Below are 92633 nucleotides of genomic sequence, written 5' to 3'. Positions count from 1 at the left end.
GTAAAACCAAATGCTGTCTCATATTGGTTTGATGTGGTAGTAACTACTACAAGATTATTCAAATCTGAGAAAATACTCTCTTTTGACACTCTCGTAATTCCAGTCATCATCGCTCTTTCGAGATATGGATTTGTCTTAAAAGCTGCATTAAAAAGACTTCTTGTAAATGCTACAAGTTCTTCCCAGTACCCGTTTACATAAGCCTCCTGCATAGGTGTGTCGTATTCGTCAAGGAGAATAATTACATTTGTTCCAAAATAAATACTCAGATACTTTGAAAGATTATTTAATGCAAACGAAACATCCTTGTCTATAGGATTTTCCAAAAATGACCTGTATTTTGCTTTTTCTGTGTCACTCATACAAGCCGACTCAAGTAAAAAGCGGTTATTCTCATATAATTCTGCAATTTTTTCATATATCTGATTTTTTGCAAGTTCAAATGTATTTCCCTTAATTGAAGCAAAGCTTAAAAATATCACCGGATATGTCCCCTGCAATTTGCGATACTTTTCATCGTTCCATATTTCAAGACCCTCAAACAAATTTCCTCTATCCTTATATTTATTTGAGAAAAAGCATTCAAGCATACTCATGTTTAATGTTTTTCCGAATCGGCGTGGGCGTGTTATAAGTGTAACTATATCGTCATTGTCCCACCACTCTTTTATAAAATTTGTCTTATCTACATAAAAGTTATCTTTTTCCCGTATTGACTCAAAACTTTGATTTCCTATACTTATAACCTTTGCCATATGCACCCCTCCTGTTTATTTTTCACTTATCCAGTCCCTTATTTAGTAGCTACATTTTAACATTGAAGCATGGTAATGTAAAGCTAATACCCCTGCATCACCTTATCTGCCGCCAAGCACCTGACCTATCACTCCTGCAAGGTGCGGCATGGCATTTTTTGCCTCCTGTAATGTATTGTTTTCATTTCCAAGTTCTATAAGGAGCGACCTTTTTCTAAGATGCAGGTTATAGCGATAGCCTTTAAGATAGACCGGCTTTGCAAAATCATTATAATTTTCCATGCACTTTAATTTTAACTGTAAACTAAATGCAAGATTGTATTGAAGATTTGGATTATAAAGATACCCTATATTTCCACGGCGGTTTCTTGATAATCCGTTAAAAAGCATAATCTGTGCTGTCCTCTTACCGTTTATCACGGTTGTTCTGTGCACCTTGTTTCCTACTCCGTCCCTGTGCAGATCTATCACCACTTGTACTGACGGATATTTTTGCAATGTCCTCTTTACCTGATTAGCCGCATTATTATAAGCCCTGTTTCTGTCTATCCTGCCATTTATTATGTCATATCTGGTTGTATCATGTATCACATTGTAACCTTGTTTTTTCAGATAATATGTAAGTGTTGTACCGACTCCGACAATCGACTGGCTGACGACTCCGCTCTTGCTGTCACGAAATGCTTCTGAACCTCCATGAGTATGAAATATAAGTATCTGCGGCTTTCTTCTGTTCTTTTTTATTCTAAGGTCTGCCGACAAGAGTTTTTTTACATTAAAAATCTTATTATCAATGGAAGTTGTCGAATCTGTTATATAAAAATTTTTTAAAAGGTAATTCCTGTTAAGTCCTTTTTTCAGCGTATTTATTTTACTTATGTTTGCCTTTAATGCAGCCCTGCTGTTATGACTTATCACTATATCCTTCTGTTTTATCTTTTCACTGTCACCTTTTAGTTTTTCTTCTTTTTTTGCCGCTTCATTTTCTTTTTTTGCAAGCTCTAAATCTTCATTTTCTTCCTGACAAGCCTGTCTGTATAATTCTCCTGACATTCCGCTCCATGTATTTTTACGACTGTTTTTTCCCGCCCATGTCATTGCCGTTTTTTCAGCATTTTTCTCACTAACACTCTGAAATCTGTTTCCATTTTCAACTATATATGTAACTCCCGAACTTGTTCCTGTTATAAACTTAAGCCAAAGTGGAACCTCACTTCCGTTTTTTGCCATACTTATTGCCGTGGAATTTGAATATCCAAAATCCACGAGTATATTTGCAGTCATTTTTTTTAATTTATCCGCAATATTTAATTTCTCCAGCCTGACTATAAAAAAACTTGACAGCCATATGATAACAACAGCAACAGCAACAAATTTCCTTGTATTTTTCATATACCATGTCCTACTCTTTCCAACAGCAAATCCCCACTGCCGATGTGTCACAGCATCCATTTTTATATAATGTACCCCGAAATCTTCTGAATGAAGAATTTCGAGAGCACATTATGCCTTTACACAACAGCTATTGCCGTTATTACATATTTTAAATATTACTACTCACAGTTACGATGTAAAAGTAACTATATATCTTCTAAGAACAAAATATGCAGAAGATTTTATTTATATGATTTTATTTCTGCAAAGCCATATTTAATCCGCCGGCTATTGCTTTTCCGATAAAAAATATCTGCTCGTCAATATCTTTAGGTGTCACAAACAGACCGCTGTATTTGTCATTTGACATTCCATTTAAAAATATGTCAGTTTCCTGCTGAGAAAATCCCTGCTTAAGAAGCGTCTCCTCTATACAGTCATATGCAACCGTAGCCATTGATACAACTGTCGGCACACCTATCGCAATCACCGGAATTCCCATGACATCCCCATTTATCTCTTTTCGCCTATTTCCAACCCCCGCACCTGGTGATATTCCCGTATCCGTCACCTGAATTGTATGACACAGCCTTTCAGTATGTGTTGAGCAGAGTGAATCTATCACTATAATGCAGTCAAAATCCCCTTTGCACACAATATTTCTTATTATGTCGCAAGTCTCCATTCCTGTCTGCGACAACACTCCCGGTGCTATGGCACATATTTTTTCAGGGACTATATCTATATACTCCACAACTTTATTACCGAGCATATCAGGCGTCGCATATCTGTTGCCAAGCCCCGCTATCATTATTCTTTTATCTGCTTTATCTCTGCTTACTGTTATATTATCTATTTTTATTTCACTATTCTCTCCATATATTCTTTTTTTATTTGATTTATCACACTCTTCATTTTCTCCTGTTTTACCTTTCTTTATCCTATCATTATCTTCATCTTCTTTATTTTTCTTCTGATTATCCCAATCTTCGTTTTTTTTATTCTTCTTTATATTTATATTCTCATCACCTTCACCCAATACACTCCCTGCCACTTCTCTGTTCTTACTTACTTTTTCAACAATAATGCTTTCCACAATCCCTGCCAAAACTTTTTCAAGTCCTGTCTCGTCACTTTTTTCCCACTCCCTATCTGAAAATTCAAGAGTAATATATTTTCCTACCGGCTTTCCCATCGCTTTCATGCCATGTTCATCCATAATTTCAACCTCCGTCATAGAAATTCCTGAAACGCCGGTATCTCTCTTTATTATCTTAACTCCTGAAATCTCTACATTATCATCTGGAAAACTCTCCCTGACTTCAAGAGCCAAATCTGTCACTCTGCTAAGCATAATTTCCTCCCAAATATAAGCTGTGTTAATTGCGAAGATAACGATGTTTTTCAATCACACGATTACTCATAAAAATAAATTTTTCCATTAATATATCTAAAATAACCACACCTTTTAACTTCTCCAAAAAAAATATAAATATACAATTACAAGTACAAACAAATTTTCCACCACACCAAACTCACAGCCGAAGCAAAAGATTATCATACTGACCGAAGGGCGTTGGAACCGTGTCGGTACTTGGCAGATGTATTTTATCTGCCTATGTACTGCTACACGCTTCTCCGAGTGAAAGCGTCCCTGAGCGTAGCATGATAATCCTTTGCTTCGGCGTCCGTTCGCCAAAAAAATTATAAAAAACTCTCAAAAACCACTTGACAAACACCTTAAAAATCACTATGATAAATGAGTATGTTTACTTCAAAGCGACCGTGTCCGGTTTGATGAAACAAAAGATTTCACAATTGGGAGGTGTAAGGAATGGCTAACATTAAATCAGCAAAGAAAAGAATTTTAGTTGATCGCAGAAATGCAGAGAGAAATAAAGCAATCAAGTCTAAAGTTAAGACAGCTATCAAAAGTGTTGATGCTGCTATCGCAGCAGGAGACAAGGACGCTGCTTCTAAGGCTTTAACAACAGCAATCTCTGAAATCAATAGAGCTGCAAGCAAAGGTGTTTTCCACAAGAAAACAGCTTCAAGAAAGATTTCTCGTATTACAGTTGCTGTAAATAAAATCGCGTAATCTATTTAAAATTTAAAGAGTTGCCAATGGTGTGGGCAACTCTTTTTTGATATATAGGAAAATACTCTTAATGCAGCGTGAAGCCAACGAGAATTGTAAAGCAATTCTTGGTTGCAAAACGCTGGTTTTGACCTTTTTATAATATAAAATACAGGAGACAAACGATGAAAAAAGAAAATTATTTAAAATGGGATGAATATTTTATGGGCATTGCTCTCCTCTCTGCTGAAAGGAGTAAGGATCCACATACAAGCGTGGGTGCCTGTATTGTCAGTGAAGATAATAAAATCTTATCCGTCGGCTATAACGGGATGCCTATGGGCTGTTCTGACGATGAATATCCGTGGGAACGCACTTCTGACAATGAACTTGATGCCAAATATCTTTATGTCTGCCATGCCGAGCTTAATGCATTATTAAACTATACCGGTACAAACTTAAAAAATGCCACGATTTACACTACACTCTTTCCGTGTAATGAATGTACGAAAGCTCTCATTCAGTCAGGTATAAAGGAAGTTATATATATGTCAGACAAATATTCTGATACTCCTTCCGTTATCGCAGCAAAAAGGATGATGAACTCAGCAGGAGTAAAATTTACCCCATATAAACCAATAAACCGAAATATAGAATTACAGCTTTAAACCTAAAAAGGGAAATACCTCATAAACGGTATTTCCCTTATATTTATATTTGTTTTTATCTATACTTTCTTACCGAGGCTTTCCTTTGTATCTCATTATGTAAGACCAAATATCATTTTTTAAATCTCTCCATTTAGTCTTATGCTTGACATAATAGAGTGGGCAAAGCTTACCAGTCACATCATAATGTCTTATCACATCACTTTTACTGACATCGTACCGCGTACAAAGCCATCCTGTAAGTTTTATCAATGACTTATAAGTTTCCTCGGAGAACTTACCGGTTTTGTCCGGATGGCAGCACTCAATCGATATAGTATCAGAGTTTCTATTATTTGAAGCATAAGAAATTTCATTTAAAGGAATACATTGTATAATCTGTCCATGAAGACCGATAATAAAATGACTGCTCACTTTGTTTTTGCTGCTGTCTTCCTCATTTTTCCTGCTCTCAAAATAATTTCTGTTTGCCATCGCATCAGTTCCCGGATTTGCTGTATAGTGAATAACAATACCTCTCACTCTTCTTAAAGCAATTCCGGGTCTTGAATTTATATTTTCCGTAAGTAATCTCACATTTATCTTTGGTCTTGGTACTTTTATACTACTCAAGTTGATTTTTGATACATCAGAGTTTCTCACTTTTAAAAACTCTGATTTGACAGCCAATATGCCACCCACAACTAAAACAGATATAACCGTTGCCAAAACCGAAACACACAATACTTTCATTCTACGACGCCGCTTCGCTTTTGAAAGTCTTTTCATATTTCCTAGTTATCTCCTACGCTGTAGTTTGGAGCTTCCTTTGTAATATGTATGTCATGTGGATGACTCTCTTTAAGGGATGCTGAACTAATCTTTACAAACTCTCCTGTCTCCTGTAATGTCTTGATATCAGGTGCTCCACAATATCCCATACCTGAGCGAAGTCCTCCCATAAGCTGGAATACAGTATCTTCTACCGTTCCTTTATATGCAACTCGTCCCTCTACACCTTCAGGAACAAGCTTCTTTGCACCTGTCTGGAAATAACGGTCTTTACTTCCATTTTCCATAGCTGCGATAGAACCCATACCACGATATACTTTGTATTTACGTCCCTGATAAAGTTCAAATGTTCCCGGACTTTCATCACAACCTGCAAAGATGCTGCCCATCATGCAGACACTTGCACCTGCTGCGATAGCCTTTGTCATATCTCCCGAATATTTGATACCACCGTCAGCGATAATAGGAATATCATATTTTTTAGCAACTTCATATGCATCCATGATAGCTGTTATCTGTGGCACACCGATACCTGCAACAACACGTGTTGTACAGATAGAACCAGGTCCGATACCAATCTTGACACAATCTACACCAGCTTTTATAAGAGCCTCTGTAGCTGCTCCTGTTGCTACATTGCCTGCGATTATCTGAAGGTCAGGATATGCATCACGAACCATCTTTATAACCTTTAATACATTTGCACTGTGACCATGTGCAGTATCAATAACGATACAGTCAACATGTTTTTCAACAAGTGCTGCAACTCTGTCAAGAATATTTGCAGTAACTCCGACTGCCGCACCACATAAAAGTCTGCCCTGTGAATCTTTTGCTGCTAAAGGATACTGTATCTGTTTCTCAATATCTTTTATTGTGATAAGACCTGCAAGATTTCCATCCTTATCTACTATAGGAAGTTTTTCTTTTCTTGATTTTGCAAGAATCTTCTTTGCTTCCTCAAGAGTAATTCCAACCTGTGCAGTAATAAGTCCTTCTGAAGTCATAGACTCCTTAATCTTCTTAGAAAAATCAGTCTCAAATTTCAAATCTCTGTTTGTGATTATACCGACAAGTTTTTTACCCTCTGTAATAGGCACACCAGAAATATGAAACTTAGCCATAAGATTGTTTGCATCTTCTAAAGTATGCTCCGGTGATAAATAAAATGGGTCTGTGATAACACCGTTCTCTGAACGCTTAACCTTGTCTACCTCATCAGCCTGTGCCTCAATTGACATATTTTTGTGGATGATTCCTATACCACCCTGTCTTGCCATTGCAATTGCCATACGATACTCTGTAACAGTATCCATTCCTGCGCTCATCATAGGTATGTTGAGCTTAATTGATTTAGTCAGATTGGTTGCTAAAGAAACCTGATTTGGAATTACCTCTGAATAATGTGGTACCAATAAAACATCATCAAATGTAATGCCTTCACCAATAATCTTACCCATCTTAATATCCTCCTTATTAAATTCGTAAATAGTGTATTGTATTAGTATATAACAATGTTTTTAAGCTTGTCAACACTGATTTTACCTATGCCTCCTGTACCTTACTTCTTCCCTTAAGTTTCATAAGCTCAAGCATTTTTTCATCAGGAGTAAATCTTATCCTCTCTTTTCCTTTGTCCCCAAGTACAACTGCGATATAATGCTTGTCACCGGACATTCTTGAAGAATAATCCTCCATCGGAAGATTTCTTGAATTGTATAAAACCGGTGCATCTTCCGGTGCAATAAGTTCTATTTTCTCCATATCAATTCTCTTTTTATGTTTTCTTCTCTCACCGTTGATTATAAAATCAAAGTCTATCTGACCATCGACAAAAACATATTCATATGCAACATTTTTCTTTGGCAGAAAATAAATTATCATGGCATCAACAATAAAAACAAATATCAGAAGATATAAGCTTTTTAAAACCATAAGATCAAACACTACCAAAAAAAGACATAAGAAAATCAGCCCAAACCTTAATGCCGTTCTTTTCGGTGACGGCTTAGCTTTTAAATAAGTTTCTGAATATAATTCTTCCATATTTTATATTTCCTCTCTTTATCATGAAACTATCTGACTCTTCTTCTTTCCAAGTAAGAACCAGAATTTTGAATTTATTATCAATATCAGACTATACTCTATCATCATAAGAATAGCCAGTATGATAATACATTGACCGACATATTTGTGATTTCCTACATCAGGAAGAAAAGTAACCTTTTCCCATCCAAAATACGCTACCGAACGCAGTCCGAAAACAGTATGCGTACACATGACGGCAAGCGAATTTTTTCCCCAGAAATCAAGACCTGACAAACTGATTCTTTTTGACAGGAAATCAAGTATCATTATGACACCAAGAGACCCAACAATGCCACAGATATAAAACAATGCAGGTTTGTCTCCCTCCTCAAGCATATGGATATCTATATGTGAATTCATCTGTGACAATATTATATTTACAACAGAAAATGTAATACCAGCCACCAATTTTAAGCCGTCACTTTTTATCTTGCGATAGTATTTATATATAACATATCCTACCCCGATAAACCATGCCGCCATAAATCCCTTTCCGATGGCACTAAGCAGAGCCGACATATTGTCTATGCTTGTCTGTGTAAGCTTTCCGTCTGCACGAAGCACAAAACTGTCAATAATATTGTTTGTTGCTGTTATCGCATACAGACCTGCAACTGAATACAAAAGCTTTATTGCAATGTGGCTTCTTATTAAAAAGAAAAATATAATCTCTCCGAAAAAAATAGTCGGCAAAAACCACATTGAATTTATACCTGCTAAAAACACACTGTCCCAAAGATATTCCCAAAATACTTTCGTAATCTTTTTTATTGGCTTTTCTTTCACATAAATACAACCAACCTTGAACATAATACCAAGAATACTAAAGGTTACATAAGGTATGGCAAGACTTGTGAGTGTTTTTTTCATGAACACACCAAAACTTCTCTTTTTGACAGATCCCGTGTAACTCATCAGAAAGCCGGACATAATATAAAAAATAACTACCTTAAATGATGACATCCATAAATCAACAGGATTATCATACTTAGTGATGTGTCCTAACATTATCAGCAACATTCCCAACCCTTTAGCCGCATCAACATAACCAATTCTTTCTTTCATTGTCAAAATCCATCCTAAAACATATATTTATTTGTGCAAAGTTTATTATAATGCATACACTTTTTATTTTCAAGACAGAGTTTTCGTTTTCATCGTCCACATACACAATTAAAACCAACTATCACAGCATAAAAGTAACCTAAATTTCCAGGATTTCATCTTGTTAAAAATCAACAGAGGGCTTCATATCTGAAACCCTCTGTCTTAAATTTAATAATATGGTCTGTATTATTTATTACATCATTCCCATTGGTGCCCCACCTGCCGGCATAGCTGCTGGTGCATCTTCCTTGATGGTAGATACTACTGACTCTGTTGTAAGAAGTGTTGATGCAACGCTTGTAGCATTCTGAAGTGCACTTCTTGTAACCTTTGCAGGATCAACGATTCCTGCTGCCACCATATCTGTATATTCTTCTTTAAGGATGTTAAATCCTGTTCCTACCTCAGACTCACGAACCTTGTTGATGATAACTGCACCTTCAAGACCTGCATTATGTGCGATAGTTGATAAAGGTGCTTCGAGTGCTTTAAGGATAATATTTGCACCTGTCTTTTCATCACCCTCAAGTGTAGCTGCGAGTTTTGCAACTTCTTTTGAAGCATGAATATAAGCTGAACCACCACCTGAGATGATTCCCTCTTCTACTGCTGCCTTTGTTGCTGCAAGAGCATCTTCCATACGAAGTTTTGCTTCCTGCATTTCTGTCTCTGTAGCAGCTCCGACACGTACAACTGCAACTCCTCCTGCAAGTTTTGCAAGTCTTTCCTGAAGTTTTTCCTTATCGAAATCAGATGTTGTCTCTTCCATCTGTGCTCTTATCTGGGCAATTCTTCCTGCGATAGCATCCTTGTCACCTGCACCGTCAACGATAACAGTGTTCTCTTTCTGAACCTTAACAGATTTAGCACGACCAAGCTGCTCGATAGTTGTATCTTTAAGCTCAAGTCCGACTTCCTCAGAGATAACAGTACCGCCTGTAAGGATTGCAATATCCTCAAGCATAGCCTTTCTTCTGTCACCATATCCCGGAGCTTTTACGGCTACGACATTGAATGTACCTCTAAGTTTGTTGATAACGAGTGTTGTAAGAGCTTCACCCTCAACATCCTCAGCGATGATAAGTAATTTAGCACCGCTCTGTACAATCTGCTCAAGTAATGGGAGAATTTCCTGAATGTTAGAAATCTTCTTGTCTGTAATAAGGATGTATGGATTGTCAAGGTTTGCTTCCATCTTATCCATATCTGTTGCCATATATGCTGAAACATAACCTCTGTCAAACTGCATACCTTCAACGAGGTCAAGTTCTGTTTTCATAGTCTTTGACTCTTCGATAGTGATAACACCGTCATTTGAAACTTTTTCCATTGCATCTGCAACCATTTCTCCGACTGCTTCATCACCTGCTGAGATTGCTGCTACTTTTGCAATCTGGTCTTTTCCTGTTACTTTTGAGCTCATGCTTGCAATAGCATCAACTGCACAGTCACAAGCCTGCTTCATTCCTTTTCTTAAAATGATAGGATTTGCACCTGCTGCAAGGTTTTTCATTCCCTCATTTACCATTGCCTGAGCGAGAACTGTAGCTGTTGTTGTACCATCACCTGCAACATCATTTGTCTTTGTTGCAACTTCTTTTACAAGCTGAGCACCCATGTTCTCAAATCCATCTTCAAGTTCAATATCTTTTGCGATAGTAACACCATCATTTGTGATAAGCGGAGCACCAAATGATTTATCCAATACTACATTTCTTCCTTTAGGTCCAAGTGTAACCTTTACTGTATCTGCAAGTTTATTTACACCACTCTCAAGAGCTGCTCTTGCGTCTGCACCGAATTTAATTTCCTTTGCCATTATTAAAAGCCTCCTAATCTGCTTTATTTGATTTCTATAAATCACTTTAATTTTATTGTGTCAAATTCTATTGTTTTACATCTTTTTATTTGAAATAAGATTATATCTTGTAACTGATATTTTTAAATAAAATATATTAACCTTAATCCTCTACGATTGCTACAATGTCATTCTGACGAACTACGATAAACTCCTCATCTCCGAGTTTAACTTCTGTACCTGCATATTTAGAATAGATAACCTTATCTCCTACACTAACCTGCATCTTAACTTCTTTACCGTCAACAACTCCTCCCGGACCAACGGCAATTACTTCTGCCTGCTGTGGCTTTTCCTGGGCATTTCCCGGTAATACGATACCTGATGCTGTTGTCTCTTCTGCTTCTAACTGTTTTAATACAACTTTGTCTCCTAATGGTGATAATTTCATGTCTATATCCTCCTTACGCTTCTTAGTTTACTAGCACTCACTTACTCTGAGTGCTAACCATAGCTTTAATATATTTCATTTAATGATATTCTGCAATATTATTCATTATGAAAAAACAGCCTATTTTCCCATAATTCTCATATTTTCTCTTTTTTTCTCTTTTTTACTCACTTTTAAATTTTTTATATTTATTTTCAAATTTTTTAACTTTCCACATTTAAAATTTACCTATATCTGCGTCAAAACAGTCATAAAGAAAATAATCGGTACAATAATGTTTTTTGACAGCCGAACCTATATATAATATAATTTTTTAAGAAACACAATTAAATCAGGCACCTATGGAGGTCACAATGAAAGAACAGCTTTATACTATACCGGTCAATGATGCATTTAACGAACCATGTGAATGTCCTCTCTGCAAAATATATGACAATCTCGAACAGGAATCAATTGATTTTATGTTAGGGCCAAGCTATATGGAAGACGACATACGAATGGAGACAAACAAAACCGGATTTTGCACAAAACACATAAAACAACTCTACGACAGACAAAACCGTCTTGGTATCGCTCTTATGCTGCATACACATATGAAACATACCGGTGAACATATTGAGAAAATGGCAAAATCATGCAATTCTTCCAAAAAAAGTCTGTTTGGCAAAAAAGAAAAATCACCGCTTATTGATTATATTAAAGAAATTGAAAATTCATGCTATATATGTAACCGTATAGAAAATGTATTTGACAGATATATAAAGACAGTCATACACTGCTACACACATGATGATGATTTCAAAAAGAAATTTAATGAATCTAAAGGCTTTTGCACAAAACATTATGGTATGCTATATGAATATGCCGAAAAAACATTAAACTCTTCAGCTTTAAATAATTTTATATCAGACTTAAATGATATATACATAAATAATTTTAAGCGTGTGACAGATGAGCTCGAATGGTTTATCGATAAATTTGACTATAAAAATGAAAATGAGCCCTGGAAAAATTCCAAAGATGCCATTCAAAGAAGTATATTAAAAACAAATGGACTTTTCATAGAATAGACTATTTAAAAATATACCATTAACAATCTGTTTTAAAATCTTTTATGCTATAAACAAAAAACAAACCGGAACAGCCACACAGAATAAAAAATCATCAGAACAACAAAGAGACAGAATTTAAAATTCTGTCTCTTTTATCATTTAGCTGATACCGGCTTTCTTCTTGTCTTCGTTAAGAAGCTCCTTAATATCTCTTGCCTTATTTTTAATTCTCTCATTTGCATTGCGTGAAGTGAGCACTTTTGATATCCATCTTCCTGATTCTTCATATTTGCCCGTTCTTCTTGCAAGCTCGGCAACAAGGAAAGTAACCGTCATTTCATCCATACCGCACATAGGGAATGACTCTCTTGAAAATGCTGTCATAAATCCATCATAAGCCTTAGAAAGAAGTTCTGTTTCCTCTTTTTTAAGCTCTTTTATAGTCTTATCATAGTCCTTTGTCTCTTTTGGAAGAGTCTCTGCTTTTCCTCTGTAGAGCCATGCCATTTTAAGACAGGTATAAGCTTTCTCGCTGTTCTTTGCCTTTTTCACTATCGCATTTGCAAGAGCAAGCTGATGACGAAGTATCGCATCATCATATGTGTATGTACTTCCCGTTTTCGGAAGTCCGCTAAAATTTTTACTTATATTTTCGCGAATAAGTTTCGCCTGTGCCGGCATCATAAATTTAAAGAAACGGCTTAATGATGCATATCCGCACTCAGGACACACAAGTGCATCATATTTAAGCGAATCTACAAGCTGATATTTAGGTCTGAGATCAGTATCCGCAGATAAAAGCTTAACTTTTCCGGTTCTTATCATTTTTGAATGAAATTCATTGTCACATACCGGACATGTATATGATTTATCAAACAGCAGATCTTCTTCTGTCACCTTATGTTTTTGTGTAGCCGCTGTACCCGGCTGCCCTGGCTTTGCAGCATTTTTCTTGGAATCTTCTTCAAATATTTCAAGCTTGTCAAGCTTTCCAAGTCCAATTTTCTCTAATCCGGAAAATAATCCCATGATAAATCCCCCTTACTTTGGTTTGTATGAACTTTTTAATGAAACAATACGATTAAATACCATATGCTCTTTTGTTGAATCTTTTGAATCAACACAGAAATAACCATGTCTTACAAACTGGAAACTGTCAAGTGCTTCTGCTTCTGCAAGAGCAGGCTCTACATAACAATCATCAAGAACTGTCAATGAATTTGGATTAACATTAATCGAACCATCTTCATTATACACCCCTTTTTCTTCATCTACAATATTCTCATACAGCCTTATCTCACATTTTTCCGCTGTTTCAGCACAAACCCAGTGAATCGTACCCTTAACTTTTCTTGCATTAAACCCTGAACCACTCTTTGTCTCCGGGTCATAAGTACAATGTACTTCCGTGACATTTCCGTCTTCATCAGTCACATAATCCGTACAAGTCACGAAATATGCATTCATAAGACGGACTTCATTGCCTGGATACAGCCTGAAATACTTTCTAGGAGGTTCAATCTTAAAGTCTTCTCTATCAATATATAAAACTCTGCCAAATGGAACCTTTCTGCTGCCCATCTCAGGATTTTCCTGATTGTTTGACACATCGAGATACTCTATTTCATTTTCAGGATAATTTGTAATAACAAGTTTTACAGGATCGAGCACTGCCATCATACGAGGTCTTTTCATCTTTAAGTCCTCTCTTATACAATACTCAAGCATCGCATAATCAGATGAACTCTGTGCCTTTGATATTCCCGAAAGTTCAATAAACATTCTTATTGACTCCGGTGTAAATCCACGCCTCTTAAGTGCTGCTATAGATACAAGTCTTGGATCATCCCATCCGTCAACTATTCCATCTTCAACCAGCTTCTTTATATAACGCTTACCTGTCACAACATTTGTAAGGTATAATTTTGCAAACTCAATCTGTCTTGGCTTGTTTTCCATGTCGATCTCATTTACTACCCAGTCATACAAAGGTCTGTGATCTTCAAACTCAAGTGTACATATAGAATGTGTAACTCCCTCAACCGTATCTTCAATAGGATGTGCGAAATCGTACATAGGATAAATGCACCACTTGTCACCTGTTCTGTGATGACTCATTCTTGCAACACGGTAGATTACGGGATCTCTCATGTTTATATTAGGCGAACTCATATCTATCTTCGCACGAAGTACCTTGCTTCCATCCTCAAATTCACCGTTTTTCATTCTCTCAAAAAGATCAAGGTTTTCTTCAACCGTTCTGTCTCTATATGGGCTGTTCTTTCCCGGCTCCTTTAATGTTCCACGATACTCTCTTATCTCATCTGCTGAGAGATCACATACATACGCCTTTCCTTTCTTGATAAGTTTTACGGCACATTCATACATCATATCAAAATAATCTGATGCATAAAAAACATGCTCCATATCAAGATCTCCGCAGATCCATTTAACATCTTCGAGAATTGAATCAACAAATTCTGATTTTTCTTTTGTAGGGTTTGTATCATCAAAACGCAGATTAAACTGTCCGCCATATTCTTTTGCAAGGCCTGAATTTAAAATAATAGACTTTGCATGTCCAATGTGAAGATAACCATTTGGTTCAGGTGGAAATCTTGTTACTACCTTTTTGCAACGTCCCTCCTCAATATCTTTATCTATTATGTTTTCAATAAAATTACGAGATACTGTCTCCTTCTTTTCCTCTGAATTTTCCTTAATATCAACCGGACTACTCAACTGTGTCTCCTCCTTCGATCTTATATCTTATATTTAAAATACTGTTACCTCTCACATTATCGTGCAGCGATAACAAAATACTGTCCTATATTCTAACATAAAATTTACAAATATTAAAGTATTTTTTATTTTTCGCTTTTTAATGGTAACAGTTCAGCCTTTTATTTTAATTGTAATATTTCTATACTTTCAAAAAAGACATATCAATATCATGACATGTCTTTTGTATTCTTAATATATATTATGATGTTAGGGTCAAAAGTAGATAGCAATTCATGTTTATATGCAAATTACTATCTACTGGCTTGACCCTAACATCATTTTATTTAAATTTATGACCACCAAGTTTCATTCTGGCACCTGCAAGATATACACTGAAGAAATGAAAACTTTTCATATTCTTTGTCTTTCCTCTGTAAAGGATAGTTTTCTGTCCCTGTAAAACTCTTTTTGCAGCACTTATACAGCTTTTCCACTGCTTTGAACCTGTTCTTTTTGCATCATACTGTTTTAATCTTTTTTTAAGCGAACCATTTCTTACCGGCGAAAACTGTCCTTTCTGATAAATAACACCCTTTATGCTGTTTGGAAATGACTTTGAACTTACTCTGTTCATTACTACGATACCAACTGCAACTTTTCCCTGATAAGGCTCTGAACCTGCCTCACAGTTAATTATGCTTGCCATAAGTCTTAAATCAGCTTTTGAATATTTTTTCTTTTTCCTTTTCTTAGTTGTTTTTTTAGCCTTTGTTGTCTTTTTATTTGAAGCCTTTGTATCTGATTTATCTGATATACTTGAAGATGTTGCAACAGACTGAACTACAGTAGTTTCTTCTATATTGACATTTTCAGATTTGAGTATCATGCCTTCAATCTGGGTATCTGCTGTCTCATTAGCTGATGCATATGAAGAACCGGCTGTGAATGATGTCATAAATAATGATACTGCCATGACCATCACAGCGACTTTCTTGAATCTCATAAAATATAACCTCCTAAATGTTATAATTGCTTTAATGTAATGCAATATTTTCTAAACCTTTGCTTAACAATTATGTAACAATTATAACACAGATTTTAGAAAATGCAACCCCCCTAACACAAAATTTTAAATCCACACCTATTATCCCCCAATAGTAATTGTATATTCTGTATGTTTTTGCATTCAAAAAGAGTGCAAAATTTATCATTTTTCGACAATTTTTACACTCTTTATTTTGTTTATATTTATTTTGATATTTCGCATTTAAAATTTATTACAAAATTGTTACACCATTTCTTACACATTGCACATCTTAAGATTTGCATATTTTATTTTTCCGCCAAAGAGATCAAGTGCACTTCCTATTGTAAAATCAACCCTGCCATTTCCCTTTTCCCTGATAAATGAAATATCTTTCATTGAATGTATTCCACCTGCATATGTCACAGCTTTGTCCTCGAGTTTTCCAAGTGTTTCTACAACATTTTTTTCAATACCCGATGATTTTCCTTCGACATCAACAGCATGAACAAGAAACTCATCACAATAACTTCCAAGTTTCTCTAGAAGTTCGCTATCAAATTTTTCTTTTGTCATCTTCTGCCATCTGTCAGTGACTACATAATAATCATTGCCATCAGAACGGCAGCTAAGATCCAGTACAAGTCTTTCTTTTCCCACTAAATGAGATAGATTTTCCAATCTGTCATAGTCTATAATACCATCTCTAAATACATAAGATGTCACGATAACATGGGAGGCTCCCATATCCAGATATTTTTCTGCATTATCAGTATTTACTCCACCGCCTATCTGCATTCCTCCAGGATATGCTGCCAATGCAAGTTTTGCCTGTTCTATATCTTCATTATAATATTTACTTCCTGCCGGGTTTAATATAATTATATGCCCGCCTTTAAATCCATCTTTCTTATACATATTGGCATAAAAATCCGCTTTTTTTTCAGAGACAAAATTATTTTTTGCCTGATTTTCATTGTCGGTCAGTGAACCTCCAACTATCTGCTTTACACATCCGTTATGAATATCTATACACGGTCTGAACTTCATCCTGATTCCTCCATTTTTACAGCACTGCGGCAAAAACAAAAATATTTATATTCACACTATTTTTTGCTGCCTGACTTTTCCTGTTTAGTTATCATCTTGGCTATCTCACTAAAATCCTCATCCTCTTCAAACTGATACTCGCCAGCCCTTATCTTTCCGGCATAATCATTGTCTTTCATATAATCTACAAACTTATCTGAATCGTCTATAACTCCTTCTTTTTCAAGTTTATCTGCGACTTTCTTTGCCCAGTCTCCGCTATTTATTGTCAGATTTTTCTTTTCATTTTCCATATCCTGCTCTAACTTTTTCTTTTCACTTTTAAACTTGTCTGTATCACTGCTCTTTTTTGAAGCCTTAGATGATGCTTTTGGTGTATTTTTAATATTGTTATCCTGCTTATCTGCATCATCGCTACTTGACTTGCTGTCATTTCCACCTGACACTGAGGAACCTGTTGCCGGTGCTTTTGTATCTAATACACTTCTATTGCCGCTCGTGCTAAAAGTCATACCAAGCTTTCTCGCTCTTGATATAACTGCCGAATCAGATGTCCGTATAAGACATGATATTCCAAGGATAACAGCAACAAACAAAACTCCTGTTCCAAAACCTCTTATAAATGATTTTTTATCCATTTTATCTCTCCATTTCATTACTTGTCAATCTATCGCAGCCGTCCACATACACTATAACTATATAACTGCCATTTATTACTGTTCACCCCACGGTGCAGCCAGAATAATCTAACATTATCTTGCGTTATATAGGTCTACAACAAGTTTTACCTCTCCCTGTCCGATTGAAAGCATCTTTGATATTTCCAATATACTTATTCCTTTTTTATACAATGCAATAATCTCACTATTTGAATTTGAAGAATTATCATTTCTTTTATTTCTGTCATAATAAGTATTTTCTTCTTCAGAATCTCTTCCGTCCGATGTCTCGGTAATCTCAGCTATTGCCTTTGCTTCATCATCATCAAGCACTGATGAAAATGCCTCATTTGATTTCTCATCTTCACCTGTATTCCTTACATTTTCAACCTCAATCTGCCTAATGGCACTGTCAACATCCGACAACTGTTTCTTTACTTCCTGATATGTCTTAGCTGCCTCATCACGAAGACCTGCATTTGTTGTATCTACGCTGTGAACAAGCTTCTGTATCTCTTTTTCCTTTTCCGTCAGCATATTGTATAAGAAAACAGTTTCTTCATGATTTTTTTCTATTTTATCAAAAACCTCTTTTGAATACTCATTAAATCCCATTATCTTGTCATTTGAAATCTGACTGAATTTTTCATCTGCTTTCGTTATGATGTAGTCTTCTGTTTCTTTAACGGCATCCTTTATCTTTTCTTCGAGTTCTTCTGCATCTATATTACTCTTTGTATTATCTGTTTCCTTTTCATCTGACAGACGAAAACTTGCAATAACTGCTGCTATACCAATTATGAGCATTATTATTTCTATTGCGATCATTTTACTTTTATCCTCATTTCTTTATCATATCTTTATATCAAATAATCCACCCTCTGTCGGGTTAAGATTTTTAACCTTGTCTTTTTCGGAAGATTTTTTATTTTTTCCGTTGCTATTCTTACCGTATTTTCCTTTTCCTCCACCCTCTTCATCATTCTTTAATTCGTCATTATTAACATTCCGTCTCGCTATTGCAGTTTTTGTTTCTTTCTGCACAGTCTGCTCAAACATTGCCGCCGTCTGCTGATTCTCAACATCCTGTTTTATATGCTCCGACTGTTGAATCTGTGAAATTTCCTGCGATTTTGGTGGCATTGTTATATAATCTACCGTCAATGACATTGAAATCACCCCTTTCAGCTTTATAAAATTTATTTTTTAGTAAGGTTTTATTCTTATATCTGCACCTTCTCTGACAAAAGTGCAATGCTGCGTCTCTGTATGTATAAATGATGTCATGTTTGATATTACTATCTTAACTCCGGGATATGCAATACTTTCTACTCTTATCTTTCCTCCGTCGGAGGTTCTTCGCATCTCCTCATCAATTTTTTCATATTCTTCTGTCTCCTCCTCAACAGTCTTGTCAATGACTTTGATTCTCTCTGTACCCTCTTTTATAAATTTCATCTTATCTGCCGGAAGTTTACCCTGTGTCTTTAATCGCTTTTGCAGCAATGCGAGATTTTTTACTATCGACTCTTTTTCATCCATCAATTGGTCGATATGTTTCTCTATAATACGATATCTTTCACCTAAAGTTGTGTCCAGACCAACCTCTAATTCTGTCGGTGTCCCCATTGTAGAGCCTGCAATTTTTGTCTCAATCCTTGTCGTAGTTGCAACACTTCCACCTGCTATCAATCCTCTTTTACCACTTACTATAATGTCACTGTTTGCATCAATCTTACTGTGCATTATGGCATCTGTGTAAACAGCTCCTCCGGCTTTAACAGTTGCACTTTCAATGAAGTTTGAAATAACATCACCTTTTGCTTCCATAACTCCTTTTCCCATGCCCTGCATACCTCTTTTCAGGACTATCTTCCCTTCTGAAATAAGTGTCGCTCCCTCTACTGCACCTTCCACTGTAATATCTCCGGCTGCCTTGACCGTATATCCGGTAATAACATTTCCTTTAACCTCTACTGCACCATCATAGTCTATATCTCCGGTTGAAGGACCTACATCACCCTCTATAACATATGTATCTGATACAAAAACTCTGTCCTCAACAAGCGTTACATTACCTGAAACATCCGAATACATCTTAAGACCATCTTCCGATAAATGTATATTTTTCCCATGTCTTAGTCTCTTATTTCTGACTTTTTTAGGTCTTATGATATTTCCGTAAACATCCTCTCCCGGTGTACCATAATCAATCGGTACAAGAGTAGCAAGTAACTGTCCCTCCTGTACTTTTTCTATCATGTCAAGCTTATGAAAATCTACACTTCCATCCTCACTCATCGCCGGTTTTGATGTTTTGTCAGCATCAAATTCATATATTATCTCTGCACTTTTTCCATCTACCGGCATCTTAGCCTTGGCAATAAGTATATCCGTACAATATAGTCTGGCTCTTAATGCCATTTCAATATTTTTGTCAATAAAACCAGATTTGATTCCACGCTGCTCTATCAGATTTTTCAATTCTGAAACCGAAAGTCTTGCCCCTTTGTCGGATGGCGGATATAACCTGATTTTTGCATAAAATCCATTTTTGTCCGTAGAAATAATTGCAAATTCTTTCTCAGGAAGATGATTTTCTTCTGAAACTTTAACTTCTACACTTCCTGTTTCGTCTGCATTCGCCTTTTCTACAAATTGTTTTACATTTCCTGTTTCTATATCTCTTAGATTTTTTTTGTCTATATAATCAAGTATATCCTCCATTGTAAGCTTTTTTCCGCCTTCAACTTCCGGATATGATTTAAGATACATCCCATCTTTTTTTTGTATAATCTGAAAAAATGCATTTCTCCTCATCAGCCTACTCCTCTCGATAAATCGCTTTATATATACGATAACTTCTATATACACATATAAGCACAAACTCAACTTGCCTGTGCTTATATATTCAATATACTGAAAATACCCATATTTTCTTTTCCAATTTTTTCTCTCATTTTTTTAAGTGCTTTTGTATGAAGCTGAGAAACCCTTGACTCTGACACACCAAGAACTTTACTAATCTCTTTTAGTGTCAGTTCTTCAAAATAATAAAACGCAATTACTTTCTGTTCATTGTCATTTAATGCTTCTATAGCCTCCGTCAATGTTCTTTTAAGTTCCTGACGGTCTATAACCTGTTCCGGACTTTCAAAACATGACTTGTTATTTCCTTCTGGTGATATATCGCTTCCCTGTTCAAGATATTCATCAAGCGAAACAAGACTTGCTATCTGTGTCTGATTTACAAGCCCCTTTAACTCTTCTACTGATATATCCATTTTTTTTGATAATTCTTCGCTGGTTGCAGCCCTTCCAAACTCTACTTCAAACTCATGCATAGCCTGCTCAAGTTTCTTTTGTTTCTGTCTGAGAGTTCTCGGAATCCAATCCATCTTTCTTATCTGATCAAGTATAGCTCCTCTTATCCTAAGACTCGCATATGTCTCAAATTTAACACCCTTTGTAAGTTCAAATTTGTCAATAGCATCAATCAAACCAAATATTCCATAACCTACCAAATCATCATATTCAACTGTATAACCAAGATACATAACAAGACGACCGGCAACAATTTTTACAAGTTCGGAATATTGCAATATAAGTTTTTCTCTAATCTTAGGATCTTTAGTCTGTGAGTATTCTTCCCACAAAGCTGTCTTGCCTTTTTCATCCATAGATATTTTCCTTCCACTGCTGTCCAGAGTCCTTATTATTTATTCTGATCTTCATTATCAGATTCAGACTCTTTATTATCTTCTGAAGGAGAATCTTCTTTTTTCTCCTCATCAATATCTTCTTCTGCCTGTTTGTCAATCTTTTTTCTTAAAACACTATTGCTGATAAGTACATTCTGTATCAGTCTTTTCACAAGACAACCTACTATATAAAAAATAATAAGCGTAGCCAGTAAAAATTCTAACGAGCGCGTTACATCCACACCGTTTATAATACAGACTATTGATACTATAGCACCCGCAAGCAGTGTTATAACTTTTGGTATAATCTCTGTTTTCACAAGATATCCCCCCATTAAATAGTCTTTACGGGTTTTCCGACAGACTTAATTATAAAATCTCCTGTTTCCGGATAAAATTCTACCGTACGACCATAATTTAAACCTGTATCCTCCGCAAGTATGCGAATGCCTAATTTTTTTAATTTATCCTTAACAGCCTCCACATTTCTTTCACCTACTCTAAGCATATCATTACTGGAACTAAACGCAAACATCTGTGCACCTCCTGCAATTTTAGCAGTAAGTGAAGATTTTTTTGCACCTTCCTTTTCTAACAATTCTATCAGATAATCAATTCCTGTATCTGCAAACTTTGCCCTATTCTGATTTTGTCTGACTTTCGTACTGTCAGGAAGCATAACATGCACTAACCCGGCTGTTTTTGTGTTTTTGTCATATAAAGCAACACCAACACATGAACCTAATCCCAATGTTGTTATTGCATCTGGTGAATGACATATATTTAAATCTGCCATTCCAACCTTAACCATTTTTGCCATTATCCATCACCTATAACCCTAACGATGTCAAAATTCGTCCATATGATTCTAATGTAGGTATTAATATGAAATAACCACTGATATCTACATCCAAATCCTTAAACTTCGATTCTATTAATAACGCTTTATCTCCAAGTTTTCCAAATTCAATAGCCGGGACACTAAGGATTGCCCCTGCCATATCCACTGCAAGATAAGGAACCGAAGATGTTATTTTCATATTTGTTAATTCTGAAATTGATGATAAATATGCTCCTGCAATAATGTTGCCGATTTCCATCAGAGCCGACTGTTCCATCTCTGAAAAATCTCCCTTGTTTTCACCTGAAACACACCCCATCAACTGGTCTACAAGAAGATGTGCAGCAGAACTTTCCAGCACAAACAGCATCATTCCGTCTACATCACCTTCTAAAGACAATAATATACCTGCAACCAGTGTTTCTGCTCCGCCAACAATCTCCGCCAGCTCTGAAAAACCAAGCAAATCCACTTTTGGGACACGCATATCAATACGAGCGTTTATGAGCTGGGACAATGCTGTTGTTGCATTGCCCGCTCCAATATTTCCAATTTCAGTGAGAACATCAAATTCAATTTCTTTTCCCTCTGAATTATTATTGTTTTCCTGCACTTAATTTCACCTCTGCGATTTTAAATAATCTCTTTTTCAATTATTACTGATGCAATATTAAGCAAAGAAATCAATCCATCTCCATGCTTTCCTATTCCACTAAGATACTGCACCATAGAATCTGATGCATCTGAAACGGTTGGCTTCTCTATTGAATCTTCACTTAATGTCACAACTTCCTTTACCTCATCAACAATAATTCCAATAGCAGATTGAGGTTCAAGCTTTATTATGATTATGCGTGTTGTGTTAGTGTATTCATCTGGTTCAAGTCCAAATTTTAATCTAAGACTCATAACCGGTATGATTTCACCACGAAGGTTAATAACACCTTTAAAGTAAGGCTGAGCCTTTGGGATTCTTGTAATACGCTGATTTCTTACAATGTTGTCAACATATTTTATATCTATGCCATATTGCTCTGTTCCTATCCTAACTACTATATACTGCTTTCCATCACTTACAGTTTCTATATTCTGTACATCATTCATATCTTCCATTGTCAGACCCTCCCTATACCAAAGAATTTACTTCAAGAATCAATGCTATTTCACCGTCTCCAAGGATAGTTGCACCACCGATCATCTTACTGCAGTTAATGTAATTGCCGATTGACTTAATAACAATCTCCTGCTGTCCGATAAGATTATCTACAACAAGTCCTGCAAGCTTGTCGCCTTTCTTTACGATTACAACCGTAAGATTTTCTGAATCATTTTCAACCGGTTCTACATCAAGTATCTGGTCAAGTCTGATAAGCGGAATAACCGTACCACGAAGATTGATAACTTCCTTAGTCTGCACATATTTTACATCTGAGATAAGGACATCTTCTATAGTCTGGATATTTCCGAGAGGAATAGCGTATTTTTCAGTACCAAGTTCTACCATGAGAGCCTGAATAATTGCGAGAGTAAGAGGAAGTCTGATAATAAAGCTGCTTCCCTCTCCAAGCACTGATTTACATTCTATGTTTCCACCAAGTTCCTCGATCTTTGTCTTTACGACATCAAGACCTACACCACGACCTGATACATCAGTAATTTTTTCTGCTGTTGAAAAACTTGGTCTGAACAGAAGGTCGATAACCTCTTTGTCAGTCATATTTTCAGCCTGCTCAGGTGTTATTGTTCCTGAACTTATTGCCTTATTTTTAACCTTTTCGATATTGATTCCGCCGCCATCGTCACGCACTTCAATGTTTACATTATTTCCATCCTGATATGCATCAAGATATATATTTCCAACTTCTTCCTTACCTAATGCCACACGCTCTTCATTTGATTCAAGACCATGATCAGCGGCATTGCGAAGAAGATGCTGAAGTGGATCTCCAATTTCATCTATAACAGTTCTGTCAAGCTCTGTCTCCTCACCTGTCATATGAAGTGTCATCTTCTTGTTGAGTTTTTTCGTCAAATCTCGAATCATTCTAGGAAATCTGCTAAACACACTCTCAATAGGTACCATCCTGACTTTCATAACTGACTCATGAAGATTTGTAGTCACACTTTCAAGATATTCTATCTGTTCATTAAATCCTGTGTCATTTCTGGTATCACTCTCAGACGAACTTATTGAAACAAGTCCATTTTTTGCAATGATAAGCTCGCTAACGAGATTCATAAGTACATCAAGCTTTTCTATATCTACGCGGACTGTTCTTCCTACAGCCGGCTTTGCGGCTTTCTTTGCTGTAGCAGTTGTCTTTTTATTCTTTGCCGGAGCCGCCTCAGCTTTTGTAGCAGCTTTTGCAGCATTGTTTTCGCTGCTCTTTGCTGCTTTTGCAGCTTTTTCCTCTGCTTCTTTTTTCTCTTTTTCCTCCTGTGCTGCCTGTTTTGCCGACTCGTCAAGTTTTATCTCAAATGGTCCTACTACTGCGTTTTTCACTTCTGAAACATTTTCAATGGCAGCCTTAACAGTTTCAAGACTCTCTTTTGTGAAATAGACAAGACTGAAATCAAAATCAAATTTTTCATCCTCAATATCCTGCACATTTGGCACTGCCTTTATAACTTCACCTAATTCTTCAAGTGCCTTGAATACGAGAAATGCCCTTGCGGCCTTTAATATGCATGATTCCTGAAGATATACCGTAATACCAAAAATATTCTGATTCTGACTTTTTGCCTTATCAAATGTATTTCTCTCAAAATCAGATATTTGAATAGAATCATACTTAGCACCCTGGATATCTTCTGTCTTTTCTGACTCCTCTGCCGGTTTAGTTTCTGCCGGTTTTGATGCTGTGCTCTTTCCAGTAGCATTCTCAGCAATGGAGTTTAAAGCATTTATTATTTCTTCATTATCCTCTGTTCCTTCATCAGCAGTATTTATAATATTATTTAAATATGCATCTAAAGCATCAAGTCCTCTGAACAATACATCAACAAGTTCAGGCTTGACTTTCATGTTTCCGCTTCTGATTTCCTGAAAAACATTTTCCATGTCATGCGTAAGACGCTGCATACGCTTATATCCCATGGTTCCTGCCATTCCTTTCAAAGAATGTGCTGCTCTGAATATTTCATTAATCGTATCAGTGTTTTCAGGTTCCTGTTCAAGTATCATCAACTGATCACTTAAAGTCTGTAAATGTTCTTTTGTTTCATCAATAAAAATTTCAAGATACTGGCTTACATCCATTTTATCGCACCCCCACATGTCTTGTTATCGCATCAGCTATCTGCTTTAATGGCAACACCTCATCAACTAATCCTGACTCTGCGATTGCCTTAGGCATACCGTAAACCGTACAGGTTTCTTCATCCTGACCGATAACATAAATTTTGTTGGTTTTATTTAACTGTACTATTCCCTGAGTGCCGTCGGCTCCCATACCCGTCATAACAACACAGATCACTTCATCAAAATCCGTATCCATAAGTGACTCATACATTATATCCGCACATGGTTTCAAGCCGTTTCTGGCTGCCTCAACTGTTACTGACAATGTGTATGTCCCAGCAGCAGCTCTTTTAAGTCTCATCTGTGAACCGCCTTTGGCAATATACACTGTGCCATTTTGAAGAAAGTCTCCATCTGCTGCTTCCTTAACATTAATCCTGCTTAATTCATCCAGTCTTTTGCTAAGTGATGCCGTAAATCCCTCCGGCATATGCTGCACCAGCAGTACGGCTGCATCAAGATTTTTAGGAAGGAATGGAATAACATACTGTAGAGCTCTGGGACCACCGGTAGAGCACGCCAATGCCACAAGCTTCTTCCGGTACTTTACACCTGGAACAGATGCCGATGCTTTACGGTTTTTAGTTCCACCTGTCTTTACAACTGGAGTCTGCTTTCTGCCGCCTACCATGTTCTTAACTTCTTCTGCAGCTTTTTGAACTATGTATGTGATTGAAACATTACATGCCGCATAAATCATACTTATAAGTCTGTTTGAAAATTCAGAACCCTTTGCTTCAGCAAGGCTGTCCGGTTTTGTGACAAAGTCGAATGCACCAAGTTCCAATGCTTCAATAGTCTCCTTTGCACCCTCCTTTGCGATTGTGCTTACAATAATAACATTTTGTTTTATCCCTTTTCTGTTCATGGTCTTTAAAAACTCAATACCATTCATCTTTGGCATATTTATATCTAAAATGATACAATCAAATCTCTGCCCTGACTCAAGCATATTTATAGCTTCAAGACCATTTGTAGCAGTTCGCTCACTATGCAATTCTTCATCTGAATTTATTATATCAGATATTATTCTTCTCATAAGTGCAGAGTCATCTATAATCAATATATTTTTCAATATTTTCCGCCTCCATTCTGAACTTAAGATTCATTTATGGCTATCTTCACTTATATCTATATTTCAAAAACCATATGAAACTACAATATTCCTATTTATTTCTATTTCTAAACATTTTTGAAAACAAACCTGACAAACCTCCCAATGTCTCTCTCTGATTCTCCGGCTCAACATTAGCAAGTTTTTCTGCCATTGCCTTAATGGATTTAGATGCCGGAGTATTCGGATATGCGACTGAGACCGGCTGTTGTTTCATCACAGCTTTTGTCAGATTTACATCAAAAGGAACTGAGCCCAGATACTCCATATTCATATGTAAAAATTTAGTGACAACCGAGTTCAGTTTATTGTAAAGTTCTTCTCCATCTGACATACTCAGCGTTCTGTTTCCGATCATCTTTATTTTTATATTATCATTACTGTAACCCGGAGCTTTATTTATAGTTTTTAACAATGCATATGCATCTGTTATAGATGTAGGTTCCGGAGTTGTGACAAGTAATACCTCTGAACTTGCAAGTACCATGTCAATTACCGCATCTGATATTCCTGCACCGGTATCTATTATAATTACATCCGCTATAGAATCAAGCTCATACATCATATTTACTATACCTGAAATCTGGTCTTTAGACAAGTTTGACAACTCTTTAATTCCGGAACCCCCTGATATAAATCCTATATTTTCAGGACCACGGCAGATTATATCCTTTATGCCTTTCCTACCGTATATCATATCTGCCATATTGTATCTCGGTCTTGTTCCAAGCATAACTTCAACATTGGCAAGTCCAAAATCAGCGTCAAGTATCACAACCTTTTTCCCAAGTCTGCCAAGCTGTATTGCCATATTGACAGACATATTTGATTTACCGACACCACCTTTTCCGCTTGTTACTGTTATAACTCTTGCAAGATGCTGCTGCATATTCTGTTGTTTTATTATATTTCTAAGCTGCTGTGCCTGATCCATCAACCATTTCCTCCAAGTAGCTGCTTTGCAATTTTCTGTGCATTAAATTTCCCTATATCGTCAGGTACATTCTGCCCCCAGGTCGCATATGAGAGCGGAGCACCTGTGAGCACTCTCAGATTATATATGTTTCCTACTGTATCTGTCTCATCAAGTTTTGTGAAGATAAGATTATATTTTGTCATTTCTGAATATACCTGTGATATTCTTACGAGGTCCTTGTATTTGGTAGTAGAGCTTAAAACAAGAAATACCTCCTGCTCGTCTTCAGGTACAGATGCAAGCAGCTTTATCAAATCTTCCTTTTGCTCGGCATTGTTATGTGAACGGCCTGCCGTATCGATAAGAACAATATCAAATGCAAGCAGTTCGTCCCTTATACTCTCCATCTCCTCTGCGGTATAAACTACTTTAAGCGGAATGCTTAAAATATTCGCATAAGTTCTAAGCTGCTCAACTGCTGCTATCCTGTATGTATCTGATGTAACTAATGCAACTTTTAATTTTTTTGATAACTTCATAGTTGATGCTATCTTTGCAATAGTTGTCGTTTTGCCTACTCCGGTAGGACCGATAAAAAATATAAATTTTGTTTTCTCATTATCTGTATCAATCATGTGAGGCTGACCGATTTTTAAAACAATCTTCTGATAAACACTTGCCAGAACATTATCGAGTGAAACATTTCTGCCAAGACTTCCCTTAATCTCATCCATAATCTGATCTATATAGACAGCCTCAACTTCATTTTGCAAAAGCTGCTTCTTTATCAGCTCAAGATACCCCTGATTTTTATCTTCTTTTTGTTCATTTGCTTTTTGCTCATCTTTAATACTCTGAGCCATCTGTTTCTCTATAAGATCCTGAAGTGTATTTAACTTCTGTTCAATCTCATTGCTTGAATCCATTTTGCCGCCGACAACATCAACAACATTATCCCTTATAACCTGATTATTTCTAAATAGTCTCTCCTTATTTTCTTCCATTCTTGCTGTCTTAGAATCCGGAGCCGGTGTAAAACCATTTCCATCAAGTGCCTGTTGAAGTTTGGCAAAATCCGTATGCTCTTTTTTTCGTTCAAGTTTTTTTGATTCCGTTTTGACATCATCGATTGCAGCAGTAACTTCGACGCTGCTCTTTTTAAACAATCTTAAGAGTCCTTTCGGATTGTTTTCTTTAATATTCATAATTGTGACATCTTCACCAAGCTCAGCCTTTGCAAGTGAAACTGCCTCTTTTTCAGTCGTTGCAATATATTTCTTAATAATCACTATACTGTCACCATCCCTATAGATTGTAATTCAACATCAGTATCGATTTCATTGTAAGATACAACTATCAAATCCTTAAACTGCTCTGATGTTATCTTCTTAAAATACATACGAACTATCGGCGAAGTCACAATTATAGGATTTTTTCCAAGTTCTTCCATTTTGTCAACTTCCTCTTTAACCGAGTTTAATATATCCTGTGTCTTTTCAGGTGCAAGATTGATATATGCTCCCTGCTCTGTCTGTTTGACAGAACTCATTATCTCCTGCTCTATCTTAGGATCAAGTGTTACTACACTCGTCATCTCGTTTGCAGGAAAATATTTATTAGATATAGCTCTCTTAAGACTCTGTCTTACATACTCCGTAAGAACATCTGTGTCTCTTGTCGTTGCCGCATTGTCGGCGAGCGTTTCAAATATCGTCACAAGATCTCTTATCGAAATCCCCTCTTCAAGAAGATTCTGGAGCACTTTCTGAATCTCACCTACACTTAAAAGTTTAGGTACAAGTTCAGAAATAAGTGTTGTATTTGCCTCCTGAATATTATTTATAAGATTCTGAACATCCTGTCTTGTAAGAAGTTCATTGAGATTGTTTCTTATAACCTCAGTAAGATGTGTCGCGATTATCGAAGGTGGATCAACAACCGTATAACCGAGTGATTCTGCCCTCTCCCTCTGTGACTCTGTTATCCATATTGCCGGCAGATGGAATGACGGCTCAAAAGTCGGAATACCTGTTATCTCCTCCTCTACATATCCCGGATTCATAGCCATGTAGTGGTCGAATAATATCTCTCCCTCGCTCACCGGAACACCTTTTATCTTTATAACATATTGATTTGGATTAAGCTGTATATTATCCCTAAGTCGTATCATAGGCACGACACAGCCAAGTTCAAGTGCTATCTGTCGTCTTATCATGACCACTCTGTCCAAAAGGTCGCCGCCCTGATTTACATCGGCAAGCGGTATGATGCCATAACCAAACTCTAATTCTATAGGATCAACTTGCAAAAGTGAAACGACATTTTCCGGCCGCCTTATCTCCTCTGCTGACTGCTCCTCAGTTTCAACTTCATCCTCGATCTCTGCTTCCTCAACATTAGCCTGTATCGCTCTTCCGGCCGCAATAAATAAGACTGCATATATAAGACATAACAATGTGTTAAGAGGTGTGCATATACCTAGGAAAACCATTGTAAATCCGACTATGTATAATACTTTAGGTATTGAAAAAAGCTGTCTTATAAGGACATTTCCAAGATCAGATTCCTTTGATGCCTTTGTAACTATGATACCCGTTGACAAAGATATAAGCAATGACGGAATCTGTGAAACAAGACCGTCACCTATTGTAAGGATAGTGTACTTTGACAATGCATCACTTATTTCCGTTCCCTGTACGACAACACCGAGTACAATTCCGCCAATAAGGTTTATCGCCGTTATGATAAGACCTGCCGTGGCATCTCCTTTTACATACTTTGTAGCACCATCCATTGCTCCAAAGAATGTTGACTCGTCCTGTATCTTTTCACGACGCCTTTTTGCTTCGGCATCGTCTATCGCACCCGTATTTAAGTCGGCATCTATCGCCATCTGTTTACCCGGCATGGCATCAAGAGTAAATCTCGCAGTAACTTCTGATACACGCTCAGAACCTTTATTGATAACTATAAACTGAATAATTATCAAAATAAAGAATATAACCATACCAACTACAAGGTTACCGCCACCTACGAATTGTCCGAATGTCTCTACGACATTACCTGCGTATCCGTGTAATAAGATATTTCTCGTAGAACTGACATTGAGTGACATTCTAAACAGTGTCGTCATCAAAAGCAATGTCGGAAATATCGACATATTTAATGCTTCTTTTGAAAAAAGTGAATTAAAAAGAATTACCAGTGCAATTCCTATATTAAATAAGATTAAAATATCCAGTAACAATGTTGGAATCGGTACAATCAAAAACACGACCGGTACCAAGATATATAAGCCCAGAAATATATCCTGTCTTTTCATACATACCTCCATATATTAATAACAATTTTAATATAACTTTTAATTTATACACAACCGTATGAACATATATATGATAACATAACATTACGGTATGTATATTTACCCTTAAGATTTCCCTTTTAAATTATATACATAAGCGAGAACTTCTGCAACCATCTGATACAATTCAGGTGGAATTTCTGCACCTATATCTACATTATGATATAACATACGCGCGAGCGGCTTATTCTCAACTATTTCTATTGAATTTTCTGCTGCCACATCTTTAATCTTATGTGCAAGATAATCAGCACCTTTTGCAAGAACTATCGGTGCTTCATGTTCATTTTTATCATATTTTATGGCAACCGCAAAATGCGTCGGGTTTGTAATAACAACATCAGCCTGCGGAACTGACTGCATCATACGCCTTCTTGATGCCTGCTGCATACGTGCACGCTGCTGACTTTTAACTTTAGGATCACCCTCTGAATTTTTAAATTCATCCTTAACTTCCTGTTTTGTCATCTTCATGTCATCATGGAACTTCCATTTCTGATATGCAAAATCAGCGGCACCTATAACTATAAACCACATACTGACACGCATACCTATATCTATGATAATGTCTCCTATAAGTGCTATTCCCTGTGTGAGCGTATAGGAATACATTTTCATTACAAGATCCCACTTATCCTTAAGATAACTGATAACCACGGCACACAATATAACAAGCTTTGCCGTATCAAACAAAGTCTCAAAAAGTTTATTCTTTGAAAATATCCTCTTAACACCACTGATAGGATTAAATTTTGAAAACTTCGGCTTCATGGGTTCAAATGAAACTTTCCACTTTATCTGAGCCATCTGTGATATAAATGCGACCACAAATATAACTGCATAAAACGGAAGACCCGTGATAAGTATATATTTTACCATGTCTCCCATAAGTGCACTGGAAAGCGGAACTGTAAATTCATCATTTCCGTATTCTGAAATATGCTTAAAAACATATTCAAAGCAGCTTAAAAATCTGCCTCCGAGATATCCTATAAAAAATTTTAAAAGTACAAAAAATGTAAGCAGCATTGCTGCCGTTGTAACTTCCTTACTTTTTCCTACCTGACCTTTTTTTCTCGCATCAGATAACTTTTTAGAAGTCGGCTCCTCTGTCTTTTCGCCGTTAGGACCATCTTTTGCAAACAACTGCAAATCGTAGCAATAAACAACTTTTAAAGAGTCTTTTTCAATCATACTGTTCACCCTTTTAAAATAATATAAACCATTTGCATAAAAATAGCAAATATAAAGTTACCTGTCACACCATAAACCTATACAGTACATTGATGAGTCAGGCAGATGTTTGTAATCTGCTCAATAACACTATTAGCAGCTATGGTGTTATTGATTTAATGAACAACTGCGTCATGTCCTGCATCTCCTGAAAGATAAAATCACATAATCCCGGAAGAAGATTTAGCACAAAATATATAACTACAAGTCCTACAAAAATCTTTAACTGCATACCTATTACAAACATATTCATCTGTGGTGCTATCCTCGCAAGAATACCTAAAACGACATTTATTACAAGAATACACGAAAATACCGGCAGTATTATTCTAAATCCAATAACAAAATAATCAGTTATATATTTTACCATAAATGAAACAACACCACCATTTGGCACCATTCCACCTATAGGTATCGTCTCAAATGAACCGTATAGTGCATCAATAAGATAATAATGCATATCTGTCACTAGAAACATCAGCATAAACGAATACTTCAAAAAATTTGATATTACCGTTGACTGCATATTGGATGTCGGATCAAACTCAGTAGCCATAGACAATCCAAGCTCTAAACTCAACATATGTCCGGAAAAATCCAATATATATAATGATAAATTTGCTGCCATGCCTATCAGCAGGCCGGTGATTGCTTCTTTTACAACAAGAATGCTGTATCCTATAACACCAGTATAAGATACAGCATTATAATCAACTGTATTGCCAACCAGAACTGCAAGAAAAAATGAAATCGCTATTTTCACTTTGACCGGAATACTCCTGTCGCCAAAAAAAGGCATAATATAAACCATTGCAGAAATCCTTACCATCACAAGCAAAAAAACTTCAAGATATTCTACAGTAAATTTCAACAGTCTCACCCCTATTTAATATAATTTGGAATGTTTGCCATCAATGCTTCAAAAAGCGTAACACATTTATTCATAATCCAGTTTCCACATAATACTACAACAAGCATTATTGCGATAAACTTTGGAATAAAAGTCAATGTCTGTTCCTGAATTGATGTAATGGTCTGAAATATACTTATTATCAGACCTATCACTAATGATATCAATAAAAGTGGCATCGATGTCTCTACTATGGTTAATACGGTTTCCCTTGAGAGATCTATAATCGTAGCCTCATTCATAATAACCCTCCAATTTTCAAAAAACAATTTACTTTAGGTGCTGACCTCAGTTAAACGAATTAACAAGCTGCCCAATCACCAAATTCCATCCGTCTGCCAAAACAAACAATAACAATTTAAACGGCAACGAAATCGTTGTCGGTGGGAGCATCATCATACCCATTGACATAAGTGTCGAGGCAACAACCATATCTATTACTATAAATGGAAGATATATCAAAAAACCTATTATAAAAGCCGCACGCAATTCGCTTATGATAAATGCAGGAATCACTATAGTTATTGGTATATCATCATAATCTTTTATATCATCAGCAGATTTTTTATTAAGATCCATAAATAATTTTAAATCTTTCTCCCTTGTCTGCTTCAGCATAAATTCCCTAAGAGGTGACAGCCCCTTCTCTATTGCCTGTTCCTGTTTAATCTTTCCTGCCGTGTACGGCTTAATCGCCTTAGTATTTACCTCCGTAAAAACCGGTGACATAATTGCAATCGTAATAAACAATGCAAGTCCAACAATCACCTGATTCGGTGGTGTAGTCTGCGTTCCCAAGGCAGTCCGCAGAAAGTGAAACACAACAACTATTCTTGTAAATGATGTTACCATTATAAGAATTGACGGTGCAAGTGATAATATAGTCAGCATAATCAAAATCTGAAGTGTTGACTCCAACTTCATGCTTCCCGCATTAGATGATATATTGATGTCTAGTGTATTGTCATCTATATCAGGCTGTCCGCTTATTTCATCCTGAGTCGTTTTATCTACACCGCTTGCCACTGCAAATGCAGGTCTTGAAACAGAAAAAAGCAGGACAAACATACCTATTATCATAAGAGAATTTATGACTTTTTTTAACTTTTTCTTATTAATTTTGTTTATCATTTATTTTCCTCATAATTTCTTGTCTGACTTAGTGTCTTTTTTTCTGCTTTTAACAATGTTTGAAAAAACATCTTTAAAAGAACTGTCCGAAATTTCAACTTCGCGGTTCAGAATGAGTTCTTCCTCCGTAAGCTCTGCCAATTTAACCACATTATCCTTAAACTGTGCTAAGGCAACATATTTCTCGCCTATCCTTACAATAGAAATCGTCTTTCCGGGAGCAAGCTGAAAAGACTCTTTAATCTCTATATTGTTTGTTTTGTTTTTTACAAGACCGGAATTTGCATACCACTTTGTAACAAGATAAGACAACACGAGAATAACTATAAAGATAATGACAAGAAAAATCAATTTAAAAATGCCGGCAAATGTAGAATACTTTGTAATTAAACTAAACATATCTACACCTCCAGCATTTTAATTTATTTTTATTTTGAAATTTCAACAAGTCTGATACCAAAGTTTTCTTCGATAACAACTACTTCGCCTTTGGCAACAAATTTACCATTGACTAATACATCTACCGGCTCACCTGCAAGTTTATCAAGCTCTATAATAGTTCCCGGAGAAAAATCAAGAATTTCCTTAATTGATTTATTTGTGCGACCAAGTTCTACCGTTACCTCCAATGGCACATCGAGCACAAGATCTATATTTTCTTCCTGCATAAGCGGACTGACACCTGTATTAAATGTCTGGAACTGTGCAGACTGCACATTCACATTTGGCATAGGCATTGCATACTGTGGCTGCTGCATCTGTTGTGGCATTGGCTGTGGTACAGGCTGAGGCTGCACTGGTTGCGGTGCCGGTGTTGGAACCGGTTCCGGTGCCGGTGATACAGGCTGAGTCTGTTCCGGCTGTGATGCCGGTGCTGCTGTCTGCTCAACTTCCGAACCCATAAATTTCTTATACAATTCTCTAGCAAAATCAAACGGATATAACTGCATAATCTGGCTGTCAACCAAATCTCCGATTTTCATATCAAATGCTACCTGAACAATGTCTCCGTCTAAGAAATTTGACAATTCAGTATCTTCAATAGTGTCATTTAAGTCTACAAGACTTGCAACTGGTGGACTGATATCCACTTTCTTTTCAAGCATTGAAGATAAAGAGGTCGCAGCAGAACCCATCATCTGATTCATAGCTTCACTGATAGCACTAAGATGAAGTTCAGACAACTCGCCCTCAGTATTTGTTCCATCTCCGCCCATCATCAAATCTGTAATAACTTTAACATCATGTTCCTTAAGAATAAGGATATTATTTCCATCTATACCGCTTATATAAGATATATGTATAAATACACATGGTCTGTCATACTGTGCTGACAGTTCATTCAAGGTAACATATGAAACTCTTGGAGTTGTAATCGTTACCTTATTATTCAAAAGAGTAGATAATGTTGTCGCAGCAGTGCCCATATTGATATTGGCAATCTCACCTACCGCATCTCTTTCTGCATCTGTAAGACTTTCACTAATATCTGATGCCTGCTGTGTACTGCTATCTGAATTGTTGCCACCCGTCAACGCATCAATCTCTTCCTGAGTTAACATTCCATCCATATGTCTATTGCTCCTCCCTTATCACTGATGTAACTCGAACAGCATAAGAATCACTAGTCGCACCCGGAAGTGCAGTAAACTTCTTTATGTTTCCCACATAAACCTCAAGTTCATCATTAACTTTAGTATCCAGCTTAATAATATCACCAATCTGGATATTGATATAATCATTTACGGAAATCGTACTCCTTCCCAGCATTGCTTTTACCGGAATCTTTGCATAGTCGATTATATCTTCTATAACTTCCTGATAAGCACCCGAATCACTCTCTTTCATGCTTGAATACCAGTACTTCGTATTCAGCTTGTCTATAACCGGTTCAACACATGAATACGGAATACATATATTCATCAGTCCCTCTACTGAACCAATCTTGACACTCATTGTAATGATTGCAGTCATCTCACCCGGAGATATAAACTGTGCAAACTGTGAATTTGTCTCTATTCTCTCTAACCGGGGTTCTATAGACACAACGCTCTCCCATGGATCAACAAGCAGATTTGTGCATACTTCCAAAACTCTTTCTAAAATAATAAGCTCAATCTCTGTAAAATCCCTGTTTCTTTCTAATGGTGCCCCGCCACCACCTAACATTCGATCTACTATCGTAAATCCGAGATTTGCTGAAAGCTCAATGATAATGTTTCCTTCTAATGGAGCAAAATTAACAACTCCTAAAATAACAGGATTAGAAAGTGCATTTGCAAACTCAGAATATGTATTTGCTTCCGCATTGACAACTTCAACCTGAACATTTTTTCTAAGATATGCCGGTAGATTTGTCGATAAAAGCCTGCCATAATTTTCAAAGATAATTTCGAGTGTACGAAGATGATCTTTTGAAAACTTTGATGGTCTGGCAAAGTCATAATTTTTAACCTGTTTTTCCTTGGTGTCACTAAAATCATCCGCATTTAAATCACCATCATTAAACGCCTTGAGCAGATTATCTATCTCTTCCTGAGATAAGGTATCTCCCATTATTTTCACCTCACACCTAAAACCCTGTATATGCTAACACAAAAAGATATCCAAGATTTCAGTTTTCTAAACCATAGTAATAATAACACATTTTTAACAAAAAGCAAAGTAATTTTTTTGTCAAAACTACTGATACATAAAGTTTGTTAATGTAATGCCTACGATCGCCTTAGTATTAAACTTCTTCTGAATCTGCTGCAAAGCTTCTTTCTTTACAAGTTCCTCTGATATATCATCCTTTGAATGTGACTGTATTACTGAACGGACAATATCCGTATATACAGATGATTTTTCCGTAACTTTATCTGTAGCAAAATCTTTATAATCATCAGCCTTTTTGTTTACTGAAATCGTATATCCTGATAACATAGCATAATGCTGAGAATTATCTGAACCTGTTTTAAGATTTATAGTCTGCTGTGAATCAAATGAAACTGTTGTGTCCTCAAGGTCACTTATCTTGTAATCAGCATCACCTTTTGCGTCCGAATCACCATCAAGTTCAAGATTGAGCACTGATGCCACCTGTGTTATAAGATTATTTGTTTTATTGAATGTTGGAACCATTATAAAAAACATGATTGCTGTCAGTACTACATTCACCACTGTCAATACTGTAATAATTACACTAAAAATATTTTTTTTCATATTACTTTTGCACCTTTCCTAATCATTATTGCTGTAGATTTTTATTTCTACACGTCGATTCTTTGACCTTCCCTTTTCGGTCTTGTTATCAGCCACCGGATTTACATCTGCCCTTCCTGATGCTTCAAGATATTTTGCATTTAAACCTTTCTTTTGTGCAAGATACTGTAAAACACTTGTTGCTCTTGCTGTTGAAAGTTCCCAGTTGCTCGAATATTTCGATGTACTTCCTATAGGAACATTATCCGTATGGCCTTCTATCTTTATCCTCTTATTTGAATAATTCTTAAGAATATCTCCTACTCTTCCTATTATCATGGAAGCTCCTTTTTTGATATCAGCACTGCCTGAATCAAACAAAATACCACCACTAAGAGAAATCATAACATACTGATAACTATTATCCATAGAAACCTCTATGGCATCCTGAAGGCGATTATTTTCTGCTTTTTTTACAATATCACTGTATAATTTTTCCGTAGATTTCTTTTGTTCCTCTTTTTGCTGTTTTTCAAGTTCTGACATGGGATCATCTTCTTTTTGAGATTCTTTTGCTTTTCCCATATCAGAATAATATTCATCCAGATTGTTTAGCTGACTTGCACCGCTTGAAACAAGTTGTCCGTCACCAACTGCTTTTTCCCCACCGGTAAATATACTGAAACTGTTTGAAAGCGAAGCTACGAGTTCGGCATACTTGACCTGATCAACATTCGACATTGAGTACAAAAGGACAAAGAAACAAAGCAACAAGTTCATAAGATCCGAAAATGTATCTTTCCAACCGTCGGTTCTTATTTCTTCCTTTTCTTTTTTTGCCATTAAGCTTCACCACCTTCAGCCGCCGCTTCACCAGCCTGTGCATCATCTCCCTGATTTTCACGCTCACCCGGCGAAAGGAATGATTTAAGTTTTTCTTCAATAACTCTAGGGTTCTCACCTGCCTGTATTGATAAAAGCCCCTCCACCATAATCTGTTTCATCGTAATCTCATCATCATTCTTCATCTTTAATTTGAATGACACCGGAATACAAATCCAATTGGACAATAGAGAACCGTATAGTGTAGTCAGAAGTGCAACCGCCATATTAGGTCCGATAGAACTCATATCGTCCATGTTGTAAAGCATATTTACGAGTCCGATAAGTGTACCTATCATTCCCCATGCAGGACCCATTCCACCCCAGTTAGCCCAGAAACCTATTTTTTCATTATGCCTTGTATCTACCGCATCAAGTTCTGTCTGCATTATATTTCTTACAAGTTCAGGATCCGTACCATCAACAATAAGCATTATTCCCTTTTTAAGGAAATCATCCTCTATAGAATTTGCAGCTTCTTCAAGTGCAAGAAGACCTTCCTTACGTGCTACATTTGATAAATCAATAATATTCTTTATTGCATCTGCCTGATTTAATTCTTTTTTCTTTAATGCAATCGAAATCGATTTAAATGAGTTTATAAACTCCGGAAATCCTTTTGCCTGAATCATCATACAGCATATAGAACCACCAAGTGTAATAAAGACTGACGGAGGATCACCAAAATGAGGAATACCCGCAAATCCATCTACACCTGTTATGATACCGAAAAATACAACGACGATACAAACTATCATACCTACAATTGTTGTAATATCCAAAACAGCCACCACCTTAATTTTATTTTTTATTTATATAATTTCTATTTAAAATCAATAGAATTGCATTCACGCTTATATAATATTACTAAATTTTTGACTTCCTGTCTACTTTCTTTTATAATAATTTTCTTTCCTGTAGTCAGGGTTAGAACAGTATCAGGATTTTCCTCAACCGTTTCTATCAGATCTGAATTTATGGTCACTTTAGAACCATTCATTTTTGTGACATCAATCATATACCAACTCCCCTTTTCTTCTTTCTTTTTTCATATAACAGTGACGGCAAAGTTAAAAAGAAATAACTCTATCAATATCCTTACCATCACTGTTTTATTTAAGATACACTCTGCAGACGCATTTAACTGAATAAAATCCCGTTATACTTCTTGCAAAATATTTATTTAATCATAATTATCGTTTAAGGTTTACAAGTTCTTCAAGCATCGTATCTGATGTTGTGATAATTCTTGAGTTAGCCTGGAAACCTCTCTGTGTTGTGATCATACTTGTAAATTCTGCTGCGAGGTCAACATTTGACATTTCAAGTGCACCTACCGCAAAACTTCCTGAAAGACTTACATCCTCACCTACACCATCAAATGTTCCTGAGTTAAGTGTTGCTGAGAATAATGAATCACCCTCCGCCTCAAGACCTGACGGATTTGAGAATGTTGCCACGGCTATCTGTGCAAGAAGTTTCTTTGAACCATTGTTGTAAGTACCATAAATCATACCCTTATCATCGATTGAAATACCTGACATCTCACCTGCCGTGTTGCCCGTACCTAGTCCCTTTGTACTTCCTTTACTGTATGATGTGCTTGATACACCTGAGCTTGAATACTGTGTAAGACTTGAAAAATCAACTTTTACTCCGCCCGAATCAGTTGCAGGAACATACTGTGTAAATGTATTGTCAAGAGTACCTGCATCAGTAACCTGAAATACAAGACTCTTCCCCCAGTCAGTTGAGGTATTTGGAATATTTGCATCACTAACAGTTGAAAAATCACCTGTCTCAGCTATAAAAGAGAGTGTAGGCACTGTTCCTGTTCCTGTTATGGTAAACTCTCCTGTTTTCTGATTTATATCAGTTGTCTCATTTGCTATCGTGTATTCAACACCACCAAGATTTATCTTTACTTTTGTTGACGAATATGAAGTTGCTCCATTTGCAACCGTTTTCTTCACAAAAATAGAATTTCCGTCCGCATCAGTTACATCGGCAAGTGTTACTGAATATACGGATGTTGCCTGTGCATCAGTTCCTGTTCCTGTAGTTCCTGAACCGTTTCTGTATAAGTTCATCTTAACCGTATATTCCTGACCAAGTTCATCGTAAAAACTGAATGTAAGTTTCTTACCGTTCTTTGTATCTATGATTTTCGGGTCATTTACCACAAGGTCTGTATCCGCTTTATCAATATTACCTGTTATTGTAACTGCTGATGTTTCTGTAGGAGCATAGTACCTATTGGCTGCAGACATTACCTGAAGATCCTGAACCGTATTTTTTACAATACTCTGATTTCCCTGTGCGTCTGTCTGTGCCATCCATCCCTGAACAGTAGCTCCGTTTGTCGTACAGTATAATGTACCGTTTGCATCTACATTTAACGCACCTGACTTTGTAAAGTATGTAGAACCTGCTGATTTAACGATAAGGAATGAATCTCCGTTTATTGCCACATCAAGTGCTCTGTTTGTCGTCTGTGTTCCACCCGGCTCTGTTATATTTGTCGTTATTGATGCAACTGTTGATCCAAGACCTATCTGCTTTGCATTTGTACCGGCTGCTCCTGTTGCTGCATCTGCACCTGTTGCATTTGACATTGTCTGATAAAACTGATCAGCAAAGTTTACACTGCTTGACTTAAATCCTACCGTGTTTACATTGGCAATATTGTTACCAATAACATCCATCTTTGTCTGGTGTGTTTTAAGACCTGCAACACCAGAATAGAGTGATCTCATCATAATATTTTTCCTCCTTCATATAAAATACAAAAATTTTGTATTTTCAAAAGCTTTGATACTTTGGGATTTATCAATCAGTCAAAATCCCTACGCTTCCTTATGAGGTCCGGCGTATAAGTATTTTAGCTTATCACTGCTCCGTCAATATTCGTAAATATTGAATCTGTTTTGTCATTCATCGCTGTAATAACCGTATTGTTTTTAACATTGACGATAAATGCCAAGTCATCTACCATTACCAAAGACTCCTGAATTCCTTTTTCCCTAGCCTTCGTTGTGCCATTTTCAAGACGCTCCATCTGCTCCGCAGATAAGTTAATATTTCTGTCTGCCAGTCTCTCATTGGCATGCTTTGAAAATTTTAAGCTCTCAGCAGAATTTTTCTGAGTAGAGTTGAGTATTTCCTCAAATGAATCCTTTGAGTCAGTGGATGTATTTCTGTTTACACTTTTCTGATTTATGAGCTGACTTGCCATTTTACTGATAGATGAATAACCATCATTAAGTCGTTGCATAATCTCCACCTCTCTCTTATTTTCCCTTTTTCAATCCTGCCTACTCAGTTTTTGCTGTACTGTTGTCTGTATCCGTACTTCCATCAGAATCATTGTCAGACTTGTCTGTATCTGTTTTGTCAGAAGATGAATTATCCCCCGTTGTTTCTTTTATTCCCTTTACAACAAGAGTTACGCTTGAAGCGTCAACTGTGCTGTTTGCATCATCAAATACAAAGCCAATCGTATATGTACCCGCATCGAGACTTGCAAATGCTGACTTGTCTATAGTAAGAACTCCATCCTTATATGAAAGCTTACTTGCATCAACCTTTGTAGTATTACCCTTAGAATCAATAAGACCTATGCCTATTGAAGCTGCCTGATAACCGTTTGAGCCAAGACTTACACCCTTTATCACTACATCCTGTGGTGCTCCGTGAAGATATGTAACCGTCTGCTCACTTACCTTTGGTATGTACTGCGATATAAGATATGATGAATCTATCACCTCTGAAATGTCATCATACGAATAAAGATCACCATTTACCTGAACATATGCTTTATTGTTCTGAATAGTTACCTTGTCTACAGTACCCTGCATCTCTGTCACCTGACCTGTGCCTGATGTCTGTTCTATCTTGACTGTCTTACCTACAAGTGAATATGCCGATGTATTTACAGTCGTACTGTTTAAGTTTTCCATCTGCTCAAGTTCTGAGAACTGTGCAAGCTGTGCTACATACTCAGTGTTATCTGTAGGTTCAAGCGGATCCTGATATTGCATCTGTGTTACAAGAAGTAAAAGGAAGTCTTCTTTTCCAAGCGAATCATTTGTCTTTCTCTCTTTTGTCTGTTGTGAATCCTCTGAAATCTGAACCTGACCGTTTACTACCGGTGCTGTTAATCCCATAATATTCCTCCTTTCATTTCATCTATGCCGTAAAGTCTATCTGCGAACCATTGTCACGCATAACCTGTTTTCTCACGGCTTCTTTTTCCTCGTTTGAAATTGCTGACTCATCTGACGAATCATCCCCAAAGTCAAACTTCATCTGTTTGCCATTTCCATCATCAGCTTTGCTCTGTCCGCCGTCCATAGCCTGGTCACTTCGTGAAAAATCAAAATCTGACACATTTACTTCAACCGCATCGACTTTAAGTTCTCTTAACTCAAGATTTTCACGCAATGTGAACATCTGGCTCTCAAGTGCCGCTTTTGCTTCTTCCGACTGCACTGAGAATACTGCTGTCATCATACCGTTTTTAGACGATACATTGAGAAGTACTTTTCCTAAATGTTCAGGATTAAGCTGCATCTCCATAGATGTCGATTCAGTTCCAAGTGAAACTTTTATCTTTTCGACAACCTGATTTACAATGTCAACCATCTGCTGCATCCTTACAGTATCCGGTCTTGCACTCTGTGTCTGTTCAACATTTGCAGCCGCCTGCTCCATGTTCTGAATAAAATTATTCTGAACATTTGTCTGCCTGCTACTTACCGCATCATCGTCAGACAATGTGCTTTCAGCTATTTCTTCTGACATATTTTTACCGGCATCTGAATCTGTCTGTGCCGAACCCTGCTCTGCTTCGCTCTGATTTTTTTCTACTACTACAGTAACATCCTGTTTTGCATCTGTTATATTATCAGAAACATCTGTTATATTATCAGAAACATCTGTTATATTATCAGAAACATCTGTTATATTATCAGAAACATCTGTTTGAACATTCACCTGCCTGTCCGAAGCATCTTCCTGAATCACACTAAATGTTTCTCCATCAGAAACAGTTGTCATCAAATTTTCATGTTCAATGTCACCCTGCTGCGTTGAATTTGCAAGAACTGTGGCAAAATCTTCTTTAGACATTCCCGTCAACTCTTCCCAATTGATATTTTCAACAACATCAATAAGAGAATTTAACTGGTTCATCATATTCTCATCAGTGAGCAAATCCGTAAATTCACTGCTTCCATTGATTGTAAGAACAAGTTTTGCAAGATTACTAGTATCGAGCAAGTCAAGTGCACTAAATCCAAGTGCTGTCATGGCATTTGCCAGCGTCTCGTCATCGACACCAAGTATATCCCTGACCTCATTTGTTATCTCATTTGCAACATTTTCTACTGATTTTAAATCTGCTTTCGCTGATGTATTTGCATTAAGTTCTGAAATGTTATCATCTGTGTTTTTTGCGTTTACAGTATTTGATTTTGCAACCTTAAGATTACTGCTTTTCTGATTGTCAGACACACTGTTCTTAGTATTAGCAGTGTTACCATTTTTAGATGCACTCAGGCAATTTGCAAAATCATTTGCATTTTTGTCTTTTTTCATCTGTACCTGATTGTTTGACTGAACCTTTGATAATGAATCCATCATCAATGATTTGATCTCTGCCATCATTTCACCTCCTTATATTGATATAGATATATATGTAAACGGCTAATGCCGTAAACATCTGGTTACTTTTCCAAGCCACACTTACAATGTGAAAGATAACTATTTTTTCACTGATGATATTTTCTTTGTAACCTGTGCGGCGAAATCAACATCCATCTCCTGCAATATCGCAGCCGCTTGTTTTTCTGTCATATTTTCAAGAATATCCCTGATAAGTGAAAGGTCTTCCGACATCTCTGAAAGTCTTGCAGCCGCCTTATCAGCATCCATATTAGCATAGAATTTTCCAAGTTCTTCTGCTTTCTTTGTGTATTGAAGTTTGAGGAGCACCTGTTTGTATATCTTTTCGGCATTTTCCGGTTGAATTTCCTCATAATACTTTTGATACTCTGAGATATCCGGAGCATTCTTTGTAAACACAACCTTTTCATCAAACTCTTTTACACGCTTCTGAAAATCATCATACTCATCTTTATACTTCTGGAGTTTCATTAACTTAGCCTCAAGTTCTGAAATATAATCAGAATTTGCATCCTGTGTTCCATTTTCAGACTTAAGTTTACTCTCTAATTCTTTAATCCTCTCATTTGCAGCTTTAAGTGTTGTGTATTCATAATCACCCTCTTCAGCCTGCACATCTTCTGAAACATTAGGAAGTATCTTGTTTACTACCGGAACATCTTTAAGCACCGGATACAATACTTTACTTCCAATACCTCCTACATCCATTTTTATTAAAAATGCAAAAACTGCCAGCCAGATAAGAATGATAACGATCGCTATCAAAGCAGTTACCAGCTTGCTTCCACCGCTCTCATTTTCTTCACCTACTATTTTGTCCTTATCTTTCTTTGCCATCCGCTTATTCCTCACTTTCATCACTGCCACTTCTAAACTTAAAACTTACAAGTTCATTTATCTCTTTTTGTTCTTCTGCATTTATCTCTGCCTTAAATTCTTCAAATGCATTTTCTTTTAATTTTTCATAAGTTTTTCTTTCTTTCATGGCATTGTCAAGTTTTTCTCCAGCCTTCTCAACAGCTCTCTGCTGATTTGCGACAACCACCATCTGCAGTTTTATGTTATATTTTATATTTTCGACGCTATCTTCAAGTATCTTTATTTCTAATATATTCAGCTTGTCCGTTACCGCATCATAAAGTTTTGACTGGTACATATCCCGTCTTAATTTTAATTTATCTAACTTTTCTTCTTCCTGCCTGAGTTTCATCATCTCAATACTGTATTCGGCTTTTGCCTGTTCTTCAAGTTTTTCTTTTACAGAAAGAATACTCTCCATCTTAAATATAAATTTTGCCATCAGCCAACCTTCAATTCATTTATAATAATCTAAATCTCTGCTTCTTCAACATTCTCCTCGAAAATATTCTGAAGCCTTTTTATCGTATCCTCGAAAGAAACTTTCTCATATACATCCTGAATCAAAAATCCGTTTACGGCATCAATTTTAGATAATGCAAAATCAATTTCTTTATTTGAACCCGGCTTATATGCACCTATATTTACAAGGTCCTCTGCCTCTGCATATGTCGCCATGACATTTCGTAATTTTCCAGCCCATTGTTTATGCTCTTTCGAGGCAATACTACTCATAACGCGGGATATGCTCGCTAAGACATCTATAGCCGGATAATGATTTTTCTGAGCAATTTTTCGGTCTAGTACGATATGTCCATCCAAAATACTTCTTGCCGTATCCGTGATAGGCTCGTTGAAATCATCCCCATCAACAAGTACCGTATAAAGACCTGTTATTGAGCCTTTTTCGGAACATCCTGCCCTTTCAAGCAGTTTTGGCATTTCTGCATATACACTTGGCGGGTATCCTCTTGAAACAGGCGGCTCACCCGATGCCAGACCTATCTCACGCTGTGCCATAGAAAAACGTGTCAGTGAATCCATCATAAGAAGCACATCTTTTCCCTGATCTCTGAAATATTCTGCAATGGCTGTCGCCGTCTTTGCTGCTTTTTTTCTTATGAGTGCCGGTTTATCTGATGTTGCCACTACGACAACCGAACGTTTCATTCCTTCAGCTCCTAAATCTCTCTCGATAAACTCCCTGACCTCTCGTCCTCGCTCTCCAATAAGTGCAATCACATTTATATCAGCTTTAGTATTTCTTGCGAACATACCCATCAGTGTACTCTTTCCAACACCACTTCCTGCAAATATTCCTATTCTCTGACCTTTTCCGACTGTAATAAGACCATCTACTGCCTTTACACCAAGCGGAAGCACCTCATCGATTATCTTTCTTGTAAGTGGATCCGGCGGTTCAGCTTCAACTGAATATGCCCCTTCTGTTGTCAGAGAAGTATTGTCTATAGGATAGCCCAGACCATCGAGCGTCTTTCCAAGAAGTTCATCACCAACGGCTACTTTCAGAGGAGCACCTGTATTTTCCACTCTGCTTCCAAGTCCTACTCCCTCAGTCTGATCATAAGGCATGAGTAACACTCTGTCATCTTTGAAACCCACAACCTCCGCATTAATAACCTGATTCGTCTCTTTTGTGATTATGTGACATAAATCATTAAGCTTTGCAGACGGTCCGATTGATTCTATCGTAAGACCTACCACCTTAGCAACTTTGCCAAGTTTTTTCTCAAATGACTGATTTAGAAGCATATCATATTTTGATAAATCAATGTCTATCATACCTATGCGCCCCTCTCTTTCCTTACCTTACATTGCCAACATTTTCAAACTGTCCCTAAGACTTTTGAGCTGTGTATCAAGACTGCAATCTATAACCTTTGTATCAAAGTCTATAACACACTGGTTATGTTCAAGACTTGTATCCTCAATAATATCAACTTCTATATCTTTATTTAAGCCTTTTACAAGATCATCTTTCTTTGCAGTAACGATTCCCATATCAGCTTTCGAAATATGCAATGTAATGTTCTTCGTTTTTTCTGCTCCCTGTAAGTTGCCATGCAGAGCATTATCTATCAGATAGACTATAATATCTTTTTTATCACGGCATACAACACCTGTTATTTTTTCAACAAGTCCCGCAACAATATCAGCATACTTAGGTTCAAGGCTCTTTGCCATGTTATCGACTTCTGCAATTTTTAAATTATAATCTTCTTCTAACTTTTCTTTCTGTTCTTCAATCTCCATCAGACCTTGATTTCTGCCTTCCTCAAGACCACTCTGTTTTCCTTCTTCAAATGCCTGATTTTTTATATCATCTGCTGAAAGGTTTGCACTATCAATAATCTTCTCTGCTTCTTTTCTTGCTTCCTGCAGGATTTTTTCTCTTTCGTCATTGAGTTCTTCTGATATTATTTTCTTTTCTTCTTCCCTAACCTCTTCCATTGAAAGAACATTCATGCCCTCCTGAAAATCTTCAGGCTGCTCATCCATATTTTCTAAAGAAGCCGCCGTTTCATCTCCAAGCTGTCTGAAGCTGAATGGTTTTATTTCACTTTCTACTGCTTTGCCATGGTATATCTCAGGATGAACCTCTTTTCCATAATCATCAGAATTAATTACTCTCTTATCTTCCTCATCTACGGTAAAATAAACATTTTTAATAAGATTAGACAACTATCTCGTCACCTCCACCTCTGGAGATAATAATCTCAGCAGAGTCTTCGAGTTTTCTGATAATATTAACAATCTTCTGCTGTGCTTCCTCAACATCCTTCATACGAACAGGTCCCATAAAGTCCATATCTTCTCTTATCATTGTAGCAAGACGTTTTGAAAGATTGCTGAAGATAAGATTCTGAACCTCTTCGTTTGAGCCTTTAAGTGCAACGGCAAGTTCGTTATTGTCAACTTCACGAAGCACACGCTGGATAGATCTGTCGTCGAGCGAAAGAATATCTTCGAATACGAACATCTTCTTTCTGATTTCGTCTGCAAGTTCCGGATCTTCGATTTCGAGACTTTCCATAATATGCTTTTCTGTTCCTCGGTCTACTGTATTTAATATATCTACGATAGAATCGACACCACCAACAATCGTGTAATCCTGATTGACAAGGGAAGCAAGCTTCTGTTCGAGCACCTTTTCAACCTCCTTGATAACATCCGGCGATGTTCTGTCCATCTGTGCAATACGCTTTGCAACATCTGTCTGTTTTTCAGGCGACAATGCCGAAATAATTGCTGATGCCTGATTTGATGACAGATACGACAAAATAAGTGCTATCGTCTGCGGGTGCTCGTCCTGAATAAAGTTCAACAACTGGCTTGCATCCGTCTTTCTGACAAACTCGAACGGTCTGACTTGCAATGATGCCGTAAGTTTTCCAATAACATCTTTTGCCCTTTCTGAACCAAGTGCCTTTTCGAGAAGGTCTTTTGCATAACCAATACCACCTTCTGCAATGTACTGCTGTGCAAGACATACTTCATAGAATTCATCCAGTACCGCATCTTTCATAGCAGGAGATACACTTCTCGTATTTGCTATCTCAAGGGTAAGCTGTTCTATTTCGTCCTCCTTCAAATGTTTAAATACATTTGAAGACTTATCAGGTCCAAGTGCAATAAGCAGTATGGCAGCTTTTTGCACGCCTGTAATTTCTTCTGATTTAGCCATACCAATCCTCACCTTTCAATTATCTCTGTATCTTTATTATTCCCACTCATCATTTAACCAGTTACGAAGCAACTGTGCAACTGCCTCAGGATTTTCATCAACAAATTTTTCTATCATCTTTCTAGTCTCAGATTTATCACTAAATTCAATGTCATCCAAAGACTGGTTCTCTTTTGTCGTTGCAAGGAGCTGTTCTACTGAAAGTTCCGGTTCTTCGTCCTCTGCCGCAAGTGGTGACGCACCACGGAGGATTACGAATATGAGCAACGCAATTATAAGAACTGTAAGTATTATCATCAGATAATTTGAAATACCGTTTGATGACTTTGTACTGCTTACAAATTGTGGAACATTGTATGCAAGTACTGTAATCTTATTTGCACTGACACCTGTTGCTGCTGAAATAAGATTTATCTCATCAGTCGATACTGTTGTAGTGCTTATCTTATTATTCTGAGATATAAACTGATCCCATGTCGTCTTATCAAGAGTACCATCTGCCTTAAGATCATCCTCTTTATAAACAGTATATTTTCTTACGACAATACCAAGTGAAGAATCTGCAAGCTTGATGGCAGGTGTTTCCTGCTTAATGTTCTGAACTTTCTCGTTCGTAAGAAGAGCTGTGAGTTTCTGCATATCTACAGTGTTCGATGTACCTGAGCTGCTGTTATTTACATAATCAGTGTCACTGTCATTTGAGTCTGTTCCCGGTGTACCGCCGTTTCCTGACGCACCTTTTGAACTATATGTATAAAGATTTGTCGGATAACCGTACTCTCTTCCATCATCAACAGAATACTCTTTTGTGAGAGTTTCTATCTTGTTCATATCGAACTGTATGCCGTCTGTTCCTACCTGTGCATCATCATAACCGCACCTTATAAGAAGTGTTGTAACATTGTCTGCTATTGTATTGCGGAGTTTGTTGCAATATTCTGTGCTTCCACCTGTGAGCACTCCACCTAATCCATCACTGGTATTTCCATTATAAATGCACTTTCCATCGGTATCATTGATGATAACATTCTTCACATCTGTACCTACTGTATTGGCAAGCCAGTACGCAAGTGTCTCTGCTGTCTTATCATCAAGCAGATCCTTATTTTTATCATTTAATTCAATGCTTGCCGTAATAGATGTCTTTGCTGTTTCTGCATCATCACTTGATAGAACAGTATATGTAGTCTCCGGGACATTTATAAATACATTTGCATCATCAATGAATTTATACTGAATAAGACTCTGTCTTATCTCAGACTGTAATGCAAGAACTCTCTTTTGATCCTTTTCACTTTCCGTTGTTGACATGGAATTATCAAACGCAGCATCCCATGTATATCCTTTGTCAGTGAGGCCGTTATCACTCATTGCATAAAGAGCATTTGTCATATCATCCTGATGTACATATATAGTTTTTCCGTCACTCGATGCCTTCCATGTAATACTCTGGTCATCAAGTGCCTTGGTCATGGTATTTGCATCATCTACACTGTCAAACACCTGAAACTTTGACCATGTAGGTCTCGAAGCAAGCCATGCCACAACTCCTATGGCTATGAGAACCACACATATTATAGCAATAACTATAGTCTTTTGTTTGCTTGTATATTTATCCCAGAACACTTTAAATTTTTCCGGAATTTCTTTTACTTTTTCGCGCATAATCCAGTTCTCCTAATTCCTTTCGGCTTATTTTAGAATTGTAAATTCATCAATTCTTTGTATCCCTGAACAAAAGCGTTTCTTACGGCAACCGTATATTGTAATGAAACATTTGCTTTTTGCTGGGCTATCTGCAGATCATGAATACTATCGGACTCTCCTAATGCATATTTTATTTCTTCTTCTTCTGCTGCATTACTATAGTCATTTGTCTCATTTACCATTTTTACAGCCGAATCAAACAATGTAGAAAACGCACTCTTGTTATCATCTGAATTTATAATAAGCGAATCACTTCCATCTGAAAGAGAAGATGATATCGCCGGTGTCGTAAAATTATCATAATTAACACCTGATAATGCCGTTAAACTCATTTATAAAATCCTCCAATCCAATCGCACATCAACATGTGCTTTTATCTCACATATTAACATTACTGATTCTATCATGATGATTTGCCTATATCTAATGCCTTGAGCTGCATATTTTTTGAAGCATTAAACGCCGTAACATTAGCCTCGTAAGATCTGCTCGCATCTATCATGTTAGTCATTTCAGTAACTGTATTTACATTTGGATATGCAACATATCCTTTTTCATCTGCATCCGGATTTGAAGGATCATAAACCATTCGACATTCTGTCTCATTATCCTCATATATCTTTGTTATCTTTACACCTTTTCCAAGTGTGCCTGTCGCATTTATAAGAGCATCATCAAAAGATACATAATTTTTTTCTTCAAAAACAACTGCTTTTCTTTTGTAGACATCTCCGTCTGCTGTTCTTGTAGTATTTACATTTGCAATATTTTCTGAAATAAGATCAAGTCTTGTCCGCTGTGCCGTCATACCCGTGGCACTTATATCCATTGCTGAAAAAACACTCATACTTTTCCTCCTGTTTCAATCCATACACTATCAGCTCGTCTTAAATACACTCTGTATCCTTTTAAATTCCTGACTGATAGAATCCAACATTGTGTAATATTTAATCTGATTTTTTGCAAGTTCTGCATTTTCTGTATCAATATCTACATTATTTCCATCTATGCGGTAACTTGAAGACGCATAGTCTGTATATGTAGTTCCGGTAAGACTGTCCAGATCAGCATTGGCTATATTGTCATCTAATGATGAACCACCACTGACAGCACCCTGAAGATATTCCTCAAATCTTATGTCTTTTCTCTTATATCCCGGCGTATCTACATTTGCAATATTGTTTGATATTACTGAATTTCTCGTCCAGCTTGCATCACTTGCTTTTTCCAGAACATTTATGTAATTATAAGCCCCTGATGAAATCATACCCGCACTCCTTTCATTTTGTATCATTTTATCTCTACATAATTTATCTATCATCACAATGAATTATATTTAATTCATTATCTATGTATAAGAATACATATTCAATTATAAAGAAATTACGACAAATTACAAGTATTTAAGCAAAATTTATTTATTTATTTTTTAGTAACAGTTCAGCCATAAAAAGATAATTGGCAATACAATGAGCTTGTTCATTGTATTGTTAAGTACCTTATTATGGTAGAATAGCCTTTCATTTCTGAAATGAGTAAACATAAGCTGCAAAGCAGCGACTGACAGCTCGCTGGCAGGTTTATGAATGTAAGAAATGCAAGGCTGAACTGTTACATTTTTGTTAAGTAAGTCATTTTATGTAAAAAAACCATGCAGCACTTAAAATGATTAAGCACAGCATGGCATAATATTTATATATTCCGTGCAATTATATCTTCGCACAGCAAATCATTTACAATATGTATTGTAGTTCCTTTCATACCCGATGATTTAGTTTCAATTATACCTGCACTCTCACACTTTTTCAAAGCATTTACTATAACAGATCTGGTTATACCAACCTTATCAGCAAGCCTGCTTGTAATAAGTATCCCTTTTTTTTCTTCGCCAAGCTCTGCCAACACATACATCATCGCATGTGCTTCAAGTTTTGACAATGTTTTTATCGCAGCATATATATCATGCTCCTTGTGATGCTCCTCAGAATTTTCTTCACTTTCCGCTCTCTGCATCGCAAGTCCTATAACTGTAGCGCCATATTCTGTCAGTATTATATCATCTATTGAAAAATCATTATTTTTACGATAGACAAACAAGGTACCCAGCCTTTTGCCTGACATACATACCGGTGCTATCATTGCCCGATACTCTAATATATTATCGCATTCTAACCCAATAGTCAACAGATTTACATTTTCCTTTGTGGATAAGATATTCATAAATCTGTCTCTTATGGCACTGTCTATATAGTCTCCATATCCTATATCTTTTATTTTCTGAAATCCCTCGATGCCCTGACATTCCTTTAGTCCAAGCACCTTTCCTTTTTTACTCGTGAGCAGTACATTGACATTAAGCTCATTTGACAACACATTGCAAAACTGTCTGAAATCAATTTTATCTGATTCCTGTTCAGTCAAAAGTTTATTTATCTTTCTAGTCTTATCCAGTAACTCCAAACTCATTTTATTTCTTTTCCTTAGCCTCTACATAACCACATTGTTCATCCATGCACACAATTTTATTTCCTTTTTCAACCATTGCTCCGCCACATTTTGGACATTTCTTTTCTGATGGTTTCTGCCATGACATAAAGTCACATTCAGGATTGTTGATGCAGCCATAGTATCTTCTTCCTTTTTTGGTTTTCTTTATTACAATATCATCACCACACTTAGGACACATAACTCCGATTTTTTCATAATAAGGTTTTGTATTCCTGCAGTCCGGAAATCCCGGACACGCAAGGAATTTTCCATGAGGTCCATATTTGACGACCATATTTCTTCCACATTCCTCACAGATAACATCCGTAACCTCATCCTCGATCTTTACCTGTTCAAGTTCCTTTTGTGCCTGTTCCACTGCCTCATGCAGATCCGGATAAAAGTTTCTGACAACCGTCTTCCATTTTACTGAACCGTCCTCAACTCTGTCCAAAAGCCCTTCCATATATGCTGTAAAATTTACGTCCACGATACTGGCAAAGGATTTTTTCATAATATTATTTACAACTTCACCAAGCTCTGTAATATAAAGATTCTTTTGTTCTTTTGCAACATAATGTCTGTTTATTATCGTTGAAATCGTAGGGGCATAGGTACTTGGTCTGCCTATACCAAGTTCTTCCAGCGTTTTAACAAGTGATGCCTCCGTAAAGTGTGCCGGTGGCTGGGTAAAGTGCTGCTTTTTGTCAATCTCTTCAAGACCAAGCTCCATTCCCTTTTCAATCTTCTTAGAAAGAGCCTTTTTATCTATTTTATCCTCATCTGTCTGATATACAGTAAGATACCCCGCAAACACAACTTTTGAAGATGCAGATGTAAATCTGTATTTGTCCGAATCTATCTTTACTGATTTTGTCTCATATTTAGCATCTGACATCTGGCTTGCCACAAAACGTTTCCATATAAGCTGATACAATCTGAACTGATCTCTTGATAAAGAGTCTTTAACCTGTGCCGGTGTAAGATCAACATATGTCGGTCTTATCGCCTCATGTGCATCCTGTATCTTTTTTTGACTCTTTCCGGCTTTTTCGTTCTGGTTAAGATACTCCCCGCCATAACTTTCTCTGATAAAATCAGCAGCACTCTGTTTTGCTTCATCTGATATTCTCGTAGAATCTGTACGCAGATAGGTGATAAGACCTATAGTCCCTCTTCCTTTTATGGCAGTACCCTCATAAAGTCCCTGTGCTACCCTCATCGTCTTCTGTGTTGCAAAATTAAGTGTCTTTGCTGCCTCCTGCTGCAATGTACTTGTAGTAAAAGGTAACGGGCTTTTTTTGGTCCTTCCGGAAGTTTTAATATCTGAAATTTCAAACTTAGATTTTTTTATTTCTTCTATTATCTTTCCTGCCTGCTCTTTTGATTCAATGGTCATCTTTTCTTTTAAAGTTCCATAGAAATCTGCCGCAAGAGGTTTCTTCTCTCCGTCAATCTTAAACTCCCCTGACAATGTCCAATACTCTTTTGCGATAAAGGCATTTATCTGTTCTTCTCTGTCTGCTATTATCCTTAAAGCAACAGACTGAACCCTACCCGCACTAAGTCCTCTTTTTACCTTTGCCCAGAGCACCGGACTAATCTGATAACCAACCATTCTGTCTAGCACTCGCCTTGCCTGCTGTGCATCAACAAGATCCATATCTATCTTTCTTGCCTGTTTTATGGACTGCTTAACAGCATTTTTTGTTATCTCATTGAATGTAATACGCTTTGCATTTTTGTCATCAAGTTTAAGTGCCTTTGACAAATGCCACGATATAGCTTCTCCTTCACGATCCGGGTCAGTTGCAAGATAAACTTTATCAGCTTTCTTAACTTCTTTTCTAAGTTTTGCAAGAAGCTCGCCCTTTCCCCTTATCGTAATATATTTAGGTTCAAAATCATTCTCAATATCAATTCCAAGCTGGCTTTTGGGCAAATCCCTTACATGACCATTTGAAGCTATCACTTCATAGGTACTTCCCAAAAATTTTTTAATAGTCGTAGCTTTTGATGGCGACTCAACAATTACCAGATTCTTTGCCATACTGTTTCCTTCCTTTCACCCAGGCTTGCAAGATCTCATATCTTTATTGCATAATAATTGTTTCCGACCGTGTCAATAAGCCCCTTCATCTCAAGAGATAAAAGGCAGTCCATCACATCAGGGATGCCAAGTCCCGTTTCAGATGCAACTTCTGATACATGTGCCGGCTCCAAACTTAAACTAGCATACACTATTTTTTCAGCGGTTTCAAGCAAAAGATTATTTTTTTTATTTTTAATCTCAATATCTTCACTATAAAATATGCCAAGTGCATCTAAAATATCTCTGCCGTTTGTGACTAAGCAGGCTCCGTTTTTTATCAGTTCATTACTCCCATAATAAAAGCTGTCATTTATACTCCCGGGTACCACAAATATGTCCTTTCCCTGTTCTAATCCAAGCTCTGCCGTGATGAGCGAACCACTCTTTTTTCCCGCCTGCACAACAAGTATTCCATCAGACAGTCCGCTTATTATCCTGTTTCTTCTCGGAAAGTTTCCTGCCACCGGACTTACACCGGGTGCATACTCTGAGATTACACCTCCCCTTGTCTGCATCATTATATATTCATTTATATGCTGCCTCGGATAACATATATCTATCCCACATCCAAGAACAGCAAATGTTCTTCCTCTTACAACTGACATTGCCCCCGTCTGGCTTTTTATATCAACTCCCCTTGCAAGTCCGCTTATCACCTGCACACCGTACTTTGCAAGTTCACGCCCAAATTTTTCCGCTATACATCTTCCCTCGTATGTTGCATTTCTTGCTCCGACAACTGCTACTGCCGGTTTATTATTGTCCGGAAGTTCCCCCCTGTAAAAAAGACTATACGGAGGGTCATATATATTTTTTAACTTTTCAGGATAATTCTCTGCTCCGATATATGTAAAATTTGTCCCTGCATCACACATTTTCTGCCATTTTTTGCTTATATTTTCGATATTCCTGCTGTCAATAAGTTTTTGTATCACATCTTTCCTTATACCGTTTACTTCATACAGTTTCTCACTATCCGCTTGAAAAACAGCTTTTTCACTCCCGAAATAATTTATTAGTCTTTCTCTGGTTTTTGTCCCGACTCCCTGAATACAGCTAAGCCAGAACGGATACAAAATATCTTCACCTGTTTTCACATAGTCACCCCCCAATACTTCTTATCTGCGGTACGGTAACATACTGCCTCTGAAATATGTTTTCTTTTTATTTCCCCACTTTCGTCCATATCTGCTATTGTCCTCGCAGTCTTTAGGACCTTGTGATATGCCCTCGCACTAAACTCCATGTTCTCAAATATATTTTCAAGATATTCCTTTGCCTCATTATCCATGACACAATATCTTTTTATCATGCCTGCACTTAGTTCTGAATTAAACAATATCCCGTCATTTTTATAGCGTTCTTTTTGAATATGGTGAACTTTTTCTATCCTCTTTCTGACATTATATGAATTCTCACCTTTGTCACTGTTGCTTATTTCTCCGTATTTTAATATTATCGTTTCAGTAAAAATATCTATCCTGTCAAGCAATGGTTTACTTATCCTGCCGAGATAATTTTTTATCTGTCCCTGCGAACAAGTGCATTTTTTCCTGTCGGGGTAATATCCGCACTTACATGGATTTAACGCAGCCGTAAGCTGAAACTTTGCAGGATAACGGTAGCTTCCCTCCAGTCTTGAAACATTTACATACCCATCCTCTAAAGGCTGTCTCATCACCTCAAGCACCTGTCTTTGAAACTCCGGCAGCTCATCAAGAAAAAGCACACCTCCCGACGCAAGGCTCACCTCCCCCGGCTTTGGATACCTGCCGCCTCCTGCAAGTGCCGTCTGAGTAACAGTGTGATGCGGAGACCTGAATGGTCTTTTTTGCACAACCGGATTTTCCTTGTTTAAAAGACCGGCAACGCTATATACTTTTGATATTTCCATTCTCTCTGAAAATGTAAGTTTTGGCATAATACCGGGTATGCACTGTGCAAGCATTGTCTTTCCCGTGCCCGGAGCGCCAATGAGTGCAATATTGTGCATACCTGAAACGGCAACCTCTACCGCTCTTTTTGCCCCCTCCTGACCCCTTATGTCAGATAAGTCATGTTCATCGTTTTCTACTTTAAACGGCATCTTGTGTTTTGTGTCGGATATGTACCCGGCAATATCCTCCGAATTCAATATCTCAACCATCTCTTTAATATTTTTTACACCTATGATTCCTACATCATCTATGATACCTGCCTCACAAACATTGTCAAAAGGCACGATACAATACTTAAATCCGTTTTCATATGCTGTATAAACTCTGGGAAGTACGCCATTAACTGATTTGATATTTCCATCAAGACCTAACTCACCGATAAATAGAATTTGTTTTAAGATTTCTTTGTCTATATAACCAAATGCCGCCAATATTGCAACAGCAATAGACAGGTCAAATGATGTCCCATCTTTTCTCACATCAGCAGGAGAGAGATTTATCGTTATCTTTTTAGGCGGAAATCTGTATCCGCTGTTTTTTAATGCAATCCTTACCCTCTCTCTTGCTTCTTTTACTTCTGACGACAGATAGCCTACCAGAACAAGACCCGGAAGTCCTTCTGATATATCTGTCTCAATATGTACTACACAGCCGTCTATTCCAAATATGGCGGCACTAAATGATTCACTATACATAGTCTACCTCCATGCACAGCAAATCTACCCGTAAATCATAATGTTATATTATCAGAACACTCTGATATTTACAAGCTGTAATTTTATTTATCAAGAATTTTTTTCAGCTCTTCCATAAATGTATCTACATCTTTAAATTCTCTGTATATGGATGCAAACCTGACATATGCAACCGCATTGAGTTTTTCAAGCCCCTCCATTACAAGTTCTCCTATAAGGCTGCTTGGTACTTCATTTATCTCTTTGTTGAATATCTCCGTCTCCACCTTATCCACTAACAGATTCATATCGTCAACCGATATAGGCAGCTTGTGACATGACCTGAACACTCCTCTTTCTATCTTTGCACGGTCATAAGGCTCTCTTGTCTGGTCTTTTTTTATGACAACAAGAGGTATCGACTCTACCTTTTCATATGTAGTAAATCTTTTATTGCACTTATCACACTGTCTCCTTCTCCTTATAGATGTATTTTCATCTGCCGGCCTGGAATCTATAACTTTTGTATCTGCTTCTCCGCAAAATGGACACTTCATCGCTGTTTCCTCCATCAAATATATATTATATTGAAAATATTTTTAGTCTGTTTCTAATATCATGCTCCCCGGCCAAATATATATCGACCTGTGGCTTTTGCCCATGCTCAATATATTATAATAGAAGAAATCTAAATTGTCCATTATATAAATTGTTACCATTCACATTTGTGAAGACATTTTGATGCTTCGACCTCAACCAATACAACATCCGCACCAATCCTCTTTACACACTCATATGGAATTATATATTCACTGTCACGCCCTATAATGCCAAACACCTTACATGGTCCCGGTATTATCAGCGAGCAGATTCTGCCTGTACGCTCCTCAAAATCCACATCGCAGATATTCCCAAGACGCTCCCCGTCACACACATTTACTACTTCCTTCTCCCTAAGCTCACAAATTCGCATAAAGCCCCCATAATAATCAAAGATATTGTTTCATAACCTTAAGTGCTCTTTTTTCGAGACGACTGACCTGTGCCTGTGAAATACATATTTCATTTGCAACTTCCATCTGTGTCTTCCCTTCATAATATCTCATCTTAATTATACGGTTCTCTCTTTCAGACAGGTGATCTATCGCTGCTTTTATCGACATTTTCTCCACCCAGTCCTCCTCAAGATTCTTTTTATCACTTATCTGATCCATGATATATAGTGTATCTCCACCCTCGGCAAACACGGGTTCATAAAGTGACACTGGACTCTGTATGGCATCCAGTGCAAATGCCACATCTTCGGGCGTTGTTTCAAGCATTTTTGCTATCTGCTCTATCCCTGGTTCTTTTTCGCTCTGCTTCATAAGCGCTTCTTTTGCATATATGGCTTTATACGCAAGATCTCTCACCGACCTGCTCACCCTTATGCTGTTATTGTCCCTTAAATACCTGCGTATTTCCCCAATTATCATCGGAACAGCATAGGTACTGAATTTTACATTCATTGTCACATCAAAGTGGTCAATAGCTTTCATAAGACCTACACAGCCTATCTGAAACAGGTCATCACTGTTTTCTCCGGCGGCACCAAACCTCTGGATTATACTTAAAACAAGTCTCAGATTCCCCTTTATAAATTTTTCCCTGGCTTCTCTATCGCCCTTTCGTATCTTAACAAAAAGCTCCTTTTTCTCTTCTTCGGTAAGCAATGGTAATTTTGATGTATTTACACCACATATCTCTACTTTATATACAGCCATCATAACCTCCGGATATTTTGAAATTAAGCTTATACAAAGTAGGATTTACCAAATCAGACGATTCTATTCCATTCTTACTATTTCTTTTTTCAGGCGTCTGATTATTTTTTTCTCAAGTCTTGAAATATATGACTGGGAAATCCCCATCATGTCTGCCACTTCTTTCTGCGTTTTTTCTTCCCCATCAGCAGAATTTATCCCAAATCTTAACTCAATAATCGTTCTTTCCCTTTTGTTTAACTTTGACAATGCCATTCTAAGCAGTTTTTTGTCAACTTCATCCTCCATGTCTTTTGAAATAACATTTTCATCAGTGCCAAGAATATCCGATAAGAGAAGTTCGTTTCCATCCCAGTCAACATTTAACGGTTCATCGATAGAAACCTCAAGTTTAAGCTTATTATTACGCCGCAGATACATAAGTATCTCATTTTCTATGCATCTTGACGCATATGTAGCAAGCTTTATGTTTTTAAGCGGATTAAAGGTGTTTATCGCTTTTATAAGTCCTATCGTTCCTATTGAGATGAGATCTTCAACTCCGACCCCGGTATTATCAAATTTTTTTGCAATATACACTACGAGTCTGAGATTATGTTCGATAAGATTACTCCTCGCCTCCTTATCCTCATCACCTCCGAGTTTTTTCATAACCTGTTCTTCTTCCTCTATCGTAAGCGGAGCCGGAAGTATCTCTGCCCCTCCTATATAATGGATTTCTCCGCCCCTTTTGGGGAATATAAATCCTCTTATCTCCGGCATCATCCTGAATTGAAATCTGTTTGGTATTGACACTTTTACCATTTTTGTCCTCCTTTTTGCACAGGTACAATCTATATTAAAGCATTAATGCCCACCTGTTGTACCATGCCTTTTTATTTTTTTATTGGAACAGTTTAATATCATCTGAACATCACCGGTTTTATCAATTCTTTCACTAACTGCTCCTAAAAAGTTCATCATAATACTGCCATCCATAAATATCAGTTTTTCAAACCTGTATGTTTCAAGCAGTCCGCTGCCACCTATTGAATTATAAGGTATCAGAATCGGTTTCTGCTTATCCCTCACTCCCATTTGAACGACTGTCTCTTTTGATATTATGTTTACGGGTTCATTTGTGTATGGACTGAAAAGATTATTTCCCGTGTCATACAATACATTAATATTTTTTTTTACACTGCCATGTATAAGTGTGGCACACATTATAGTCTCACACTTTTCAGCTTCATTCTTAATAATATTACGCATCACAAAAAATAATGCATACAATATCGCAAATGAAATGATATTAAAGATAAACGCCTTTTTAACATCTGCACTTTTCATATCGCCCATATGCTCCTGCATGAACAAAATACATCCGGCGGTAATACTCACACCAAACATCAATATAACCATATCCGTGAGAATCTCCGTCAGTACACTTCTCTTTTTATTGCTCTTATATTTATAGGATAACCCTATCAGCATCAACACGCAAAACACGCAATATGCACCATCCGGAACAACACTTCTCTGCTCTAAAACATTTATTTTATGTATAACTGAGATAAGTGCCACCACGGCACAAGCCACCGCCCATCGAAACGGTGTATATTCCTTTCTGCGTATAAATGCCACAAGCCACACCAGAAACTGGTTCATTACAAAGTTTAAAATCCAATAAAAATCAGCATAAAAAGAGTACACAAAATCTTAACCCCCGTGTTCATGTGATGTTAAAATCATACTACACTATTTCTTATGCGTATTTTGTCAAAACAGGTCCATTTTCATAAATTTAATTATTATCTTTACACCACAGTCGTGCATGAACGGTAATATCAAATAAAAGGTGCAGTAATCACAGAATTAAATTTCAAAAGTCAATGCATACAAAAAAGACATGACATCTAAAAAAGATTGTCATGTCTTTTTATATAATTCACCTCTAAGCATTTTCATTGAAAAATCTCTGCTTCAGAAACATTACTTACTTTCCGTCCGCTTAGTCCAGATATAATGTAGTAAAATTCCAAAGAAGCGGTTTTCCTGCACTAAGACAAACATTGTCCTTATCTTCAACTTTTGCGATAAATGCGTTTGGTATGTCTTCATCCACGATACCATTTTCTTTCGCATATTGCAGCGACATATATCCCTCATCAGCATCATAATCAATCTCATCTGTAATCTGATAATGAGCTGCATCTATCTTATATCCTTCAAGGCTCTTTCCGTTAAAGTATATCTTTGTATAATCTGTAAAACCCTTTCCCTTGACAATGTAACCCTTTTTATTTTTCCTTACATCTTCAAGCGTAACAGGATAAGTTCCCATCTGAAGATTTGACTGCACAAACTCATTCTGACCGTTATAGGCATATTTTTCTCCATAGAACCAGTCATATTCAAGAGTCTTTAAGTCCGAAAGATAAGAATTGCTGTTCCAATCCATCTGCTGATGGTATCTTGTTATAAGCCCCTCATGTATCCCCGCCTTTCCGAGAACATATGAATACAACTGATATGCAGCCATATCCTTATCTGACTTTTTAAGACCAAAATTATCCCAAATAACATACTGCGTCTGATACAAATCAGAATTTTTGAGTTCATCTGCTGATATATCAAGGCTTGGAAGATGATCTCCATAAAGAACGAGAATAGTCTTCTCGTTTCTCTTCCGTAGTCTGTTTATGAGATTTCCAATCATATTGTCAACCTGTGCAATCTGATTTACATAATAAGTGTATTGGTTTTCCATACCTTCTTTTGCACCGGTAACTTTTATCGGCTGTTCACCTTCAATATCAACATCATATTTACCATGACTCTGAACCGTAATTCCAAATGTAAAGTCTGAACCCTGTGTAGAATCAAGTGTCTTAATTATCTGCGGTACCATCACATCGTCATTTACCCAGCCGTTTAGATTTTCCTTAAGACCGTTCATATATTCCATTGAAGTAAATGTGTCAAATCCAAGATTCTTAAAAACAGTATTTCTTCCATAGAATGTAGCATTGTTATTGTGAACACAATGCGATTTATATCCTATCGAAGCAAGATCATTGCATACGCTCTCAGAAGTCGTGCTCTTAAGAACTGTCTTATACGGATACTCACATACACCAAAATCTCTCTGACGCATACCGGTAAGCACTTCAAACTCAGTATTAACTGTACCTGCACCAACCGTAGGCACTTTTAACAGTCCACTGGAATAATTTTTACAAAGTTTGTGGAATACCGGTAACGGATCTTTAGAAAACTTTAAATTTTTCATATAATCCACATCAAAAAATGACTCTAACTGTATCATTATAATATTTGGCTTATCATCACTATTTTTTGACTTTGACTGATTTTTTGAGCTGTCATCAAGTTTATTCACAATTTTCTTAACTGACTTCTCGCTGTAATCATCAGGCTCTGATATACCGGTATCTATAATACTGTTTGTAAAGCAGTAAACGAAGCCGTAATTTTCATATGCTTCAGATATATTTGTATAGTTTGTAGCAAGAGCCTGTACAGAACCGCTTGAACTTTTCATAAATACGAGTGCAAGCGAAATTGATGCAACTGCCATAGCTGAAACCACTATGTGTTTATGATTTCTCTTATGATGTTTTGGTGCTCTTCTATAAAGTGACACCATAGCAAAGCCCACCACGCCGGCTGCAACCACCATCATAAGCACATTTAAAACCGTGAGATAATGACCTGACACACTTATTGCTGTATTTATCATTGTAAAATCAACTGCAGAAAATGGTGTGACCCTGAAGTGGAGTATCACAAAATTTGCAACACCAAAACAAAGCCATACGACTGCCACTGTTATAAAAACAAAAATCTCCCTTTTGAAAAAAAGTGCAACTGATAATGTCAGCATTATTATGAGAGCATTAAACGAAAATAACACAGGACTTGAAAACATATATCCTATTCCTGAAATCAATGACTTTCTGCTCAATGACTCTATTATTATTTCCAACAATACAGGCATCATCAAATACCGAAATATATATGTGAACGCTTTCTTCAAATTATAATGCATTAAAACATCCCCTTTATATGCCATCTTATCTTATGAACCGACTACTATTCTGTCATATTTTTATATATCCTTGCAACTTTGTCAACCGGACCTGATGCAACAAGCCTTCCACTGTCAAGTATTATCGCCCTGTCACAAAGTCTTTTTACCTGTTCAAGTGAATGAGATACAAAAAGTACGGTAACTCCGTTGTCAAACATACTCATTATCTTTTTTTCACTTTTAGTTCTGAATTTCTTATCACCTACCGACAAAACTTCGTCAAGTATAAGAATATCAGGCTCTACAATTGTAGCTATCGAAAAACCGAGACGGGATTTCATTCCTGAAGAATAGTTTTTTATAGGAACTTCTATAAATTCTCCAAGTTCTGAAAAATCAACTATCTCGTCAAACTTTTCATCAAGAAATTCTTTTGTATAACCGAGCACTGAACCGTAGAGATAAATATTTTCTCTTCCGGTGTACTCCGGACTAAATCCTGCACCAAGTTCAAGAAGCGGAGCTATAACACCTCTCGTTGTTATTTTTCCTGCTGATGGTTTTAAAACTCCTGACACCACTTTAAGAAGTGTACTTTTGCCTGAACCGTTAAGACCTAAAACTCCGAGTCTCTGACCCTTTTTTATCTCAAAATTTATGTCTTTGAGTGCCCAGAACTCACTATATTTTAAATCTCTTTTTAAAAATTTTATAACATATTCTTTTAAGTTGTCAACTCGTTCCTGATTAAGATTGAAACGCATTCCAACATCTTTTACGCTGACTGCAACATCTTTTTTCACAGCAACCTCCTGAATTATACATACAATATAAATTTATCCTGTTTCTTGTAAAATAATACCGAACCGACTATGACACTTACAATTGCAAATATCGCAGAATGGATACAATAGCTCATGTCCATTGGTTTTCCATACAAAACGGCATTACGGAAATTTGCTATACACATATACAACGGATTAATATTAAACACCCATCCGTTTCCCGTATTTATAACTCTCTCTGTCGTATAGAATATAGCCGATGCATACATGATAAGCATACTTACTACAGTCCATATATACTCAATATCCCTGAAAAATACATTTAATGTAGCAAGGATAAGACCTATTCCGAGAGTCATAACAAACAATATAACTAATGGCACAAGTCCCTCTATAATATGCCATGTAGGCTCTACTTTAAGAACTGCACCTACTCCTACAAGTACAATGAGCGATATTAAAAATATAACAAAGTTCGATACAATCGCAGCTACAACATATATATACTTAGGTACATATACTTTCTTTATCATGGCGGCATTTCCACTTACTGCCTTTAGTCCTGCCTTTGTAGCTGATGAGAAAAATGAATACAAAAGTCGTCCACACAATATATATACCGGATATGTCGGATCATCTTTTCCAAACAATGTACCAAACACAAGTGTAAGAACTATCATGGTAAGGAGTGGTTCAATAAGTGTCCATAAAATACCAAGATATGATCTTCTGTATTTTAATTTAATATTCTTTTTCACAAGTTCGTACAGAAGGTATTTATACTTGAGAAAATTCTTTAAATGATTTTTAATCTTCATATTTAATGCTGCTCCATATTTGATAAATATATGTTTACGGTTACAATCTGCCTTTTAAGACAATTACTTTATCTTATATATTTAATGTGTCATTTGTCTGTCAAAAGGCAAGTCAAAGGTAATTATAACATAGACTTACAAAAAGTCAAATGATACGTAACAGTTCAGCCATAAAAACATATTGCTACTTTTATTAAAATAAGATATACTTTAATTAATATGATTTGAGAAACGGGGGATTTTATGAATAATTTACATATGTCAGAAATTCTGTCATCTAAATATGATGTACATTTAGATTATCAGATTACCATGTACGATCAGCTTCCGTACAAACGCAATGCAGATTTGTGTGGTGAACAAAATATTGCTATGTATAGCGGACACATTATAAAATACTATATGTGCGATAACAAAGAGGATTCTTTCGAGGTGGACAACCACGATGGCGAAATAAAAACACTTCTCGCAGACATTGAGGCAAATACCTCCGTCACACCAACCGTAGAAGATATTTCTGATAATGAGGATGATATGCCTGAGGGCATTTCACAAAAACAGGTGCAGACACTTCTCGATGACAAACCTGAACCTGAAGATATTTCAGTAAAAGAATTTGAGTCTTTTGACGATGTCCCTGATAATGAACCAAATCCTTCCATACCGACTGTTGATGCATTCGCCGGTATAGAAGACTGGTAGTGCAAAAGACTGTCCGGGTAAAACTTTAGCTCTGATATTAAGTTTTACCCGGACAGTCTTTTTAAGTATAGGAAAATGCTCGTAAAGTAGTGTAGCATCAGGAGCAAAATGCTGGTTTTGCTCTTTTTTATTTCATTATATTTTTATTTAATTTAATATTTATTTCATTATATTTTTATTTCTTTTTTTTCCCAAACATTCCTTTTTTACCGTGCTTCTTTTCATCGGATGGTGTTTCATCTTCATTTTTCTCACCATACATCGCTTTGTCAAATGCTTTAAGAAGCTCTTTCTGTTCTGAGTTCATCTTTGTAGGCACTTCAACTACAAGCGTTACATAGTGGTCACCACGCACCTGCTTGTTTCTAAGCGATGGAACACCTTTATTTCTAAGGCGTACCCTTGTGTTTGTCTGAGTTCCCGGTTTAACGGTATAAATAACCTCGCCGTCAACAGTCTTTATGCGTACATCACCACCGAGTGCTGCCTGTGCAAATGTGATAGGTGCAGTCGAGAATATATCTCTATCCTGTCTCTGGAAGATAGGATGTCTTGAGACAACAACCTCAACTAAAAGGTCACCTCTCTGACCGCCGTTCACACCCGGCTCACCCTTATCGCGTATTCTAACACACTGACCGTTATCGATACCGGCAGGAATTGAAACCGAAATTTTCTTTCTCTTACTTATATATCCTGAACCGCTGCAGTCTGAACAACGCTCTTTTATTATCTTTCCTGTTCCGTGACAGTCAGGACAAGCCTGCACATTTCTCACAACACCAAACAAAGACTGCTGTGTAAATACGACCTGACCTTTACCACCACACTTCTTACAGGTTTCCGGTGATGTTCCCGGCTTAGCACCTGTTCCGTGACAGGTTGCACACTCTTCTTTCAGTGTAACATCAATTTCCTTGTCAACACCAAAACAAGCCTCTTCAAATGTAATCCTTACTGATGTACGGATGTTCTGACCTTTCATAGGACCATTGCTCTGACCTCTTGAACGGCCGCCGCCAAAGAAATCTCCAAAAATATCACCGAATATGTCACCCATATCCATGCCGCCAAAGTCAAAGCCACCTGCACCACCGGCACCGCCATCAAATGCTGCATGACCGAACTGGTCATACTGTCTTCTCTTATCTGCATCACTAAGAACTGCATATGCCTCAGATGCTTCTTTAAACTTAGCTTCGGCTTCTTTATCCCCCGGATTCATATCCGGATGATATTTCTTAGCCAGCTTTCTATATGCTGATTTAATCTCGGAATCAGACGCCCCCTTACTGACACCCAAGACCTCATAATAATCTCTTTTCTCTGCCATAAAACTCCTCGTTTCCGTGCCAAAGCACACAATCCAAAAATAAAATCACAAAAACAACCATAAGGCCGCCACCGTGGGAGGCAGCAGCCTAAAAATCTTATATTTAATGTGGGAAGAACAGCTATGCTGTCCTTCTAATGTTAAAATGCTCTAAGCATTTCAACTTCTTTGCCTGGTTGGAAGAACGGCTCCGCCGTTTCTTCTAATGCCAAAAATGCTACCAGCATTTTTGGCTATTTATACCTCGCGGTAATCTCCGTCTACTACATCATCAGCTCCGGCATTGCTGTCATTTGCCGTTCCTGCTCCGGCAGCTCCCATGTCAGGACCTGCACCTGCTGCACCCTGTGCCTGAGCCTGCTCATACATCTTCTGGAATACACCCTGTGCACTTTCCATAAGTTTTTCTTTTCCTGCTTTAAGCTCATCAATCTCACTGTCAGTCATTGACTCAGGATTTGTTTTCTCAACAACAGCCTTAAGTGCATCAATATCTGCCTGAACTTTTTCTTTCTCAGCAGCATCTACCTTGTCTCCTGCTTCGTCAAGAGCTTTCTGTGTCTGGAATACCATGCTGTCTGCTTCGTTTCTTGCATCGATTCCATCTTTACGCTTCTTATCCTCAGCCTCAAACTGTGCTGCTTCCTTAACAGCCTTATCAATATCTTCATCAGACATATTTGAACCTGCTGTGATAGTGATATGCTGCTCTTTTCCTGTACCAAGGTCTTTTGCTGAAACATTTACGATACCGTTTGCATCAATATCGAATGTAACTTCAATCTGTGGAACACCTCTTCTTGCAGGTGGAATACCATCAAGTCTGAACTGTCCAAGTGACTTATTGTCTTTAGCGAACTGTCTCTCACCCTGAAGTACATTGATATCAACTGCACTCTGGTTATCAGCGGCAGTAGAGAATATCTGGCTCTTCTTTGTAGGGATTGTTGTGTTTCTCTCGATAAGTCTTGTAGCAACTCCACCCATTGTCTCGATTGAAAGTGAAAGTGGTGTTACATCAAGAAGAAGGATGTCTCCTGCACCTGCATCTCCTGCAAGCTTACCACCCTGTACTGATGCTCCGATAGCTACACACTCATCAGGGTTAAGTGATTTGCTAGGCTCATGTCCTGTAAGCTGTTTAACCTTATCCTGTACGGCAGGAATACGAGTAGAACCACCTACAAGTAATACTTTTCCAAGCTCTGAAGCTGTAATTCCTGCATCGTTAAGTGCATTCTGAACCGGAGTAGCAGTAGCTTCTACAAGGTCATGTGTAAGTTCATCAAACTTTGCTCTTGAAAGATCCATGTCAAAGTGCTTTGGTCCTTCTGCTGTTGCTGTGATGAATGGGAGATTGATATTTGTTGTTGTAGCTGATGAAAGTTCTTTCTTTGCTTTCTCAGCAGCTTCTTTCAATCTCTGGAGTGCCATTTTATCTGTTGAAAGATCAATGCCCTCTTTATTCTTAAATTCCTGAATCATGTAGTCTGTAATTTTCTGGTCGAAGTCATCACCACCAAGATGATTATTACCTGATGTTGCTAATACTTCGATAACGCCGTCACCAATCTCAATGATAGATACATCAAATGTACCACCACCTAAATCGTAAACCATGATCTTCTGCTCTTTTTCATTGTCAAGACCATAAGCAAGTGCGGCTGCCGTTGGCTCGTTGATGATTCTCTTTACATCAAGACCAGCAATCTTACCTGCATCCTTTGTGGCCTGACGCTGTGCATCGTTGAAATATGCCGGAACAGTGATAACTGCTTCTGTTACTTTCTCACCGAGATAACTCTCAGCATCTCCTTTTAATTTCTGGAGAACCATTGCTGAAATCTCCTGTGGAGAATATTTCTTATCATCTATAGTTACTTTATAATCTGAACCCATATGTCTCTTGATAGAAGATATAGTCTTGTCAGCATTTGTAACTGCCTGACGCTTTGCAGGCTCACCTACAAGTCTTTCTCCTGTCTTTGTGAATGCTACAACAGAAGGTGTTGTTCTTGCTCCCTCTGTATTTGCAACTACTACAGGTTTTCCACCTTCCATAACTGCTACACAAGAGTTTGTTGTTCCTAAGTCAATACCAATAATCTTACTCATAATGATTGCCTCCTATATCATAATCTCTTTATTTCATATATTATTTATTAGAAAAATAACTGATAAAACTAATTAACTACTTTTACCATACTGTGTCTTACGACACTTTCTTTATACATATAGCCTTTCTGCATTTCCTCTGCAACTGTTCCGCTCTCCAATGAATCATCATCGACAGCCATAACAGCATTGTGAAGATTTGGATCAAATTCTTTTCCAACTGCATCTATAGGTTTAACTCCCATCTCATCGAAAGCTGTGAGCATCTGTTTATAAACCATCTCAACACCTTTGACAAACGGTGCGTCTTTTTCTTCCTCAGGTACTCCCTGTAATCCTCTCTCAAAATTGTCAATAACCGGAAGAATCTTTTCGATAACACTCTTTGCTCCGACTTCAAACATCTGACTCTTTTCTTTTTCAGAACGTTTGCGGAAGTTTTCAAACTCGGCAAGCTGTCTCACCCTCATATCTTCAAGCTCTTTAACTTTCTCCTCGAGCTTTTCAACTGCCTTATCCTTTTTCTTGCCGAATTTCTTTTCTTTCTTTGGAGCTGCTTCCTTTGAAGCCTCTTCTTTTTTATCTTTTGCATCCTCCGCTGCTTTTTCTTCCTCAACAGCTTCATCTGCGGTATTATCTTCTTTTACTTCTTCAATATCAATATCTTTTTCTATATCTTTATTCTCTGCTGCCAATTCCCTGCCACCTCTCTATTTTTGCTTTTTTTTGAATATATCATCAAGCTCAGACATAAGCGACTGTAATGTACTTACAACCTTATCATAATCCATTCGCTTTGGTCCGACGATACCAATCTTTCCATATACACCTTCGTGAATCTTGTATGTTGCCGTTACAACCGAACAATCTTTCATGGTATCTACTTTTGTCTCATTTCCAATGTAAACCTGAATATCATGAGTGTCGCCCGGCTTACTCTTGCCCTGACCGTTTTCTCCTGATTCCGACTCTGCCGTATCAAGCCAGTCACCTATAATATTTTTTTCCTCAAACGCATTGAGTAACTCCGTTGCACTCGCCTTATCCGAGAGCTCAGGATATTTCAAAATATTTGTTGCTCCACTTGTATATATCTCCAGATCATCATCTTCCGTAAGTGCCTTTCCGATAACCTCCAAGACTGAATCAATGACCTCCGTATGACTGCCGACCTGTTCCTTTATCTTTCTGATGATGGCCAGGTTCATCTCGGTAACATCAAGTCCGTTCAATGTGGTATTTAATATAAAATTTAACTTTACCATCATTTCCTGGTCTATATCACCCTCAACTCGCACCATCTCATTTTTAACTACATTGTTGTCAAGAACTATAACAGCAAGTATGCTGTCGGCATCAACCTGTGTGAGCTGTATAAACTTAACTTTCTTTGACTCATATCTCGGTCCTGAAACAAGTGTCGCATAATTTGTATTGTTTGCGAGCAGCTTTGCAACCTGCTTAAGCAATACATCTATCTTTCCTGCTTTCTGTTCCAGCTCATCCTTAAGGTTCATAACCTCACTCGTCTTGTCATCGAGCATCGTATCTACATAAAGACGATAACCTTTATCAGAAGGAACCCTGCCTGCCGATGTATGAGGCTGGATGATATATCCCATCTCCTCAAGATCAGACATTTCATTACGAATAGTCGCTGAACTTAGATTGAGGTCAGTATCTTTTGAAATCGTTCTTGAACCTACCGGCTCTCCGGTTTCAAGATAAGTCCTGATAATCGTTTGAAGTATCTTTAACTTCCTATCATCTAACTCCACTTAACCACTCCCTTCTGCTTCTCTGTTAGCACTCTTTGTAGTGGAGTGCTAACATCTATAAAGTAAGATAGCACGCATACAAAATCTTGTCAAGAGTATTTTGAAACTTTTTTTATTTTTTATTACAGTTCAGTCAAAAAACAAGAAAATGAACCATTATATTTTTTCACCTTTAAAGTCGATATAATAAATATAATACTTAAATGACTTTGCAAATCTCTTTATAAGTATTATTATGATGCAAGGGTCAAAACAGCTTTTGCCCCGGAAATCATTATAATAGTAGAAACTAACACATTGAAATGAGGAGTATTATGGATAATAATGCAAGCAGAATAAATTCATTAAACACAAACAGAATGAATAGCCAGACGGCTGGCGGACAGAACCGGGCAAGAACCGCTGCATCGGGAACCAATAGTGCAGGTGCTCAAAATCCCGGAAATATTTCAAGGACTCCGGGCGGCAACAGTGATTACGGCGTTGCAAGAAGTGCCACACAGTTAAAAGCAGGTGACATCGTCAAAGGTGAGATTTCCGACCTCAGAGGAAACCAGATAACTGTCACTCTCGACAACAATACCATTTTAAAAGGATATATAGCTGACAGTTCAAAACTTTCCATCGGACAGACCGCCGCTTTTTCGCTCAGCAGCCCAAATCCCGGTCAAATACTTCTTTCACCAGTATCAAACAGCTACTCTGATACTGAACTTAACCTTATCAATAAAGCACTTGAAGAAGCGGGACTTCCAAACACTGAGCACAACCAGGCAACTGTAAAGGCTCTTATGGACAATCTCCTCCCTATAAACAAGAACTCTATCCAGTCACTTATGCAGCAGGCATACGATTGCAAGACAGAGGACTTTTCAACATTAGCGATAATGAACCGTCTTATGATGGATATAAATGAAGACACCGTGACCCAGTTTTCAAGCTACAGGCATGGAACTTACCACCTTATAGACAAGCTTTCATCACTTTCAGAACAGATACCGGAGCTCCTCAGTTCTCTTTCTGAGAATGCAGCCTCCTCATCTGTTGCCGCATTTGGTGAAAAACTTATAGATATATTGTTTCAGTCCTTTGACAAGGCAAATAATACCTCACAGCCGCAGACAATTTCATTTCTCAGCAGCGAACAGAGAAATGAACTTTTAAATCTTTTATCGGGTACGGCAATGACCGAGGACACTTTAGAACAGCTTGAAAACGGTACTCTCTCTCTAAGAGATGCACTTACGATGCTTAGGGACTCCGCAGGCGGCAAGTCACTTGTCTTTCCCGGCGGTATGGATGCCACAAATGAACTGTTTCAACAGACACTTTTAAATATAGACAGTACTCTCGAATCTGCAACCGATATTTCAGTGCTTAAAAACTCTGACTTATTTAAGAACATCCCTACGATAAATGAAAACATTGAAAATGCAGAATCGGCTGATACAGAAGCTTTGGAAGAACCAAAAAATACTGCCGATACTGAAAACGCAAAAAATGTAATTGAGGAACTTCCAAAGGGGAATACATCCGAGAACAGGATAGGATTTGCCGCAAAGTTTCTTCACAATATTACCGAGACGGCAAAAAATTCCATCAACAACATGCTTCAGCAGTCATCACAAAATACTGACAACAGGGAAATTTCAACCTCCGGAACGGTCATTGACACACTTTGCGAAAAGTTTAACTCACTTGGCATTGAAAACGATTATCTAAGCACATTCCTTGACAAAGACGCAAGAAATGAACTGTTAAGTACATTATCAAAACTTCCGGTCAGCAAAGCCCTTATCATGAAGATTACATCAGGTGATGCCACCGCAAAAGAAGTGCTTACCGTAATCAAAAATCTTATACCGCTCTCTGACCCCGAAACAATAAATGAACTTTTCAGGTCACAGTCCTTTGAATCCATATTTTCAAAGGTACTTGAAAGTAACTGGCTGCTCTCACCACAAAAATTAAAAGACGGTGAAAACATAAATAATTTTTATAACAAGATGCAAAAACAGTTAAAAGATTTCGATTCACTTATAAGTACCAATCTCTCAGGTGACGATTCCGACAGTCTCGGCAGTCAGGCAAGAGATGCACAGAGCAACATTGATTTTATGAAAACATTAAGCGAAGCATTTTCGTATTTTCAGATGCCTTTAAAATTAAGAAACCAGAATACACACGGCGACCTTTATGTCTACACCAAAAAGGAAAAGCTGAGGAAAGACCCAAACAACATACATGTATTACTGCATCTTGATATGGAAAATCTCGGTGCACTTGATGTATATCTCGATAAAAACCACAATGAGATAAACACTAAGTTCATATCCGACAATGACAGGTCGATAGATCTTCTCTCGACAAATGCCGGCCTTTTAAAAGATGCATTAAACTCACAGGGTTATGCTTGTCATGTAAAAATAGAAAAAGCTGATGCAAGCACCAGCACTGTAGATGAATTTATCAATGCAAAGATAAACACACAACAGACAACCGATATGAAACGGTTCTCGTTTGATATAAGGGCTTAAATAAGGGCAAAACCTGCGTTTCGCCCTTATTCACACTACTTTACGAACATTTTCCTATGCATTAAATAAGCCCCCGGTACATCTATAGACAGACCGGGGGCTTTACAATAATCAATTATTCATTTTTTCATCGTCAGAATGATTTTTCAAATACTCATTTTCTATATCGTCAAATATATAGTCAAATATCGACGGCATACCTACAAATTCACAACCGTAAAGCGTTGTACCATCATCTTTTTGTTTTCTTCTGACTATCTGAACCACGCAGTTTAAACTGTCATTCTTCTTTTCAAATTCAAGTCTTGAATTAAAATAAAATCCAATAGGCAAAACACTTTTTGCGACAAATCCGATACCATTTCTTGAAATATCCGTTATCTCAATAGGTGCATTTATGTTCTTTACATGAACATTATCCTGTTTAAACAATGATGATACATCAAGATGCATTGTTATCGGTATTCTCTTACTTCTTCTTTTTTCAGCACCCATACCTTACCTCCATTTTAACACTGCCGTTCACACCCTGATGCATCAGGCAGTTTTTATATTATGACTATGAGTGTCAATAAGTCTATAATGCTCATTTGTGCAGACAAAATCGAATTTTATACTTTTGACACTTACATCATATTCTTTATTTGTCAAGTATCTCTTTTAATATCTGGTTTATCATTCCCGGATCAGCCTTTCCCTGTGTTGCTTTCATCGTCTGACCCACAAGGAAACCGATAGCCTTTTTCTTTCCACTGTGATAATCCTCTACTGACTGTGGATTGTCGGCAACTATCTTTTCGATAGTCTCTTTTAAAGCTCCATCATCAGTATCATTTTTAAGACCATTTTCCTCGACATATTTCTCAGGATCAATATCCTCGTTAAATATCTTTTCAAAGACTTCTTTTGCAACTGAGCTGTTTATAACCCTGCTTTCTGCAAGGTTTATAAGTTTCGCAAGATTTTCAGGCGAGAACTTAAGCTGTTCAGGCTCCATCTCATTTTCTTTCATAAGACGCATTGTCTCGACCATAAGCCAATTAGAAACCTTTTTAGGATTGTTGCATATTGCCGTTGTAGCTTCAAAAAGATCAGCAAGATGCTTATTCCCCGTAAGAATGTCCGCATCATATTCAGGAAGTTTGTATTCTTCAATATATCTCTTGAATTTCTCATCCCTAAACTCAGGCTGGTTTTTCTTTATCTCGTCAAGCCATTCATCACTTATGATAATAGGTACAAGGTCAGGCTCAGGGAAGTATCTGTAATCCTGTGCATCCTCTTTTGAACGCATAGCATAAGAATACTCTTTTGTATCATCCCATCTTCTTGTCTCCTGAACAACCTTTTCTCCTGCTTCGATAAGGTCTATCTGACGCTCTCTCTCTCCTTCTATCGCTCTTGCGATAGCTTTGAAAGAATTAAGGTTCTTCATCTCCGTTCTCGTGCCAAACTCTGCCGCTCCGACTTCCCTTACCGAAAGGTTCACATCAGCACGCATTGAACCCTCCTGTAATTTACAATCAGAAGCACCGAGGTACTGAACAATAAGTCTTAACTTTTCAAGATATGCGATAACTTCCTCAGCAGACCTCATATCCGGCTCAGATACTATCTCGATAAGCGGTACACCTGAACGGTTGAAATCTACAAGTGAACTTTCACCCCACTCATCATGCACGAGCTTTCCGGCATCTTCTTCCATGTGTATCTCATGTATTCCGATGCTCTTTTTGACACCGCTCTCTGTCTCTATATCAATATGACCGTTGCGGCAGATCGGCTGGTACAACTGTGAAATCTGATAATTCTGAGGATTATCAGGATAAAAATAATTCTTTCTGTCAAATTTGCAATTTTGTGTAATAGTACAGTTTGTGGCAATACCTACTGCTGCGGCATATTCAACAACCTTTTTATTAAGTACAGGAAGTGAACCCGGCATACCCGTACATACAGGACAGGTATGTGAATTTGGCTTGCCGCCAAACTCTGTAGAACATCCGCAAAAAATCTTTGTCTTTGTGGCAAGCTCTACATGTACTTCCAATCCGATGACTGTTTCATACTGTTTCATACTTTACCTCTTTTCCATTATTCTGCAAGCGGACTGTGTTTAAAATCTCTTGTCTGCTCAAAACTGTATGCTGCACGTATAATGTTTTTTTCCTTAAAGCAGTCACCAATAAGCTGTAAACCTATCGGCAGACCTTTTGAATCCGTTCCGCATGGAACAGTTATACCCGGAAGTCCGGCAAGATTTACCGAAATAGTGTATATATCTCCAAGATACATCTTAAGAGGATCACTTAAACTTTCACCAAGCTTTGGTGCTGTTGTAGGTGCAGCCGGTCCTAAAATAACATCGTATTTTGCAAATGCTTCATCAAATGCTTTCTTTATGAGAGCCTTTGTCCTGAGTGCCTTAAGATAATACGCATCATAATATCCCGAACTCAAAACGAAAGAACCGAGCATTATTCTTCTCTTTACTTCTGCTCCAAAGCCCTCTGAGCGGGACTTTTTATACATATTGTGAAGTCCGTCGTACTCTTCTGTGCGGTATCCGTATTTCACACCGTCAAATCTCGCAAGATTTGAACTTGCCTCAGCACAGGCGATAACATAATATGCAGGGATAGCATACTCAACGAGGCTTAAATCAAACTCCTCAACTATCGCACCTTTTTCTTCAAGAACCTTTGCAGCGTTTAGGATTGCATCTTTTACTTCGCTGTCAAGTCCCTCACCGAGATAATCTTTAGGAATACCTATTTTCATGCCTTTTACATCATCCACAAGTGCAGATGTGAAATCAAGGTCATCTCTCTTAACGGAAGTTGAATCCTTTTCATCATGTGAAGCTATTATCTCAAGAATAGTAGCACAATCGGTGACATCTTTTGCAACAGGTCCTATCTGGTCAAGCGATGAACCGTAAGCGATAAGTCCGTAACGCGATACCGTTCCGTAAGTCGGCTTTATACCCGTAACACCACAGAATGAACTTGGCTGTCTTATAGATCCGCCGGTGTCAGAACCGAGTGCATAAAAACACTCTTCTGCCGCAACTGCCGCACATGAACCGCCTGAAGAACCACCCGGAACATGCTCTAAATTCCACGGATTTTTAGTTTCGCCGTATGCGGAAGTCTCTGTTGTACTTCCCATGGCAAACTCATCCATATTTGTCTTGCCAAGAATGACAGCTCCTGCTTTTTCAAGATTTAATACTGCCTCAGATGTAAATGTAGGGACAAAATTTCCAAGAATTTTAGAACTGCATGTAGTAAGAAGTCCCTCTGTGCACATATTATCTTTTATCGCAACCGGAACACCCGCAAGCGGTCCGTCAAGTTTTCCATCGTCTATAAGTTTCTGAACTTCCTCTGCTCTTTTTAATGCACCCTCCCTGTCAACAGTCACAAAGCTGTTTACTTTGTCTTCTTTTGCATCAATGGCATCAAGAGCAGCCTTTGTAGCTTCCACTACCGTAACTTCTTTATTTTTAATCTTTTTTCCCAGCTCAACAGCTGTAAGATTCATCAAAGACATAACTTTCCTCCATTCTCTATCCTACAATGGTTTTTGGCACAACAAAACTGTCATCTTTTTTTTCAGGTGCATTTGCAAGCGTCTGCTTCGTGCCATCACCGTTTGTAACCACATCTTCCCTGAACACATTGTTTACGGGGAATACATGAGACATTGGTTCAACATCCGATGTATCAAGCTCATTTAACTTGTCTATATAATCGAGCATTTCTTCCATGTCTTTTTTAGCTTTTTCTTTTTCTTCATCACTAAGTTCAAGCTTTGCGAGAATTCCAACATAATCTATTGTTTCATCAGAAATAATATTTGCCATATTCAACCTCACTTCATATTAGCCAAAATAACTGCCGTCCGCATCCGGTTTGCAGACAACAGACAAAAACTTTTACATTTAAAGAGTTATTTTAAACATAAGAGACTCACTCATTGGGGTGAGTCTCAGATTTTTAATTTATTTTATCCGAACAAACCTGAGAAAAAGTTTGCTATCGCCGTAAATATATTGCCAAAGAAATCGCCTATTTTCTCACCGAGTCCCTTTGTATCTACATTTGCAAGGTCAATACCTTTTTCTTTTAATTTGTTATATATATCAGATGCCTGCTTTGCGATCGTGCCAGGATCTATATCCTCTTTAGACACTTTCATCATCATGTTTGTCAGTTTTTCAACATCATCATCCGAAATGTCGATACTAAGTTCATTGGCAGCCTGTTCAATAGCATCCCTTATATCCGTCTCAGATGAAAGCTGATCCTCAAACACTGCTTTCTTTGCTGCTGCCACAAGCTCCGTGACTTTCTGCTTATCACCAACATTTTTGGCAACTTCCGCAGTTGTTACAAGCTCATCTGTCGCAGTATCCATCGTCTTTTCGGATATTTCTTCACCCGTCATAACGGAATAGGCTTTCATCGCACCAACAAGTGCAGATGTACCTGATATATCAAATGGTCCGACAACAGTCACCTTTGCATCTGAAAGACCTGCAGTGACAAGTGCATTACAATACATACCAGATGTGCAGTAGGTAATATGCTTTGTCGAAACATTTACACCACTGTTTTCATCTGCTTTCACTACCATAACAGATGACAATGCTCTTGTCCCAATAACGGAGTCCGACATATAATCACCGAGATAATCATGCTCATCTTTATTTGTAATCTCTATCGTCTTATAATCTGACAGATCACTTTCGGTAATGCCAAATCCGTCGAGTACCGCCGCCTTTTCTTTTGCATTAAGGTCTGCTCCAAATGCAATATATTTTGAAGTTCCCGTAACTGCATCTGCCGATACCACATTTTTTTGTACTGCCACCGAAGTTATGACAAGTCCGGCGGTAAGTACGATACCCATCGCTCTAACTATACACTTTTTCAATATAATTCCTCACTTTTAAATTCATGACTTTAAATGCAGCATAAATATGCATCACATTTACTATAAATTCGGCAAGCCTGTAAGTAACAACACCCTGCCGCTTGTCATCACGCTTTACCTGCTTTGATACGCTCCATTGCTTTCTTTGTATTCTCAAGACTTCCGAATGCTGTCAGTCTAAAGTAGCCCTCACCACTTGGTCCAAATCCTGAACCAGGTGTTCCGACAATGTTAAGATTTTCAAGGAGATAATCAAAGAACTCCCATGAAGTCATCTTGTCAGGTGTCTTAAGCCATATATATGGAGCATCAACACCACCGTAAACTTCATAGCCTGCACCTGTAAGACCGTCTCTTATTATCTTGGCATTGTTCATATAATATGCTATCTGCTCTTTAGTCTCTTTCTTTCCCTCATCAGTGTAAACTGCTGCACCGGCTGCCTGAATAATATAAGGAGCACCGTTAAACTTAGTTCCGTGACGGCGTGCCCAAAGACTGTGAAGCATTACATCACCGCATTTAAGTTCTTTAGGGATTACTGTAAATCCAAGTCTTGTACCTGTAAATCCTGCATTTTTTGAAAAGCTTCTAAGTTCGATGGCACATCCTTTTGCACCCTCACACTCATAGATTGAATGAGGTACATTTTCAGTAGAAATATATGCTTCGTAAGCAGCATCATAGATGATAACCGCACCTATCTTTAAGGCATAGTCAACCCATACCTGTAACTGGTCTTTTGTAATAGTTGTTCCTGTAGGATTGTTAGGGAAGCAGAGATAAATAATGTCAGGCTCTTCCTTAGGAAGTTCAGGAACAAAGTTGTTTTCTTTTGTGCATGGCATATAGATAACATCTGACCACTTTTCTGTTTCAGGGTTATATACACCTGTACGGCCTGCCATGGCGTTTGTATCTACATATACAGGATAAACAGGGTCGCATACGGCAATCTTGTTGTCAACTGCGAATATGTCTCCGATATTTCCTGAATCACTCTTTGCACCGTCACTTACAAAAATCTCATCTGCCGCAATATCGCATCCTCTTGCCTTGTAATCGTTCTCTACGATAGTTGTACGAAGAAATTCATATCCGAGGTCAGGAGCATATCCCTTAAATGTCTCTTTTACTGCCATCTCGTCAACCGCACTGTGAAGTCTCTTTATAACAGCAGGTGCAAGTGGTAATGTAACATCTCCGATACCAAGCTTTATAACTTCTTTATCAGGATTTGCTGCCGTATATGCTGCTACTTTCTTTCCAATGGTAGAAAAAAGATAACTACCAGGTAATTTTAAATAATTGTCATTAATCTTAAACATTCTAATTTAACCCGCCTTTCAGTATCATTACAGCCAGATCCACTCATTGTCACACAAACTGCTTTAAATTTAAAGATTGTGAATCAGCAGTAATTTATTTTCTCAATTACACATTTTACACGAAACCTTATGTTATTGCAAGATGTGATATTTTAACAAACATAAAATCAAAGATAGCTGTTCACACCTGTGATGCGAACAGCTAATATCATTTATGCTATTTTTTCATTTATAGTATATTCCATTTTTTCAAAATCTACCGTAAGCTCTGCTGATTCTGACTTGTAACTCCATTTTATTTTTAATATTGTATCATATGAAGTAAATTCTATCCTCGCTGCTTTCTTAAATACACTGCAGGTATTTCTAAAAGCAATCATTTCTATCTGCCTTTTTACAACATCTCTGTCTGCGTTTTCCAATATATACGCTGTGTCAAGATTTGTTCTGTTGATTTCCTTATGACCATCCTTTCCAGCCTTTCTGACTGCCTCATGATCATTTTTACCGGCAAACAGATCAAGATACCATATCTGCGGTTTACCAGGCATAAACAACTGCAAGGCCCTTGCAACGAGCATCTTCTTGTCATCTTCTCCCAATGCACTGTAAAAGGTTGAATTAACCTGATAATATATATTTTTCTGACCATGAAGATTTTTTATATAGCCTCCACGATTTACGATAGTATCAATAAGTCCCTGTATTCTTTCCTCTGGTATCAGACCTTTCAGATCGAGAAGAGGTATCCCGTCGTGGCAGCCAAGCATATTAACTGTTGATATATTTTTCTCAATTACTTCTTTTCCCCATCTGACAAGCGTATCACCATTTTTATTTTCAATAGCATCTATAATAAGTCCCGGCATAAAGAAGTCATATGTTATATAACCTTTTTTTGCAATCTTTTCATATATCTTCTCATTATATCCTGCATGAATCTCAGGTAAAAGTTTAAGGTCATAAACTTTAGCTTCCTCTGATACCTTTGAAAGAAGTTCCCATGTTCCCGGCTCATTTAAGAAATTTTTTTCTCCCGGCTCTTTTGGTGCATATGCAAAAGCATCGAGACGGACTATCTTCACTCCATACAATGCGAGTTTTTTCAACACCTCCCTATAATAATCCCATACAAGCTCAGATTTTATATTAAGATCCATCTGCCCAAGATATCTTTCATTTCCATCGCTGTCACATTCCACTTTCTGATAAAAAGTATTCCAGTATGGTACTTTCTTTCCATCCGGCATACGAACCATCAAGATAGGAAGTCCCGGTTTTCTAAAAAACATTTTATCAGTATATTTTTTGTCAGGTATCAAAACTCCATCTTCATTTAATTGTCCATATCCGTCCCAGAATAAATTCCAATTGATAAAGAAATCTTTATATTCAGATTTTTCTCCCTTTTCTAATATATCCTTAAATTGAGGAGAGTTTACTGAAAGATGATTCATAACAAAATCCATCTTTAGCGTAAGTCCCATATTTGACAGTTCCCTGATATCCTCTTTGGAAGCCATAGTCCCCTCCAGATCATAATCGATTACAGAAAATCCTCTGTCAAGATCGGAATGAAATACACTCGGCAACATATAAATTGATGAAAATGCCCCGGATGTATAGCTTTTTATAAATTCAATAAGCCCGCTGACATTTCCGTTTATACTGTCGGGATAAACATTAAGCATAGGTCTTATGTCAAAATCTTCATATTTTTCAACATACTCTTTATATGAAATTATACTTCCATCTATATCAACTATCATTTTTGCACCCGCAACCTGTCCTAAAAGTTTTTCCTGCTCTAGTTTTAAAACAAGTGATATAAAATCACTGCCCGCATTTGCATTTCTGTTTCTTTTTACTCTTCTCTGATAAGTAAGCTCAGGTGTGCTATGCAGATAAATAGGATAATCTATATTTTTTAAATTCTCATTATTTCCATGTGTCCATTCCAAAATGATGATACTTATATCTGAAACATCAACATCCTCAAACCATATATCCTCTTTTTTAGTTCCCATCCTTTTTAAGCTAAGGATATCTTTTCCGCTTTTAAACTGTTCAAGTATGTTATTTATAGTGTCATAATCTATCTCATCCGGTCCGCATAAATATCTTCTCAAGCCATCTACGCCCGATTCATCATATATTTTTTGTCTCATCATGTCATTTTCTACAGGAATCCTTCTTGGATAATTATCACCTGAAATAACATAATATCCGATACCTTTTTCGCCAAACATCTGTGCAAGCAAAACAGCAAAACTTGACTTTCCTGAACCTGAGCCTCCATATAATGACACAACAACCTTATCTTTATTTTCTATGTTTTCTTTAAGTTCAGCAAAAAGTTTTGAAAATATATTTTCTGCTTTTTCTTTCTGATCAGGTCCTATCTCAACAACATCTCCCGGCATATCACTTTTAATCTTTTTCATATAAAACCTCATTTCTGTATATAATCATTTAGAGCTGAAGCAGGTAAAACCTGCCCCAACTCCATTACAATACACTAGCATCTCTTTAACTCAACCTGCCAGCTCTGATATTCCCCAAGTTCCGGCATAAATGGCATTCCTATGTTCATAAGTGCCTCAGCAGGATATATTTTTCCTGTCTTTACATCTTTATATGTAACATTCTCATTTAATCCTTTAAATCTGACATACAACGGCTGCATATTTCCATGCATCTTTAAGCACACAACATTTACAAGCACATCATCTCCGTCTTTTGAAACAAACTCCCATGCTGCTACCGGATCTTTGTATGGATCACTAAGTCTGTAATATAGACCATTATAAATAAGCTCTGCCTCTTTCTTAAATGTTTTTATCTGTTCCTTTATCGTATTTTTCTCGGCTTCAGATACTTTTCCCAAATCTAATTCATATCCAAAACTTCCTGACATTGCAACAACACCTCTTGTATCGATAGATACACTGCGTCCTGTCTGATGGTTTGGAACTGCTGAAACATGTGCGCCAACTGCTGAAACAGGATAGCCAAATGATGTTCCATACTGGATCTTTGTTCTATCTATCGCATCCGTATTGTCACTGCACCATATCTGTGGTGTATAATAAAGCATTCCGGCATCAAATCTTCCACCGCCGCCACTACAACCTTCAATAAGAATATCAGGATAATTTTTATTAAGTCTCTCTAAGAAATCATATAATCCAAGTACATAATCATAATATACATTTCCCTGATACTTATCTTCATTGCTGTAAACATTTGCTATACTTCTGTTCATATCCCACTTTATATACTCTATATTTCCACTCTCAATGACTTTTGTGATCGAATCATAAATATAGTCAACAACTTCTTTTCTCGAAAAATCAAGTACCAGCTGGTTTCTTGACCTTACAGGTTTTTTCCCCGGAACCGCAAATGCCCAGTCAGGATGCTTTCTATACAGATCACTATCTTCATTTACCATCTCAGGTTCTACCCATATGCCAAATTTAATGCCACAGTTATTTACAGCTTCAACAAGTTCCTTTAACGAACAGCCTATCTTATTTTCATTTGTAAACCAGTCACCAAGTCCACTGTTATCATCGTCTCTTTTTCCAAACCAGCCATCATCCATAACAAGCATCTCTACGCCAAGTTCAGCGGCATTCTTTGCAAGATTTACAATGGAATTTTTATCAATATCAAAATATGAAGCTTCCCAGCTGTTTACAAGCACAGGTCTTACCTCATTTTTATATTTTCCTCTACACACATTTTCTCTTATACATTTATGCAGATTCTGTGATAAAACTGCTAATCCCCTATCGCTGTATGACATGATAACCTCAGGTGCTATAATGCTTTCACCGGATTTCAGGCAGTAAGAAAACTGTTCCTCCATAAGTCCAAGCTGCATTCTCGTCTGACCATACTGGTCCTTTTCAGCCTCACCTAAAAATCCTCCGCTATAAACAAATGACATAGCATAACAATTTCCATAATCTTCATTTGCATCACTGTCTGCAAGTATCATAAGCGGATTGTACTGATGACTTGATGTTCCTCTTCTGCTGCCTATCCGATATGAACCATGACCTACACTTTGTCTCTGTATATTTCTCTCCATTGCATGTCTTCCATAAAATGTGATCAGATCAAAATTTCCCGAAACGAAATCAAGACATGCACTCTGTAATTTTTCAATATATATATTATTCTTATTTTCATTTATAACATTTGCAGCTCTTGTAATAATATCAAGAGATTCGATAATACCATAATATAATATGACCTTTATCCCTGATACTTTATCGGACAAAGTTATCTCTAATGTCTGTGCTTTGTCCATATCACTATTTTCATAAACTGCCGGAAGTCCTGAAAGCCCATATTTTCCATCTTTTATAATATGACTCTCATATCTTAGATCACATCCAAAACTTCCATCCTCATATCTCACCTCAAACACCGGACTTCTAAAATCTCCTGCTCCTCTGCATGGAAATTCCTGTAAAAGTGCATCAAGTGAATATTTTCTATTATCACCGGCATCATATGGATTTCCTGAAAATCCCCTGTCAAGGTTTACAAGAATATAATCCATATTTCCGTTTGTTCTTTTTCCATAATAAAGATGGAGTAAAAATCCATATTCATCTATTTTCATCTGATATGTGGAATTTTTTGTATTTAATGTTATCAATCTATTGTTTTCATCAAAAATAATCGCCATATTTTTTACCTCACTTTTATTTTACTGCACCGTTTACTACACCATTCATAATCTGCTTCTGACATACTACATAGAATAAAAGGATAGGTAATAATGCAAGAAGATATGATGCAAATGCCAGATTATAATTTGTTCCAAACTGTGACTGGAAATTAAGCTGTGCGATAGGCAGCGTATTGTGATCTGTTCCTGATAATATTACAAGAGGTGTAGTCACATCATTCCATGTACTCATCGCCGTAAGTATCGCAACAGTTGCATGCATCGGTTTCATATTTGGGAATATTATCTTCCAGAAAATTTTAAATGCTGATGCTCCATCGACATGTGCAGCTTCCTCCAATGCAGTAGGAATATTTTTCAGATATCCTGCATAAAGCATAAGATTCATCGGCATAAAAAATACTGTATATAGCACTATAACACCAAATCTGTTTGCAATGCCAAGCTGTGCTGTCTGCTTTACAAGAGGCATCATCAAAACTGCAAAAGGAACGAACATACCACTTACTATGTAATAATAAGATGCCTTAAAAATCTTGTGTTTTGCCATTTTTCTTCCTATCACATATCCTGCAAGAGAATGTAATAAGATACATAAAACAACAGTAACACAGGTTATAAGAAGACTGTTTCCCAATGTATGCCAGAAATCTGTGATCTTGATAGCTTCTACAAAATTGTCAAGGTTCCAGCTTGATGGCAGTGATAATGCACCTGAGATATCATTTGTCATTTCTGACGGCTTTTTAAATGCAATGATAACTGTCATATATAACGGAAACAATACTGTAAGAGTTCCAAGCACAAGAAGTGCATTTATTATATAATGTACGATTTTTCCATGAGATAATCTTTTTTTCTTTTCCATCATAACTGCTCCTCCTTACCATTTAAGAATTTCATCTGTAAAACAGATACGATTACTATCACAACAAAGAAAACAAATGCATTTGCACTCTGAAAACCAAACTGACCGCCACTCATACCATTGTTATATATAAGATATGATATTGATTCCGTACTCTGTGATGGTCCACCCTTTGTCAATGACATTATCTGGTCGAATACCATCATCGCATTTTTCATACATAAAACAAGATTTATAGTAAAGAATGGAATGATAAGCGGAAAAGTAATCTTCCAGAACTTTTTCCATCCTCTCGCGCCATCCACCATTGATGCCTCATAAACCTCTTCCGGCACTGTCTGAAGTCCCGATATATATATAATGGTATTCATTGCTATGCCCTGCCATGCACCCACAATAACAATAGCTAACCACGCTGTCTTTGTACTTGCGAGCATACTGTTCTGAAGAAATCCTATTCCTGTCACATTTCCTATTGTAGGAAGAATATATGTAAAGATAAAACTAAATATATATCCAACAACAAGACCTCCAAGTATGTTAGGTATAAAATAAATTCCTCTCAATGCACTTTTGCATCTCATCTTTCTATTAAGTCCCAATGCCAGAATAAGACTTATGACATTTACAACAATAGTTAAAACAACCGAATATTTTATTGTAAACAGATATGATTTTACAACTCTCGTATCAGACAATAAATCTTTAAAATTTCTAAGTCCTATAAAGTCATAACTTCCATATCCGCGATAATTAGTAAGTCCATAATAAAACCCTTTGATAAGTGGCAATGTATTAAAAGCAAAAAACAATACTAATATCGGCAGTAAAGCCGCAAGAAAAATTTTGTCATTTTTAGTCCATTTTGCACTCTTTTTCATAGTCTACCTCCTATTTTGATTCTTCCTTATATTTTTTAACCTTGTCGATTATGTCACGATTATATCTCACCCATTCAGTATCAAATTTATTAAGGAATGTTTTTAATGCATTATCACTCTTGTCAAGAAGATATGTCTGTATCATTGCTGCAACATCCATTTCTGCCGGATAATGATGATCCTGAAAATCTGCAACTTTTCCTTCCTCGATATATGTTTTCATATCAATAAGCTCTTTCGCAAGTGTAAAATCACCTTTCTTGCAAGGTACGGCACTCTGATCATCCATATATTCCTGAACATTTTCATCTTCAAGCAAAAATCTTAAAACCTCATATGCAGCATCTTTATTCTTGCATTCCTTCATAACACAAAACATTAGGTCATTTCCTGAATTAAGCAGATTATCATCCGTTTTGTCAGTTGCCGGAAATACAAATGAACCTATATTCATATCAGGATTTACTGATTTTATCTGAGGTATAGCATAACTTCCTATTGTGTACATTGCAGACTTGCCTCTTGCAAAAGCTGTACATGCGTCATTGTATCCATACGCAACAGGATTTTTCTGTGCATATTGTAAAAGTTCCTTTATTTTCGTTGCTGTTTCTGCATAAGCACCTGAATAAGTTGCTGTTCCACTATTTACCTGATATGCAAGATCTGAATCACACATACTTACTGCAAGAGCATTCCATGGTGCAAGGCATGTCCATGTATCTTTATAGCCTAAATAAATTGGCTGTTCTCCTGCTTTTTTAATCTTTTTACAGAGATTTACAAATTCCGTCCATGTTTTAGGAATCTCCCATCCATACTTCTTAAACATATCTTTGTTGTAAAGAATTCCTGCCGCATTTGCCATATAAGGTACTGCATAAGTTCCTTTCATCGGAATATATTCCAAATCTTTGTTTATGTTTAAATATGTTTCCTTGATATCGGATAATCCGTCAAAATCTGAAATATCCATCAGCATATCAGCATCAAGGAAATTTGAATAATTAACATCTCCACCAATTCCTATAATATCCGGAGTATCCTCCCTGATAAATCTTGTCTTCAATATTGTCATTGCATCATTTGGCGAATCGATCTTTAACTCGATATCATCATGCGAATCATTAAATTTCTTTTCAACTTTTTTAAAATAATTAGCAGCCTCCGGCTTATAATGCACCATCTCAATAACTGTCTTTCCTGACTTTTTGCTTTTCTGGCATCCCGTAAAATATGTTATGGATGCTACTGCCACCAACAAAAATGTCAGCATCACTTTTTTGTGCTTCATAAGATTATTCTCCTTCCTTTTACAACATATATGCACCAAAATACATTGCATATTGTCATATCCAAATCAAACTTTTATTTTTTCGTCCGATATATATCTTGTAAAGACATTATAACATCTCATAATGCTATATGATATAGTCTGCTTTTTGCAATTTTATACCAATATGCAACATCACATAGCTTATTTATATATCAGTTAGCATTATGGTATATTTTCCATATGTACCCCAAAAAGACAATTTTAATTTAAATTTTCACACTATAAAGAACGCACATTACTTAGAAACGAGGTATGACTATGAATGAAAATGAATTATACTTTTCTATTTTTCCAAACGAACGCTTTATAGATCTTGGACTTTACCAATTTGGTATGGAACAATGTTCTCCATCCCACTCATACGGTCCTGCAGCAAGAAATCATTTTTTATTTCACTATATAATTTCGGGAACAGGCACCTTATATGCCGATGATTCGACCGGCACTACCAAAACATACCATCTTAAAAGCGGCGAGGGATTTTTAATCTTTCCTAATCAGATAACAACATATATAGCTGACAAAGAACTTCCATGGGAATATGTGTGGATAGAATTTGACGGACTTCGTGCAAAAGAAGCTATGGATACGGCAGGATTTTCTTTAGACAGACCGATATTTCACACAAAAAAAAGAGATATGAGCCAAAAAATGGAAGAAGAACTCGTATATATAGCAACCCACTCTGATGAAACTATATTTAATATAATAGGTCATCTTTATCTGTTTCTTGATTATTTTATGCGTTCAACAGTATCAACTGTAGTAAAGGGCAGCACCAAACTTCAGGATTACTATATAAAAGAGGCAATAACTTACATAGAACAAAATTTTCAGAATGATATTTCCGTAGTTGACATTGCAAACCGACTCGGTATTAACAGAAGTTATTTTGGCAAAATCTTTAAACAGACATTAAAACAGACTCCACAAGAATTTCTAATAAATTACCGCATGATAAAGGCAACTGAATTATTGAGACTCACAAAAATGTCAATAGGAGATATAAGCAAAGCTGTCGGCTATGAAAACCAGCTTCATTTTTCGCGTGCATTTAAGAAGATATATAATATCTCACCAAGAGAATGGCGAAACATAAATGCAGTTAATAATATGTAGAATTTTATTTGATCAAAAATCGCACTAATCTTTTGGAATTGCTTAAAAATAAGGGCTGTCACGCTAAGTTCTATTCATACAATATACAGATAAGAAATCTGTTATCATCAGCTACATTTGTATAGATTATACTTACTGTGACAGCCTCTTATTTAAGTCAAGCGGATATTCGCAATCCGCTCTGCTACTTGCTCATAACACTATTAGCTGCTACCGCAGCATATGTATCAGAAGGGGCTTGTACCCCTCCTGATACAAGCAAGTCCCCCCCACTTATTGCTCTACGCAATAGAAGTGGGGGACTTCCTTAATAATGTTAAATCTTTGCTTTCATTTTATAATCATCTCGTATTTTCAGACACTATGATTTTTACCTCTGCTTTAAAATACTACTACCGCTACTGAATTTGCAGGGAGTAATATCTCTGCTGTCTGATTATTTACGGCTGTCTGATATTTTACGGGAACGACATATTCTTTTTCTTTAGTATTCACATTTGCAACACCGGCAAGCTCCTTATCCGCCGTAAGCATTACAACTTCGGCACTCGCAACTTTTTTGTAAGCATCAAGTTTTACTGATACTTTCTTTGCAACATTATCTTTATTTACAAGTTTTGCATAGATGTTCTTTTCATCTCTTGTTACGGAATTAAATACAACTCTGTTATATGCATTTAATTTATAGTCAAGGACTATACTCTTGTTTCCTGCCTCATCTGTATAATACATCTGAAGTCCCCTCGCATCTCCGCATCCATAATTAACGGTAAATACATACTGTTTTCCATCCTCAAGCGGCTCAAAATTGCACTCTCTTAAATTTCCTGCAAGCTCACTTGATGAGTAGTCACCCATTCGGTAGCCCTCACTTCCGTCCTTAAAGACTCTTACACCTGTGAGATAACCGTGCATTGAAACAGCATACTCAACAACATTTTTATTCTTCTCTGATATATCCGTAAGACCTGCTCCCACAAACAATCCGCCGTTTCCTGATATTCTCTTTGCAGTTACATTTATTTTATAATCTGTCCAACTATCATCATATATATAAATTCCGTTTGCTGCTTTTTTTGTTGCCTTAAACAAAATTCCATCTGCCTGTTTTTCATAATTCTCCGAACCCGGTATCAGTGAAATTTTCTCATTAAGTTCATTTGCAAAATCCTGGCTGAACAATACACTTCCGTCTGCATTTGAGATTATCTCAATTTTCTGTAAAAGCATATCAGCTTCAGTTACCGATACTGATACTCCTCCATGCGGTATAAGCTGCTTCTTCTCGTCTTTGTCATACATCTTAAATGATGTGTCAATGGCACGGTCACCTATATACTTTGCAAACATCTGCTGAACATAATAGTTTGGTGTGTACCATACCGAATCATTGTCAAACCAGATAGCATCAGGTGTCCAGCGGTATGCTCCGTCAGAGAGCACCTTATTAAACAGTGGTGCTGTTGCCGCAAGTCTTACCACATCTGAGTTATTTTCAAAACCTGTCATGACCGCTGCCTCTGCAACCGCTCCGGCGAGTGTGTTTTTATCCGATGATGCATACTCACCGACAAATACTTTTGATGAATTATTGTCATCTATTGTTCCATCTGTATTGTATGCCCTGTAATAATAATCATATCTGTCTGCATTTTCATATAAATACGCATTTGAACGGTAATAATGCTCGTCAGCTACCGTCTCCATATAATGTTTCTGGTATTTATACCACTCGACTTCCTTATCAAAACTCTCGTTTCCGTCAGTAAATGCAATGACAGCTCCCTTATCCTTAAGATTACCGCTCAAATATCTCCATCCAAACTTATAGGCATCATCATCTGCCTGTGCACCTACCGTTGAAATGATAGTGAGGTCATAACCCGGATAATTCTTTTCCATATGCTCGTCAATAGCGTGTTTAAATTCTTCAAAACTTGCAAAAAATTCTTCGCCCCAGTTTTCATTTCCAACGCCTAAAAGGTGCATATCAAACGGCTTTTCATGTCCCATCTTCTTTCTTAAAGCAGCCCACTCATTATTTTTACAGTCGGTACTTATCGCAAAGTCGATAAGGTCTGTAAAGTTTTTAATATATTTCTCCTGAAGGCTTCCACCTGCCGGATTTGCATAATCAGAACGTGCCTGACAAAGCACTCCGCAAGCCATGACAGGAAGAGGTGATGCACCTAAGTCCTCGGCAAGCTGGAAATATTCCATATAACCGAGTCCCATTGTCATCATATATCCCCACACATTAAAGTTTTCTTTTCTGTATTCAATATCATCGACCGAATCTTTCCAGTCATATACATTTTCCCAGATAAATGAACCCTCTGAAATACATCCACCCGGAAATCTTAAGAATTTCGGATGAAGGTCACGCATGGCTTCAACAAGATCTCTCCTTAAACGATAATTCTTGTTGCCAATATAGTTTGCATGAGCTGTAGCACTTGTGCTCTCTTCACCTGCTCCCCATACATTTTCAGGCATAAGAGAAACCATATCTATTGAAATCTCGCCCTCAAACGCAAGTCTTAACTGTGCATATCCTGTCTTTTTTGCAGTAAGGACAATCTTTTCATCCTCACCAAATTTCTTCCATGTGTCAGAAATTCCAGCAAGTTCTTTCTCGTCACTTACCAAAACATCATCCTCATCGACAAGAGCTATCTTTATCTTTGCCACATTGTCTGTACTCTTAGCCCATATAGAAAAATCATATTTCTCATCTTTTTTAAGATACATTGAGAGAGCCGCCGTCGTGTCACAGAAACCTCTGTTATAGAGCACCGCACCTGACTTTGCAATAACATAATACTCACTTGTATCAGGTTTTGTAATTCCGAGATGCTCATTTAAACCGCCCTCACACTTAGGTGTGACCTTATCTGTGTCACCAAACCAGAATGCGAGCGGCGTGTGATTTCTTCCTGTCGATTTTCCGTTTTCCCCTGATGACGGGTCATATGTATTATATGTAAACGCTTCAAATGAACGATTATTTACAAGTTCAGCGTATATACCGCCATCTGCCGCATTGTTTATATCCTCATAGAAAAGACCGTAGAGAGTATCACTTATCTTTACCTTTTCACGGTCGGCATGAATAGTGAGTTCGTATGGAACTTCCGTCTTTGGAACAACAGTAACCATATATTCAATAGTCTTTTTCTCATCATCAAAAGAGAGCGTTGCACTAAGTTTCATATACTTAGCTTTCTCAAAATCCCCAACTTTTCCATCAGAGCTTAAAACAGCTTCATCCTCTGACTTCCATACGACATTTACCTTTCCTCCCATGTAAGATGTAGGAAGTTCTATATCCTCTGTTATTATCTTGTCAGGTGCAGTGAGATATTTTTCGCACACCATCTCAAGAATATCTTTCTTTGAAATGCTCTCACACACAATATCTACTATATCACCCTCTGAAAGTGCAGAATCGTAAATCCTGAAATCTGAAAGTGCCACATTTGCATCCGGGTCTGCATCAAACTGTGAACGGCCGATAAAGTTATTTACATATTTTCCGTCCTCCTTAAGGCCTGCAAACCACTCTCTGAGTCTTCTGTAGTTTCCGCTTGATGTCTGACTTATAAGACCGTCTGCTATAAGCTCACCGTCAACATATACCTGCGGACCTGCACTGCTGAGTGTTCCGTTCTTCGTACCGTGAACAACAACTGCAACATGAATCCATGTGTGCTCCGCAAATCCTTTTCCCGGATCAGCCAAAAGGTCTGCCCCGCTAAAACAGCTTGCCCGTAGATTTCTCGTAAGGAAGAAATAAGGTCCCATTGTAGAATAGCCGAAATCAAAAAGTCTCTCCCACACATTCTCACCTTTAGAGAGATTCATCCAGAAAGAAATGCAAAGACCGTCATCATCAGAAACACCCTTAAGGATATTTTCAGGAAGTTTAATGTATGAATTAGCGACCTTTCCATCACCGCTGATAACAACAGCCTTTCTTCCGTCAACATCCTTTATGACGGGGGCATTATCCCCGGCAGGAACGGCATCAAAACCATTTCCTGAACTATCTACTCCAATATTTTTTTCATCATCAAATTTGTACCATGCTATCATAGTATGCTTCTCCTTTTTTTGTATTTTTATTTTTCAAAGCTATAGCACTATTTTACAATTTATTAAAATAATTTACAATATTATTTTCAAAAAAATTGTAACAGTTCAGACATAAAAACACAATTTGTAATACTTGAGCTTGCTCATTGTATTGCAAATTAGTTTTTTATGGCTGAATA

Annotated in this window: 85 protein-coding genes; 6 read left to right on the top strand and 79 right to left on the bottom strand. The window is 37.2% G+C overall.

Features of this window, described 5'->3' with window-relative positions; all coding sequences use genetic code 11:
- The 3 genes from DW721_RS10630 to gpr form a co-directional block, all read right to left on the bottom strand.
- The coding region (locus DW721_RS10630; protein WP_147559452.1) for an AAA family ATPase at positions 1-755 on the bottom strand (755 nt) is incomplete at its 3' end.
- 102 nt (positions 756-857) lie between these two features.
- Positions 858-2147, bottom strand: a complete 1290-nt coding sequence (locus tag DW721_RS10625) for a stage II sporulation protein P (protein ID WP_182436297.1) — start codon at positions 2145-2147, stop codon at positions 858-860.
- A 238-nt stretch (positions 2148-2385) separates the two neighbouring features.
- Positions 2386-3483, bottom strand: a complete 1098-nt coding sequence (gpr, locus tag DW721_RS10620) for a GPR endopeptidase (RefSeq protein ID WP_118745725.1) — start codon at positions 3481-3483, stop codon at positions 2386-2388.
- Between the two features lie 480 nt (positions 3484-3963).
- Here gpr and rpsT point away from each other — a divergent pair, with 480 nt between their 5' ends.
- Together rpsT and DW721_RS10610 are read left to right on the top strand one after the other, a co-directional pair.
- A complete protein-coding gene (gene rpsT, locus DW721_RS10615; protein WP_118498593.1) occupies positions 3964-4227 on the top strand; it encodes a 30S ribosomal protein S20 in 264 nt (87 codons plus the stop codon).
- 164 nt (positions 4228-4391) lie between these two features.
- Complete coding sequence (locus DW721_RS10610) at positions 4392-4874, top strand: dCMP deaminase family protein (protein WP_055942476.1); 483 nt, start codon at positions 4392-4394, stop codon at positions 4872-4874.
- Positions 4875-4943: 69 nt separating this feature from the next.
- Here the strand turns inward: DW721_RS10610 and DW721_RS10605 are convergent, their stop codons facing one another.
- From DW721_RS10605 to DW721_RS10580, 6 genes are all read right to left on the bottom strand, one after another.
- A complete protein-coding gene (locus DW721_RS10605; RefSeq protein WP_055942479.1) occupies positions 4944-5642 on the bottom strand; it encodes a peptidoglycan recognition family protein in 699 nt (232 codons plus the stop codon).
- Positions 5643-5647: 5 nt separating this feature from the next.
- Positions 5648-7105: an IMP dehydrogenase gene (guaB, locus tag DW721_RS10600; RefSeq protein ID WP_055942482.1), complete on the bottom strand. Its 1458-nt coding sequence runs from the start codon at positions 7103-7105 to the stop codon at positions 5648-5650.
- Between the two features lie 85 nt (positions 7106-7190).
- Positions 7191-7691, bottom strand: a complete 501-nt coding sequence (locus tag DW721_RS10595) for a hypothetical protein (protein ID WP_055942485.1) — start codon at positions 7689-7691, stop codon at positions 7191-7193.
- 21 nt (positions 7692-7712) lie between these two features.
- Complete coding sequence (locus DW721_RS10590; RefSeq protein WP_118745724.1) at positions 7713-8798, bottom strand: acyltransferase family protein; 1086 nt, start codon at positions 8796-8798, stop codon at positions 7713-7715.
- A 235-nt stretch (positions 8799-9033) separates the two neighbouring features.
- Positions 9034-10659 (bottom strand): chaperonin GroEL, encoded by a 1626-nt coding sequence (gene groL / locus DW721_RS10585; RefSeq protein ID WP_055942493.1) that lies wholly within the window; start codon positions 10657-10659, stop codon positions 9034-9036.
- Positions 10660-10801: 142 nt separating this feature from the next.
- Complete coding sequence (locus DW721_RS10580) at positions 10802-11089, bottom strand: co-chaperone GroES (RefSeq protein ID WP_055942497.1); 288 nt, start codon at positions 11087-11089, stop codon at positions 10802-10804.
- A gap of 353 nt (positions 11090-11442) precedes the next feature.
- Here DW721_RS10580 and DW721_RS10575 point away from each other — a divergent pair, with 353 nt between their 5' ends.
- Positions 11443-12159 carry a DUF6062 family protein gene (locus tag DW721_RS10575; RefSeq protein WP_022014315.1) on the top strand — a complete coding sequence of 239 codons (717 nt, stop codon included), beginning with the start codon at positions 11443-11445 and terminating at the stop codon, positions 12157-12159.
- 141 nt (positions 12160-12300) lie between these two features.
- Here DW721_RS10575 and DW721_RS10570 read toward each other — a convergent pair whose 3' ends face one another.
- From DW721_RS10570 to DW721_RS10305, 54 genes are all read right to left on the bottom strand, one after another.
- Complete coding sequence (locus DW721_RS10570) at positions 12301-13170, bottom strand: DUF2225 domain-containing protein (RefSeq protein ID WP_022014314.1); 870 nt, start codon at positions 13168-13170, stop codon at positions 12301-12303.
- Between the two features lie 12 nt (positions 13171-13182).
- Complete coding sequence (locus DW721_RS10565) at positions 13183-14883, bottom strand: glutamine--tRNA ligase/YqeY domain fusion protein (RefSeq protein WP_243020461.1); 1701 nt, start codon at positions 14881-14883, stop codon at positions 13183-13185.
- A 322-nt stretch (positions 14884-15205) separates the two neighbouring features.
- Positions 15206-15868, bottom strand: coding sequence for a cell wall hydrolase (locus tag DW721_RS10560; RefSeq protein ID WP_118498605.1), 663 nt, complete (start codon positions 15866-15868; stop codon positions 15206-15208).
- Positions 15869-16165: 297 nt separating this feature from the next.
- Positions 16166-16939 carry a phosphoribosylformimino-5-aminoimidazole carboxamide ribotide isomerase gene (gene hisA / locus DW721_RS10555; protein WP_118745723.1) on the bottom strand — a complete coding sequence of 258 codons (774 nt, stop codon included), beginning with the start codon at positions 16937-16939 and terminating at the stop codon, positions 16166-16168.
- Positions 16940-16995: 56 nt separating this feature from the next.
- A complete protein-coding gene (locus tag DW721_RS10550) occupies positions 16996-17577 on the bottom strand; it encodes an endolytic transglycosylase MltG (protein WP_182436296.1) in 582 nt (193 codons plus the stop codon).
- A 114-nt stretch (positions 17578-17691) separates the two neighbouring features.
- Complete coding sequence (locus DW721_RS10545; RefSeq protein ID WP_022014309.1) at positions 17692-18426, bottom strand: DUF6115 domain-containing protein; 735 nt, start codon at positions 18424-18426, stop codon at positions 17692-17694.
- Positions 18427-18450: 24 nt separating this feature from the next.
- Entirely contained in the window at positions 18451-18768 is a 318-nt protein-coding gene (locus DW721_RS10540; RefSeq protein ID WP_022014308.1) for a hypothetical protein, read from the bottom strand.
- 36 nt (positions 18769-18804) lie between these two features.
- Positions 18805-20418 (bottom strand): FapA family protein, encoded by a 1614-nt coding sequence (locus tag DW721_RS10535; protein ID WP_118745721.1) that lies wholly within the window; start codon positions 20416-20418, stop codon positions 18805-18807.
- 83 nt (positions 20419-20501) lie between these two features.
- Positions 20502-21278, bottom strand: a complete 777-nt coding sequence (locus tag DW721_RS10530) for a FliA/WhiG family RNA polymerase sigma factor (protein ID WP_022014306.1) — start codon at positions 21276-21278, stop codon at positions 20502-20504.
- Between the two features lie 35 nt (positions 21279-21313).
- A complete protein-coding gene (locus tag DW721_RS10525; RefSeq protein WP_118745720.1) occupies positions 21314-21619 on the bottom strand; it encodes a hypothetical protein in 306 nt (101 codons plus the stop codon).
- Positions 21620-21633: 14 nt separating this feature from the next.
- On the bottom strand, positions 21634-22119 hold the full coding sequence (locus tag DW721_RS10520; protein WP_118745719.1) for a chemotaxis protein CheD: 486 nt from the start codon (positions 22117-22119) through the stop codon (positions 21634-21636).
- Positions 22120-22129: 10 nt separating this feature from the next.
- On the bottom strand, positions 22130-22753 hold the full coding sequence (locus DW721_RS10515) for a chemotaxis protein CheC (protein ID WP_022014303.1): 624 nt from the start codon (positions 22751-22753) through the stop codon (positions 22130-22132).
- Between the two features lie 20 nt (positions 22754-22773).
- Positions 22774-23253: a chemotaxis protein CheW gene (locus DW721_RS10510; RefSeq protein WP_118745718.1), complete on the bottom strand. Its 480-nt coding sequence runs from the start codon at positions 23251-23253 to the stop codon at positions 22774-22776.
- Between the two features lie 13 nt (positions 23254-23266).
- Positions 23267-25399 (bottom strand): chemotaxis protein CheA, encoded by a 2133-nt coding sequence (locus DW721_RS10505; RefSeq protein WP_118745717.1) that lies wholly within the window; start codon positions 25397-25399, stop codon positions 23267-23269.
- Between the two features lies 1 nt (position 25400).
- Positions 25401-26516: a chemotaxis-specific protein-glutamate methyltransferase CheB gene (gene cheB / locus DW721_RS10500; RefSeq protein WP_347560377.1), complete on the bottom strand. Its 1116-nt coding sequence runs from the start codon at positions 26514-26516 to the stop codon at positions 25401-25403.
- 91 nt (positions 26517-26607) lie between these two features.
- Positions 26608-27489, bottom strand: a complete 882-nt coding sequence (locus tag DW721_RS10495; RefSeq protein ID WP_118745715.1) for a MinD/ParA family protein — start codon at positions 27487-27489, stop codon at positions 26608-26610.
- Complete coding sequence (gene flhF / locus DW721_RS10490) at positions 27489-28760, bottom strand: flagellar biosynthesis protein FlhF (RefSeq protein WP_118745714.1); 1272 nt, start codon at positions 28758-28760, stop codon at positions 27489-27491. The genes DW721_RS10495 and flhF overlap by 1 nt, the downstream gene beginning before the upstream one ends.
- On the bottom strand, positions 28760-30793 hold the full coding sequence (gene flhA / locus DW721_RS10485; protein WP_118745713.1) for a flagellar biosynthesis protein FlhA: 2034 nt from the start codon (positions 30791-30793) through the stop codon (positions 28760-28762). Before flhA ends, flhF begins: the two co-directional genes overlap by 1 nt.
- Positions 30794-30898: 105 nt before the next feature.
- Positions 30899-32026 (bottom strand): flagellar biosynthesis protein FlhB, encoded by a 1128-nt coding sequence (gene flhB / locus DW721_RS10480; RefSeq protein ID WP_118745712.1) that lies wholly within the window; start codon positions 32024-32026, stop codon positions 30899-30901.
- Positions 32027-32165: 139 nt separating this feature from the next.
- Positions 32166-32936, bottom strand: a complete 771-nt coding sequence (gene fliR, locus DW721_RS10475; RefSeq protein WP_118745711.1) for a flagellar biosynthetic protein FliR — start codon at positions 32934-32936, stop codon at positions 32166-32168.
- A gap of 11 nt (positions 32937-32947) precedes the next feature.
- Positions 32948-33217: a flagellar biosynthesis protein FliQ gene (gene fliQ, locus DW721_RS10470; RefSeq protein WP_022014294.1), complete on the bottom strand. Its 270-nt coding sequence runs from the start codon at positions 33215-33217 to the stop codon at positions 32948-32950.
- A gap of 46 nt (positions 33218-33263) precedes the next feature.
- Complete coding sequence (gene fliP / locus DW721_RS10465; protein ID WP_022014293.1) at positions 33264-34106, bottom strand: flagellar type III secretion system pore protein FliP; 843 nt, start codon at positions 34104-34106, stop codon at positions 33264-33266.
- A gap of 9 nt (positions 34107-34115) precedes the next feature.
- Positions 34116-34505 (bottom strand): flagellar biosynthetic protein FliO, encoded by a 390-nt coding sequence (locus DW721_RS10460; protein ID WP_055942531.1) that lies wholly within the window; start codon positions 34503-34505, stop codon positions 34116-34118.
- A gap of 29 nt (positions 34506-34534) precedes the next feature.
- On the bottom strand, positions 34535-35677 hold the full coding sequence (gene fliY / locus DW721_RS10455) for a flagellar motor switch phosphatase FliY (protein WP_055942534.1): 1143 nt from the start codon (positions 35675-35677) through the stop codon (positions 34535-34537).
- A 4-nt stretch (positions 35678-35681) separates the two neighbouring features.
- Positions 35682-36662, bottom strand: a complete 981-nt coding sequence (gene fliM / locus DW721_RS10450; protein WP_055942537.1) for a flagellar motor switch protein FliM — start codon at positions 36660-36662, stop codon at positions 35682-35684.
- A gap of 126 nt (positions 36663-36788) precedes the next feature.
- A complete protein-coding gene (locus DW721_RS10445) occupies positions 36789-37310 on the bottom strand; it encodes a flagellar basal body-associated FliL family protein (RefSeq protein ID WP_022014289.1) in 522 nt (173 codons plus the stop codon).
- 18 nt (positions 37311-37328) lie between these two features.
- Positions 37329-38132: a flagellar motor protein MotB gene (locus tag DW721_RS10440; protein WP_118745710.1), complete on the bottom strand. Its 804-nt coding sequence runs from the start codon at positions 38130-38132 to the stop codon at positions 37329-37331.
- Positions 38132-38953 carry a motility protein A gene (locus DW721_RS10435; protein WP_022014287.1) on the bottom strand — a complete coding sequence of 274 codons (822 nt, stop codon included), beginning with the start codon at positions 38951-38953 and terminating at the stop codon, positions 38132-38134. The genes DW721_RS10440 and DW721_RS10435 overlap by 1 nt, the downstream gene beginning before the upstream one ends.
- A gap of 41 nt (positions 38954-38994) precedes the next feature.
- On the bottom strand, positions 38995-39189 hold the full coding sequence (locus DW721_RS10430; protein WP_022014286.1) for a flagellar FlbD family protein: 195 nt from the start codon (positions 39187-39189) through the stop codon (positions 38995-38997).
- Positions 39190-39364: 175 nt separating this feature from the next.
- Positions 39365-40930, bottom strand: a complete 1566-nt coding sequence (locus DW721_RS10425; RefSeq protein ID WP_022014285.1) for a flagellar hook-basal body complex protein — start codon at positions 40928-40930, stop codon at positions 39365-39367.
- Between the two features lie 122 nt (positions 40931-41052).
- The gene (locus tag DW721_RS10420; protein WP_022014284.1) at positions 41053-41445 is read right to left on the bottom strand and encodes a TIGR02530 family flagellar biosynthesis protein; all 393 of its coding nucleotides are present in this window, start codon (positions 41443-41445) and stop codon (positions 41053-41055) included.
- Between the two features lie 40 nt (positions 41446-41485).
- Positions 41486-42337 carry a flagellar hook capping FlgD N-terminal domain-containing protein gene (locus DW721_RS10415; protein WP_022014283.1) on the bottom strand — a complete coding sequence of 284 codons (852 nt, stop codon included), beginning with the start codon at positions 42335-42337 and terminating at the stop codon, positions 41486-41488.
- 22 nt (positions 42338-42359) lie between these two features.
- A complete protein-coding gene (locus tag DW721_RS10410) occupies positions 42360-43835 on the bottom strand; it encodes a flagellar hook-length control protein FliK (RefSeq protein ID WP_182436295.1) in 1476 nt (491 codons plus the stop codon).
- Between the two features lie 99 nt (positions 43836-43934).
- The gene (locus DW721_RS10405) at positions 43935-44693 is read right to left on the bottom strand and encodes a hypothetical protein (RefSeq protein ID WP_182436294.1); all 759 of its coding nucleotides are present in this window, start codon (positions 44691-44693) and stop codon (positions 43935-43937) included.
- A 4-nt stretch (positions 44694-44697) separates the two neighbouring features.
- Positions 44698-45156, bottom strand: coding sequence for a flagellar export protein FliJ (gene fliJ, locus DW721_RS10400; RefSeq protein ID WP_022014280.1), 459 nt, complete (start codon positions 45154-45156; stop codon positions 44698-44700).
- 29 nt (positions 45157-45185) lie between these two features.
- Positions 45186-46517 carry a flagellar protein export ATPase FliI gene (gene fliI, locus DW721_RS10395; protein ID WP_055942558.1) on the bottom strand — a complete coding sequence of 444 codons (1332 nt, stop codon included), beginning with the start codon at positions 46515-46517 and terminating at the stop codon, positions 45186-45188.
- A 27-nt stretch (positions 46518-46544) separates the two neighbouring features.
- Positions 46545-47417: a FliH/SctL family protein gene (locus DW721_RS10390; RefSeq protein WP_118745707.1), complete on the bottom strand. Its 873-nt coding sequence runs from the start codon at positions 47415-47417 to the stop codon at positions 46545-46547.
- Positions 47410-48420 carry a flagellar motor switch protein FliG gene (gene fliG, locus DW721_RS10385; RefSeq protein ID WP_022014277.1) on the bottom strand — a complete coding sequence of 337 codons (1011 nt, stop codon included), beginning with the start codon at positions 48418-48420 and terminating at the stop codon, positions 47410-47412. The genes DW721_RS10390 and fliG overlap by 8 nt, the downstream gene beginning before the upstream one ends.
- Positions 48421-48456: 36 nt before the next feature.
- The gene (locus tag DW721_RS10380) at positions 48457-50085 is read right to left on the bottom strand and encodes a hypothetical protein (RefSeq protein WP_118745706.1); all 1629 of its coding nucleotides are present in this window, start codon (positions 50083-50085) and stop codon (positions 48457-48459) included.
- 32 nt (positions 50086-50117) lie between these two features.
- Positions 50118-50459 carry a flagellar hook-basal body complex protein FliE gene (gene fliE / locus DW721_RS10375; protein WP_055942567.1) on the bottom strand — a complete coding sequence of 114 codons (342 nt, stop codon included), beginning with the start codon at positions 50457-50459 and terminating at the stop codon, positions 50118-50120.
- Between the two features lie 71 nt (positions 50460-50530).
- The gene (gene flgC / locus DW721_RS10370; RefSeq protein WP_118745705.1) at positions 50531-50974 is read right to left on the bottom strand and encodes a flagellar basal body rod protein FlgC; all 444 of its coding nucleotides are present in this window, start codon (positions 50972-50974) and stop codon (positions 50531-50533) included.
- Between the two features lie 30 nt (positions 50975-51004).
- On the bottom strand, positions 51005-51394 hold the full coding sequence (gene flgB, locus DW721_RS10365; RefSeq protein ID WP_118745704.1) for a flagellar basal body rod protein FlgB: 390 nt from the start codon (positions 51392-51394) through the stop codon (positions 51005-51007).
- A gap of 425 nt (positions 51395-51819) precedes the next feature.
- Positions 51820-52593 (bottom strand): GTP-sensing transcriptional pleiotropic repressor CodY, encoded by a 774-nt coding sequence (locus DW721_RS10360; RefSeq protein WP_022013313.1) that lies wholly within the window; start codon positions 52591-52593, stop codon positions 51820-51822.
- Between the two features lies 1 nt (position 52594).
- Positions 52595-54664, bottom strand: a complete 2070-nt coding sequence (gene topA / locus DW721_RS10355; protein WP_118745703.1) for a type I DNA topoisomerase — start codon at positions 54662-54664, stop codon at positions 52595-52597.
- A gap of 35 nt (positions 54665-54699) precedes the next feature.
- The gene (gene dprA, locus DW721_RS10350; RefSeq protein ID WP_118745702.1) at positions 54700-55803 is read right to left on the bottom strand and encodes a DNA-processing protein DprA; all 1104 of its coding nucleotides are present in this window, start codon (positions 55801-55803) and stop codon (positions 54700-54702) included.
- Positions 55800-57338, bottom strand: a complete 1539-nt coding sequence (locus DW721_RS10345) for a YifB family Mg chelatase-like AAA ATPase (RefSeq protein ID WP_118745701.1) — start codon at positions 57336-57338, stop codon at positions 55800-55802. The genes dprA and DW721_RS10345 overlap by 4 nt, the downstream gene beginning before the upstream one ends.
- 83 nt (positions 57339-57421) lie before the next feature.
- The gene (gene nrdR, locus DW721_RS10340; protein WP_022013309.1) at positions 57422-57874 is read right to left on the bottom strand and encodes a transcriptional regulator NrdR; all 453 of its coding nucleotides are present in this window, start codon (positions 57872-57874) and stop codon (positions 57422-57424) included.
- Between the two features lie 155 nt (positions 57875-58029).
- On the bottom strand, positions 58030-58290 hold the full coding sequence (locus tag DW721_RS10335) for a YlmC/YmxH family sporulation protein (RefSeq protein WP_022013308.1): 261 nt from the start codon (positions 58288-58290) through the stop codon (positions 58030-58032).
- Positions 58291-58306: 16 nt separating this feature from the next.
- A complete protein-coding gene (gene sigG, locus DW721_RS10330) occupies positions 58307-59080 on the bottom strand; it encodes an RNA polymerase sporulation sigma factor SigG (protein WP_022013307.1) in 774 nt (257 codons plus the stop codon).
- A 63-nt stretch (positions 59081-59143) separates the two neighbouring features.
- Positions 59144-59884: an RNA polymerase sporulation sigma factor SigE gene (gene sigE, locus DW721_RS10325; RefSeq protein WP_055942581.1), complete on the bottom strand. Its 741-nt coding sequence runs from the start codon at positions 59882-59884 to the stop codon at positions 59144-59146.
- 42 nt (positions 59885-59926) lie between these two features.
- Positions 59927-60772: a sigma-E processing peptidase SpoIIGA gene (locus DW721_RS10320; protein ID WP_118745700.1), complete on the bottom strand. Its 846-nt coding sequence runs from the start codon at positions 60770-60772 to the stop codon at positions 59927-59929.
- Between the two features lie 298 nt (positions 60773-61070).
- On the bottom strand, positions 61071-63128 hold the full coding sequence (locus tag DW721_RS10315; RefSeq protein ID WP_182436293.1) for an alkaline phosphatase family protein: 2058 nt from the start codon (positions 63126-63128) through the stop codon (positions 61071-61073).
- A gap of 44 nt (positions 63129-63172) precedes the next feature.
- Complete coding sequence (locus DW721_RS10310) at positions 63173-63913, bottom strand: ABC transporter ATP-binding protein (protein WP_022013303.1); 741 nt, start codon at positions 63911-63913, stop codon at positions 63173-63175.
- 14 nt (positions 63914-63927) lie between these two features.
- A complete protein-coding gene (locus DW721_RS10305; protein WP_055942590.1) occupies positions 63928-64713 on the bottom strand; it encodes an ABC transporter permease in 786 nt (261 codons plus the stop codon).
- Between the two features lie 243 nt (positions 64714-64956).
- Here DW721_RS10305 and DW721_RS10300 point away from each other — a divergent pair, with 243 nt between their 5' ends.
- Positions 64957-65415: a hypothetical protein gene (locus tag DW721_RS10300; RefSeq protein WP_055942593.1), complete on the top strand. Its 459-nt coding sequence runs from the start codon at positions 64957-64959 to the stop codon at positions 65413-65415.
- 175 nt (positions 65416-65590) lie between these two features.
- Here DW721_RS10300 and dnaJ read toward each other — a convergent pair whose 3' ends face one another.
- The 4 genes from dnaJ to hrcA all read right to left on the bottom strand — a co-directional run bounded on the left by dnaJ (position 65591) and on the right by hrcA (position 70641).
- Positions 65591-66748, bottom strand: a complete 1158-nt coding sequence (gene dnaJ / locus DW721_RS10295; RefSeq protein ID WP_118745698.1) for a molecular chaperone DnaJ — start codon at positions 66746-66748, stop codon at positions 65591-65593.
- A gap of 237 nt (positions 66749-66985) precedes the next feature.
- Positions 66986-68863 carry a molecular chaperone DnaK gene (gene dnaK, locus DW721_RS10290; RefSeq protein WP_055942598.1) on the bottom strand — a complete coding sequence of 626 codons (1878 nt, stop codon included), beginning with the start codon at positions 68861-68863 and terminating at the stop codon, positions 66986-66988.
- A 68-nt stretch (positions 68864-68931) separates the two neighbouring features.
- Positions 68932-69558 (bottom strand): nucleotide exchange factor GrpE, encoded by a 627-nt coding sequence (gene grpE / locus DW721_RS10285; protein WP_118745697.1) that lies wholly within the window; start codon positions 69556-69558, stop codon positions 68932-68934.
- A gap of 15 nt (positions 69559-69573) precedes the next feature.
- Positions 69574-70641 carry a heat-inducible transcriptional repressor HrcA gene (hrcA, locus tag DW721_RS10280; protein ID WP_055942600.1) on the bottom strand — a complete coding sequence of 356 codons (1068 nt, stop codon included), beginning with the start codon at positions 70639-70641 and terminating at the stop codon, positions 69574-69576.
- Between the two features lie 314 nt (positions 70642-70955).
- On the opposite strand from hrcA, the gene DW721_RS10275 reads away from it, so the two are divergent.
- Entirely contained in the window at positions 70956-73178 is a 2223-nt protein-coding gene (locus tag DW721_RS10275; protein WP_182436292.1) for a flagellar hook-length control protein FliK, read from the top strand.
- Positions 73179-73289: 111 nt separating this feature from the next.
- On the opposite strand, the gene DW721_RS10270 is transcribed toward DW721_RS10275, so the two are convergent.
- From DW721_RS10270 to DW721_RS10220, 11 genes are all read right to left on the bottom strand, one after another.
- A complete protein-coding gene (locus DW721_RS10270; protein ID WP_118745695.1) occupies positions 73290-73673 on the bottom strand; it encodes a PilZ domain-containing protein in 384 nt (127 codons plus the stop codon).
- A gap of 145 nt (positions 73674-73818) precedes the next feature.
- Entirely contained in the window at positions 73819-75255 is a 1437-nt protein-coding gene (gene gatB, locus DW721_RS10265) for an Asp-tRNA(Asn)/Glu-tRNA(Gln) amidotransferase subunit GatB (RefSeq protein ID WP_022014692.1), read from the bottom strand.
- A gap of 17 nt (positions 75256-75272) precedes the next feature.
- Positions 75273-76733, bottom strand: coding sequence for an Asp-tRNA(Asn)/Glu-tRNA(Gln) amidotransferase subunit GatA (gene gatA, locus DW721_RS10260; protein WP_055942607.1), 1461 nt, complete (start codon positions 76731-76733; stop codon positions 75273-75275).
- Between the two features lie 16 nt (positions 76734-76749).
- The gene (gatC, locus tag DW721_RS10255; RefSeq protein ID WP_118745694.1) at positions 76750-77046 is read right to left on the bottom strand and encodes an Asp-tRNA(Asn)/Glu-tRNA(Gln) amidotransferase subunit GatC; all 297 of its coding nucleotides are present in this window, start codon (positions 77044-77046) and stop codon (positions 76750-76752) included.
- A gap of 143 nt (positions 77047-77189) precedes the next feature.
- Positions 77190-78119 carry a DUF1002 domain-containing protein gene (locus DW721_RS10250; RefSeq protein WP_243035992.1) on the bottom strand — a complete coding sequence of 310 codons (930 nt, stop codon included), beginning with the start codon at positions 78117-78119 and terminating at the stop codon, positions 77190-77192.
- A 107-nt stretch (positions 78120-78226) separates the two neighbouring features.
- Positions 78227-79447, bottom strand: a complete 1221-nt coding sequence (locus DW721_RS10245) for an LL-diaminopimelate aminotransferase (RefSeq protein WP_022014688.1) — start codon at positions 79445-79447, stop codon at positions 78227-78229.
- A 212-nt stretch (positions 79448-79659) separates the two neighbouring features.
- Positions 79660-81891 carry an alpha-amylase family glycosyl hydrolase gene (locus DW721_RS10240; protein ID WP_182436291.1) on the bottom strand — a complete coding sequence of 744 codons (2232 nt, stop codon included), beginning with the start codon at positions 81889-81891 and terminating at the stop codon, positions 79660-79662.
- Between the two features lie 74 nt (positions 81892-81965).
- Entirely contained in the window at positions 81966-84152 is a 2187-nt protein-coding gene (locus DW721_RS10235; protein ID WP_118745692.1) for an alpha-galactosidase, read from the bottom strand.
- Positions 84153-84168: 16 nt separating this feature from the next.
- Positions 84169-85026 (bottom strand): carbohydrate ABC transporter permease, encoded by an 858-nt coding sequence (locus DW721_RS10230; RefSeq protein ID WP_118745691.1) that lies wholly within the window; start codon positions 85024-85026, stop codon positions 84169-84171.
- Positions 85023-85904 (bottom strand): sugar ABC transporter permease, encoded by an 882-nt coding sequence (locus DW721_RS10225; RefSeq protein ID WP_118745690.1) that lies wholly within the window; start codon positions 85902-85904, stop codon positions 85023-85025. Before DW721_RS10225 ends, DW721_RS10230 begins: the two co-directional genes overlap by 4 nt.
- A gap of 10 nt (positions 85905-85914) precedes the next feature.
- Positions 85915-87198, bottom strand: a complete 1284-nt coding sequence (locus DW721_RS10220; RefSeq protein WP_118745689.1) for an extracellular solute-binding protein — start codon at positions 87196-87198, stop codon at positions 85915-85917.
- A 300-nt stretch (positions 87199-87498) separates the two neighbouring features.
- On the opposite strand from DW721_RS10220, the gene DW721_RS10215 reads away from it, so the two are divergent.
- The gene (locus DW721_RS10215) at positions 87499-88359 is read left to right on the top strand and encodes an AraC family transcriptional regulator (RefSeq protein ID WP_118745688.1); all 861 of its coding nucleotides are present in this window, start codon (positions 87499-87501) and stop codon (positions 88357-88359) included.
- A 381-nt stretch (positions 88360-88740) separates the two neighbouring features.
- Here DW721_RS10215 and DW721_RS10210 read toward each other — a convergent pair whose 3' ends face one another.
- Positions 88741-92454, bottom strand: a complete 3714-nt coding sequence (locus DW721_RS10210) for an alpha-L-arabinofuranosidase C-terminal domain-containing protein (RefSeq protein ID WP_118745687.1) — start codon at positions 92452-92454, stop codon at positions 88741-88743.
- Positions 92455-92633 lie beyond the last annotated feature (179 nt).

Origin of the sequence: Clostridium sp. AM27-31LB, assembly GCF_003480745.1 — a bacterium.
GTDB lineage: Bacteria > Bacillota > Clostridia > Lachnospirales > Lachnospiraceae > Butyribacter > Butyribacter intestini.
The sequence above is the reverse complement of the archived record's forward strand: the minus strand, read 5'-3'. Positions and strand labels throughout refer to the sequence as shown.

Excerpts from the sequence above, each read along its gene's own strand:
- DW721_RS10625 (WP_182436297.1), bottom strand. The coding sequence starts at position 2,147 with ATGAAAAATACAAGGAAATTTGTTGCTGTTGCTGTTGTTATCATATGG.
- gpr (WP_118745725.1), bottom strand. The coding sequence starts at position 3,483 with ATGCTTAGCAGAGTGACAGATTTGGCTCTTGAAGTCAGGGAGAGTTTT.
- rpsT (WP_118498593.1), top strand. The coding sequence starts at position 3,964 with ATGGCTAACATTAAATCAGCAAAGAAAAGAATTTTAGTTGATCGCAGA.
- DW721_RS10610 (WP_055942476.1), top strand. The coding sequence starts at position 4,392 with ATGAAAAAAGAAAATTATTTAAAATGGGATGAATATTTTATGGGCATT.
- DW721_RS10605 (WP_055942479.1), bottom strand. The coding sequence starts at position 5,642 with ATGAAAAGACTTTCAAAAGCGAAGCGGCGTCGTAGAATGAAAGTATTG.
- guaB (WP_055942482.1), bottom strand. The coding sequence starts at position 7,105 with ATGGGTAAGATTATTGGTGAAGGCATTACATTTGATGATGTTTTATTG.
- DW721_RS10595 (WP_055942485.1), bottom strand. The coding sequence starts at position 7,691 with ATGGAAGAATTATATTCAGAAACTTATTTAAAAGCTAAGCCGTCACCG.
- DW721_RS10590 (WP_118745724.1), bottom strand. The coding sequence starts at position 8,798 with ATGAAAGAAAGAATTGGTTATGTTGATGCGGCTAAAGGGTTGGGAATG.
- groL (WP_055942493.1), bottom strand. The coding sequence starts at position 10,659 with ATGGCAAAGGAAATTAAATTCGGTGCAGACGCAAGAGCAGCTCTTGAG.
- DW721_RS10580 (WP_055942497.1), bottom strand. The coding sequence starts at position 11,089 with ATGAAATTATCACCATTAGGAGACAAAGTTGTATTAAAACAGTTAGAA.
- DW721_RS10575 (WP_022014315.1), top strand. The coding sequence starts at position 11,443 with ATGAAAGAACAGCTTTATACTATACCGGTCAATGATGCATTTAACGAA.
- DW721_RS10570 (WP_022014314.1), bottom strand. The coding sequence starts at position 13,170 with ATGGGATTATTTTCCGGATTAGAGAAAATTGGACTTGGAAAGCTTGAC.
- DW721_RS10560 (WP_118498605.1), bottom strand. The coding sequence starts at position 15,868 with ATGAGATTCAAGAAAGTCGCTGTGATGGTCATGGCAGTATCATTATTT.
- hisA (WP_118745723.1), bottom strand. The coding sequence starts at position 16,939 with ATGAAGTTCAGACCGTGTATAGATATTCATAACGGATGTGTAAAGCAG.
- DW721_RS10550 (WP_182436296.1), bottom strand. The coding sequence starts at position 17,577 with ATGGATAAAAAATCATTTATAAGAGGTTTTGGAACAGGAGTTTTGTTT.
- DW721_RS10545 (WP_022014309.1), bottom strand. The coding sequence starts at position 18,426 with ATGATCGCAATAGAAATAATAATGCTCATAATTGGTATAGCAGCAGTT.
- DW721_RS10540 (WP_022014308.1), bottom strand. The coding sequence starts at position 18,768 with ATGTCATTGACGGTAGATTATATAACAATGCCACCAAAATCGCAGGAA.
- DW721_RS10535 (WP_118745721.1), bottom strand. The coding sequence starts at position 20,418 with ATGAGGAGAAATGCATTTTTTCAGATTATACAAAAAAAAGATGGGATG.
- DW721_RS10530 (WP_022014306.1), bottom strand. The coding sequence starts at position 21,278 with ATGGATGAAAAAGGCAAGACAGCTTTGTGGGAAGAATACTCACAGACT.
- DW721_RS10520 (WP_118745719.1), bottom strand. The coding sequence starts at position 22,119 with ATGGCAAAAATGGTTAAGGTTGGAATGGCAGATTTAAATATATGTCAT.
- DW721_RS10510 (WP_118745718.1), bottom strand. The coding sequence starts at position 23,253 with ATGGAAGATATGAATGATGTACAGAATATAGAAACTGTAAGTGATGGA.
- DW721_RS10505 (WP_118745717.1), bottom strand. The coding sequence starts at position 25,399 with ATGGATGTAAGCCAGTATCTTGAAATTTTTATTGATGAAACAAAAGAA.
- DW721_RS10495 (WP_118745715.1), bottom strand. The coding sequence starts at position 27,489 with ATGGATCAGGCACAGCAGCTTAGAAATATAATAAAACAACAGAATATG.
- flhA (WP_118745713.1), bottom strand. The coding sequence starts at position 30,793 with ATGAAAAGACAGGATATATTTCTGGGCTTATATATCTTGGTACCGGTC.
- flhB (WP_118745712.1), bottom strand. The coding sequence starts at position 32,026 with ATGATTGAAAAAGACTCTTTAAAAGTTGTTTATTGCTACGATTTGCAG.
- fliQ (WP_022014294.1), bottom strand. The coding sequence starts at position 33,217 with ATGAATGAGGCTACGATTATAGATCTCTCAAGGGAAACCGTATTAACC.
- fliP (WP_022014293.1), bottom strand. The coding sequence starts at position 34,106 with ATGATAAACAAAATTAATAAGAAAAAGTTAAAAAAAGTCATAAATTCT.
- DW721_RS10460 (WP_055942531.1), bottom strand. The coding sequence starts at position 34,505 with ATGTTTAGTTTAATTACAAAGTATTCTACATTTGCCGGCATTTTTAAA.
- fliY (WP_055942534.1), bottom strand. The coding sequence starts at position 35,677 with ATGGATGGAATGTTAACTCAGGAAGAGATTGATGCGTTGACGGGTGGC.
- fliM (WP_055942537.1), bottom strand. The coding sequence starts at position 36,662 with ATGGGAGATACCTTATCTCAGGAAGAGATAGATAATCTGCTCAAGGCG.
- DW721_RS10445 (WP_022014289.1), bottom strand. The coding sequence starts at position 37,310 with ATGAAAAAAAATATTTTTAGTGTAATTATTACAGTATTGACAGTGGTG.
- DW721_RS10440 (WP_118745710.1), bottom strand. The coding sequence starts at position 38,132 with ATGGCAAAAAAAGAAAAGGAAGAAATAAGAACCGACGGTTGGAAAGAT.
- DW721_RS10430 (WP_022014286.1), bottom strand. The coding sequence starts at position 39,189 with ATGATTGATGTCACAAAAATGAATGGTTCTAAAGTGACCATAAATTCA.
- DW721_RS10425 (WP_022014285.1), bottom strand. The coding sequence starts at position 40,930 with ATGATGAGATCACTCTATTCTGGTGTTGCAGGTCTTAAAACACACCAG.
- DW721_RS10420 (WP_022014284.1), bottom strand. The coding sequence starts at position 41,445 with ATGCAACGACTTAATGATGGTTATTCATCTATCAGTAAAATGGCAAGT.
- DW721_RS10415 (WP_022014283.1), bottom strand. The coding sequence starts at position 42,337 with ATGGGATTAACAGCACCGGTAGTAAACGGTCAGGTTCAGATTTCAGAG.
- DW721_RS10410 (WP_182436295.1), bottom strand. The coding sequence starts at position 43,835 with ATGGCAGAGATCAAATCATTGATGATGGATTCATTATCAAAGGTTCAG.
- DW721_RS10405 (WP_182436294.1), bottom strand. The coding sequence starts at position 44,693 with ATGGCAAAGAAAGATAAGGACAAAATAGTAGGTGAAGAAAATGAGAGC.
- fliJ (WP_022014280.1), bottom strand. The coding sequence starts at position 45,156 with ATGGCAAAATTTATATTTAAGATGGAGAGTATTCTTTCTGTAAAAGAA.
- fliI (WP_055942558.1), bottom strand. The coding sequence starts at position 46,517 with ATGATAGACATTGATTTATCAAAATATGATATGCTTCTAAATCAGTCA.
- fliG (WP_022014277.1), bottom strand. The coding sequence starts at position 48,420 with ATGGCTAAATCAGAAGAAATTACAGGCGTGCAAAAAGCTGCCATACTG.
- DW721_RS10380 (WP_118745706.1), bottom strand. The coding sequence starts at position 50,085 with ATGCGCGAAAAAGTAAAAGAAATTCCGGAAAAATTTAAAGTGTTCTGG.
- fliE (WP_055942567.1), bottom strand. The coding sequence starts at position 50,459 with ATGAGTTTAACGGCATTATCAGGTGTTAATTATGATAATTTTACGACA.
- flgC (WP_118745705.1), bottom strand. The coding sequence starts at position 50,974 with ATGAGTGTTTTTTCAGCAATGGATATAAGTGCCACGGGTATGACGGCA.
- flgB (WP_118745704.1), bottom strand. The coding sequence starts at position 51,394 with ATGATTTCATCAGGGGCTTATAATTACATAAATGTTCTGGAAAAAGCA.
- DW721_RS10360 (WP_022013313.1), bottom strand. The coding sequence starts at position 52,593 with ATGAGTTTGGAGTTACTGGATAAGACTAGAAAGATAAATAAACTTTTG.
- topA (WP_118745703.1), bottom strand. The coding sequence starts at position 54,664 with ATGGCAAAGAATCTGGTAATTGTTGAGTCGCCATCAAAAGCTACGACT.
- DW721_RS10345 (WP_118745701.1), bottom strand. The coding sequence starts at position 57,338 with ATGTATAGTGAATCATTTAGTGCCGCCATATTTGGAATAGACGGCTGT.
- nrdR (WP_022013309.1), bottom strand. The coding sequence starts at position 57,874 with ATGAAGTGTCCATTTTGCGGAGAAGCAGATACAAAAGTTATAGATTCC.
- DW721_RS10335 (WP_022013308.1), bottom strand. The coding sequence starts at position 58,290 with ATGCGAATTTGTGAGCTTAGGGAGAAGGAAGTAGTAAATGTGTGTGAC.
- sigG (WP_022013307.1), bottom strand. The coding sequence starts at position 59,080 with ATGGCTGTATATAAAGTAGAGATATGTGGTGTAAATACATCAAAATTA.
- sigE (WP_055942581.1), bottom strand. The coding sequence starts at position 59,884 with ATGGTAAAAGTGTCAATACCAAACAGATTTCAATTCAGGATGATGCCG.
- DW721_RS10315 (WP_182436293.1), bottom strand. The coding sequence starts at position 63,128 with ATGCATTATAATTTGAAGAAAGCGTTCACATATATATTTCGGTATTTG.
- DW721_RS10305 (WP_055942590.1), bottom strand. The coding sequence starts at position 64,713 with ATGAAGATTAAAAATCATTTAAAGAATTTTCTCAAGTATAAATACCTT.
- DW721_RS10300 (WP_055942593.1), top strand. The coding sequence starts at position 64,957 with ATGAATAATTTACATATGTCAGAAATTCTGTCATCTAAATATGATGTA.
- dnaJ (WP_118745698.1), bottom strand. The coding sequence starts at position 66,748 with ATGGCAGAGAAAAGAGATTATTATGAGGTCTTGGGTGTCAGTAAGGGG.
- dnaK (WP_055942598.1), bottom strand. The coding sequence starts at position 68,863 with ATGAGTAAGATTATTGGTATTGACTTAGGAACAACAAACTCTTGTGTA.
- DW721_RS10275 (WP_182436292.1), top strand. The coding sequence starts at position 70,956 with ATGGATAATAATGCAAGCAGAATAAATTCATTAAACACAAACAGAATG.
- DW721_RS10270 (WP_118745695.1), bottom strand. The coding sequence starts at position 73,673 with ATGGGTGCTGAAAAAAGAAGAAGTAAGAGAATACCGATAACAATGCAT.
- gatB (WP_022014692.1), bottom strand. The coding sequence starts at position 75,255 with ATGAAACAGTATGAAACAGTCATCGGATTGGAAGTACATGTAGAGCTT.
- gatA (WP_055942607.1), bottom strand. The coding sequence starts at position 76,733 with ATGTCTTTGATGAATCTTACAGCTGTTGAGCTGGGAAAAAAGATTAAA.
- gatC (WP_118745694.1), bottom strand. The coding sequence starts at position 77,046 with ATGGCAAATATTATTTCTGATGAAACAATAGATTATGTTGGAATTCTC.
- DW721_RS10245 (WP_022014688.1), bottom strand. The coding sequence starts at position 79,447 with ATGTTTAAGATTAATGACAATTATTTAAAATTACCTGGTAGTTATCTT.
- DW721_RS10240 (WP_182436291.1), bottom strand. The coding sequence starts at position 81,891 with ATGAAAAAGATTAAAAGTGATATGCCGGGAGATGTTGTTGAGATAGGA.
- DW721_RS10235 (WP_118745692.1), bottom strand. The coding sequence starts at position 84,152 with ATGGCGATTATTTTTGATGAAAACAATAGATTGATAACATTAAATACA.
- DW721_RS10230 (WP_118745691.1), bottom strand. The coding sequence starts at position 85,026 with ATGATGGAAAAGAAAAAAAGATTATCTCATGGAAAAATCGTACATTAT.
- DW721_RS10225 (WP_118745690.1), bottom strand. The coding sequence starts at position 85,904 with ATGAAAAAGAGTGCAAAATGGACTAAAAATGACAAAATTTTTCTTGCG.
- DW721_RS10220 (WP_118745689.1), bottom strand. The coding sequence starts at position 87,198 with ATGAAGCACAAAAAAGTGATGCTGACATTTTTGTTGGTGGCAGTAGCA.
- DW721_RS10215 (WP_118745688.1), top strand. The coding sequence starts at position 87,499 with ATGAATGAAAATGAATTATACTTTTCTATTTTTCCAAACGAACGCTTT.
- DW721_RS10210 (WP_118745687.1), bottom strand. The coding sequence starts at position 92,454 with ATGATAGCATGGTACAAATTTGATGATGAAAAAAATATTGGAGTAGAT.